General features: G+C 72.6%; 108 protein-coding genes, 2 tRNA genes and 1 pseudogene (2 of these 111 cut by a window edge). 61 read left to right on the forward strand and 50 right to left on the reverse strand.

The genetic code is table 11. The annotated features are described in order from the left end of the window. Positions 1–16, forward strand: partial view of a cobalt-precorrin-6A reductase gene (locus ACFOSY_RS12020; protein WP_394306754.1) — the 3' portion only. It extends 740 nt beyond the left edge of the window; 16 of the gene's 756 nt are visible here — the last part of the coding sequence; the start codon falls outside the window, past its left edge; the stop codon is at positions 14–16. Between the two features lie 6 nt (positions 17–22). Here ACFOSY_RS12020 and cobF read toward each other — a convergent pair whose 3' ends face one another. Continuing rightward, positions 23–799, reverse strand: a complete 777-nt coding sequence (gene cobF, locus ACFOSY_RS12025) for a precorrin-6A synthase (deacetylating) (RefSeq protein WP_394306755.1) — start codon at positions 797–799, stop codon at positions 23–25. 42 nt (positions 800–841) lie between these two features. Beyond that, complete coding sequence (locus ACFOSY_RS12030) at positions 842–1372, reverse strand: DUF309 domain-containing protein (RefSeq protein WP_394306756.1); 531 nt, start codon at positions 1370–1372, stop codon at positions 842–844. Between the two features lie 99 nt (positions 1373–1471). Here ACFOSY_RS12030 and ACFOSY_RS12035 point away from each other — a divergent pair. Continuing rightward, positions 1472–1545, forward strand: a tRNA-Pro gene (locus ACFOSY_RS12035). Between the two features lie 90 nt (positions 1546–1635). Here the strand turns inward: ACFOSY_RS12035 and ACFOSY_RS12040 are convergent. Continuing rightward, positions 1636–2586 carry an endonuclease/exonuclease/phosphatase family protein gene (locus ACFOSY_RS12040; RefSeq protein ID WP_394307350.1) on the reverse strand — a complete coding sequence of 317 codons (951 nt, stop codon included), beginning with the start codon at positions 2584–2586 and terminating at the stop codon, positions 1636–1638. A gap of 181 nt (positions 2587–2767) precedes the next feature. Here ACFOSY_RS12040 and ACFOSY_RS12045 point away from each other — a divergent pair, with 181 nt between their 5' ends. After that, a complete protein-coding gene (locus ACFOSY_RS12045; protein ID WP_394306757.1) occupies positions 2768–3748 on the forward strand; it encodes an aldo/keto reductase in 981 nt (326 codons plus the stop codon). A 15-nt stretch (positions 3749–3763) separates the two neighbouring features. Here the strand turns inward: ACFOSY_RS12045 and ACFOSY_RS12050 are convergent, their stop codons facing one another. The 5 genes from ACFOSY_RS12050 to iolC all read right to left on the reverse strand — a co-directional run bounded on the left by ACFOSY_RS12050 (position 3764) and on the right by iolC (position 9390). Then, entirely contained in the window at positions 3764–4549 is a 786-nt protein-coding gene (locus ACFOSY_RS12050) for a GntR family transcriptional regulator (RefSeq protein ID WP_394306758.1), read from the reverse strand. Between the two features lie 48 nt (positions 4550–4597). Then, the gene (gene iolD / locus ACFOSY_RS12055) at positions 4598–6469 is read right to left on the reverse strand and encodes a 3D-(3,5/4)-trihydroxycyclohexane-1,2-dione acylhydrolase (decyclizing) (RefSeq protein WP_394306759.1); all 1872 of its coding nucleotides are present in this window, start codon (positions 6467–6469) and stop codon (positions 4598–4600) included. Further along, positions 6466–7359: a 5-deoxy-glucuronate isomerase gene (gene iolB / locus ACFOSY_RS12060; RefSeq protein ID WP_394306760.1), complete on the reverse strand. Its 894-nt coding sequence runs from the start codon at positions 7357–7359 to the stop codon at positions 6466–6468. The genes iolD and iolB overlap by 4 nt, the downstream gene beginning before the upstream one ends. 149 nt (positions 7360–7508) lie before the next feature. Further along, complete coding sequence (locus ACFOSY_RS12065; protein ID WP_394306761.1) at positions 7509–8384, reverse strand: Cgl0159 family (beta/alpha)8-fold protein; 876 nt, start codon at positions 8382–8384, stop codon at positions 7509–7511. Between the two features lie 13 nt (positions 8385–8397). After that, positions 8398–9390 (reverse strand): 5-dehydro-2-deoxygluconokinase, encoded by a 993-nt coding sequence (iolC, locus tag ACFOSY_RS12070; protein ID WP_394306762.1) that lies wholly within the window; start codon positions 9388–9390, stop codon positions 8398–8400. Between the two features lie 322 nt (positions 9391–9712). Here iolC and ACFOSY_RS12075 point away from each other — a divergent pair, with 322 nt between their 5' ends. Genes ACFOSY_RS12075 through ACFOSY_RS12095 form a run of 5 tightly spaced genes read left to right on the forward strand, consistent with a single transcriptional unit; the run spans position 9713 to position 14692 of the window. Next, positions 9713–10732 carry a sugar ABC transporter substrate-binding protein gene (locus ACFOSY_RS12075; protein ID WP_394306763.1) on the forward strand — a complete coding sequence of 340 codons (1020 nt, stop codon included), beginning with the start codon at positions 9713–9715 and terminating at the stop codon, positions 10730–10732. Continuing rightward, positions 10732–11811: an ABC transporter permease gene (locus ACFOSY_RS12080; RefSeq protein WP_394306764.1), complete on the forward strand. Its 1080-nt coding sequence runs from the start codon at positions 10732–10734 to the stop codon at positions 11809–11811. The genes ACFOSY_RS12075 and ACFOSY_RS12080 overlap by 1 nt, the downstream gene beginning before the upstream one ends. 5 nt (positions 11812–11816) lie before the next feature. Then, a complete protein-coding gene (locus ACFOSY_RS12085) occupies positions 11817–12728 on the forward strand; it encodes an ATP-binding cassette domain-containing protein (RefSeq protein ID WP_394306765.1) in 912 nt (303 codons plus the stop codon). Between the two features lies 1 nt (position 12729). After that, a complete protein-coding gene (locus ACFOSY_RS12090) occupies positions 12730–13632 on the forward strand; it encodes a sugar phosphate isomerase/epimerase family protein (RefSeq protein WP_394306766.1) in 903 nt (300 codons plus the stop codon). Between the two features lie 31 nt (positions 13633–13663). Then, on the forward strand, positions 13664–14692 hold the full coding sequence (locus ACFOSY_RS12095) for a Gfo/Idh/MocA family protein (RefSeq protein WP_394306767.1): 1029 nt from the start codon (positions 13664–13666) through the stop codon (positions 14690–14692). 319 nt (positions 14693–15011) lie between these two features. Here the strand turns inward: ACFOSY_RS12095 and ACFOSY_RS12100 are convergent, their stop codons facing one another. From ACFOSY_RS12100 to ACFOSY_RS12110, 3 genes are all read right to left on the reverse strand, one after another. Continuing rightward, positions 15012–16016 (reverse strand): Gfo/Idh/MocA family protein, encoded by a 1005-nt coding sequence (locus ACFOSY_RS12100; RefSeq protein WP_394306768.1) that lies wholly within the window; start codon positions 16014–16016, stop codon positions 15012–15014. Between the two features lie 64 nt (positions 16017–16080). Further along, the gene (locus ACFOSY_RS12105) at positions 16081–16857 is read right to left on the reverse strand and encodes an SDR family oxidoreductase (protein WP_006130320.1); all 777 of its coding nucleotides are present in this window, start codon (positions 16855–16857) and stop codon (positions 16081–16083) included. A gap of 33 nt (positions 16858–16890) precedes the next feature. After that, positions 16891–18066, reverse strand: a complete 1176-nt coding sequence (locus tag ACFOSY_RS12110) for a phytanoyl-CoA dioxygenase family protein (RefSeq protein WP_394306769.1) — start codon at positions 18064–18066, stop codon at positions 16891–16893. Between the two features lie 109 nt (positions 18067–18175). Between ACFOSY_RS12110 and ACFOSY_RS12115 the strand changes: the two genes are divergently transcribed. After that, positions 18176–19210 (forward strand): LacI family DNA-binding transcriptional regulator, encoded by a 1035-nt coding sequence (locus tag ACFOSY_RS12115; RefSeq protein ID WP_006130318.1) that lies wholly within the window; start codon positions 18176–18178, stop codon positions 19208–19210. 93 nt (positions 19211–19303) lie between these two features. Beyond that, positions 19304–19882, forward strand: coding sequence for a TMEM175 family protein (locus ACFOSY_RS12120; RefSeq protein WP_394307351.1), 579 nt, complete (start codon positions 19304–19306; stop codon positions 19880–19882). 22 nt (positions 19883–19904) lie between these two features. Here ACFOSY_RS12120 and ACFOSY_RS12125 read toward each other — a convergent pair whose 3' ends face one another. Beyond that, positions 19905–21068 (reverse strand): Gfo/Idh/MocA family protein, encoded by a 1164-nt coding sequence (locus tag ACFOSY_RS12125; protein ID WP_394306770.1) that lies wholly within the window; start codon positions 21066–21068, stop codon positions 19905–19907. Between the two features lie 181 nt (positions 21069–21249). On the opposite strand from ACFOSY_RS12125, the gene ACFOSY_RS12130 reads away from it, so the two are divergent. Together ACFOSY_RS12130 and ACFOSY_RS12135 are read left to right on the forward strand one after the other, a co-directional pair. After that, positions 21250–21323: transfer RNA gene (locus tag ACFOSY_RS12130), tRNA-Pro, on the forward strand. A 121-nt stretch (positions 21324–21444) separates the two neighbouring features. After that, positions 21445–22113 (forward strand): MSMEG_1061 family FMN-dependent PPOX-type flavoprotein, encoded by a 669-nt coding sequence (locus ACFOSY_RS12135; RefSeq protein WP_394306771.1) that lies wholly within the window; start codon positions 21445–21447, stop codon positions 22111–22113. Here ACFOSY_RS12135 and ACFOSY_RS12140 read toward each other — a convergent pair. The 3 genes from ACFOSY_RS12140 to ACFOSY_RS12150 form a co-directional block, all read right to left on the reverse strand. After that, entirely contained in the window at positions 22104–22520 is a 417-nt protein-coding gene (locus ACFOSY_RS12140; protein WP_394306772.1) for a DUF6069 family protein, read from the reverse strand. The genes ACFOSY_RS12135 and ACFOSY_RS12140 overlap by 10 nt on opposite strands. After that, positions 22517–23056, reverse strand: a complete 540-nt coding sequence (locus tag ACFOSY_RS12145; protein WP_394307352.1) for a TetR/AcrR family transcriptional regulator — start codon at positions 23054–23056, stop codon at positions 22517–22519. Before ACFOSY_RS12145 ends, ACFOSY_RS12140 begins: the two co-directional genes overlap by 4 nt. A 173-nt stretch (positions 23057–23229) precedes the next feature. Beyond that, entirely contained in the window at positions 23230–25836 is a 2607-nt protein-coding gene (locus ACFOSY_RS12150; protein ID WP_394306773.1) for a CHAT domain-containing protein, read from the reverse strand. Between the two features lie 127 nt (positions 25837–25963). Between ACFOSY_RS12150 and ACFOSY_RS12155 the strand changes: the two genes are divergently transcribed. The 3 genes from ACFOSY_RS12155 to ACFOSY_RS12165 are packed head-to-tail and all read left to right on the forward strand — an operon-like array spanning position 25964 to position 28565. Further along, positions 25964–27403 (forward strand): S8/S53 family peptidase, encoded by a 1440-nt coding sequence (locus ACFOSY_RS12155; protein WP_394306774.1) that lies wholly within the window; start codon positions 25964–25966, stop codon positions 27401–27403. Positions 27404–27459: 56 nt separating this feature from the next. Beyond that, the gene (locus ACFOSY_RS12160) at positions 27460–28035 is read left to right on the forward strand and encodes an RNA polymerase sigma factor (protein ID WP_394306775.1); all 576 of its coding nucleotides are present in this window, start codon (positions 27460–27462) and stop codon (positions 28033–28035) included. Then, positions 28032–28565: a hypothetical protein gene (locus ACFOSY_RS12165; protein ID WP_394306776.1), complete on the forward strand. Its 534-nt coding sequence runs from the start codon at positions 28032–28034 to the stop codon at positions 28563–28565. The genes ACFOSY_RS12160 and ACFOSY_RS12165 overlap by 4 nt, the downstream gene beginning before the upstream one ends. A 67-nt stretch (positions 28566–28632) precedes the next feature. Here the strand turns inward: ACFOSY_RS12165 and ACFOSY_RS12170 are convergent, their stop codons facing one another. From ACFOSY_RS12170 to ACFOSY_RS12190, 5 genes are all read right to left on the reverse strand, one after another. Then, on the reverse strand, positions 28633–29424 hold the full coding sequence (locus ACFOSY_RS12170) for an N-formylglutamate amidohydrolase (protein WP_394306777.1): 792 nt from the start codon (positions 29422–29424) through the stop codon (positions 28633–28635). 152 nt (positions 29425–29576) lie between these two features. Next, the gene (locus ACFOSY_RS12175) at positions 29577–31796 is read right to left on the reverse strand and encodes an NADP-dependent isocitrate dehydrogenase (RefSeq protein ID WP_394306778.1); all 2220 of its coding nucleotides are present in this window, start codon (positions 31794–31796) and stop codon (positions 29577–29579) included. A gap of 179 nt (positions 31797–31975) precedes the next feature. Beyond that, a complete protein-coding gene (locus ACFOSY_RS12180; protein WP_394306779.1) occupies positions 31976–33073 on the reverse strand; it encodes a mechanosensitive ion channel family protein in 1098 nt (365 codons plus the stop codon). A gap of 235 nt (positions 33074–33308) precedes the next feature. Then, positions 33309–34073 (reverse strand): crotonase/enoyl-CoA hydratase family protein, encoded by a 765-nt coding sequence (locus tag ACFOSY_RS12185; RefSeq protein WP_394306780.1) that lies wholly within the window; start codon positions 34071–34073, stop codon positions 33309–33311. A gap of 82 nt (positions 34074–34155) precedes the next feature. Beyond that, on the reverse strand, positions 34156–35085 hold the full coding sequence (locus tag ACFOSY_RS12190) for a lysylphosphatidylglycerol synthase transmembrane domain-containing protein (RefSeq protein ID WP_394306781.1): 930 nt from the start codon (positions 35083–35085) through the stop codon (positions 34156–34158). Positions 35086–35225: 140 nt separating this feature from the next. Between ACFOSY_RS12190 and ACFOSY_RS12195 the strand changes: the two genes are divergently transcribed. Further along, positions 35226–37112, forward strand: coding sequence for an ABC transporter ATP-binding protein (locus tag ACFOSY_RS12195; RefSeq protein WP_394306782.1), 1887 nt, complete (start codon positions 35226–35228; stop codon positions 37110–37112). Between the two features lie 62 nt (positions 37113–37174). Here ACFOSY_RS12195 and secD read toward each other — a convergent pair whose 3' ends face one another. The 4 genes from secD to ACFOSY_RS12215 form a co-directional block, all read right to left on the reverse strand. After that, the gene (gene secD, locus ACFOSY_RS12200; protein ID WP_394306783.1) at positions 37175–39457 is read right to left on the reverse strand and encodes a protein translocase subunit SecD; all 2283 of its coding nucleotides are present in this window, start codon (positions 39455–39457) and stop codon (positions 37175–37177) included. A gap of 65 nt (positions 39458–39522) precedes the next feature. Beyond that, positions 39523–39924: a hypothetical protein gene (locus ACFOSY_RS12205; protein WP_394306784.1), complete on the reverse strand. Its 402-nt coding sequence runs from the start codon at positions 39922–39924 to the stop codon at positions 39523–39525. Beyond that, positions 39921–40604 (reverse strand): response regulator, encoded by a 684-nt coding sequence (locus ACFOSY_RS12210; protein ID WP_394306785.1) that lies wholly within the window; start codon positions 40602–40604, stop codon positions 39921–39923. Before ACFOSY_RS12210 ends, ACFOSY_RS12205 begins: the two co-directional genes overlap by 4 nt. Next, entirely contained in the window at positions 40601–41608 is a 1008-nt protein-coding gene (locus tag ACFOSY_RS12215; RefSeq protein ID WP_394306786.1) for a HAMP domain-containing sensor histidine kinase, read from the reverse strand. The genes ACFOSY_RS12210 and ACFOSY_RS12215 overlap by 4 nt, the downstream gene beginning before the upstream one ends. Positions 41609–41878: 270 nt before the next feature. Between ACFOSY_RS12215 and ACFOSY_RS12220 the strand changes: the two genes are divergently transcribed. The 5 genes from ACFOSY_RS12220 (at position 41879) to ACFOSY_RS12240 (ending at position 45367) form a co-directional block, all read left to right on the forward strand. Beyond that, entirely contained in the window at positions 41879–42202 is a 324-nt protein-coding gene (locus ACFOSY_RS12220) for a TraR/DksA family transcriptional regulator (protein WP_394306787.1), read from the forward strand. 55 nt (positions 42203–42257) lie between these two features. Beyond that, a complete protein-coding gene (locus tag ACFOSY_RS12225; RefSeq protein ID WP_394306788.1) occupies positions 42258–42632 on the forward strand; it encodes a TraR/DksA family transcriptional regulator in 375 nt (124 codons plus the stop codon). Continuing rightward, positions 42629–43447 (forward strand): rod shape-determining protein, encoded by an 819-nt coding sequence (locus tag ACFOSY_RS12230; protein WP_394306789.1) that lies wholly within the window; start codon positions 42629–42631, stop codon positions 43445–43447. The genes ACFOSY_RS12225 and ACFOSY_RS12230 overlap by 4 nt, the downstream gene beginning before the upstream one ends. 58 nt (positions 43448–43505) lie before the next feature. Continuing rightward, positions 43506–44129: an Rv1733c family protein gene (locus ACFOSY_RS12235; RefSeq protein WP_394306790.1), complete on the forward strand. Its 624-nt coding sequence runs from the start codon at positions 43506–43508 to the stop codon at positions 44127–44129. A gap of 239 nt (positions 44130–44368) precedes the next feature. Beyond that, positions 44369–45367 carry a polysaccharide deacetylase family protein gene (locus ACFOSY_RS12240; RefSeq protein ID WP_394306791.1) on the forward strand — a complete coding sequence of 333 codons (999 nt, stop codon included), beginning with the start codon at positions 44369–44371 and terminating at the stop codon, positions 45365–45367. Between the two features lie 74 nt (positions 45368–45441). On the opposite strand, the gene ACFOSY_RS12245 is transcribed toward ACFOSY_RS12240, so the two are convergent. Together ACFOSY_RS12245 and ACFOSY_RS12250 are read right to left on the reverse strand one after the other, a co-directional pair. Next, entirely contained in the window at positions 45442–46086 is a 645-nt protein-coding gene (locus ACFOSY_RS12245) for a dienelactone hydrolase family protein (RefSeq protein ID WP_394306792.1), read from the reverse strand. A 154-nt stretch (positions 46087–46240) separates the two neighbouring features. Beyond that, complete coding sequence (locus ACFOSY_RS12250; protein WP_394306793.1) at positions 46241–47260, reverse strand: LacI family DNA-binding transcriptional regulator; 1020 nt, start codon at positions 47258–47260, stop codon at positions 46241–46243. Positions 47261–47398: 138 nt separating this feature from the next. Here ACFOSY_RS12250 and ACFOSY_RS12255 point away from each other — a divergent pair, with 138 nt between their 5' ends. From ACFOSY_RS12255 to ACFOSY_RS12270, 4 genes are read left to right on the forward strand one after another with little or no spacing between them, the layout of a single operon-like run. Next, positions 47399–48703: an ABC transporter substrate-binding protein gene (locus ACFOSY_RS12255; RefSeq protein ID WP_394306794.1), complete on the forward strand. Its 1305-nt coding sequence runs from the start codon at positions 47399–47401 to the stop codon at positions 48701–48703. Positions 48704–48713: 10 nt separating this feature from the next. Beyond that, positions 48714–49673, forward strand: coding sequence for a carbohydrate ABC transporter permease (locus tag ACFOSY_RS12260; RefSeq protein ID WP_394306795.1), 960 nt, complete (start codon positions 48714–48716; stop codon positions 49671–49673). Further along, a complete protein-coding gene (locus ACFOSY_RS12265; RefSeq protein ID WP_394306796.1) occupies positions 49670–50488 on the forward strand; it encodes a carbohydrate ABC transporter permease in 819 nt (272 codons plus the stop codon). The genes ACFOSY_RS12260 and ACFOSY_RS12265 overlap by 4 nt, the downstream gene beginning before the upstream one ends. Next, complete coding sequence (locus ACFOSY_RS12270) at positions 50485–52851, forward strand: beta-xylosidase/alpha-l-arabinosidase (RefSeq protein WP_394306797.1); 2367 nt, start codon at positions 50485–50487, stop codon at positions 52849–52851. The genes ACFOSY_RS12265 and ACFOSY_RS12270 overlap by 4 nt, the downstream gene beginning before the upstream one ends. An 82-nt stretch (positions 52852–52933) precedes the next feature. Here ACFOSY_RS12270 and ACFOSY_RS12275 read toward each other — a convergent pair whose 3' ends face one another. From ACFOSY_RS12275 to ACFOSY_RS12285, 3 genes are all read right to left on the reverse strand, one after another. Next, positions 52934–53140: a DUF397 domain-containing protein gene (locus tag ACFOSY_RS12275; RefSeq protein WP_394306798.1), complete on the reverse strand. Its 207-nt coding sequence runs from the start codon at positions 53138–53140 to the stop codon at positions 52934–52936. Beyond that, positions 53137–54000 carry a helix-turn-helix domain-containing protein gene (locus ACFOSY_RS12280; protein WP_394306799.1) on the reverse strand — a complete coding sequence of 288 codons (864 nt, stop codon included), beginning with the start codon at positions 53998–54000 and terminating at the stop codon, positions 53137–53139. The genes ACFOSY_RS12275 and ACFOSY_RS12280 overlap by 4 nt, the downstream gene beginning before the upstream one ends. A 163-nt stretch (positions 54001–54163) precedes the next feature. Further along, the gene (locus ACFOSY_RS12285) at positions 54164–55096 is read right to left on the reverse strand and encodes an SDR family NAD(P)-dependent oxidoreductase (protein ID WP_394306800.1); all 933 of its coding nucleotides are present in this window, start codon (positions 55094–55096) and stop codon (positions 54164–54166) included. 134 nt (positions 55097–55230) lie between these two features. Here ACFOSY_RS12285 and ACFOSY_RS12290 point away from each other — a divergent pair, with 134 nt between their 5' ends. Further along, a complete protein-coding gene (locus ACFOSY_RS12290) occupies positions 55231–55845 on the forward strand; it encodes a TetR/AcrR family transcriptional regulator (RefSeq protein ID WP_394306801.1) in 615 nt (204 codons plus the stop codon). Positions 55846–55937: 92 nt separating this feature from the next. Here ACFOSY_RS12290 and ACFOSY_RS12295 read toward each other — a convergent pair whose 3' ends face one another. After that, entirely contained in the window at positions 55938–56681 is a 744-nt protein-coding gene (locus ACFOSY_RS12295; protein WP_394306802.1) for a response regulator, read from the reverse strand. Continuing rightward, complete coding sequence (locus ACFOSY_RS12300; RefSeq protein ID WP_394306803.1) at positions 56678–57907, reverse strand: sensor histidine kinase; 1230 nt, start codon at positions 57905–57907, stop codon at positions 56678–56680. Before ACFOSY_RS12300 ends, ACFOSY_RS12295 begins: the two co-directional genes overlap by 4 nt. Positions 57908–58148: 241 nt before the next feature. Here ACFOSY_RS12300 and ACFOSY_RS12305 point away from each other — a divergent pair, with 241 nt between their 5' ends. Genes ACFOSY_RS12305 through ACFOSY_RS12325 form a run of 5 tightly spaced genes read left to right on the forward strand, consistent with a single transcriptional unit; the run spans position 58149 to position 62724 of the window. Continuing rightward, positions 58149–59843, forward strand: coding sequence for a hypothetical protein (locus ACFOSY_RS12305; RefSeq protein ID WP_394306804.1), 1695 nt, complete (start codon positions 58149–58151; stop codon positions 59841–59843). 53 nt (positions 59844–59896) lie between these two features. Beyond that, the gene (locus tag ACFOSY_RS12310; protein WP_394306805.1) at positions 59897–60295 is read left to right on the forward strand and encodes a hypothetical protein; all 399 of its coding nucleotides are present in this window, start codon (positions 59897–59899) and stop codon (positions 60293–60295) included. A 21-nt stretch (positions 60296–60316) separates the two neighbouring features. Then, the gene (locus ACFOSY_RS12315; RefSeq protein WP_394306806.1) at positions 60317–61495 is read left to right on the forward strand and encodes a hypothetical protein; all 1179 of its coding nucleotides are present in this window, start codon (positions 60317–60319) and stop codon (positions 61493–61495) included. A gap of 3 nt (positions 61496–61498) precedes the next feature. Then, on the forward strand, positions 61499–62134 hold the full coding sequence (locus ACFOSY_RS12320; RefSeq protein ID WP_394306807.1) for a hypothetical protein: 636 nt from the start codon (positions 61499–61501) through the stop codon (positions 62132–62134). Next, positions 62131–62724: a sigma-70 family RNA polymerase sigma factor gene (locus ACFOSY_RS12325; protein ID WP_394306808.1), complete on the forward strand. Its 594-nt coding sequence runs from the start codon at positions 62131–62133 to the stop codon at positions 62722–62724. The genes ACFOSY_RS12320 and ACFOSY_RS12325 overlap by 4 nt, the downstream gene beginning before the upstream one ends. A gap of 297 nt (positions 62725–63021) precedes the next feature. Here ACFOSY_RS12325 and ACFOSY_RS12330 read toward each other — a convergent pair whose 3' ends face one another. Then, entirely contained in the window at positions 63022–63585 is a 564-nt protein-coding gene (locus ACFOSY_RS12330) for a snapalysin family zinc-dependent metalloprotease (RefSeq protein WP_394306809.1), read from the reverse strand. A 332-nt stretch (positions 63586–63917) separates the two neighbouring features. On the opposite strand from ACFOSY_RS12330, the gene ACFOSY_RS12335 reads away from it, so the two are divergent. Next, entirely contained in the window at positions 63918–64154 is a 237-nt protein-coding gene (locus ACFOSY_RS12335) for a hypothetical protein (RefSeq protein WP_189406092.1), read from the forward strand. Between the two features lie 30 nt (positions 64155–64184). On the opposite strand, the gene ACFOSY_RS12340 is transcribed toward ACFOSY_RS12335, so the two are convergent. Then, positions 64185–65018, reverse strand: a complete 834-nt coding sequence (locus ACFOSY_RS12340; protein ID WP_394306810.1) for an SDR family NAD(P)-dependent oxidoreductase — start codon at positions 65016–65018, stop codon at positions 64185–64187. A 212-nt stretch (positions 65019–65230) separates the two neighbouring features. Between ACFOSY_RS12340 and ACFOSY_RS12345 the strand changes: the two genes are divergently transcribed. The 3 genes from ACFOSY_RS12345 (at position 65231) to ACFOSY_RS12355 (ending at position 68254) form a co-directional block, all read left to right on the forward strand. After that, positions 65231–66193: an oxygenase MpaB family protein gene (locus ACFOSY_RS12345; RefSeq protein WP_394306811.1), complete on the forward strand. Its 963-nt coding sequence runs from the start codon at positions 65231–65233 to the stop codon at positions 66191–66193. Positions 66194–66412: 219 nt separating this feature from the next. Continuing rightward, positions 66413–67867, forward strand: a complete 1455-nt coding sequence (locus tag ACFOSY_RS12350) for a DEAD/DEAH box helicase (protein WP_394306812.1) — start codon at positions 66413–66415, stop codon at positions 67865–67867. Between the two features lie 147 nt (positions 67868–68014). Then, positions 68015–68254, forward strand: coding sequence for a DUF5302 domain-containing protein (locus ACFOSY_RS12355; RefSeq protein WP_394306813.1), 240 nt, complete (start codon positions 68015–68017; stop codon positions 68252–68254). 112 nt (positions 68255–68366) lie between these two features. On the opposite strand, the gene ACFOSY_RS12360 is transcribed toward ACFOSY_RS12355, so the two are convergent. Then, the gene (locus tag ACFOSY_RS12360) at positions 68367–68867 is read right to left on the reverse strand and encodes a carboxymuconolactone decarboxylase family protein (RefSeq protein WP_394306814.1); all 501 of its coding nucleotides are present in this window, start codon (positions 68865–68867) and stop codon (positions 68367–68369) included. Between the two features lie 137 nt (positions 68868–69004). On the opposite strand from ACFOSY_RS12360, the gene ACFOSY_RS12365 reads away from it, so the two are divergent. Then, complete coding sequence (locus tag ACFOSY_RS12365; RefSeq protein WP_394306815.1) at positions 69005–69970, forward strand: RNA polymerase sigma-70 factor; 966 nt, start codon at positions 69005–69007, stop codon at positions 69968–69970. Positions 69971–70024: 54 nt separating this feature from the next. Here ACFOSY_RS12365 and ACFOSY_RS12370 read toward each other — a convergent pair whose 3' ends face one another. From ACFOSY_RS12370 to ACFOSY_RS12380, 3 genes are all read right to left on the reverse strand, one after another. Continuing rightward, positions 70025–70600: a DUF6328 family protein gene (locus ACFOSY_RS12370; protein ID WP_394306816.1), complete on the reverse strand. Its 576-nt coding sequence runs from the start codon at positions 70598–70600 to the stop codon at positions 70025–70027. Between the two features lie 138 nt (positions 70601–70738). Next, a complete protein-coding gene (locus tag ACFOSY_RS12375) occupies positions 70739–72700 on the reverse strand; it encodes an FAD/NAD(P)-binding protein (RefSeq protein WP_394306817.1) in 1962 nt (653 codons plus the stop codon). Further along, the gene (locus tag ACFOSY_RS12380; RefSeq protein WP_394306818.1) at positions 72697–73716 is read right to left on the reverse strand and encodes an amino acid ABC transporter permease; all 1020 of its coding nucleotides are present in this window, start codon (positions 73714–73716) and stop codon (positions 72697–72699) included. Before ACFOSY_RS12380 ends, ACFOSY_RS12375 begins: the two co-directional genes overlap by 4 nt. Before the next feature lie 737 nt (positions 73717–74453). Between ACFOSY_RS12380 and ACFOSY_RS12385 the strand changes: the two genes are divergently transcribed. The 8 genes from ACFOSY_RS12385 (at position 74454) to ACFOSY_RS12420 (ending at position 82551) form a co-directional block, all read left to right on the forward strand. Beyond that, the gene (locus ACFOSY_RS12385; protein ID WP_394306819.1) at positions 74454–75026 is read left to right on the forward strand and encodes a GNAT family N-acetyltransferase; all 573 of its coding nucleotides are present in this window, start codon (positions 74454–74456) and stop codon (positions 75024–75026) included. Further along, on the forward strand, positions 75023–75976 hold the full coding sequence (locus ACFOSY_RS12390) for an ABC transporter substrate-binding protein (RefSeq protein ID WP_394306820.1): 954 nt from the start codon (positions 75023–75025) through the stop codon (positions 75974–75976). Before ACFOSY_RS12385 ends, ACFOSY_RS12390 begins: the two co-directional genes overlap by 4 nt. A gap of 19 nt (positions 75977–75995) precedes the next feature. Beyond that, on the forward strand, positions 75996–77012 hold the full coding sequence (locus ACFOSY_RS12395; protein WP_394306821.1) for an amino acid ABC transporter permease: 1017 nt from the start codon (positions 75996–75998) through the stop codon (positions 77010–77012). Next, positions 77009–77773, forward strand: coding sequence for an amino acid ABC transporter ATP-binding protein (locus tag ACFOSY_RS12400; RefSeq protein WP_394306822.1), 765 nt, complete (start codon positions 77009–77011; stop codon positions 77771–77773). Before ACFOSY_RS12395 ends, ACFOSY_RS12400 begins: the two co-directional genes overlap by 4 nt. Positions 77774–77816: 43 nt before the next feature. Continuing rightward, positions 77817–78800, forward strand: a complete 984-nt coding sequence (locus ACFOSY_RS12405) for an ABC transporter substrate-binding protein (RefSeq protein ID WP_394306823.1) — start codon at positions 77817–77819, stop codon at positions 78798–78800. 92 nt (positions 78801–78892) lie between these two features. Beyond that, positions 78893–80095, forward strand: a complete 1203-nt coding sequence (locus ACFOSY_RS12410; RefSeq protein ID WP_394306824.1) for an LLM class flavin-dependent oxidoreductase — start codon at positions 78893–78895, stop codon at positions 80093–80095. 21 nt (positions 80096–80116) lie between these two features. Continuing rightward, positions 80117–81490, forward strand: coding sequence for an NtaA/DmoA family FMN-dependent monooxygenase (locus tag ACFOSY_RS12415; RefSeq protein WP_394306825.1), 1374 nt, complete (start codon positions 80117–80119; stop codon positions 81488–81490). After that, complete coding sequence (locus ACFOSY_RS12420; RefSeq protein ID WP_394306826.1) at positions 81487–82551, forward strand: LLM class flavin-dependent oxidoreductase; 1065 nt, start codon at positions 81487–81489, stop codon at positions 82549–82551. Before ACFOSY_RS12415 ends, ACFOSY_RS12420 begins: the two co-directional genes overlap by 4 nt. Before the next feature lie 112 nt (positions 82552–82663). Here the strand turns inward: ACFOSY_RS12420 and ACFOSY_RS12425 are convergent, their stop codons facing one another. Next, positions 82664–83518 carry a DUF1684 domain-containing protein gene (locus ACFOSY_RS12425; protein ID WP_394306827.1) on the reverse strand — a complete coding sequence of 285 codons (855 nt, stop codon included), beginning with the start codon at positions 83516–83518 and terminating at the stop codon, positions 82664–82666. A gap of 28 nt (positions 83519–83546) precedes the next feature. Beyond that, complete coding sequence (locus ACFOSY_RS12430) at positions 83547–84149, reverse strand: nitroreductase family protein (RefSeq protein ID WP_394306828.1); 603 nt, start codon at positions 84147–84149, stop codon at positions 83547–83549. A 473-nt stretch (positions 84150–84622) separates the two neighbouring features. On the opposite strand from ACFOSY_RS12430, the gene ACFOSY_RS12435 reads away from it, so the two are divergent. The 3 genes from ACFOSY_RS12435 to ACFOSY_RS12445 all read left to right on the forward strand — a co-directional run bounded on the left by ACFOSY_RS12435 (position 84623) and on the right by ACFOSY_RS12445 (position 86765). Further along, positions 84623–84703: a putative leader peptide gene (locus ACFOSY_RS12435; RefSeq protein ID WP_394307353.1), complete on the forward strand. Its 81-nt coding sequence runs from the start codon at positions 84623–84625 to the stop codon at positions 84701–84703. Between the two features lie 268 nt (positions 84704–84971). Further along, a complete protein-coding gene (gene ssuE / locus ACFOSY_RS12440) occupies positions 84972–85526 on the forward strand; it encodes an NADPH-dependent FMN reductase (protein WP_394306829.1) in 555 nt (184 codons plus the stop codon). 75 nt (positions 85527–85601) lie between these two features. Then, positions 85602–86765: an LLM class flavin-dependent oxidoreductase gene (locus tag ACFOSY_RS12445; RefSeq protein ID WP_394306830.1), complete on the forward strand. Its 1164-nt coding sequence runs from the start codon at positions 85602–85604 to the stop codon at positions 86763–86765. 41 nt (positions 86766–86806) lie between these two features. On the opposite strand, the gene ACFOSY_RS12450 is transcribed toward ACFOSY_RS12445, so the two are convergent. The 3 genes from ACFOSY_RS12450 to ACFOSY_RS12460 all read right to left on the reverse strand — a co-directional run bounded on the left by ACFOSY_RS12450 (position 86807) and on the right by ACFOSY_RS12460 (position 88795). After that, positions 86807–87790: a hypothetical protein gene (locus ACFOSY_RS12450; protein WP_394306831.1), complete on the reverse strand. Its 984-nt coding sequence runs from the start codon at positions 87788–87790 to the stop codon at positions 86807–86809. Positions 87791–87962: 172 nt separating this feature from the next. Then, entirely contained in the window at positions 87963–88262 is a 300-nt protein-coding gene (locus tag ACFOSY_RS12455; protein ID WP_394306832.1) for a DUF7701 domain-containing protein, read from the reverse strand. Continuing rightward, positions 88259–88795 carry a RipA family octameric membrane protein gene (locus ACFOSY_RS12460; protein WP_394306833.1) on the reverse strand — a complete coding sequence of 179 codons (537 nt, stop codon included), beginning with the start codon at positions 88793–88795 and terminating at the stop codon, positions 88259–88261. The genes ACFOSY_RS12455 and ACFOSY_RS12460 overlap by 4 nt, the downstream gene beginning before the upstream one ends. A gap of 205 nt (positions 88796–89000) precedes the next feature. Between ACFOSY_RS12460 and ACFOSY_RS12465 the strand changes: the two genes are divergently transcribed. Beyond that, on the forward strand, positions 89001–90023 hold the full coding sequence (locus ACFOSY_RS12465; RefSeq protein ID WP_394306834.1) for a DUF6215 domain-containing protein: 1023 nt from the start codon (positions 89001–89003) through the stop codon (positions 90021–90023). A gap of 123 nt (positions 90024–90146) precedes the next feature. Here ACFOSY_RS12465 and ACFOSY_RS12470 read toward each other — a convergent pair whose 3' ends face one another. Then, entirely contained in the window at positions 90147–91613 is a 1467-nt protein-coding gene (locus ACFOSY_RS12470) for a non-reducing end alpha-L-arabinofuranosidase family hydrolase (protein ID WP_394306835.1), read from the reverse strand. Between the two features lie 452 nt (positions 91614–92065). Here ACFOSY_RS12470 and ACFOSY_RS12475 point away from each other — a divergent pair, with 452 nt between their 5' ends. Beyond that, complete coding sequence (locus tag ACFOSY_RS12475) at positions 92066–93514, forward strand: endo-1,4-beta-xylanase (RefSeq protein WP_394306836.1); 1449 nt, start codon at positions 92066–92068, stop codon at positions 93512–93514. Between the two features lie 337 nt (positions 93515–93851). Here ACFOSY_RS12475 and ACFOSY_RS12480 read toward each other — a convergent pair. Then, positions 93852–94142: pseudogene (locus ACFOSY_RS12480) on the reverse strand (ATP-binding cassette domain-containing protein); the annotation flags it as partial. A 134-nt stretch (positions 94143–94276) separates the two neighbouring features. After that, positions 94277–95173 carry an SDR family oxidoreductase gene (locus ACFOSY_RS12485; RefSeq protein ID WP_394306837.1) on the reverse strand — a complete coding sequence of 299 codons (897 nt, stop codon included), beginning with the start codon at positions 95171–95173 and terminating at the stop codon, positions 94277–94279. Between the two features lie 127 nt (positions 95174–95300). Here ACFOSY_RS12485 and ACFOSY_RS12490 point away from each other — a divergent pair, with 127 nt between their 5' ends. Next, positions 95301–95873 carry a TetR/AcrR family transcriptional regulator gene (locus ACFOSY_RS12490; protein ID WP_394306838.1) on the forward strand — a complete coding sequence of 191 codons (573 nt, stop codon included), beginning with the start codon at positions 95301–95303 and terminating at the stop codon, positions 95871–95873. 100 nt (positions 95874–95973) lie between these two features. On the opposite strand, the gene ACFOSY_RS12495 is transcribed toward ACFOSY_RS12490, so the two are convergent. Continuing rightward, positions 95974–96597: a hypothetical protein gene (locus ACFOSY_RS12495; protein WP_394306839.1), complete on the reverse strand. Its 624-nt coding sequence runs from the start codon at positions 96595–96597 to the stop codon at positions 95974–95976. A gap of 146 nt (positions 96598–96743) precedes the next feature. Here ACFOSY_RS12495 and ACFOSY_RS12500 point away from each other — a divergent pair, with 146 nt between their 5' ends. Further along, the gene (locus tag ACFOSY_RS12500; RefSeq protein WP_394306840.1) at positions 96744–97076 is read left to right on the forward strand and encodes a deoxyxylulose-5-phosphate synthase; all 333 of its coding nucleotides are present in this window, start codon (positions 96744–96746) and stop codon (positions 97074–97076) included. Positions 97077–97522: 446 nt separating this feature from the next. Here the strand turns inward: ACFOSY_RS12500 and aztA are convergent, their stop codons facing one another. After that, a complete protein-coding gene (gene aztA / locus ACFOSY_RS12505) occupies positions 97523–98266 on the reverse strand; it encodes a zinc ABC transporter ATP-binding protein AztA (RefSeq protein WP_394306841.1) in 744 nt (247 codons plus the stop codon). Positions 98267–98280: 14 nt separating this feature from the next. On the opposite strand from aztA, the gene aztB reads away from it, so the two are divergent. The 4 genes from aztB (at position 98281) to aztD (ending at position 102726) form a co-directional block, all read left to right on the forward strand. After that, entirely contained in the window at positions 98281–99135 is an 855-nt protein-coding gene (gene aztB, locus ACFOSY_RS12510) for a zinc ABC transporter permease AztB (RefSeq protein ID WP_394306842.1), read from the forward strand. 17 nt (positions 99136–99152) lie between these two features. Next, positions 99153–100403, forward strand: a complete 1251-nt coding sequence (locus ACFOSY_RS12515) for a hypothetical protein (protein ID WP_394306843.1) — start codon at positions 99153–99155, stop codon at positions 100401–100403. Then, on the forward strand, positions 100400–101371 hold the full coding sequence (gene aztC / locus ACFOSY_RS12520) for a zinc ABC transporter substrate-binding protein AztC (RefSeq protein ID WP_394306844.1): 972 nt from the start codon (positions 100400–100402) through the stop codon (positions 101369–101371). Before ACFOSY_RS12515 ends, aztC begins: the two co-directional genes overlap by 4 nt. A 149-nt stretch (positions 101372–101520) precedes the next feature. Then, positions 101521–102726 carry a zinc metallochaperone AztD gene (gene aztD / locus ACFOSY_RS12525; RefSeq protein WP_394306845.1) on the forward strand — a complete coding sequence of 402 codons (1206 nt, stop codon included), beginning with the start codon at positions 101521–101523 and terminating at the stop codon, positions 102724–102726. 153 nt (positions 102727–102879) lie between these two features. Here aztD and ACFOSY_RS12530 read toward each other — a convergent pair whose 3' ends face one another. After that, a complete protein-coding gene (locus ACFOSY_RS12530) occupies positions 102880–103470 on the reverse strand; it encodes a TetR/AcrR family transcriptional regulator (RefSeq protein ID WP_394306846.1) in 591 nt (196 codons plus the stop codon). Positions 103471–103619: 149 nt separating this feature from the next. Between ACFOSY_RS12530 and ACFOSY_RS12535 the strand changes: the two genes are divergently transcribed. The 3 genes from ACFOSY_RS12535 (at position 103620) to ACFOSY_RS12545 (ending at position 105802) form a co-directional block, all read left to right on the forward strand. Beyond that, positions 103620–104354, forward strand: a complete 735-nt coding sequence (locus ACFOSY_RS12535) for an SDR family oxidoreductase (protein WP_394306847.1) — start codon at positions 103620–103622, stop codon at positions 104352–104354. A gap of 105 nt (positions 104355–104459) precedes the next feature. Continuing rightward, positions 104460–104957 carry an SRPBCC family protein gene (locus tag ACFOSY_RS12540; protein ID WP_394306848.1) on the forward strand — a complete coding sequence of 166 codons (498 nt, stop codon included), beginning with the start codon at positions 104460–104462 and terminating at the stop codon, positions 104955–104957. Then, complete coding sequence (locus ACFOSY_RS12545; RefSeq protein WP_394306849.1) at positions 104954–105802, forward strand: helix-turn-helix domain-containing protein; 849 nt, start codon at positions 104954–104956, stop codon at positions 105800–105802. Before ACFOSY_RS12540 ends, ACFOSY_RS12545 begins: the two co-directional genes overlap by 4 nt. 402 nt (positions 105803–106204) lie before the next feature. Here the strand turns inward: ACFOSY_RS12545 and ACFOSY_RS12550 are convergent, their stop codons facing one another. Together ACFOSY_RS12550 and ACFOSY_RS12555 are read right to left on the reverse strand one after the other, a co-directional pair. Continuing rightward, the gene (locus ACFOSY_RS12550) at positions 106205–106993 is read right to left on the reverse strand and encodes a TauD/TfdA family dioxygenase (protein ID WP_394306850.1); all 789 of its coding nucleotides are present in this window, start codon (positions 106991–106993) and stop codon (positions 106205–106207) included. Between the two features lie 40 nt (positions 106994–107033). Further along, positions 107034–108311, reverse strand: coding sequence for an MFS transporter (locus tag ACFOSY_RS12555; protein WP_394307354.1), 1278 nt, complete (start codon positions 108309–108311; stop codon positions 107034–107036). Positions 108312–108574: 263 nt separating this feature from the next. Here ACFOSY_RS12555 and ACFOSY_RS12560 point away from each other — a divergent pair, with 263 nt between their 5' ends. The 3 genes in view from ACFOSY_RS12560 to ACFOSY_RS12570 are tightly spaced (at most 14 nt apart) and all read left to right on the forward strand, a layout consistent with a single transcriptional unit that may run on beyond the window. After that, on the forward strand, positions 108575–109699 hold the full coding sequence (locus ACFOSY_RS12560) for a FecCD family ABC transporter permease (RefSeq protein ID WP_394306851.1): 1125 nt from the start codon (positions 108575–108577) through the stop codon (positions 109697–109699). A gap of 1 nt (position 109700) precedes the next feature. After that, the gene (locus ACFOSY_RS12565) at positions 109701–110474 is read left to right on the forward strand and encodes an ABC transporter ATP-binding protein (protein WP_394306852.1); all 774 of its coding nucleotides are present in this window, start codon (positions 109701–109703) and stop codon (positions 110472–110474) included. Between the two features lie 14 nt (positions 110475–110488). Further along, positions 110489–111047: the 5' portion of an ABC transporter substrate-binding protein gene (locus ACFOSY_RS12570; protein ID WP_394306853.1), read on the forward strand. 452 nt of this gene lie beyond the right edge of the window; the window shows 559 of its 1011 coding nt (coding positions 1–559); its start codon is at positions 110489–110491; its stop codon lies beyond the right edge, outside the window.

The following is a 111047-nucleotide window of genomic DNA, read 5'->3' on the forward strand; positions in this document are numbered from 1 at the left end:
CGGCCGACCCTGTTGACCGGCTCTACCGCTCGCCGGGGGAGCGGCGCAGCAGATACGTGTCCATGATCCAGCCCTTCCGCTCCCGCGCCTCGGCGCGCAGCCGCTCGATGCGCGGGGCGGCCTCGGCGACCGGACCGGAGACCAGGATCTCGTCCGGGGTGCCGATGTAGGCGCCCCAGTAGATGTCCACGTCCTCGCCGGCGAAGGCGCGGAAACGCTGATGCGCGTCCAGCATCACCACCACGTCGTCCACGCCCTCCGGGAAACCCTCCTCCGCGAGCCGCCGTCCCGTGGTGATCTGCACCGGGCGCGCCACCCGGTTGAGGCCCGTGCGGTGCCGGGCCACGAGGGCCGAGACGCTGCTGACGCCCGGCACGACGTCGTAGTCGAACGCGACCGCGCCCCGCTCCCGCACCTCCTCGAGGATGCCGAGCGTGCTGTCGTACAGCGCGGGATCGCCCCACACCAGGAACGCGCCGGTCTCCTCCTCGCCCAGCTCCTGGGCGATCAGCCGCTCGTAGATGTCGGCGCGTGCGCTGCGCCAGTCGCCGACGGCGGGGGAGTACGCCGAGCCGCCCGCCGAGCGGTCCCGCTCCGGGTCACGCGCCTCGACGACGCGGTACGCCCGGTCCGCCAGATGCGTCCGGAGCATGTCCCGGCGCAGCCCGGTCAGGTCCGCCTTCGCCTCGCCCTTGTCGAGGAGGAAGAACACGTCCGTGTCCCGCATGGCCTTGACCGCCTGGAGGGTCAGCTGGTCGGGGTCGCCGGCGCCGATACCGATCACATGAAGAGTCCGCACACCCCGAGTCTGCCGCACGCCTCCGGCCGCACCGCACCCAGGTCAGGCGGCGCCCCGCAGCCGAGGCGCACGCGCCCCCGCGTCCACGGCGACGCCCTCCCCGCGCTCCACCTCCGCCGCCAGCTCCCGCGCCCAGGCGATCACCCCGGGCAGGTCGATCCCGTGCGGCCGGGGCTGACCGCCCGCCGCCCACTCCTCGGCGGCGACCGCACCACGGCGCAGCAGCCGTGCCCCGCCGGTCACGTTGCCGCGCGCGGCGTGCGTGAGCCCGACCGCCATCTGGGCCAGCCCCCGCCACAGCTCCCGCTCCGCCTCGGAACCCGACTTCCAGGCGTCCTCGAACACCTCGTGCGCGTGGAACGGCTTCCCCTCGTCCAGCAGCCGCTGCGCCTCGGTGACGCTGTCCTCCGGCCGCCGCACCACCCCCTCCGGCTGCCGGGGCACGCCCTCCTCGCCGTACGGCAGGGGCCGCCCCAGCCCGTCACGCGGGCGGGCGTTGCGGGCCCGCCCCTCGCCGTCCCGGTCCCGTGCGGCGGCCGTCCGGCCCGACGACGTGCTCTCCCTGGTACCCATACGCCGATTGTCCCGCGCCCCACCCGATTCGGGCCGCGCCGGGGGTGTGCGGTAAAGTGCTCCTCGCGCGATCACGCGGTTCACCCGTGCGACGCGCACCGGGACGTGGCGCAGCTTGGTAGCGCACTTGACTGGGGGTCAAGGGGTCGCAGGTTCAAATCCTGTCGTCCCGACTTGTGAGAGTCGCAGATCAGGGCCGGTTTCAGAGACTTCTGAAACCGGCCCTGACCGTTTTCCCGATCCGGTGGTGGACCGTACGGCACTCAACGCAGTGCGACGCGCGCGCTCACCGGCAGGTGGTCGCTGCCGGTGGCGGGCAGGGCGCGGATGTGGGTGACGGTCGCCGAGCGGGCCATGACCTGGTCGATCCGGGCCAGGGGGAGGGCGGCGGGGAAGCTGAAGGCGAAGCCCCGCCGCGCCACGTCCATCCGTGAGGTGAGCGGGGTCAGCCCGCGGTCGTCGACCGTGCCGTTGAGGTCGCCCAGCAGGATCACCGTTTCCAGCGGCTCGGCGGCGACCGCTCTGCCCAGCAGGCCGGCACTCTCGTCGCGCCGGGAGGACGCGAGGCCGCCCGCGCCCACACGGACCGAGGGCAGGTGCGCGACGTACGCCGCGATCTCACCGTGCGGCGTGCGGACCACGGCCCGCATGCCTCGGCTCCAGGGCTCCGTGACGCCCCGCGGCTTGATGTCCAGGAGCCGGGCGCCGGCGAGCGGATGCTTCGACCACAGCCCGACGGTGCCCCGGACCGCGTGGTACGGGTAGTCGGGGGCGAGCGTCCTCTCGTACACCGCGAGCGCCGGGGGGACCAGTTCCTGCAGTGCGATGAGATCGGGCCCCGCGCCGGCCAGGGCGCGGGCCGTGCCGGCCGGGTCGGTGTTCTCGTCGCTGACGTTGTGCTGCACCACGACCAGGTCGTGCGGGCCGGACTCCTCGGCCGGCAGCAGGAGTCCGCCGAAGAGGTGGGTCCAGGCCGCCGCCGGCAGGAGCAGCGCCATCACGGCGGCGGCCGAACGGCGCAGCAGGGCAAGACCGGTCAGCACGACGATCACCAGGCCCAGCCACGGCAGGAACGTCTCCAGCAGACTGCCCACGCGCCCCACGGAATTGGGCACCACCCGGTGGAACACCAGCAGCCCGGCCGTCAGCACCGCGAGAACGGCGGACACCCGCCCCCGCGTCCGCGCCCGCCGGCACCACGCTCCCGCGGCCACCGCCGCTGCTCGCTCCACCTGTGTGTCCCGCCCCTCGACTCGTCGTCCAGGACGCGTCACGGCGCCGATCAGTTGCCGGCGGCTCGGTGAACCCCGGGAACGCTTGACTTGGAGCGCTCTTCAAGCGGAAGACTCCCGGTCCGTGCCCCGGAAGCGGGGTGTGGAACGGGAGGGGACAGCCATGAAGTACCGCACCATCGGCACCGGCCCGCACCGCCGCGAGGTGAGCGTGCTCGCGCTCGGGGCGATGCTGTTCGGGTCGGTGACCGACGAGAAGACCTCCTTCGCCCTGCTCGACCGCTACGTCGAGGCCGGCGGGAACTTCATCGACACGTCCGACAACTACGCCTTCTGGACCGACGGCGGCCAGGGCGGGCAGAGCGAGGAACTGCTGGGCCGCTGGCGCCGCAGCCGCGGTGCCGGTGACGGGATCGTCGTCGCGACCAAGCTCGGCGCCCGCCCCCTCGCCCCGGGCACGAGCTACACCGACAACCCCGAGGGCCTGTCCGCGAAGGTGATCCGGGAGTCCGCCGAACGCAGCCGGGAGAAACTCGGCGTGGAGCGGCTGGACCTGCTGTACGCGCACATCGACGACCACACCGTCCCCCAGCGCGAGACCGTCGAGGGCTTCGGGGCCCTGGTCGCAGAGGGCACGGTGGGGCTGCTCGGGGTGAGCAACCAGGCCGTCTGGCGGGTGGAGCGGGCCCGCGCCATCGCGGCGGCGGCCGGCCTGCCCGGCTACGAGGTCCTGCAGTACCAGCACAGCTATCTACGGCCCCGCGCCGACGTCCCCGGCGACCTCTTCCCCGACGGGAGCCTCGGCCACGCGGGCGCCGAACTGGCCGCCTATCTGCGCGCCGAGCCCGCCCTGACCCTGGTCGCCTACTCGCCGCTGCTCGGGGGCGCCTACGCCCGCCCCGAACGCCTGCCCGGCGACTACGACCACCCGGGCACCCCCGCCCGCCTCGCGGCGCTGCGTGAGGTCGCCCGGGAGACCGGGGCGACGCCGGGGCAGGTGGTGCTGGCCTGGCAGATCGGCCACGAACTGCCGGTCCTGCCGCTGGCCGGGGTGTCGTCACTCGCCCAACTGGAGGAGAACCTGGCGGCGGTGGACCTGGAACTGTCGGCGGAGCAGCGGGCCCGGCTGGACGCCGCGCACTGACCCGCCGCCCCCGCCTCACGGTCTGACCAGCAGCTGGAAGTCGAAGGAGTAGCGGGACGCCCGGTAGATGTGGCTGCCGTACTCCACCGCGCGGCCCGTGTCGTCGTAGGCGGTGCGCTGCATGGTGAGCAGGGCCGCGCCCTCCTTCTCGTCCAGGCGGGAGGCCTCCTCGGCGGACGCCGACCGCGCGCCCACCGTCTGGCGGGCGCTGTGCAGGGTGATGCCGGCCGCGCGCATCATCCGGTACAGGCCCGTCGCCTCCAGGCGGGCGCTGTCCAGGTCGAGCAGGCCCGCCGGGAGGTAGTTGCCGAGCAGGGCGACGGGCAGGCCGTGGGTGCGGCGCAGCCGCTCCAGGAAGGTCACCTCGGCGCCCTCGGGCAGCCCCAGCGCGGCGGCCACGCCGGGCGGCGCCGGGACGGTCTCGTGGCGGACCACCAGCGTGGTCGGGGCCTGCCCGGCCGCCTCCAGGTCGTCGTAGAGGCTGGTCAGCTCCAGGGAGCGGCGCACCTGGCTGTGCACCACCTGCGTGCCCACCCCGCGCCGCCGCACCAGCAGCCCCTTGTCGACCAGGGACTGGATGGCCTGGCGGACGGTCGGCCGGGACAGGCCCAGGCGCACCGAGAGGTCCACCTCGTTGCCCAGCAGGTCGCCGGGCGCGAGCGCGCCGCTGGAGATGGCCGTTTCCAGCTGCTGGGCGAGCTGGTAGTACAGCGGCACCGGACTGCTCCGGTCCAGGGCGAAGTCCAGGGAGTACGCCGCCGGTCCGGCGGCGGCGCGTGCGGGGTCACCGGTCTTCGCCATGAACGTGCCTTCCTGTCGGGGCTGCCGGCCGGAGCGTGCGGGACGGGGTCACAGGTGGCGGCGGCGCCCGGCCACCTGGGCGTCGTACTGCTCGCGGGCCCGGACGGCGGCCTCGCGGGTGGCGACCTCCGCCACCGGCACGTCCCACCACGCCTCGGCCGGCGGCGCGGTCGGCGCCGGGTCGGTCTCGACGTACACGCAGGTCGGGCGGTCGGAGGCGCGGGCCTCGGCGAGGGCGGTCCGCAGTTCCCGCACCGTCTTCGCGCGCAGCACCTCCATGCCGAGGCTGGCCGCGTTCGCCGCGAGGTCCACCGGCAGCGGTGCGCCGGTGAAGGAGCCGTCGGCGGCGCGGTGGCGGTAGGCGGTGCCGTACCGCTCGGCGCCCACCGACTCCGACAGGCCGCCGATGGAGGCGTACCCGTGGTTCTGCACCAGGACCAGCTTGACCGGCAGGTTCTCCTGGACGGCGGTGACGATCTCCGTCGGGTTCATCAGGTACGTGCCGTCGCCGACCAGTGCCCAGACCGGGGTCCCGGGCGCGGCCTGCTGGACACCCAGCGCGGCCGGGATCTCGTAGCCCATGCACGAGTAGCCGTACTCCAGGTGGTACTGGCGGGGGCTGCGGGCGCGCCACAGCTTGTGCAGGTCGCCGGGGAGCGAACCGGCCGCGTTGATCACCACGTCCTCGTCGCCGACGACCGAGTCCAGCGCGCCCAGCACCTGCGTCTGGGTCGGCACGGCGGTGTCGTCGTCGGCGCGCAGGGCCGCCTCGACGACCTCGTCCCAGCGTGCCTTCCCGGTCCGGTACTCCGCCTCGTAGACCTCGTCCACGCGGTACCCGGCGAGTCCCTCGGCGAGCCGCTCCAGGCCCGTGCGCGCGTCGCACACCAGGGTGCGGGCGGCGAGCTTGTGGGCGTCGAAGCCGGTGACGTTGAGATTGACGAACCGCACGCCGGGGTCGCGGAACAGGGTGCCGGAGGCGGTGGTGAAGTCGGTGTAGCGGGTGCCGACGCCGATCACCACGTCGGCGGTGCGGGCCAGCGCGTCGCTCACCGCGGTGCCGGTGTGGCCGATGCCGCCCAGGTCGGCGGGGTGGTCGTGGCGCAGCGAGCCCTTGCCTGCCTGGGTGGAGGCGACGGGGATGCCGGTGGCGTCCACCAGCGCCCGCAGCGCGTCCTCGGCCTCGCTGTGGTGCACCCCGCCGCCCGCCACGATCAGCGGACGCCGGGCCGCCCGTACCGCCGCCACGGCCGCCTCCAGCTCCACCGGGTCCGGGGCGGTCCTGCGCACCGTCCACACCCGCTCGGCGAAGAACTCCTCCGGCCAGTCGTACGCCTCCGCCTGCACGTCCTGCGGCAGCGCCAGGGTGACCGCGCCGGTCTCGGCCGGGTCGGCGAGCACCCGCATGGCGTTCAGCGCGGACGCGATCAGCGCCTCGGGGCGGGTGATCCGGTCGAAGTAGCGGGACACCGGGCGCAGCGTGTCGTTGACCGACACGTCGGCCTCGACGGGGTGCTCCAGCTGCTGGAGCAGCGGGTCGGCGGCGCGGGAGGCGAAGTAGTCGCCGGGCAGCAGCAGCACCGGCAGCCGGTTGATCGTGGCCAGCGCCGCGCCGGTGACCAGGTTGGTCGCGCCGGGGCCGATGGACGTCGTCACCGCCTGCGCGGAGAGGCGGTTCAGCTGGCGGGCGTGGCCGACGGCCGCGTGCACCATCGCCTGCTCGTTGCGGCCCTGGTGGTACGGCATGGCGTCGCGGTACTCCACCAGCGCCTGCCCGAGGCCGGCGACGTTGCCGTGTCCGAAGATGCCCCAGGTGCCCGCGATCAGCCGGCGGCGCACGCCGTCCCGCTCGGTGTACTGCGCGGACAGAAACCGCACCAGGGCCTGGGCGGTGGTCAGTCGGCGGGTGGTGGCGCTCATGCGGACCTCTCCGGTGCGGTGTAGAGGGGGAGTCGGGGGTCGACGGGCTGCTCGGGCCAGGTGTCGCGGATCCAGGCGTGGTCGGGGTGGTCGCAGATCAGCCAGGCGCGCTCGGCCCCGGGCCCCGCCATGACGTTCAGGTAGTACATGTGGTGGCCGGGCACCGCCATCGACGGCCCGTGCCAGCCGTCCGGGATGAGGACGACGTCGCCGTCGCGCACCTCGGCCAGCACGTCCGTGTCCCGGCCGGGTCCGGAGGGGGAGACCCGCTGGTAGCCGAGGCCCGGCGTGCCGTCGTGGGCGGCGAACTCGAAGTAGTAGATCTCCTCCAGCACCGACTCCTCGCCCGGCCGGTGCTCGTCGTGCTTGTGCGGCGGGAAGGACGACCAGTTGCCGCCCGGGGTGAGCACCTCGACCGCGATCAGCTTGTCGCACTCGAAGACGCCCGCCGCGCCGAAGTTGTTGACCTGCCGGGAGCAGGAGCCGGTGCCGCGCAGCTCCACCGGCACGTCCGCCGCCGGGCCGTACCGGGCCGGCAGGCGGCGGGTGCAGCGGGCGCCGGTCAGCGCGAACCGCCCGCCGGCGGCCGAGGACACGGTGACCCGGGCGTCGCGCGGCACGTAGGCGAAGTCGCTCACTCCCTCGAACACGCTCGTGCGGCCGGTGAGCGCGAACTCCTCGTGGCCGAAGTCGTCGTCCGAGGCGACCGTGCAGGCGCCGCTCAGCGGCAGCACGATCCACTCGCTGTCCCCGGTGTCGAAGGTGTGCGAGCCGCCAGGCGCCAGCGGGAGCACTCTCAGGCTCGAGTGGTCCCAGCCGGCGCCCGCCGGGTTCACGTCCACGGCGTAGGGGCCGGCGACGGCCTTGCCGGCGGGAAGGTGATGCGTCATGCGTGCCTCCGTCTGCGTACGTCGTCGTACGGGCGCCTCACGAGGCGTGAGGGCTTCTCACCGGCCGTACGGCCTTCCACCGGTCGTACGGCCTTCCACCGGTCGTACGGCCTCACCGGTCGTACGGCTTCACCGGCTGTACGGGCCGGTCACAGCAGGCCGACCGCCGTGTCCACCGCCGTCTCCACACTGCCCTCGGCCGGGTAGAGCAGCGAGCGGCCGACGACCATGCCCTGCACGCTGGGCAGCCGCAGCGCCTTGCCCCAGCGCTCGTAGGCCGCCTCCTGGTCGCCGACCTCGCCGCCGAGCAGCACCACCGGCAGCGTCGAGGTGCGCAGCACCTGCGCCATGTCGTCGGCGTTCTCGGTGACCGGCAGCTTCAGCCAGGTGTAGGCGGAGGTGCCGCCGAGCCCGGAGGCGATGGCGATGGAGCGGGTGACGGCCTCGGCGGACAGGTCGTTGCGGACCCGGCCGTCCACGCGGCGGGAGATGAACGGCTCCACGAACACCGGCAGCCGGCGCGCGGCCATCGCGTCGACGGCGCGGGCGGCGGACTCCAGGGTGGCGAGCGAGCCGGGGTCGTCGTAGTCGATGCGGACGAGCAGCTTGCCCGCGTCGAAGCCGAGCCGCTCGATGTCCTCGGCGCGGTGTCCGGTGAAGCGGTCGTCCATCTCGAAGGACGCCCCGGCCAGGCCGCCGCGGTTCATGGACCCCATGACGACCTTGTTCTCCAGCACGCCCAGCAGGAGCAGGTCCTCCAGGATGTCGGCGGTGGCCAGCACCCCGTCCACGCCCGGCCGGGACAGCGCGACGCACAGGCGTTCCAGCAGGTCGGCCCGGTCCGCCATGGCCAGCGGGCGATCGCCGGTGCCGAGCGCGCCCCGGGCGGGGTGGTCGGCGGCCACGATCATCAGCCGGCCGCTGTCGCCGATCAGCGGACGGCGGGCCCGGCGGGCGGCCGCCTCGGCGACGGCCTCGGGATGCCGGGCGCGGACCGTGGTGAGGTCGGGGATGCTGAGTTCCAAGGAAGTGCTCCGTTCAGGACTGGCTCGGCCGGTCTGCCGCGTCCGGCGCGACGGCCCGCGCGAGGAGGTCGGCGACCTCCGGCCCGGTCGGCATGGCGGACGAGCAGGCGAGGCGCGAGGCGACGAGGGCGCCGGCCGCGTTGGCGTGGCGCATGGTCCGCTCCAGGTCCCAGCCGGCGAGCAGACCGTGGCAGAGCGAGCCGCCGAAGGCGTCGCCGGCACCGAGGCCGTTGACCACCTCGACCGGCACCGGGGGCACCTCGGCCCGGGTGCCGTCCCGGTGCACGGCCAGCACGCCCCGCGGGCCCTGCTTGACCACGGCCAGCTCCACCCCGGCCGCCAGCAGCGCCTCGGCGCACGCCTCGGGCTCACGCACCCCGGTGGCGACCTCGCACTCGTCGAGGTTGCCGACCGCGACGGTGGCGTGGCGCAGCGCCTCGCGGTAGTACGGGCGCGCCTGGTCCGGGTCCCGCCAGAACATGGGACGCCAGTCCAGGTCGAACACGGTGGTGCCGGCCTTGGCCCGCGCCTCAAGGGCGGCGAGCGTGGCGGTGCGGCTGGGGTCCTCGCTCAGGCCGGTGCCGGTGATCCAGAAGATGCCGGCCGCGCGGATCGCCGGCAGGTCCAGCTCGTGCGGGTGGATCTCCAGGTCGGGGGCCTTGGGGCGGCGGTAGAAGTAGAGGGGGAAGTCGTCCGGCGGGAAGATCTCGCAGAAGGTGACGGGCGTCGGGTAGGCGGCCACCGGCGTCACCCAGCGGTCGTCGACGCCGAAATCCTTCAGCGCCTCGTGCAGATAGACGCCGAAGGGATCGTCCCCGGTGCGCGTGATCACCGCGGTGGAACGGCCGAGCCGCGCCGCGGCGACCGCGACATTGGCGGCCGACCCGCCCAGGAATTTCCCGAACGTCTCGACTTGCGACAACGGCACCCCGGTCTGAAGGGGATAAAGATCGACCCCGATGCGACCCATGGTGACCAGGTCGAAATACTGTGGTGTGTCGGCCATTCAGCGACGCTCCTCGAGCTTCTGGGGATGCGGGTCCCAGGACGCCCTGCCACGGTGGGGACGTGCTTCCGGGGACCTGCCGCTTCCCAGGTGTAGGTCTCGAGGGGCGGCGGTGTCAATAGTTTGTACTTACATTCGGACGAGCGCGTGAAATGATGTCTTAACAAAGTATTGACAGCGAGCGGTTCTCGGGGATTGGATCGCGTCCCAGCAGAACCGCCTTGTGTGATGGCACACACCCCGGACTCCCGAGGTTCCGGGCACCGGACTCTCGGACTCCTCGCCCCCTTTTCCCCGTGAAGCACAGTGAGGTGCAGGACTGATGGACCGCTCTTCCCACCCCCGCCACCGCAGAGTCGCCCCCTTCGTCGCGGTCGCGGCGGCAGCCGCCCTGGCCCTCGCCGGCTGCTCCAGCGACTCCGGCGGCAAGAAGTCCGAGGAAGGCGGAGCGGACGCCTCGGCCGGCAAGGCCTCGACTCCGCAGATGACGATCGCCCTGGTCACCCACCAGGCGCCGGGCGACACCTTCTGGGACATCGTGCGCAAGGGCGCCGAGACCGCCGCCGCCAAGGACAACGTCAAGCTGATCTACTCGGCCGACCCGAACGCCGGCAACCAGGCCAACCTGGTGCAGAACGCCATCGACCAGAAGGTCGACGGCATCGCGGTCACCCTTGCCAAGCCGGACGCGCTCAAGGAGGTCATAGCCAAGGCGGACGCGGCCGGCATCCCCGTCGTCGGCCTCAACTCCGGTCTGAGCGACTGGAAGGACCTCGGCCTGCTCGAGTTCTTCGGACAGGACGAGTCGGTGGCGGGCGAGGCGTTCGGCAAGAAGCTGAACGAGGTCGGCGCGAAGAACGCGGTCTGCGTCGTCCACGAGCAGGGCAACGTCGGCCTGACCCAGCGGTGCGACGGGGTGAAGAAGACCTTCGAGGGCGAGACCCAGATCCTCAACGTCAACGGCACCGACATGCCGTCGGTGAAGTCGACGATCACCGCCAAGCTGAAGCAGGACTCCTCCATCGACTACGTCGTCACCCTCGGCGCGCCCTTCGCGCCGACCGCGGTGCAGTCCGTCGAGGAGGCCGGCAGCAAGGCCAAGGTCGCCACGTTCGACCTGAACAAGGAGCTGACCGGCGCCGTCAAGGCCGGCGACATCCAGTTCGCCGTGGACCAGCAGCCCTACCTCCAGGGCTACCTCGCCATCGACGGCCTGTGGCTCTACAAGAACAACGGCAACTACAGCGGCGGCGGCGAGCAGCCCGTCCTGACCGGTCCGGCCTTCGTCGACAAGTCCAACGTCGACGCCGTCTCCGAGTTCGCCGCGAAGGGCACCCGGTGATGAGCATGGCTCAACAGGCTGAGCCGGCGGCGACCACGCCGCCGGCCCCCGGCCCCGAGAAGCAGAAGGACGGGCGCACCGCGCGGCGCCCGCTGGCGCTGCGGCTGCTCGCTCGGCCCGAGGTCGGCGTCTTCCTCGGCGCCGTCGCCGTCCTGGTGTTCTTCCTGTTCACCGCCCCGCCGGTGCGCGACGGCAGCTCGATGGCGAACATCCTGTACCAGTCGTCCACCATCGGGATCATGGCGCTGCCCGTGGCGCTGCTGATGATCGGCGGCGAGTTCGACCTCTCGGCGGGCGTCGCCGTCGTCACCTCGGCGCTCACCGCGAGCATGCTGAGCTACCAGCTCACCCTGAACGTGTGGATGGGCGTGATCGTCGCCCTCGTGGTGTCCCTCGCCGTCGGCTTCTTCAACGGCTGGATGCTGGTCAAGACCGGCCTGCCGAGCTTCCTGGTCACCCTGGGCACCTTCCTGATCCTCCAGGGCGTCAACCTCGCCGTGACCAAACTCGTCACCGGCAACGTCGCCACCGACAGCATCGCCGACATGGACGGCTTCGACCAGGCCAAGGCGGTCTTCGCCTCCAGCTTCGAGATCGGCGACGTCCAGGTGAAGATCACCGTGGTCTGGTGGCTCGTCTTCGCCGCGCTCGCCACCTGGGTCCTGCTGCGCACCAAGTACGGCAACTGGATCTTCGCCGTCGGCGGCAACAAGGACAGCGCCCGCGCGGTCGGCGTCCCCGTCACCTTCACCAAGATCAGCCTGTTCATGCTGGTCGGCTTCGGCGCCTGGTTCGTCGGCATGCACAACCTGTTCTCCTTCAACACCGTGCAGTCCGGCGAGGGCGTGGGCCAGGAGCTCATCTACATCGCCGCGGCGGTCATCGGCGGCTGTCTGCTCACCGGCGGCTACGGCTCGGCGATCGGACCGGTCTTCGGGGCCTTCATGTTCGGCATGGTGCAGCAGGGCATCGTCTACGCCGGCTGGAACCCCGACTGGTTCAAGGCCTTCCTCGGCGTGATGCTGCTCGGCGCCGTCCTCATCAATCTGTGGGTCCAGCGCACGGCGACCCGGAGGTGACCGCAATGACCGACAAGACGACCGGCACCGACGGTGCCGTCCGCACGGACACTCCGGCCGGCGGCGACCGCCCCCTGGTCGAGCTCCGCGCCGCCGGCAAGTCCTACGGCAACATCCGCGCCCTGCACGGCGTGGACCTCACCGTCCACGCCAACAAGGTGACCTGCGTCCTCGGCGACAACGGCGCCGGCAAGTCCACCCTCATCAAGATCGTCTCGGGGCTGCACCAGCACACCGAGGGCGAGTTCCTCGTCGACGGGGAACCGGTGCGGTTCTCCACCCCGCGCGAGGCGCTCGACAAGGGCATCGCCACCGTCTACCAGGACCTCGCCGTCGTCCCGCTGATGCCGGTGTGGCGGAACTTCTTCCTCGGCTCCGAGATGACCAAGGGCCCCTGGCCCGTCCGCCGCCTCGACATCGACCGCATGAAGCGGACGGCCGACGAGGAACTGCGCAACATGGGCATCGTCCTGGACGACCTGGAGCAGCCCATCGGCACGCTCTCCGGCGGCCAGCGCCAGTGCGTCGCGATCGCCCGCGCCGTCTACTTCGGCGCGCGCGTCCTCATCCTCGACGAGCCCACCGCCGCCCTCGGCGTCAAGCAGTCCGGGGTCGTCCTGAAGTACATCGCCATGGCCCGCGACCGCGGCCTCGGCGTCATCTTCATCACCCACAACCCGCACCACGCCTACATGGTCGGCGACCACTTCAACGTGCTGCGCCTGGGCACCCTGGAGCTCAGCGCCGACCGCAGCGAGGTGAGCCTCGAAGAGCTGACCAACCACATGGCGGGCGGCGCCGAACTGGCCGCGCTCAAGCACGAGCTGGCCCAGGTCCGCGGCGTCGACACGGAAGAGCTCCCCGAAGCCGGCGACCTCCGGGCGCCCACGACCGCAACCCCGGAAGGGAAGTCCTGACATGGCCGTCGCCCTCGACCGCATCCGGGTCGGTTCCGCCCCCGACTCCTGGGGCGTCTGGTTCCCCGACGACCCCCAGCAGGTGCCCTGGCAGCGCTTCCTCGACGAGGTCGCCGAGGCCGGCTACTCCTGGATCGAACTCGGCCCCTACGGCTACCTGCCCACCGACCCGGCCCGCCTCACCGACGAGGTGCAGAGCCGCGGCCTGAAGGTCTCCGCCGGCACCATCTTCTGCGGGCTGCACCGCGGCCCGTCCGAGTGGGACGCCACCTGGGAGCAGGTCAGCCGCGTCGCCGCGCTCACCCAGGCCATGGACGCCAAGCACCTGGTGGTCATCCCGTCGTTCTGGCGGGACGACAAGAGCGCCGAGATCCTGGAGCCGCCGGAGCTCACCACCGAGCAGTGGGGCCACCTCACCCGGGGCATGGAGCGCCTCGGCCGCGAGGTGAAGGAGACGTACGGGCTCGACATCGTCGTCCACCCGCACGCCGACACCCACATCGACACCGAGGAGCACGTCGAGCGCTTCCTCGACTCCACCGACTCGCGCCTGGTCAGCCTCTGCCTCGACACCGGTCACTATGCCTACTGCGGCGGCGACAGCGTCAAGCTGATCGAGACCTACGGCGAGCGCATCGGCTACCTGCACCTCAAGCAGGTCGACCCGGAGATCCTCGCCGACGTCGTCAAGAACCAGGTCCCCTTCGGGCCCGCCGTCCAGCGCGGGGTCATGTGCGAACCGCCGGCCGGCGTCCCCGAGCTGGGCCCCGTCCTCACGGCCGCGCAGAAGCTGGGCGTGGACCTGTTCGCGATCGTCGAGCAGGACATGTACCCGTGCGAGCCGGACAAGCCGCTGCCCATCGCGGTGCGCACCCGCAAGTTCCTCCGCTCCTGCGGCGCCTGACCACCACCCACCGGACCGGGAGGCGACACACATGAACCGGCGCGAGCCCCTCGGCATCGCCGTCATCGGCGCCGGCCGCATGGGCGCCGACCACGTGCGGCGGATCGACCGGGTGATCAGCGGGGCGCGGGTCGCCGCGGTCGTCGACCTCGACGGCGAACGGGCCAAGGCGGTCGCGGCCGGGGTCGACGGCTGCACCGCCCACACCGACGCGGCCGAGGTGATGGCGTCGGCGGACGTCGACGCCGTGCTCGTCGCCTCCTCCGGGCCCGCCCACGAGGCGGCGCTGCTCACCGCGTTCGCGCACGACCTGCCCGTCCTGTGCGAGAAGCCGCTCACTCCCGACGCGGCGTCCGCGCTGCGCGTCATGGAGGCCGAACAGGCCCTCGGCCACCGCCGGGTGCAGGTCGGCTTCATGCGCCGCTACGACACCGAGTACGTCCGCCTCAAGGCCCTGCTCGCCACCGGGCAGCTGGGCCGGCCGCTGATGCTGCACAACCGCCACCGCAACGTGGCCAGCCCGCCCTTCTTCACCAGCTCCATGCTGATCAGCGACTCCGTCGCCCACGAGGTCGACGCGACCCGCTGGCTGCTGGGCCACGAGATCACCGCCGTGACGGTGCTGCGGCCGGTCCCGTCCTCCGGCGCCCCCGAGGGACTGCGCGACCCGCAGTTCGTCGTCCTGGAGACCGACGGCGGGGCGCTCTCCGACGTCGAGATCTTCGTCAACTGCGGTTTCGGGTACCAGGTGCAGGCCGAGGCGGTCTGCGAACGCGGCACCGCCCGCATCGGCGACGGCCACCAGCTGGTCACCAACATGGCCGGACGCTGGGGCGGCACCATCGCCCAGGACTGGACCGAACGCTTCGCCCAGGCCTACGACGCCGAGGTCCAGGCGTGGGTCGACGCCACCCGCCGCGGCGAGGTCACCGGCCCCAGCACGTGGGACGGCTACGCCGCGGCGGCGGTGTGCGAGGCGGGGGTGCGGGCGCTGGAGGAAGGCGGCCGGGCCACGGTCGAACTGGCGGAGAAGCCTGCGCTGTACAGGGCGGAGGCGTAACGCCCCGGGCGCGGCGCCTTGCCCCCGGCGGCTACTGAGATGCCGGGGGCTGTCGCATGCCGGGTGCGGCCGCGTCGTGGCTGATCGCGCAGTTCCCCGCGCCCCTTGAGGCGCCTGCCGCCTGCGGGCAGTCGTGCCTCCCCCAGTGCCTTAAGGGCCTGGGAGGTACCCCCAGGGCGATGGGGGTACCTCCCGCTCGAGCGAAGCCGAGAGTGGGGGAGGGTGGGCGCAGGCGGCGCCTCGTTGGCGCCGCCGTGCGCCGACACCCCCCGGCCCGCACCGACACCGGTGCCGTGTCCAGCGCTCGGAGCGGACGCGTCTACGCCCGCCGTACCTCCTCCAGGGTCACGGGACGGTGCTCGTGCAGCGACAGTGTGCACGCCTCGGCGATCCAGCCGGCCTCCAGAGCGTCCTCGATCGTGCACGGCGACGGGCGGGAGCCCGCCACCACCTCGGTGAACGCGAGCAGTTCGGCGCGGTAGGCGTCGGTGAAGCGGTCCATGAAGAAGTCGTGCGGCACCCCCGCCGGGAAGGTGACGCCCGGCTCGACCGACCGCAGGGGCAGCTTGTCCTCCAGGCCCACCGCGATCGAGTCGGTGAAGCCGTGGATCTCCATGCGGACGTCGTGACCCCGGCCGTTGTGCCGGCTGTTGGAGACCACCGCGAGGGTGCCGTCGTCGAGGGTGAGGACCGCGCCCGTGGTGTCGGCGTCGCCCGCCTCCTTGATGTACTCCGCGCCCCGGTTGCCGCCGGCCGCGTACACCTCGGTCACCTCGCGGCCGGTCACCCAGCGGATGATGTCGAAGTCGTGCACCGAGCAGTCCCGGAAGATCCCCCCGGACGCGGCGACGTACGCGGCGGGCGGCGGCGCCGGGTCCAGCGTCGTGGAGCGCACGGTGTGGAGCGTGCCCAGCTCGCCGGACCGGACGGCGGCGCGCGCGGCGACGAAACCGGCGTCGAAGCGGCGGTTGAAGCCGATCTGCACCGGCACGTCACGGCCCGCGACGGCCTTCAGCACCTCGACGCCCTCCGCGATGGTGCGGGCCACGGGCTTCTCGCAGAACACGGGCACGCCCGCCTCCACGCACGCGAGGATCAGCTCCGGGTGGGCGTCGGTGGCCGCGGCGACGACCACGCCGTCCACCCCGGCCGCGAGCACCGCCTCGGGGGAGTCCGCGACCTGCGCGCCGAAGCGCTCCGCGGCGGCCTTCGCGGCGTCCGCGAACGGGTCGGAGACGACGAGGGACTCGACGGCGTCGAGCCCGGACAGGGTCTCGGCGTGGAAGGCGCCGATGCGGCCGAGGCCGAGGATTCCGATGCGCATGGGGCGGTGCTCCTTGGAGTGCGGGTGGTGCATGTGGTGCGGACGGGGGCGGGGGCGGAGAAGGTCAGTCGAGGCCGCCGAGGACGTTCTGGTCCCAGTCGACGACGGACCCGGTGACCACCCCGGACCGGTCGGACAGCAGCAGGACCACGAAGTCGGCGATTTCGTCCGGTTGGCCGAGCTTGCCCATCGGCAGCCGCGCGGCGGCCTGCTCGCGCCAGTCGTCGCCGGCGCCGTGGAAGGCGCGCTGCGTGGCGTCCTCGCCCTCGGTCGCGGTCCAGCCGATGTTCAGGCCGTTGATCCGGATCCGGTCCCACCGGTGGGCGTGCGCCGCGTTGCGGGTCAGGCCCATCAGCCCCGCCTTGGCGGCGACGTACGGGGCGAGGAACGGCTGCCCGCCGTGCGCCGACGACGTGATGACGTTGACGATCGTGCCGGGCTCGGCGCGCCGCACCATGTCCGCCACCGCGGCCTGCATGGCGAAGAACGGCGCCTTCAGATTGATCGCGATGTGCTGGTCGAACAGCTCGGGTGTGGTGTCGAGGAGCGTGCCGCGCGAGGTGAGCCCGGCGGAGTTCACCAGGCAGTCGATCCTGCCGTACGCCCGCACGACCTGGGCGACGGTGTCCTTGGCCTGGCCGGCGTCGGCCAGGTCGGCGCGTACGAACATGGCCTTGGCGCCCTGCCCGGCCAGCTCGGCGACCAGCGCCTCACCCGGCTCCGCGCGCCGTCCGCTGACCGCCACGACCGCGCCCTCGCGCACCGCGGCCCGTGCGACGGCGGCGCCCACGCCCTGGCTGCCGCCGTTGACGAGGACGACCTTGTCGTCGAGAAGTCCCATGACGTCCTTCCGGATCCGTGTCGGTCCAGCGGTTCAGCTCGCGCGCCGGGCGGCGGCGGCCCGCAACGCGTCCCGCAGGACGCGAGGCGGCCGGCCCTCGGCGAGCGCGCGGCGCACCATGTCCGCCTGGGAGGGCGGGGCGAGGCCGTCGACCGGCGGGTCGTTGTCCAGGTTGGTGGGGAACGGGTAGCCCTCGGCGCTCGCCGCGATCACGTTCTCCAGCCACCGCTCCGGGACGCCCTCGGCCTTGCGGGCCAGCAGCACCGGGTAGACGGCGCCCACGACGGCCTCGCGGTCCACGGTCTCCATGGCCCGCCCGAACGCGGACGACACCTGGAGCAGGTTGGCCGCGCGCCGGATGTCCGCCGAGTGGTTGGCACCGGCGGCGTGGAACAGCGCCGGGTTGAAGAACACCGCGTCGCCCTTGCGCAGCGGCAGCTGGACGTAGTGGTCCTCGAAGTACGCCCGGAACTCGGGCAGCCGCCAGGCGAGGTAGCCTGCCTCGTACTTCTGCGAGTGCGGCAGGTACATCGTCGGCCCGGACTCCACGGGCATGTCGCAGTGCGCGACGGCGCCCTGGAGGGTGAGCACGGGGGAGAGGCGGTGCACGTGCGCCGGGTGGGCGGCCGCCGTCTCGTTCGACAGGAAGCCCAGGTGGTAGTCGCGGTGCACGGTCTGCGCCGCGCCGCCCGGGTTGACCACGTTGACCTGGGAGGTCACCTGGTAGCCGGGGCCCAGCCAGGCCGTGGACACCAGGGCGACGATGTCGTTGGCGTAGTAGTCGGCGAACACCGCCGGGTCGTGCAGCGCGGCCTTCTCCAGGGCGTTCCACACCCGGTCGTTGGCGCCCGGCTTGGCGAAGTGGTCGCCGGCGGCGGCGCCCGAGGCGCGCTGCTGGGCGATCAGGGCGTCGAACACGGCGGTGGTCCGGTCCACCACCGAGGGGTCGGGGAAGGCGCCGCGGATCACCACGATGCCGGGGCCGTCGGCGAGGGCGCGGACCAGTTCGGCCTGCGCGGTGCGGCGGTCCGCGAGCGCGAGCCGCTCGGCGTCGTAGAGCAGCACGTTCCGCTCGACGGCGGAGGCCAGCGGGTATGCGGAGGGGTCGGTCGACTGCTCGACCAGGGCGCGGAAGGCGTCCAGGTCGCAGTCCCGCTCCGACAGCCAGACGGCCGGCGCGGGGGTCTGCACGGAAGACGATGCGGACATGAAGTCGTCCCTTCGGGTCACGGAGCGACGCGGGTGATGTCATTCTTGTCAGAACAAACCCCTCGCACCACCATCAGGAACCCATCAAAAACCCCTCAGGAGCAGTCGCATGGGGCACCCCTTCCCGATCCGCGAAATCGCACGTCAGGCCGGATTGAGCGAGGCCACCGTGGACCGGGTGCTCAACGGCCGCGGCGGGGTGCGGGAGAGCACCGCGCGCGAGGTGCACCGGGCCATCGCCGACCTGGACCGCCAGCGCACCCAGGTCCGCCTGGTCGGCCGCACGTTCATGGTGGACATCGTCATGCAGTCCCCGGAGCGCTTCTCCACGGCCGTCCGCGCCGCCCTGGAGGCCGAACTGCCCTCCCTGCACCCGGCGGTGGTGCGCTCCCGCTACCACTTCCGGGAGACCGGCCCGGCGGAGGAGCTGGTCGCGGTCCTCGACCGGATCGCCCGCCGCGGCTCGCAGGGCGTGCTCCTCAAGGCGCCCGACGTCCCCGAGGTCACCGCCGCGGTCGGCCGGCTCGCCGCGGCCGGCGTCCCCGTCGTGACCCTGGTGACGGACCTGCCGGTCAGCGCCCGCGTCGGCCATGTCGGCAGCGACAACCGCGCGGCGGGCGCCACCGCCGCCTATCTGATGGGCCAGTGGCTCGGCGACCGGCCCGGCAACGTGCTCACCAGTCTCTCCAGCGGCTTCTTCCGCAACGAGGAGGAGCGCGAGATGGGCTTCCGCAGCACCATGCGCGCCCGCCACCCCGAGCGCACCCTCGTCGAGATCGCCGAGGGCCAGGGCCTGGACGCCACCCAGTACGACCTGGTCCGCGCCGCCCTGGAACGCGACCCGGAGATCCGCGCGGTCTACTCGATCGGCGGCGGCAACATCGCCACCCTGCGCGCCTTCGAGGACGCCGGACGCGAGTGCGCGGTGTTCATCGCCCACGACCTCGACCACGACAACACCCGGCTGCTGCGCGAACTGAGACTGTCCGCCGTGCTCCACCACGACCTGCGCCACGACCTGCGCGAGGCCTGCCACCTGGTGATGCGCGCGCACGGCGCGCTGCCGCCCGCCGGACCGACCCTGCCGTCCGCGATCCAGGTGGTCACCCCGTACAACATGCCCGCCCCCGTCGTGGCCGGGTGACCCGCCTGGCGTGTGGCGCCCCGCGCCCGGCCGGCCGCGCCTACCGTCGGGCGCATGAGGAAACCCACCACGGAAGGCGGGGCCGAACGGCTGGTGGCGCTGTCCGACGGCGTCTTCGCCATCGCCGTCACCCTGCTGGTCCTGGACATCGACGTACCGCCGGGGCTGAACTCCGCCGGGTTCCACGAGGCGCTCGGCGACGTCCTGTCCAACCTGGGCGCCTACGCGCTCAGCTTCGCCGTGCTGGCCGGATTCTGGCGCGACCACCGGGCGATCTTCCACCGGGTGCGTCTGGTGGACGCCGACGTGATCTGGCTGACCGTCCTCGGCCTGGGCCTCGCCGCCCTGCTGCCGTTCCCCACCGCCCTGGTCTCCGAGTACGGCGACCAGCGCGTCTCCGTCGTCATCTACTCGGCGGCGGTGGCCTCCCTCGGCGCCGTCCACCTCGCCCTCGCCGCCGTCGTCGCCCGCCGCCCCTGGCTCCACGGCGACGCCGAACCGCTGCGGAACGAGGGCCTCTACGCCGTCGACGCGGGCGCCACGGTGGTGGTGTTCGTGGTGACCATTCCGCTGGCCCTGCTGGTGGGGCCGCCCGCCATGTGGTGGTGGCTGGTCCTGGTCCCGGTCAAGGTGTGGCTCGGGCGCAAGGAGGACGCGGAGGCGGCGAGATGAGCGCGGCACGAGGCCGGGGGCGTCACGCGGGCGCGTCCACCGTCACCCACGCCCGCTCCTCGGCCGACCGCGCCATCGCGTCGAGCACCGTCGCGCTGCGCACCGCGTCCGCGAGGGTGGCGCCGTACGGGACGCCCTCGGCGACCGACCGCAGGAAGCGGTACGCCTCGATCACCTTCAGGTCGTCGTAGCCCATGGCGTTGGCCGCGCCCGGCTGGAACGCGCCGAACTCGCCGTCGCCCGGCCCGACGTACACCGTGCTCACCGGCTGGTCCTGATAGCCGGTGCCGCGGCTGACGCCCAGTTCGTTCATCCGGCGGAAGTCCCAGAACACCGCCCCCTCGGTGCCGTGCACCTCGAAGCCGTAGTTGTTCTGCTCGCCCACGGAGACCCGGCAGGCCTCCAGCACGCCCCGCGCGCCGGACGCGAACCGCAGCAGGCAGTTCACGTAGTCCTCGTTCTCCACCGCGCCCATCTCGCCGCCGGTCGCGCGGGAGTGGCCGGCGGTGGCGCCGGTCGGGCGGGCCCGCTCGGGCAGGAAGACGGCCGTGTCGGCGCTCAGCGAGGTGATGTCGCCGAGCAGGAAGCGGGCCAGGTCGGCGCCGTGCGAGGCCAGGTCGCCCAGCACCCCGCTGCCGCCCCGCTCCCGCTCGTAACGCCAGGTCAGCGCGCCCTCGGGGTGCGCCGCGTAGTCGCTGAACAGTCTCACGCGGGCGTGGGTGACCCGGCCGATGCCGCCGGAGGCGATCAGGTCGCGGGCGGCCTCCACGGCGGGCGCGTTGCGGTAGTTGAAGCCGACCGCGCCCTGGACGCCGGCCTTGGCGACCGCGTCCGCGACCGCCCGCGCGTCCTCGGCGGTCAGCCCGACCGGCTTCTCGATCCAGATGTGCTTGCCGGCCTCGGCCATGGCCACACCGATCTCACGGTGCAGGAAGTTCGGCGCGGTGATGCTGACCGCGCGCACACGGGGGTCGGCGGCCACGTCACGCCAGTCGCGGGTGGTCGAGGCGAACCCGTACTGCGCGGCGGCCTCCTCCGCCCGCCCCGGCACCTCCTCGGCGACCACGACCGGCTCCGGACGCAGCGGCAGCCCGGGGAAGTGGTGCGCCACCCGCGCGTACGCCTGGGTGTGCACCCGCCCCATCCAGCCGAATCCGACGACGGCGACGCCCAACGCATCCACCATGACTGCCTCTCTTGGGCCGGGTCCTGATCTGCCCGCCCACCTTCGGGCCGGGCCCGGTGTCCTGTCAACCATTTGACAGGACAATCAGGTGATCATCCCGCTCGCATACCCGGCTCACCCTCCGCTCCGCATACGGTAGGGTTGACCTGCGAGATCACGCGGTTCGCCGCGAGAGCCGCATCGGGACGTGGCGCAGCTTGGTAGCGCACTTGACTGGGGGTCAAGGGGTCGCAGGTTCAAATCCTGTCGTCCCGACGATGCGAGGACAGGGGGCCCGCCGGCAGCCGGCGGGCCCCCTGACGCATGCCGTGCGGGCGCAGGGCACCACCCAGCGGCCCCCTGTGCGGGACCGGATGCGTCTTCTAGGGTCATGCGTATGACGACCGACACGGGGACCACCGCCGGCCTGCTCTTCGAGGCCCTGCGGGCGGACGCCCTCACCAGCACGGAACAGCTGCGCGAGCTGTACCCGGAGCCGAACGCGAACGCCCTCCGCAAGGAGACCGACCATCTCACCGAGGAGACCCGGGCGCTGGTCGGCTGCGCCTCCCTGGTGTTCATCGGCAGCACGGACGCCGGGGGCCGGGCGGACGTCACCCCACGCGGCGGACCGCCCGGGTTCGTCGCGGTGCTGGACGACCGGACGCTGGCGATCCCCGACGCGACGGGCAACAAGCGGCTCGACACCCTGCACAACGTGGTGGAGACCGGCCGGGTCGGCCTGCTCTTCGCCGTCCCCGGCCGTACGACCACGCTCCGCGTCAACGGCCGCGCGTTCGTCTCGGCCCGCCCGGAACTGCTCGACCGGCTCACCGCCGTGGGCAAGCCGCCGGTCTCGGCGATCGTGGTGCGGGTCGAACAGGCCTACCCGCACTGCCCCAAGTCGCTGATGCGCGGCAACGCCTGGCAGCCGGACCGCTGGCTGCCCGCCGACGCCCAGCCGAGCAGCGCCCAGGTGACGTTGGCCCAGCTGAACCTGCCGGGCCTGACGCTCGAACAGATCGAGGAGACGGAGCGCGAGTCGCTGCGCCTGCGCTACGAGTGAGGGCCCTCCCGCGCCGGACGCCCGGCGCGGGACCCGCCGGCCAGCCCCGCGATCAGCACGGCCCCCACGGTCAGATGCATGAGCGCGAGCGTGACCCGGGTGCCGCCGTCCATGCCGTCGCCGGCCAACGGCAGGAGGGACACGGCCAGTACGGCGACGGCCACGCCGGTCCACACGGCACGGGCACGCCGCACTCCGAACCGCTCCAGTGCGGCGAGTAACGCCCAGGCGGCCAGGGCCGCGAGCAGAGAGGCGACCGTGACGGCCGCGGCCCCCACGGTCATCGTGTCGCCGCCGTCGGTCATGCGGAGTCGGTGGCCCAGCACGGGATCCGCGACCGCCCATATGACCAGCGCGACCGCCACGGCCGCCGCCGCGGTCCCCGACCGCCTCGCCCGGGCGCTCACGACGCGCTCCCGGTGAGCGCCCCGCCGAGGAAGACCTCCACCAACTCGCGTGGAGTGAGGTCGGGTTCGCCGTCCGTGCGCGGCTGGGTGAAGAGCAGCCCGACGAACAGCGCCGCGATCTGCTCCGGCGGCCGGCGCAGGGAGTCCTTCTCGGGCTCCAGCAGGTCCGCGAGGGCCGCGCGGACACGGGAGGTCGACTCCTCGCGGCCCGCGCCGCGCACCGTGCCGGGGTGCTTGCCGCCGTGATGCCCCAGGGAGCCCATGATCGCGCCGAGCCGGTCCATGTGCGCCTGGAGCGCCTCGGCCGCCTCCGCGAGCCGGTCGGGCAGCGGCTGGGACACGTCGATCGCGTCGAGCTCACGCACGGCGTGGTCGGGGGACAGGGCCTCGGTGACGCACGCCTGCAACAGCTCCTCCTTGTCGGCGAAGACGCGGAAGATCGTGCCCTCGCCGATGCCCGCGGCGCGGGCGATCTTCGCGGTCGTCACGGCGGAGCCGTACTCGGTGAGCAGGGGAATCGCGGCCTGGACGATCATCGCCCGCCGCTGTTCCGGCGACATGCCGGGAGCGCGGCGACGCGCGGGTGCGCTGGGTTCCTTCTTGACTGCTGTCATGGGCACAGCGTACGGAGTGAGTACTCACTCCGTCAATGAGTGAGTACTCACTCCGCGCGCGTCGGGCGTGGCCGGCCCGCTGCGCACGCCGCCCGTCATGCCGCCCCGAACGCCGTGAACGCCCAGCCCGTCGCCCGGTGCAGGGCGTCCGGGGGGAGGGCCGCACGGGCGTCGCGCAGCGCCTCCGGAAGCGGCAGGCCCGCGGCCAGGCCCTCGTGCAGGGCGAGCATCAGCGGGACCACCGCCGCGTCGTTGACCGGGGCGCTGCACGCCACCACGCCCGCCGTGCCCAGCGGCAGCAACGCCGTGACCAGACCGAGCAGTTCGTCCGCGCCGACCGTGGCGAAGCGGGCCGTGTCGCAGCAGGACAGGATGATGCGGTACGGGCTGCGGCCGAGCCGTTCGAAGTCGTGCACGATCAGCGGGCCGTCGGCCATCCGCAGCGAGGAGAACATCGGGCCGTCCGTGCGGAACGTGCCGTGCGCCGCGATGTGCGCGAGACCCGCCCCGTCCAGTTCCGCGAGCACCCGCGGCACCGACGCCTCCCCGTGCTCCAGCACCGTCGCCCCGCTGTAGCGGGCGGCCAGCCGGGTCACCTCCGCGCCGCCCGTCGCCAGACCCGGACCGCGCACCAGCATCTTGCGCCCGCCGCGCGGCGGCCGCGTCTCCCGGGCGCGCAGCCAACTGCTCGCCGACGGCGACACGCTGACGACCCGTTCCCGCAGCGACGGCAGCAGCGCCCACGGCACCCGGTGCAGCCGCCCCGGCGGCACGATCACCACCGGCCCCTCGCCGAGGTACGCCGCGGCCGGCCCCAGCAGCAGCTCCTCCAGACGGCGGCCCGCCGCCTCCACCACCGGCAGCCGTGCCTGCGCCCCCGGATGGGCCAGCCGCCGCAGCCCCGCCTGCACATGCTCGGCCTCCGTCTCGGCCGCCGCCAGCAGCCCCGCCTCGAACCGGCGCACCCGGCCCTGCCCGCACAGCAGCACCTGCACCCGCCCGTCGACCACCGCCAGCTCCACCAGCCGCACGCCGTCGCCCAGCCGGTCCAGGAGGCGGCCCGCGTCGAAGCGGGCGTCGTCGCCGTGCGCCTCGCCCCGCATGTGCAGGGTGCGGGAGCGGATCGCCCGCTCCAGGCGGCGCTGCTCCCGCTCCAGGGCCGGCACCGGCCTGCCCTCCATCCGGGCCTCCTCGGCGCGGGCCGCGATCTCCCGGTAGGCGGTCATGTGGCTCAGCAGCTCCGGGTCGGCGGGCGGCCGGGTCGGCGGCGCGGACAGCGCCGTCGCCCGCCAGCGCTCGCTCCACACCAGCAGCCGCCGTGGCCCGCCCGACCGCAGCGCCGCCTGCTGCGCCAGCGCCGCCAGTTCCGCGCCCTGCGCCGTGGCCCGCGCCCGCAGCTCCGACGCGCCCAGCGTCATCCGGTGGTCGTCCAGCACGTCCAGCCCGCGCCGGCACGCCTCCAGCACGCCCCGCGTGGAGCCGGCCGCCCGCGCGCGCAGCGCCTGCGCCGCCCAGCCCGTCATCCGCGCGAGCGGCGGTCCGTTGTGCCGGCTGCGCGCGGCCACCGCCAGATACGGCTCGGCGTCCGCCGGCCGGTCCAGGTCCAGCGCGATCCGCCCGGCCAGCAGGAACGCCTCCGGGGCGGCCGGCGCGCCCAGCCCGGCCAGCGTCCGCGCCACCGCCGCCGCGTCCGCGACCAGCTTCCCGGAACTCTTACCCGCCGCGTGCCGGGCGCCGATCAGCACCAGCCGGGCCTGCGCCTCCCACCAGGCGCGCCGCTGCCCCGCGAACAGCCGCACGGCCAGTCCCGCCCGCGCGATGGCCGTCGCCGGGTCGTCGGCCTGCCGGGCGGCCCGCGCCGCCGCCAGCAGCAGCTCCGCCTTGCGCGTCGACTGCCCGCCGATGGAGTCCAGTTCGGCGATCGCCGTGTCCGCCTCGGCCAGCGCCTCCGCCGCCAGACCGGCCGCCATCAGCACCTCGCAGCGCCGGATGCTCAGCATGAACGTCGGCGTGCCCAGCTTCGCGTACCGCTCCTCCGCCTCGTCCAGCAGCCGCAGCGCCGCCGGCACGTCACCGGAGCGGAACGCTGCCAGCCCGCGGCTCTCCACCGCGTCCGCCTTGTCGTGCTCCTGGTCCGTGACCGCCCACAGGTCCTCCGCCGACGCGAAGTCCGCCTCCGCCCGCTCCACCGCGCCCAGCGCCAGATGCACCGTCGCCCGCAGGGTCAGCGCGCGCGCCGTCCAGATCACGTCCCCCGCGTGCCGCAGCACCGGGACGGCCCGCCGTACGTCCTCCAGGGCCTCCTTGTGATGGCCCAGCACCCACCACGCGTACGCCCGCCGGAACAGCACCCGGGCCCGGGTGTGGCCGGTGCCGCGCCGCACGCCCCGGCCCAGGGCGTCCATCCCCTGCCGCGTGCGCCCCGAGTGCACCAACGCGACCCCGAGCGTGGCGAGGACGTCCGCCTCCCGGTCCGCCGAACCCGCCCGCGCCGCCCAGTCCCGCGCCCGCCGCAGATGACGCAGGGCGAGCCGGGTGTCCCCGAAGTCCCGCTGCCAGATGCCGATCACCTGATGGGCGACGGAGGCGTGCAGGGGGGTGGGGCGGCGGCGCAGCACGGCCTCGGCCTGCGTCAGCGCCTCGTTCGGGGCGGCGAACACCAGCGGAAGGAGGTCCTGCACCGCGTCGCTTCCCGCTGTCACCTCCACGATGGTAGTGGTCTTCAACCACACCTCACAGATGCGGCGTTGTATCAGGGGGTCGCCTCAAGGCTCTTCTTCACGAAAGCTCCCCGGCCCCGGCCCCGTCGCCCCAAGTGGAGGACACGCCATGCCACCTCAGCGCTTCCGTGAGCAGTACCGGCAGATCCAGCGCTCCATGCCCGAGGTCCCGCTGGCCGTGGGACCCGACGACGCGGGCGAGTTCCTCTACGAGAAGGGCGTCGTCCTCGCCCGCGAGGGGGAGGAGGCGCAGGTCGTCGAGGACACCGTGCGCGGGCACTTCCGGACCTTCGCGGCCGGCGTCCCGGACCGCGTCCGCCGCCTCGGCCCCGCCGGCAACCGCTCCGGCGTCGTCCGCATCCAGGTGTCCGACCCCGGCGAGGGCGACGCAGCCGGCGACCCGGCCGTCACGGGCGCGCTGCGCGCGCTCGCCGCGGTGGAGGGCCGCGCAGGCCGCCGCATGGTCAGCCGGAACCACGTGGTGCACATCGCCGTCAACGCCTGCCCGGGCGACGAGCCGGTGCCCGTGGCGCGCGACACCCGGCCCAACCCGGCCGTCGCCGGGACCGACGGCGAGCCCGGCGGGGACGCCGCCCGGGTCCTGGTCGTCGACACCGGCCTGACGCACGACTACCGCGACTACCCGCCGCTCGCCCGCACCCGGGGGGACGCCCAGGTCACCGAGTGCGACGACGACGGCATCCTCCAGCAGTACTGCGGACACGGCACGTTCATCGCCGGGCTGGTCGCCGCCGTCGCCCCGCACACCGACATCACCGTCAGCAACGCCCTCAACGACGCGGGGGCGGTGCTGGAGCACGAGTTCGGCGAGAAGCTCTTCGACGCCGTCGACGCGGGCGGCTGGCCCGACGTCCTCAGCCTCTCCGCCGGCACGACGAACGGCCGCACCGACGGCCTCCTCGGCGTCGACGCCTTCATGCGCGAACTTCGAGGACAGCGCACGCTGTTGGTCGCCGCCGCGGGCAACAACGCCAGCGCCACGCCCTTCTGGCCCGCCGCCTACGCCGACCTGCCCGGCTACGAGGACGCCGTGCTGTCGGTCGGCGCGCTGCGCGCGGACGGCGCGTCCGGCGCCTGCTTCACCAACCACGGCGGCTGGGTGAAGGCGTACGCCCCCGGCGAGCGGCTGACCAGCGCCCTCACCGGCTTCCGTACGCCCGTCCCCTACGTGTACCAGCACTCCACGTACGACACCTGCCGCTACGGCTTCAGCTACGCCTGCACCTGCCATCACCCGCGCCACACCGGTGTGTTGAGCGAGGACGGCGGGTCCGCCAAGCCGGACCAGGTGATGTTCGAAGGGCTCGCCCAGTGGAGCGGCACCTCGTTCGCCACCCCCGTCGCGGTCGGCATGATCGCCGCGCACATGACGGCGCGCGGTGTGCGCGACCCGCGCGCAGCCCGGCGGGAACTTCTCGACGCCGTCGACGAGTTCGCGGACGTGCGCGGGGCGCACAGGCCCGCGCTGCTGCCGCCCACCTGGCGCCCCGTGCGCGTCCCCCCGGCGCCCACCGCACGTCCACGATGAACGGAACCGTCCCCTCCGCGGCGTACCATGACGTGCCGTACACGAGGGGTGGCACCGTGGAGCGTTCGGAAGTCGGCGCGTTGGTCCGGTCCGCTGTCGACGGTGACGCGGCGGCCTGGAAGGCGATCGTGGAGGGCCTGGGCCCGCTGGTCTGGTCCGTGGTGCGGGCCCACCGGCTGTCCGACGCCGACGCCCACGAGGTGTACCAGACCGTCTGGTTCCGCTTCACCCAGCACCTGGACCGCCTCCGCGAGCCGGAGAAGGCGGGCTCCTGGCTGGCCAGCACCGCACGCCACGAGTGCCTGAAGGTGCATCGCCAGGCGCGGCGACTGGTCCTCACCGACGACCCGCAGGTGCTCGACACCGTCAGCGAGGACGGGGAGCCCGAACAGACGCTGCTGGAGACGGAGGAGGCCGCCGCGCACGGGGAGCGGGTACGGCGGCTGTGGCAGGCGTTCGAGGAACTGGGCGAGCGGTGCAGGCAGTTACTGCGCGTGCTGATCTCCACGCCTCCGCCCAGTTATCAGGAGGTGTCCGCCGCGCTCGACATCGCGGTGGGCAGTATCGGGCCCATGCGCCAGCGCTGCCTGCGCCGGCTGCGGGCCCGGCTGGAGGCACGGGGGACGGCATGAACGACGGCATCAGCGACGGCAGGGGCTTCGGCGACGGCACGGGCTTCGGCGACGGCACGGGTCTCGGCGACGGCACGGGTCTCGGCGACGGCCCCGGCGTCGAGGAGGAGCTGCTGGAGGAGGAGCTGCGGCAGGCCGCGTCCCTCCTGGACCCGGTGCCCCCGGCACTGCTCCAGGCCGCGGTCGACGCGTTCGCGCTCCGCGACCTGGAGGCGCGGGTCGCCGAGCTGACCTTCGACTCCCTCCTCGACGCGCTCCCCGTGCGGGGCGCGGCGGCGGCCCCGCGCATGCTGACGTTCAGCGCGGGCGAGGTGACGCTGGACGTCGAGCTGACCGAGGAGGGCCTGATCGGCCAGGTCCTCCCCCCGGTCCCCGCCCGCATCGACATCCTCACGGCCTCCCGCCCGGCCACCCCGCTCACCACCGACGACATGGGCCGCTTCACAGCCCCCACACCCCCACCCGGCCCCTTCGCCCTCCGCCTGCACACACCGGAGGGGACGGTCGTGACGGAGTGGCTCCGCGCCTGAGGGACGCGGCCGTCCGACACCGGTCGATGAGGGCGGCGGCGTTCCCCTCAGGGAGACCCTGCGCCGCTCACACCGCGTCGATGAGTGACGCCAGTGCCGAGGCCAGGCGGGTCACTCCCTCATGGGCCGGGCCGCCCGGTTCCGTCATGTAGGTGTCGCGGCGGATCTCCACCATCAGGGCCGTCACCTCCGGCCGCTTGCCGTAGTACTCCAGCGGCACGTACGTGCCGGCGAACGGGCTGTCCAGGCCCGTCTCCCCGCACGCGGCGAACGCCTCACGGGCCGCCGTGAGCAGAGCCGGCGGGGTGTGGAACGCGTCGGTGCCGAGGCACACCGGCGGGCGCGGGCCGGCGCCGTGGAGTTCGTAGGGCAGCGCGGCCGTCGGGTAGGAGTGCACGTCGACGATCACGCACCGCCCCGTCGCCGCCAGCCGGTCCGTCACCGCCTCCGTCATCGCCTGCGCGTACGGGTGGAAGTACCGCTCGATCAGCGGGCCCGCGTCGAAGCCGTCGGGGCGCAGCACGCCCTTGTGCGTCGTCCGCGTGTAGACCGCGCCCATACCGACGGCCAGCATCTCCTCCCGCTCGTCCGGGAACCGCTCCGGGTCCACGACCAGCCGCGACAGCCTGTTCACGAACCGCCACGGTGTGACCCCCGCCGCCCGCGCCGCCTGCTCGGCGACCGCCGCGGTGTGCGCGTCGGTGATGTGGTCCAGCTCCCGCTCCAGCGCGGCGTCGTCCAGGACGATCCCGGACCGTACGTCTCCCGGTATCTCCCGCGCCGAGTGCGGCACATGGAGGATCACGGGGGAGGCGGGGTCGCCGGGGAGGAGGTCGAACGAGGGCGGCACGACGGTCATGCGCTGCTCCAAAGGTGCTGTCGGTCGGGTACGACGATCAAGGTGCCATACACCACTGACAACGGCCCCGCAGCCCCCGAGCCGAGCCCTGGACACGACTCCGCCCCGGCCGGGCGCGTGGCCGGCCGGGGCGGAGTCCAGGAGGCGTCGGGTCAGCTCAGGGACGCCAGCAGCTCGTTCCACGTGGTGGACGGGCGCATGACCGCGGAGGCCTTCGCCGGGTCGGGCTGGTAGTAGCCGTCGATGTCGGCCGGCTTGCCCTGGACGGAGATCAGCTCCTCGACGATCTTCGCCTCGTTGGCCGCGAGGGTCTCCGCGAGCGGCGCGAACGCCTTCGCCAGGTCCGCGTCCTCGGTCTGCGCGGCCAGCTCCTGCGCCCAGTACAGGGACAGGTAGAAGTGGCTGCCGCGGTTGTCGATGCCGCCGACGCGACGGGTCGGGGACTTGTCCTCGTTGAGGAAGGTCGCCGTGGCGCGGTCGAGGGTGTCGGCGAGCACCTTGGCGCGGCCGTTGCCGGTGGTGGTCGCGTAGTGCTCCAGCGACGGCACCAGCGCGAAGAACTCACCGAGGGAGTCCCAGCGCAGGTAGTTCTCCTTGACCAGCTGCTGCACGTGCTTCGGGGCCGAGCCGCCCGCGCCCGTCTCGAAGAGGCCGCCGCCCGCCATCAGCGGGACCACCGACAGCATCTTGGCGCTGGTGCCCAGCTCCAGGATCGGGAACAGGTCGGTCAGGTAGTCGCGCAGCACGTTGCCGGTGACCGAGATGGTGTTCTCACCGCGGCGGATCCGCTCCACCGACAGCTTGGTCGCCTCGACCGGGTTGAGGATCCGGATGTCCAGGCCCTCGGTGTCGTGCTCCGGCAGGTAGGCCTTCACCTTGGCGATCAGGTTGGCGTCGTGCGCGCGGGCCTCGTCCAGCCAGAAGACGGCCGGGTCGCCGGTGGCGCGGGCGCGGGTGACGGCCAGCTTCACCCAGTCGCGGATGGGCGCGTCCTTGGTCTGGCAGGCGCGGAAGATGTCACCGGCGGAGACGGTCTGCTCCAGGACGGCGTTGCCGGCCTGGTCGACCAGGCGGACCGTGCCGGTGACGGGGATCTCGAACGTCTTGTCGTGGCTGCCGTACTCCTCGGCCTTCTGCGCCATCAGACCCACGTTCGGGACCGAGCCCATGGTGGACGGGTCGTAGGCGCCGTGGGCGCGGCAGTCGTCGATCACGGCCTGGTAGACGCCGGCGTAGGAGGAGTCCGGGAGCACCGCGAGGGTGTCCGCCTCCTGGCCGTCGGGGCCCCACATGTGGCCGGAGGTGCGGATCATGGCGGGCATGGAGGCGTCCACGATGACGTCCGAGGGGACGTGCAGGTTGGTGATGCCCTTGTCGGAGTCGACCATCGCCAGCTCCGGGCCCTCGGCGAGCTCGGCGTCGAAGGACGCCTTGATCTCGGCGCCCTCGGGCAGGTTCTCCAGGCCCTTGTAGATGCCGCCCAGACCGTCGTTCGGGGTGAGGCCGGCGGCGGCCAGCTTCTCGCCGTACTGCGCGAACGTCTTCGGGAAGAAGGCGCGCACCACGTGACCGAAGATGATCGGGTCGGAGACCTTCATCATCGTGGCCTTCAGGTGCACGGAGAACAGCACGCCCTCCTGCTTGGCGCGCGCGACCTGCGCGGTGAGGAACTCGCGCAGCGCGGCGACGCGCATCACGGAGGCGTCGACGACCTCGCCCTTGAGGACCGGCACCGACTCGCGCAGCACGGTGGTGGAGCCGTCGTCGCCCTTGAGCTCGATGCGCAGCGCGCCGTCCTCGGCGATCACGACCGACTTCTCGGTGGAGCAGAAGTCGTCCTGGCCCATCGTGGCCACGTTCGTCCTGGACTCGGAGGTCCAGGCGCCCATGCGGTGCGGGTGGGCCTTGGCGTAGTTCTTCACCGAGGCGGGGGCGCGGCGGTCGGAGTTGCCCTCGCGCAGGACCGGGTTCACGGCCGAGCCCTTGATCTTGTCGTAGCGGGCCTGGATCTCCCGCTCCTCGTCGGTCTTGGGGTCGTCCGGGTAGTCCGGCAGCGCGTAGCCCTTGCCCTGAAGCTCGGCGATGGCGGCCTTGAGCTGCGGGATGGACGCCGAGATGTTCGGCAGCTTGATGATGTTGGCCGCGGGCGTCTTCGCCAGCTCACCGAGCTCGGCGAGGGCGTCCGGGATGCGCTGGTCCTCGGTGAGGTACTCCGGGAACACGGCGATGATGCGCCCGGCCAGCGAGATGTCCCGCGTTTCCACGGCGACACCCGCCTGCGAAGCGTACGCCTGGACCACCGGCAGGAAGGAATACGTCGCCAGGGCCGGGGCCTCGTCAGTGTGCGTATAGATGATGGTCGAGTCAGTCACCGGGTGCTCCGCTCCACGTCTGCAACATTGCTCGACATCAAGATATCTTGTGACGGCCCCGTGCTCGACAGGGGTCCACGCCGAGTTCCCCGGAAACGCCCGTCGCGGAGCGCCGCACGTCGGACCGCAGCCTCGCACGCCGGGCCGCAGCGCCGCACGGCTGCTGCGGCCCGCCGCCGTCAGACCGGCCGGCCGGTTGTCATGTCGTCCGGCGCCGCCGACGCGTCCCGCTGGGACGGGATCAGCACCGTGCCCTGCTGGAGGGCGACCGTCCGCGCGGGGGACGGGATGCGGATGCCCTCCTCGCGGTAGCGCCGGTGCAGCCGCTTGATGAACTCGTGCTTGATCCGGTACTGGTCGCTGAACTCGGCCACGCCCAGGATCACGGTGAAGCCGATGCGCGAGTCGCCGAAGGTGTGGAACCGCACCGCCGGCTCGTGCTCCGGCACCGCCCCGGTGATCTCGGTCATCACGTCGGCGACGACCTCCTTCGTCACCCGCTCCACGTGCTCCAGGTCGCTGTCGTACGACACGCCGACCTGGACCAGGATGGTCAGCTGCTGCTGGGGCCGCATGAAGTTGGTCATGTTCGTCTTGGCGAGCTGGCCGTTGGGGATGACCACCAGGTTGTTGGACAGCTCACGGACGGTCGTCTGGCGCCAGTTGATGTCCTCGACGTAGCCCTCCTCGCCGCTGCTCAGACGGATGTAGTCGCCCGGCTGCACGGTCTTGGAGGCGAGGATGTGGATGCCCGCGAAGAGGTTCGCGAGCGTGTCCTGGAGCGCCAGCGCCACCGCAAGACCGCCCACGCCGAGGGCGGTGAGCAGCGGGGCGATGGAGATGCCCATCGTCTGGAGCCCGACGAGGAAACCGATCGCCAGGACCACGATCCGGGTGATGTTCACGAAGATCGTCGCCGACCCGGCCACGCCGGACCGCGACTGGGTGACCGAGCGGACCAGATCCGCCACCACCCGGGCGGTCGCCACGGTCGCGACGAAGATCACCAGCAGGGTCAGCGCCTGGTTGGTCGTGTGCTGAACGGTGCGGGTCAGCGGCAGCGCCGCCGCCGCGGAGGCCGCGCCGCCGGCCATGGCGGCCCACGGGACCACCGTGCCCAGTGCCTGCACCATGATGTCGTCGCCGCGCCAGGCGGTGCGCTCGGCGTGCCGCCCCAGCCAGCGCAGCAGCATGCGGAGCAGGAACGCCGCCAGCAGGCCGGCGGCGAGGGCGATGCCGGCCTGCATGAGATCGTCCACGGTGAGGGAGCGGGTCACCGCGCACCCCCCGCGCACCCCTGGGCCGACGGCCGCCTCTCCTGGGCCGAGAGCCGTATGTGAAGTCGTGTCACGTGAAGTCACCTGCTCGAGGTATACGGGATCCACCGGTGCCGCACCCGCGTTGACCTGCGGGGGCACCGTCGCTCATCCTGCCGTATTCCGCAGGGCAGTTCGTACCACGCGCCTCGTCGCGGGCGGGCCCGCACGCCGAGTCGGGCAGCCGGACCCGCCCTCACACCCCGTCGAACGAGCCGTGCCGCCCTGCCCCCGACGCGAACCGGGCCGCCCCCTCCAGGCTCTCCGCCAACACGGCGGCCCCGTGCCGGAGTTCCGAGGCCAGCGCCGCCTCCTCGCCCCGCCCCTCCTGCTCCAGCACCGACGCCCGGTCCGAGCGCAGGCACGCCTGGGGGAACCGGGCCAGCGAGGCCGCCAGTTCCTCCGCCTCCGCGCGGGCGCGCCCCACCGGCACCACCCGGTTGGCCAGCCCCATCGCGTACGCCTCGGCGGCCGGCACGGGACGCCCCGTGAGGATCATGTCCATCGCCCTGCCGGTGCCGATCAGCCGCGGCAGCCGTACCGTGCCGCCGTCGATCAGCGGCACGCCCCAGCGGCGGCAGAACACCCCGAACACGGCGTCCTCCTCGGCCACCCGCAGGTCGCACCAGAGCGCCAGTTCGAGACCGCCCGCCACGGCGTGCCCGGACACCGCCGCGATCACCGGCTTGGACAGCCGCAGCCGGGTCGGGCCCATCGGCCCGTCGCCGTCCTCGGCGACCCGGTTGGCGCGCTCCGTGCCCAGCGCCTTCAGGTCGGCGCCCGCGCAGAACGTGCCGCCCTCGCCCCACAGCACCGCCGCCCGCGCCTCGTCGTCCGCCTCGAACGCGCGGAAGGCGTCCGCGAGTTCGGCGGCCGTCGGCCCGTCCACCGCGTTGCGCGCCTCGGGGCGGGACAGCACCACCGTGGTGACGGCTCCCCGGCGTTCGATCCGTACGGGCATGACGTGGTTCCTTCCGTGAGCGGGACCGGGACCCTACCCGCCCGCCGAGCCCCCTCACACGCCACCACACCCGCGCAGCGCGTCAGATCACCTTCATCCGCACCAGCGCCGCCAGCGTCAGCGCGCCCGGCAGCAGCGGCAGCCACACCGTGAGCAGCCGGAACACCAGCACCACCGCGGTGGCCACCGCCGCCGCCCCGCCGGCCGCCGCCAGCGCCACGACCAGCGCCGCCTCCACCGAGCCGATCCCGCCCGGCGTGGGCACCAGCGCCACCGCCACCGTCGCCGCCAGATACGCCACCGCCAGGTGCGCCGACGGCACCGCCAGCCCGAACGCCCGCCCCACCAGCACCAGGACGCCCGCCTGGAGCGCCGGGAAGGCCAGCGCCCCGCCCCACAGCGCGAGGGCCCGCGCGGGCCGGGCGTGCACCGAGCGCGCCTCGCCCAGCGCCGTCCGCAGGAAACCGGCCACCACCGTCCGCACCCGCCGTACGGCGGCGAGCGCGCCCAGGACCAGCACGAGCGCCGCGCCGGCCACGAGGAACGGCCCCACCGGCGCCTCGTCCGGCAGCAGCGACCCGAACGGCAGCGCGTCGGGGAACGCCAGCAGCAGCGCGCCCAGCAGCCCCACCCGTCCGACGCACTCCGCCAGCAGATACAGGGCCAGCGCGGCCGAGGACCGCGCCGGGCTCAGCCCGCACACCGTCATGAACCGCAGATTGACCGCGCTCGCCCCCAGCCCCGTGGGCAGCAGGTGGTTGGCCGCGCCCGCCGCGAACTGCGCGGCCAGCAGCCGCCGTCCGGGCAGCCGCTCGAGCACCGCGCCCTGCCGGGTGCACGCGGCGGCCGGCCAGGTCAGACACGTCACACCGGCCGCGGCCAGCAGCCACGGCCACCGGGCGGTCGTCACCAGACCGAGCCCCTCGGCCAGCACCTCCCGCTGCCGTACGGCGACCACGGCCACGAGCAGCAGCGGCAGCACGCACAGCACCCGGCGGATCGTCACCGTCATGTCCACAGAGGGTGAACGACGCACGCGAACGGAGGGTTGCGACGGGCCGGACGCACGGCGACGGCCGTCGCCCGCGGGCCGGGGCGGCGGGGCGGGGCCTCCTTGACCTCAATCATGCTTGAGGTCCTAGCGTCGCCCTCATGAGCATGGAGACCACCGCGTGGGCGCAGCTGCGCAGCGTCATGACCGCCGAGGACGAGCGCCGGCCCGTCACCCGGGACACCCTGCGGCGCATCGGCGCCTTCGCCCGCCCGCACCGCCGCGAACTGATCCTGTTCCTGCTGCTCGGCACGGCGACCGCGGCGCTCGCCGTGGCCACCCCCGTGCTCGCCGGGCGGGTGGTGAACACCGTGGTGTCAGGCGGCGACCCGGACACGGTGGTGCGTCTGGCGCTGCTCATCGCGCTGATCGCGGTGGTGGAGGCGGTCCTCGGCGTGCTCGGCCGCCGCCTTTCGGCGGCGCTCGGCGAGGATCTCATCCTGGGGCTGCGGACGGCGGTCTTCGACCACGTGCAGCGGATGCCGGTCGCGTTCTTCACACGCACCCGTACGGGCGCGCTCGTCTCCCGTCTCAACAACGACGTCATCGGAGCCCAACGGGCGTTCAGCACCACCCTGTCCACCGTGGTGTCCAACGTCGTCACCCTGGCGCTGACCCTCGGCGTGATGCTCACCCTGTCCTGGCAGATCACCCTCCTCGCGCTGGTTCTGCTCCCCGTGTTCGTGATCCCCGCGCGGCGCATGGGCCGCCGGATGGCCGGCCTCCAGCGCGAGGCCGCCACCCTCAACGCGGCCATGGGCACCCGGATGACGGAGCGGTTCTCGGCGCCCGGCGCCACCCTGGTCAAGCTGTTCGGGCGGCCCGAGGAGGAGTCCGAGGAGTTCGCGGTGCGGGCGCGGCGGGTGCGGGACATCGGCGTGCGGACGGCCACCGCCCAGACGGTGTTCATCACCGCGCTCACCCTCGTCTCCGCCCTCGCTCTCGCCCTGGTCTACGGCCTCGGCGGCCGGCTCGCCCTGTCCGGCGCCCTCGACGCCGGCGCGGTGGTCGCCCTCGCCCTGCTGCTCACCCGCCTCTACGCGCCGCTCACCTCGCTGGCCGGGGCGCGGCTGGAGGTGATGAGCGCGCTGGTGAGCTTCGAGCGGGTCTTCGAGGTGCTGGACCTCGACCCGCTGATCCGGGAGAAGCCGGACGCCCGCGAGGTGCCCGAGGGCCCGGCCGCCGTGGAGCTCGACGACGTCCGCTTCGGCTACCCGTCCGCCGACAAGGTCTCCCTCGCCTCCCTGGAGGAGGTCGCCGCCCTCGACACACGCGGCGGCGAGGAGGTCCTGCACGGCATCTCCTTCCGCGCCGAACCCGGGCAGACCGTCGCCCTCGTCGGCTCCTCCGGCGCCGGCAAGTCGACCGTCGCCGCCCTGCTGCCGAGGCTGTACGACGTGGACGCGGGGGCGGTACGCGTGGGCGGTGTCGACGTACGGGACCTGAGCGCGGCGTCGCTGCGGGCGACGGTCGGCATGGTGACGCAGGACGGCCACCTCTTCCACGACACGGTCCGCGCCAACCTGCTGCTGGCGCGGCCGGACGCGGACGAGGAGGACCTGTGGGACGCGCTGCGCCGGGCGCGCCTGGACACGCTGGTGCGGGCGCTGCCCGACGGTCTCGACACGGTGGTGGGGGAGCGCGGCTACCGCCTGTCGGGCGGGGAGCGGCAGCGGATGACGATCGCGCGGCTGCTGCTGGCGCGGCAGCGGGTGGTCGTCCTCGACGAGGCGACGGCCCATCTGGACAACACCTCGGAGGCCGCCGTGCAGGAGGCGCTCGGGGAGGCGCTGGAGGGGAGGACGGCGGTGGTGATCGCCCACCGCCTGTCGACCGTACGGGCCGCCGACTTGATTCTGGTGATCGAGGGCGGGCGCGTCGTGGAGCGGGGGACGCACGAGGAGCTGCTGGCGGCCGGTGGGCGGTACGCGGAGTTGTACCGGACGCAGTTCGAGGAGGAGGGGGTGGAAGCGGGGGTGAGCGCCTGAGGGGCCGGGGGCGGGTGGGGTGACCGCGGGGGTGCGGGCACAACCGCCCGCACCCCCTCGTGTCACACCTCGGTCGGCGTGCGCTCCGTTCGGGGGGCCGGTGTGCGCGGGGCGGTCCTGCGGGGCCGCTTTCCGCCGCCCGCACGGGCGTCCAGCTCGATCGCGAGGGGGGACGCGGTGAGCACCGAGGAGTACGTGCCGACGACCATCCCGATGAGCAGCGCCAGGGCGAAGTCCGTCAGCGAGTCGCCGCCCAGCAGCGCCAGCGCGGCCAGGATGAACATCACGCCGATGCCCGTGTTCACCGTCCGCGGCACCGTCTGGAGGATCGCCTGGTTGGTGACCCGGGCCAGCGGCGCCTTCGCGTCCTTGCGCCACAGTTCGCGGATGCGGTCGAAGACCACCACCGAGTCGTTCACCGAGTAGCCGATCACCGTGAGCAGCGCCGCCAGGAACACACCGTCGACCGGCTTGCCCAGCCAGGCGAAGACACCGGTGAGGATCACCACGTCGTGCGCCAGCGCGGCCACCGCGCCCGCGCCGAACATCCACCGGAACCGCACGGCCAGATACAGCAGTTGGGCGACGAGCGCGAGGCCGAGCGCCAGCAGCGCGTTGCGTCGCAGCTCGTCGCCGAGGCTCGGGCCGATCAGCTCGTCGCGGACCTTCTCCGCCCCGCCGCCGGCCTCGGCGACGGCCTCGGCGACCTTCACCGCCTCCTCGTTCGTCAGCTCCTCGGTGCGCACGGTCAGGCCGTTGTCGCCGGACGACTGCACGACGGCCTGCGGGAAACCGGCGTCGGCGAGCGCGGCACGGGCCCGGTCCGGGGCGACGGTCCGCTCGGTGGCGTACTCGATCAGCCGGCCGCCGGTGAACTCCACGCCGAAGTTCAGCCCCCGTACGACGATGCCCGCCGCGGCGACGGCCAGCACCACGGCCGACACCGCCAGCCAGCGGCGCGGGCGGCGCATCAGCTGCGGGTCGCGGCGGGTGAGCCAGGCGCGCACCCGGCCCACGGAGGCCAGCCCCGTGACACCGGGACGCCGGTGCACCCGGCGGCGCGCCACCGCGAACTCCGCGAGCACCCGCGTGATCACCAGCGCGCTGACCATGGACGCCAGCACACCGATGCCCAGCGTGACGCCGAAGCCCTTGACCGGGCCGGACGCCAGCACGAACAGCAGCGCCGCCGCGATCAGCGTGGTCACGTTGGAGTCCGCGATCGCGCTGAACGCGCCCTTGAAGCCGGCCGTCAGGGCCGACCGCCCGCTGGGCCGGCGGCGTCCCGCGTACTCCTCCCGGGCACGCTCGAACACCAGCACGTTCGCGTCCACGGCCATGCCGATCGCCAGAACGAAACCGGCGAGGCCGGGCAGGGTCAGCGTCGCGCCGAGGGCGGCGAGACCGGCGTAGGAGATCAGGCCGTAGCAGAGCAGGGCCACGACGGCGAGCAGGCCCATGAGGCGGTAGACGACGATGACGAAGAGCGCCGTGAGGGCGGTGCCGACGACGGCCGCCCAGGCGCTGGCGCGGATCGCCTCGGCGCCCAGCGTCGGGCCGACGGTCCGCTGCTCCACCGTCTCCACCGGCACCGGCAGCGCGCCGCCGTGCACGAGCAGCGCGAGCTCCTTCGCCTCGTCGCTGGTGAAGGAGCCGGTGATCTGCGTGGACCCGCCGGTGATGCCCGCACCGCACGCCACCGACGGGTCGACCTGCGGAGAGGAGATGACCTTGTCGTCGAGCACGATGGCCACCCGGCGTCGCGGGTCGCCCGCCGGGTGGCAGGCGGCCTCACCGGTCAGCCGGGCCCAGCCCTCGCCGTCCTCGAAGCCGACGGTGACGTGCCAGCCGGCGCCGCTCTGCGGGTCGAAGCGGGACTCGGCGCTCTTGACGTCCTGGCCGCCGAGGGCGGCCCTGCCGAGGTGCAGCAACTCGCCCGACTCGTCGGGCAGCACGCGCTCTCCCGGCGGGAGCTTCCCGTCGCCTCCCGTGCCCGGCCCCTGGACGGGGTGCACGGAGAGCTGCGCGGTACGGCCGAGCACGTCGGCGGCCTTCCGCGGGTCCTGCACCCCGGGCAGCTCGACGATGATCCGGTTGTCACCGGAGCGGACGATGCCCGGTTCGGCGACGCCGAGCGCGTCGATCCTGCCGCGCAGCACCTCCAGGGTGCGGTCGGTGGCCTCGGCGTCGGCCTTCAGCGTCTCGGTGGAACGGGTCTCCAGCACGATCTGGGTGCCGCCCCGCAGGTCCAGTCCGAGACGGACCGGGACGGTGACGGCGACGAACACGGACACGGCGATCACGGCAAGCGCGAACAACGCCCTGACGCGGGCGGGACGTTTCACAAGTGCCTCCAGCACGGCACACGTGCCCGTCGACGGGCACGCGGAAAGGGAAAGGGGGGTGTTTTTCAGGTGCTGGAGGCGGTGGGCGGCGCCCGGCCCAGGTCCGCCGGGACGTGTGCGGCTGCGGGGGCGGCGTGACCGGCGGCGGGCGCGGGGCGCGCGGGCCGGGGCGGGACGCGCGGCGTGTACGCGGGCGTGAACAGCAGCGGGCCGGCGGCCGTGTCGCGCTCGCCGGCGTCCCGCTCCGGCCGGGCGAGCACCGTACGGGCGGCGACGTACGCCTCGTCGCTGCGCGGCTGCGTTCCGGAGGAGTACGCCGGGGCGGCCGAGGTCTGCGTGGCCGACGGCACGGGGGCCGTGCCGGGCGCGGAGCCGAGGGCCAGCAGAACGGCCGCGAGCGCGGCCAGAAGCGCCGCGACGGCCCTCAGCGGAAGCCGAGCGGCAGGGCCCGGAGCGTGGACGGTCAAGGCTCCACGAGCCCCGCGCGGATGGCGTAGCGCGTCAGTTCCAGGCGGTCCCGCAGCCCCAGCTTGTGCAGCAGGTTCTCCCGGTGCCGCTGCACCGTCTTGACGCTGATGAACAGCAGCTCCGCGATCTCCTTCGACGAGTGCCCCTCGGCGACCAGCTTCAGCACCTCCTCCTCACGCGGGGTCAGCAGCCGCTCGGGCGCCTCTTCCCCGTGCCGTACCCGGTCCAGGTAATTGCGAATCAGGGCGGTCACGGCCCCCGGGTACAGGAACGGCTCGTCGCGCATCGCCGCCCGGCAGGCGGCGACCAGGTCACGGTCGGCGACGGACTTCAGCACATAGCCGCCCGCCCCGGCCTTCAGCGCCTGGAACAGGTACTGCTCGTTGTCGTGCATCGTCAGCATCAGGATGCGCAGCCCCGGCTTCAGCGCGGAAAGCTCCCGCGCCGCCTGGAGACCGGTCAGCCGCGGCATGGCGATGTCCAGCACCGCGAGGTCCACCTCGTGGGTGCGGGCCAGCGCGATCGCCTCGGCGCCGTCGCCTGCCTCCGCGACCACCTCCAGGTCCGGCTCCCGGTCGAGGATGAGCCGGACACCGCGCCGTACCAGCGCGTGGTCGTCGGCGAGGAGGATGCGGATCGGGTCCGCCGGGCGGCCGGCGGGAAAGTCCTGGTGGTTCATGACTGCTTCCTGACGGCCGGCACGGTCAGCCGGACACGGGTACCGGTTCCTGTCGCGGAGTCCTGGTCCGGGCTCCGGATGTCCGGGTTCCGGATGTCCGGGCTCCGGATGTCCAGCGCGGCCCCGATCAGCAGGGCCCGTTCACGCATGCCGCGAAGTCCCGCGCCCTCCCGGGCGGCGCCGATGCCCCGCCCGTCGTCGGCCACCTCCAGCACGACACCCTCCTCGGCGCTCCGCAGGACCACCTCCACCCGGCGGGCCTCGGCGTGCCGGGCCGCGTTGGTCAGGCCCTCCTGCGCCACCCGGTAGAGCACCAGCTCCGTCTCCTGGTCCAGGGCGGGCAGGTCGGGGTCGAAGCGGCGCACCACACGCAGCCCGGTGTGCGTGGCGAACTCCGTGGTCAGCGACGTCACCGCGCTCACCAGGCCGAGGTCGTCCAGCACCCCGGGGCGCAGCCGGCGCACCAGCCGCCGTACCTCGTCCAGGCTGCCCCGGGTGATCTCCTGCGCCTGCACCAGCTCCTCGCGCAGCGGCTCCGACGCCTCGTCCGACGCCCGCTTCAGGGCCAGCAGCACGGCCGTCATGCTCTGCCCCACCTCGTCGTGCAACTCCTGGGCGATACGGCGCCGCTCACCCTCCTGGGCGAGGATCGCGCGGGCGCTGCTCGCGGCGCGTTCCCCCTCCAGACGCTCCAGCATGGCGTTGAAGGCGCTCACCAGACCGGCCACCTCGCCGCCGCCCCGCACGGGCAGCCGCTGGCCGGGGCGCAGCAGGTCGACGGTGGTCATCAGCCGCGTCACCCGGTCCAGGGGTGCCAGACCGAGGCGCAGCAGCGCCGCGTTGGCCACGAGCATCACGACGAGACCGCCGACGAGGATCACCGCCTCCGTCAGCAGCACCGGCACGGACACGGTCACCGGAGCCCACAGCAGCAGCGCCGTGGCGCTGCCGAGCACCACGGCGTTCAGACCGAAGATCCGCCAGTACAGGGACACGGAGGTCACGCCTTCCTCTTTCTCGTCTGCCTCTACTGTCGGTCACCTCGGCCCCCGATGCGGCGGCGACCCCCTGGTCCCGGTGGACACCGGCCAGCCTGCCCCGGCCGCCCCGGCCCGGTCGATGGGCTCCACGCCCCATTTCCCTCCGGCCGGCGGACCCCTACCGCGCGGGGTGGGTCCCCGGACCCGGCACAGATGGGTCCCGCGCCCGATGGGAAGGCAGGCGGGGCCGGGCCAGGGTGGAAGCGTCATCCCGTACGTCCTCAGGAGGAACCCGTGTCCCTCGATCTGCCCCGCACCGACACCCGGGCCGCGAACCTCGCCGCGGACGAGGTCCGCCGGCGTCTGGAGCACGCCCGGACGACCAGGCTCGCGCAGCTCAAGGCGCTGGACGAAACCGGGGACAGCCCCGGCGACCACCTGATGTCGAACCAGAGGGACGCCATCGTGCGGGTCCTGCGGGAGATCGACGAGGCCTTCGCGCGCGTCGAGGACGGCACCTACGGCACCTGCCTGGGCTGCTCGAAGCCGGTACCGCCGGAGCGGCTGGAGATCCTGCCGCACACCCGGTACTGCGTCGGCTGCCGGCGCGCGGCCTAGGCCTGTCCGACCGCTCCCACGACCGTCCGCCCCGCTCTGCCCGAGAGGTGCAGTGGTGACCCGTCAGACCATCCGGACCATCGGCGAGTACGACGAGATCCTCAGCGCCGAGGACCTCGCCGAGCTCCGTGAGAACCTGCACCAGCAGCTGCTGTTCCGCCGGGAGCAGCTGCGGCAGTTGGCCACGGCGAGCCGCGCCGACGACCGCCGCCTCCGCGAGGACGCCGGGCGGATCGAGGTCGGCGTCAAGCTCGCCGCGTCCGCCCGCATGGTGCTCGCCGACGTCGAGGAGGCGCTGGCCCGGATGGACGCCGGGACCTACGGCGTCTGTCATCTCTGCCGCCGCCCGGTCGAGCGCCACCGCCTGCTGATCGTCCCCCAGGCCCGCCACTGCGGGCGCTGCCGGCAGCTGCGGGAGGCCGGCCGGTGACCGTGGTCCGGTACCCCCGGCCGGCTCCCGTACGGCACCGGCACCTGCCGCTGTGCAGGCGCTGCCCGGGTCTCGCTCTCGACCTGGGCAGCGCTCGCACCCGCGCGTTCGTCACCGGGCGCGGCATGGTCCTGGACGTGCCCACCGTGACGTTCCCCGGCGCCGTCCGCCCCGTCCGGCGCGGCGCCATCGTCGACACCCCCGGCGCCGCGCGCATGCTTCAGCGGCTGCTCGGCCACCGCATGCCGAGGATCGGCCGCCCGCTGGTCGTCGTCACCTCCCCGGTGCTGGACGGCCCGGCGTTCCGCGCCGCGGCCCGTACGGCGGTGGAGGTGCTCCGCCCGCGCGCCGTACTGACGGTCCCCGGCGCGCGGGCGGTCGCGCTGGCCGCCGGCGCCGATCACATCCGGCCGCTGCTGGTGGCGGACATCGGCGCGCACCTCACCGAGGTGGTGCTGCTCGCCGACGGCGCGGTCACCGACGCCCGGCGCACGGCGCTGGGCACCGCCGACCTGTCCGACGGCACACCTCCGGAGCTGATCACCGACGCGGTGGTCGGCATGGTGACGGCGATGCTGCGGCAGGACCGCACCTCCCTCACCCGCACCGCGCTGCGCCGCGGCGTGCTGCTGGCCGGAGGAGGAGCGCTGCGCCCCGACATCACCGGCGGCCTGCCGGGCGCACTGAACTGCGCGGTGCAACCCGTGCCGTCCCCGCACACCGCCGCCGTCCGCGGCGCCGCGGCACTGCTGTCCGCCGCGCACCGCCATCCGTCCGCCGCGCCCGGCCATCCGTTCGCCGGCGGCATCCTCTGACCCGGTCCGGACCGCGACCGCGACCGCTACCGTTACCGTTACCGGAAGGAGCCGTGACGTGGCGGGCCCCGTACCTCCGCCGCAGCCGCTTCCCGGCCCTCCGAGGCGTCCCCTGCTCCGGCGCCTGCGGCCCAACCCGCTGCGTCGCCGTACCGACACGGTGCGGGCCTGGCTGGGGCTCGGGGTGCTGCTCGCCGTCCTGGCCGCGGCCCCCGTGGCCGCCGCCCTGGTGGGCGACTCGGCCCACCGGCACTACCAGGACGTCGCACGTCACCAGCGGCAGACGCGCCACCTCACCGACGCGACCCTCCTCCACGACGCGCCCCGGCATCCGGAGCCGGGCTCGGACGAGGAGCGCAGGACCCGCTACCCGGTCGAGGTCCGGGTCGTCACCCGAGAGGGACGGACCCGCACCACCCGCGCGGAGGTCCCGCCGGGGCTGACCGCCGGCAGCACCGTCCGCATCTGGACCGACTCCTCCGGCGAGGCGAGCGACGCGCCGCTGACCGGCAGGGAGGTCCGCAGCCGCGCCGCGGGCTGGGCGCTGCTCGCCGCGATCGGCGTCGCCCTCGCGGGCGCCGTCGCGCACACCGTCACCGGCATGCTGCTGCACCGCCGCAACCTCGCCCGCTGGGACGCCGCGTGGGCGGAGACGGCCCCGCGCTGGACGTCGCCGATGTGATGCGAAAGTTTCGTGCGTACATGATCGGTCTTCGGTGTGCTCCCAGGGTGCTTTCCGCCTCCTCGTCGCCCAGGCGTCACCCTTTGGCCGCTGAACTGGCTGAATGACATCACGTCACCTCCTCTCGGTGCTCGAACTTTTCGAAACTCGTACCGAAACCATTGACGCTTGACGCGCTCAGACCAACACTGACACGGCATCGGACCTCGGCTGACCCCGTACGAGGAGGACCCCCACACATGAGCACCGGAAAGAGACACCCCGTCGCCCGGTACCTGGTCCCGGGTGTGGCCGCCGCCGCGCTGACCGTGGCGGCCGGCGTGACCACGGGCGTCGGCGCCGCCCCCGCACAGGCGGCGGCCTGCAACGGGTACGTCGCGCTCACCTTCGACGACGGCCCCGCGGCCGGCAGCACCATGAATCTGCTCAACGCGCTGAAGCAGAACGGCCTGCGGGCCACCATGTTCAACCAGGGCCAGAACGCCGCCGCCAACCCGTCCCTGGTCAAGGCGCAGGTGGACGCGGGCATGTGGGTCGCCAACCACAGCTACACCCACCCCCACATGACCCAGCTGAGCCAGGCGCAGATGGAGTCGGAGATCTCCCGCACCCAGCAGGCGATCGCGAACGGCGGGGGCGGCACCCCGAAGTTGTTCCGCCCGCCGTACGGCGAGACCAACTCCACCCTGAAGGCCGCGGCCGCCAAGTACGGGCTCACCGAGGTCATCTGGGACGTCGACTCGCAGGACTGGAACAACGCGAGCACCGACGCCATCGTGCAGGCCGCCTCCCGGCTGAACAACGGGCAGGTCATCCTGATGCACGACTGGCCGGCGAACACCATCGCCGCCATCCCGCGCATCGCGCAGAACCTCGCCTCACGCGGGCTGTGCGCCGGCATGATCTCCCCGCAGACCGGCCGCGCGGTGGCCCCCGACGGCTCCGGCGGCGGGGGAGGGGACGGCTCAGGCGGCTCCTGCACCGCGACGCTGTCCGCGGGCAGCAGCTGGGGCGACCGCTACAACCTCAACGTCTCGGTCGGCGGCTCGAACAACTGGACCGTGACGATGAACGTGCCGTCCCCGGCGAGGGTGCTGAGCACCTGGAACGTCAGCACCTCCTACCCCAACAGCCAGACCCTCGTCGCCCGGCCCAACGGCAGCGGGAACAACTGGGGGGTCACGATCCAGACCAACGGCAACTGGAACTGGCCGACGGTCTCCTGCACCGCCGGCTGAGCCTCCCGCGTCACCTGCTGAGAACGGCGGCGAGCCGCGGCACGCACCCCTGCCGCGGCTCGCCCGCGCGCTCCTCACCCCAGATGCTCGCCGAACCATCCGGCGGCCAGCTCCGCGACCCGCTCCAGCGCGCCCGGCTCGCCGAACAGGTGCGTGGCGCCCGGCACCACGTCCAGCCGGTGCGGCGCGGACAGCCGCCGCGCGGCCCCGCGGTTGAGGTCCAGCACCTCCAGGTCCGCCCCGCCCACGACGAGCAGCACCGGGCACGCCACCAGGCCCAGCGCGTCGCCCGCCAGGTCGGGCCGTCCGCCCCGCGAGACGACCGCCGACACCCGCCGCGGCCGCTCCGTCGCCGCGACCAGCGCCGCCGCCGCTCCCGTACTGGCCCCGAACAGCCCCACCGGCAGGTCCACCGCGTCCGGCCGGTCCTCCAGCCAGTCCACGGCGTGCGCGAGCCGGCCCGCCAGCAGACCGATGTCGAACCGGTGCCGGCCCGTCGCGGCGTCCTCGTCCTCCTCCGCCGCGGTCAGCAGGTCCAGCAGCAGCGTGCCGAACCCCGCCCTCCGCAGCACCCCGGCGACGGCCCGGTTGCGCGGACTGAGCCGCGAACTGCCGCTGCCGTGCGCGAACAGCACCACACCGCGCGCCCCCGCGGGAATCTCCAGATCACCGCGCAGGGCCGCCGCACCCGACGGGACCGTCACCGACGCGCTCACCATGCCCGGCCACCTCCTCCGGCCGCTCCGCTCCGGAGCACCGGGTACCCGCGCGAGGCGGGTCGAGACGGGGCCCGTCATACCGCCGCGCCGCCCCCCCGCACGGTCCAGCGCCGCCCCCCACGGCCCCACACGGAACGTACCCCTCCGAACCGCCTCACCTCTCCAGCGGAGCCGTGCTCTGCCGGACGACCAGGTGCGTCGCCAGCTCGATGCGCTGGGCCGCCGCGCCCGGGTCGTCCGGGCGCAGCAGCATGCGGGCGGCCTCCTCGGCCATGTGGCGCAGCGGCTGGTGGACCGTGGTGAGCGGCGGGCTGGACCACTGGGCGAGCGGCACGTCGTCGTAGCCGACCACCGACAGGTCCTCCGGCACCCGCAGCCCCTTGACGCGGGCCGCCTCCAGCACGCCCAGCGCCTGGAGGTCGCTGCCCGCGAAGATCGCCGTGGGCCGGCCGGGGCCCTCCAGCAGCTCCAGGGCGTGTTCGAAGCCGCCCTGGACGTGGAAGTCGCCGAAGCGGGTCAGCCGGGGGTCCACGTCCAGGCCCGCCATCGCCATCGCCGAGCGGTAGCCGTCGAGGCGTGCCAGTGAGCACAGCATGTCGCCCGGGCCGGTGATGATGGCGATCCGCCGGTGGCCGCGCTCGGTGAGGTGCCGGGTGGCGGCGAGGCCGCCGGCCCAGTTGGCGGAGCCGACCGAGGGCACGTCCGGGTCGGGGTCGCCCGCCGGGTCGATGACGACGAACGGTATGGCCGCCGCCCGCAGTTGGCGCTTGATGTCCTGCGGCAGGCTGGAGAAGACCAGCACCACGCCCAGCGGCCGGCGTTGCAGCACGCCCGGCAGCCAGTCCGGGCCGGGGGTGTGCCGGGTGCCGCTCTCGGTGAGCACCACCGTCGCGCGGTTCTCCTTCGCGACGTTCTCCACGCCCCTGATCAGCTCCATCGCCCACACGCTCTCCAGCTCGTGGAACACGATCTCGACGAGCGGATAGCGGGTGGCGGGCTGTACGCGCCGGCGGTAGCCGTGCAGGTCGAGCAGCTTCTCCACCTTGGCGCGCGTGGCGCGTGAGACATCCGAACGGCCGTTGAGCACCTTCGAAACTGTCGGCATCGAAACCCCGGCCTCTTTCGCTACCGCGGCCAGGGTGACACGCCCGCTCGTCTCGTCGTCTTCGCGCATACCCGCAGGATAGAGCACCGCCCGTCGATAACGGTTTGGCCGAGTCGTGACCCGACCGTTGACCGCAACTCCCGTCTGACCTACTGTCCCTCGGCATGGACTTTCGGCGATGCTGCCGAAACTTTCGAAAGGCGAACGATGAAGACACGTGCGCGCTTGCCCAGACTGATCGCCACCGGTGCGACGCTCGCCCTGGCCCTGAGCCTGTCCGCCTGCGGTGACGGCAACGGCGGGGCGGCGGGGGACGACGGCAAGATCCATATCCTGGTCTACGGGGACGCCACCAACAAGATCGAGAAGCAGGTCGTCGACAAGTTCAACGAGACGTCCGACGTCAAGGCGGTCCTCGACACCATCCCCGGTGCCGACTACCAGCAGAAGCTTCAGACGATCATCAGCACCCCGCAGGCCCCGGACGTCTTCTTCAACTGGGGCGGCGGCAGCATCAAGCCCTTCGTCAAGGCGGACCTGCTCCTCCCGCTGGACGGCTTCATCAAGAAGAACCCGGACCTGGAGAGCAAGTTCCTCCCGTCCGTCTTCAACAACGCCGTCGTCGACGGCAAGCCGTACGGCATCCCCATGCGCGGCACGCAGCCGGTGCTGCTGTTCCACAACAAGGACGTCCTCAAGAAGGCGGGCGTCCAGCCGCCGAAGACCTGGGACGACCTGCTCGACGCCGTCGAGAAGCTCAAGGACGAGGGCGTCACCCCGATCGCGCTCGGCGGCGGCGACGTCTGGCCCACGCAGATGTGGTTCCAGTACCTCTACGACCGCATCGCGGGCCCGGAGCTCTTCCAGAAGGCCCTCGAGGGCGACAAGAGCGCCTGGGAGGCCCCGGAGAGCAAGAAGGCCCTGGGGATGATCAGGGACCTCGTCGACGCGGGCGCCTTCGGCAAGAACTACGACTCCGTCAAGTACACCAACGGCGGCTCGGTCGCGCTGGTCGCCCAGGGCAAGGCCGGCTTCGAGCTGATGGGCTCCTGGTACTACTCCCAGCAGCTCACCGACCACCCGGACTTCGCCGGGAAGGGCCTCGGCTACTCCGCCTTCCCGACCGTCAAGGGCGGCAAGGGCGACCCGAAGAACGTCGCCGGCAACACCAACAACTACTACTCGGTGCTGAAGAAGACCAAGCACCCCGAGGCCGTCGCCAAGTTCCTCGAGCTCATGTACTCCGACGAGTTCGTCAAGGCGCAGCTCGACGTCGGCAACCTCACCACCACGACCAACACCGACCAGTTCATCGAGACGTCCGCGACGCCCGAGTACTCGCGCTTCCAGTACGACCTGGTGGCAGGCGCGCCGTCGTTCCAGCTCTCCTGGGACCAGGCGTACCCGCAGTCGGCGGCCTCCAACATGCACAAGGCCATCCAGCAGTTCTTCAACGGACAGCTCGACGCGGACGGCTTCATCAAGGCCATGCAGGCCCTCCCGACCGAGTGACGAACGGCTCATGACCACAAAGATCACGAGCGCCCCGCCCGCCGCCGGGCTCCGCAAGGAGTCCCGGCGGCGGCCGGCCGCCTCCCCGTCCGTGTCCACGGTGGGCCGCCCGGGCTTCGCCTGGGCGCTGCCCGCCGCCCTGTTCTTCGCCCTCTTCGCGATCGTCCCGCTGATCATGGTCGCGGTGCTGTCCTTCATGAGCTGGAACGGGATCGGCGAGCCGCAGTGGGTCGGCACCGACAACTGGTCCCGCCTGTTGGACGACCCGGTGATGCTGAACAGCATCTGGCTCACCCTGCTGCTGACCGCGCTCGGCGTCGTCATCCAGACCCCGCTGAGCATCCTGCTCGGCGTCTGGGCCGCCGGCTACCAGCGCAACCGCGCCGTGCTGTCCGTCATCTACTTCATCCCGCTGCTGCTGTCCGCCACCGCCGTCTCCGTGCTGTGGCGCGCCCTGCTCGACCCGAACTTCGGCATCCCGGCCGACGCCTCCTGGCTCTTCGGCGACGGCAACCTGTTCGGCGAACAGTCCACCGCCATCGGCGTCCTGGCGTTCGTCAGCACCTGGCAGTTCACCCCGTTCCACACGCTGATCTACCAGGGCGCCGCCCGCTCCATCCCGCAGGTGCTCTACCAGGCCGCGGAGATCGACGGCGCGGGCCGCTACCGGCAGTTCTTCCACATCACGCTGCCGCAGCTGCGCAACTCCATGATCACGTCGATGATCCTGATGATCGTCGGTGGCCTCACCACCTTCGAGACCGTCCTCATCCTCACCCAGGGCGGCCCCGGCACCGACACCACCATCAGCGCCTACTACATGTACGACAAGGCCTTCAAGGGCTTCGACTTCGGCGCCGGCTCCGCCATCGCCCTCGCCCTGGTCGTCGCCGCCACCGTCATCTCCCTGGTCGTGGTGAAGGTCTCCGGCTACGACAAGATGCGCAGCTCCATGGAAGGTGTGTCATGAGGCGCCGTCCCAACTACCTGGCCGGCGCCGGTTCGTTCGTCTGGCTCTTCCTGGTCGGCCTGCCCCTGTACGTGATGCTCGCGGCGACCCTGCGCACCCGCCAGGACTACGCCGAGAACGGCCCGGTCTCCGTCCCCGACAGCATCACCCTGGACAACTACACCGGCGCCTTCGACTCGGGCTTCGGCCGGTACTTCCTCAACACGCTCGTCGTCACCGCCTGCGTGATCGGCATCGTGCTGCTGCTGGTCCCGCCGCTCGCCTACGCCATCGTGCGCAGCCGGGGCCGGACCACGTCGGCGATCTTCCGGCTGTTCCTGCTGGGCCTGGCGATTCCCGCCCAGGCCGTGATCGTGCCGATGTTCTACCTGATCAGCGAAGCCGGGCTGTACGACAACCTGCTCGGCGTCATCCTGCCCACGGCCGCCTTCTGCCTGCCGATGTCCGCGCTCATCCTCAGCGGCGCCATGCGCGACATCTCCCCGGAGCTGTACGAGGCCATGGCCATGGACGGCGCCACCCCGCGCCGGATGTTCTTCCAGCTCGTCCTGCCGCTGTCCCGGGGCGGACTGTCCACCATCGTGGTCTTCTCCGCGCTCCAGGCATGGAACGGCTTCCTGTTCCCGCTCGTGCTCACCCAGTCCGACGCCACGAAGGTCGTGACCCTGGGCCTGTACGACTTCCAGACCGAACACGGCATCGACATCCCCGGGCTGCTGGGCGCCGTGGTGCTGTCCATGGTGCCCATCCTGCTCGTCTACCTGTTCGCCCGTCGCGCCCTGGTCCAGGGTCTGATGGGCGTCGGAGGAAAGTGACCGCGAACGTGGCCGTAGAGACCACCCCCGAAATCCCCCTCTGGAACGATCCCTCCCACCCCGTCTCCGCCCGGGTCGAGGCGCTCATCGGCGCCATGACCCTCCAGGAGAAGATCGCCCAGCTGTACGGCGTGTGGGTCGGCGCCTCCGCCAACGGCGGCGAGGTCGCCCCGCACCAGCACGACATGGAGGAGGCCGTCGACCTCGACGCGCTCCTGCCGTCCGGCCTGGGCCAGCTCACCCGCCCCTTCGGCACCGCCCCCGTCGACCCGGCGCTCGGCGCGCTCTCCCTGCTGCGCACCCAGACCCGCATCACCTCCGCGAACCGCTTCGGCATCCCCGCCGTCGCGCACGAGGAGTGCCTGGCCGGCTTCGCCGCCTGGGGCGCCACCGCCTACCCCGTCCCGCTGTCCTGGGGCGCCACCTTCGACCCGGACGTCATCCGCCGCATGGCCGCCGCCATCGGCCGCGACATGCGCGCCGTCGGCGTCCACCAGGGCCTCGCCCCCGTCCTCGACGTCGTCCGCGACCTGCGCTGGGGCCGCGTCGAGGAGACCATCGGCGAGGACCCGTACCTCGTCGGCACCATCGGCACCGCCTACGTCCAGGGCCTGGAGTCCGCCGGGATCGTCGCCACCCTCAAGCACTTCGTGGGCTACTCGGCCTCCCGCGCCGGACGCAACCTCGCCCCCACCTCCGTGGGACCGCGCGAACGCGCCGACGTGCTGCTGCCGCCGTTCGAGATGGCGATCCGCGAGGGCGGCGCCCGCTCCGTCATGCACGCCTACACCGACATCGACGGCATCCCCTCTGCCGCCGACGAGCAGCTGCTCACCGGGCTGCTGCGCGACACGTGGGGCTTCGACGGCACGGTCGTCGCCGACTACTTCGGCATCGCCTTCCTCAAGACGCTGCACGGCATCGCGGGCGACTTCGCCGACGCGGCCGGCGCCGCGCTCCAGGCGGGCGTCGACATCGAACTGCCCACGGTCAAGACGTTCGGCGCCCCGCTCGCGGACGCCGTCACCGAGGGCCGGGTGGCGGAGTCCCTCATCGACCGCGCCCTGCGCCGTGTCCTCACCCAGAAGGCGGAGCTCGGCCTGCTCGACCCCGACTGGAGCCCGGTGCCGCCCGCGTTCCACGGCGCCGACCTGGACGACACCGACACCCTGCGCGGCACGATCGACCTCGACGGACCCCAGAACCGCGAACTGGCCCGCGAGATCGCCGAGAAGGCGGTCGTCCTGCTCGCCAACGACGGCACCCTGCCGCTCGCCGCGCCCCGCCGCATCGCCCTGGTCGGCCCCAACGCGGCCGAGGGCACCGCCGTACTGGGCTGCTACTCCTTCCCCCAGCACGTGGGCGTGCAGCACCCGGAGATCCCCGTCGGCATCGAACTGCCCAGCCTGGGCGAGAGCCTGGCTGCCGAGTTCCCCGACGCCGAGATCACCGTGGCCCGCGGCACCGGCGTCGACGACGGTGACCTCTCCGGCATCGCCGAGGCCGTGGGCACGGCGCGTGACGCCGACATCGTCGTCGTGGCGCTCGGTGACCGGGCCGGCCTGTTCGGCCGCGGCACCAGCGGCGAGGGCTGCGACGCGGAGTCCCTCGCGCTGCCGGGCGCGCAGCAGCAGTTGCTGGACGCGCTGCTGGACTCCGGCACCCCGGTGGTGACGGTCCTGCTCGCGGGCCGCCCCTACGCGCTGGGCCGCGCGGTGTCGGAAGGGGCGGCGATCGTGCAGTCCTTCTTCCCCGGAGTCGCGGGCACCCGGGCGATCGCCGGCGTGCTCTCCGGACGCACCAGCCCGTCCGGACGCCTCCCGGTCAGCATCCCGCGCGGCCCCGGCTCCCAGCCGGCCACCTACCTCGGCGCCCGGCTCGCCCAGGCCAGCGAGGTGTCCAACATCGACCCGACGTCGGCGTTCGGCTTCGGACACGGCCTGACGTACACGACGTTCGCGTGGAGCGGCCTGACGGTGGACGCCGAACAGGCGCCCACGGACGGGGAGTTCACGGCGTCCCTCACCGTGCGCAACACGGGGGAGCGGACCGGTACGGAGGTCGTCCAGCTGTACCTGCACGACCCGGTCGCCTCCGTGGTCCAGCCGGTGCAGCGTCTGGTCGGCTACACCCGGCTGGAGCTGGCACCCGGCGAGGAGCGCAGGGTGCGGGTCACGGTCCCGGCCGACGTGGCGTCCTTCACCGGCCGCGACGGCCGCCGGATCGTCGAACCGGGCGAGCTGGAGCTGCGCCTGTCGGCATCCAGCACGGACGCCCGCCTGACGACGAGGGTCGCCCTGACCGGGCCGGTCCGGGTGGTGGACCACACGCGGCGGTTCCATGCGGAGTTCACGGTGGAGTAGCCGCACGGTGCGGGGGAGACGGCGGTGCGGGTCCCGGAGGGGGGACCGGCACCGCCGTCGTTCTGCGCGGAGGCCGCCTCGGTCACCCCGCCGTGAGCGCGACGAACGCCGCCCACCCGTCCCGGCCGACCCGCAGCACCGGCCCGCCACCGGCGGCCTTGGAGTCCCGTACGTACACGGCGTCGAGACCGGCGGCCACCTCGACGCAGTCGCCGCCATCTGATCCGCTGTAGCTGCTCTTCGACCAGTGCAGCCCGTTCGCCTTCTCGGTCACCTGCTCCACGCTCACGTCTCTCCCATCATGCGCTCGATGAGTCGCGCAGACTCCTCGACGTTCAGGGCCTGCGATCGCAGCTTGCCATACCGCAACGAGAAGGCGCTGACCTCGGCGGGATCCGTGACAACACACCCGACCCCTTGGGATTCGAAGTACCCGAAGAGCCGGTGTTCGTCTGACTCCACCACCACGAACGGACCGTTCTTGCCCGGATGGAACCCCCGGCCGGCGGGCATGACCTGCACCTCCACGTTCCGCAACGCGCCGACCTCCAGCAGGTGCTGCCACTGCTCGCCCATGACCTCCGGGCCGCCCACCGGATCGCGCAACGCCTCCTCACTCACGATGAACGACAGCTCCGCGAGCGGCACCCGGGTCAGCAGCTTCTGCCGACTCAGCCGTGCCTCCGTGTGCTGGTCGATGATCTCCGCGCTCAGCGGCGGGCAGTGCCCCGCGAACACGGCCCGCGCGTACGCCTCCGTCTGCAACAGCCCCGGCACCAGCAGCGGATCGTACGAGAAGCGGCTGACGACCTCGGCCTCGATCACCGCGAAGTTGCGAAAGAAGCGCGGGAGTTTGGCACGGTCCACTTCGTCCTGGAGCACCTCCAGAACCCCGCCCGCCTCCAGCACCCGGTCCGCCGCCCGCGTGAACGCGGCCTTCGCCGGCCGGCGCCCCTGCTCGACCGACGCGACCTGCTCCATCGAGTAGCCGATGGCCTCCCCGAGCTGTTGCTGATTCAGTCCGGCCCGCTTGCGCAGATGCTGGAGCAGCCTGCCGTACGCCGCCCACGCCCCCGGCAGATCACCCCCGCCCTCCTCCTTCTTCACCTTCGCCGCCCGACCGCTCCGCGTCTCCCGTACCGTGCTCATGCCTCAGGTCCTCCCGTCCTGGAACGCACCCCGCCCACCCGCGTCCGCGGCGCTCAGCCCGCCGCCGGGGCCTTGTCCAACGCGGACCGCGAACACCGGGACACGCCTGCGGACCCGTACAACGCCCGTACCGGAGCCGTACACCCGGCGAAGCCGAGCGGCGTCATGAAGGACTCCCCGTGGACTCGGGCGCGGGCGTGGGTGCGGTGTTCGTGGTTCGGGACCGGTGGCTCATCGCGAGGACGCCGTCCATCACCCGGGCCGGCAGGAAACGGGCGAGGGGGATGACGAAGGCGGCGTCCGTGCCGAGGGTGTACCGGGCGCGCGGGCGGGGCGTGGTCGCCACCTTGGCGATCTTGGCTCCCGCCTTCGCCGCCGGTACGGCGCGTTCGAGGAAGGCTGTGTTCGACGACACCGTCGCGTCGATGAGGTCGCCGTAGAGACGCTGGTGCTCGGCGCTCATCCCGGCGGCGAGTTCGAGGGAGACGGCACCGCTGCGGGCGGCCATCTCGGTCCGGACGCCGCCGGGCTGGACGACGACCACCTGTACGCCGTGCGCCGAGACCTCGCGGCGCAAGGAGTCGCTGGCCGCTTCGAGGGCGAACTTGGTTCCCGCGTACGCCCCGAAGACGGGCAGCGCGGCCACTCCGCCCACGGAACTGATGTTGACGATCCTGCCCCGGCTCCGTCGCAGGAAGGGCAGGAGCGCCTGGATGACGGCGATGTGCCCGAAGAGGTTCACCTCGAACTGCTCGCGCCACAGGGCAAGAGGGAGCACCTCGACGGGGGCGTTGATCTCGATCCCCGCGTTGTTGACCAGGACACGCAGGACGCGCCGTTCAGGGTCGTCTGCGATCCGCCGGGCCAGAGCCTGGACGTGTTCCGGGACGGTGATGTCCAAGGTGACCGGTTCGATGCGGTCGGCCCGGACGGCGTCGGCCTCGCTGGCGGTGCGTACCCCGGCGAGGACGTGGTAGCCCTTCGCGGCGAGGGCCTGCGCCGTCGCGGCCCCGATGCCCGACGAAGCACCGGAGACGACGGCGAGTTCGTCCGGCCCACGAGGGTTCTTCCGTGGATCTTTCCGTGGACGGATCACAGGTGCGGGTCCTTTCAGGAGGCAGGGGGAGCGTCAGGTGGTGAAGTGGGCGGGAGAGGATCTGGACACGCCACGAAAGTAGTCACTGGCAACATTGTTGTCAATGGCAACATTGTGATGAGTAGGGTGGCCCCATGCCTGACACCACCGAGCAGCGGCCCTACCACCACGGGAATCTCCGCACGGAGCTACTCGACGCGGCGGAGCGCAGCCTGAGGGTGCACGGGGTCGACCAACTCTCCCTGCGGGACCTGGCGCGGGACATCGGCGTAAGTCACGCGGCGCCCCGCCGGCACTTCGCGGACCGACGCGCGCTGCTGGACGCCCTCGCCGAGTCGGGCTTCGTCCGTCTGGGCGCGGAGCTGCGGGCCGCGGTGGACGAGAACGACGAGAAGGACGACCTGGCCGCTCGCCTGCACGCGTTCGCGGCGGCCTACGTCCGGTTCGCGACCGAGAACGCCGCGCTGACCGGGCTGATGAACTCCAGCAAGCACCGCCCGGGGGCGACCGCGGTCGCCGAGGCCGCAGCAGCAGCGTTCGGGCAGATCAGCGACCTGATCGAAGAAGGCCAGGCGCGCGGCGAGTTGGCGGAGGGTGATCCGGAGGACATCGGACTCGTCCTCTACGCCACCGTCCTGGGGATCACGTCCATGCGCAACAGCGGCATGATCGAGCCGGGACGGCTCGAAGGACTCGTGGACACCGCGGTGACACAGTTCCTGCGGGGCGCCCGCCCGGCGGAGCCGTGACACGTGGACTCGTCGTCCGGCTCGACGAACTTCACCCTCCGCCGGGTGGCGGGAGAGTGGCGGGGGCCGTCCCGGCCGGCCGGTCACGCCGATCACACGGTGCGGCGCGGTCCCCTGCCCCTGCGTCGGACCGTGCGGTCCGTGCGGTCACTGCTGTCCCTGTCGAGCGCACGGGCGGCGGTGGAGGGTGCCAGCAGGTTGTGGGAGGCCGCGTACACGACGGCCTGGGTACGGTCGCGCAGGCCCAGCTTCGCCAGGATGCGTGAGACGTGCGTCTTGACCGTCTCGTCGCCGACGCCCAGCCGGCGTGCGATCTCCGTGTTGCTGTGCGCCTGGGCCAGCAGCAGCAGAACGCTGTGCTCCCGGGCCGTCAGCCTCTCGAGCGCGGTGGAGGAGGCGGGCGGCGCGATGCTGTCGGCGAAGCGGGTGCTGAGACGCCGGGTGACCGAGGGGTCGATGACGGCATCCCCCCGGGCGGCGATGCGGACGGCCGCGATCATCTCCTCCGGGGGGACGCTCTTCAGCAGGAACCCGCTGGCCCCCATGCGCAGGGCGCTGTGGACGTAGGCGTCGTCGTCGTAGGTGGTGAGCACGATGACCTTGGTGGTGTTCCCCGGCCGGGTGAGGATGCGTTCCGTGGCACGGAGCCCGTCGAGGCGCGGCATGCGGATGTCCAGGACGGCGATGTCGGGCCGGAGCCTGAAGGTTTCGTCGACGGCTGCCTGGCCGTCGGCCACTTCGGCGACGCAGCACAGGTCGTCCTGGGTACTCAGGGCCGCGTTGAGCCCCGAGCGGAACATGGCGTGGTCGTCGGCCAGGAGGATGCGCAGGCTCATGTGCCTTCCACGGTGAAGGTGACGGTCGTCTTCCAGTGGGTCCCGCCGCGCACCGGTCCGTACGCGGCGCATCCGTCGAACATACCGGCCCGGCTGCTGATGCCTTCGAGTCCGCGGTGCGGGGTCTCCTTCAGCACGGGCCCGGAGGCGGCCACGGGGTTGACCGCCGTGACCGTGACGGACGAGGCCGAGTAGCCGAGGGTGAGGTCGACGTGGCCGTCGCCGTGGCGGAGCGCGTTGGTCAGCATCTCCTGCACCACGCGGTAGACGGCGATGTCCAGTGAGCTCTCCAGCTTCTGCCGGGTGCCCTCGACGCCGATCCTCGTCTCGAGGCCGGCCTCGGCCATGACGTGGACCAGCTCGTCGAGATCGTCGAGCCCCGGCTGCCGTGCGCCCTCCGCGGGGCTGTCGTGGAGGAAGTCCAGGAGGCGGCGCAGGTCGAGGAGGGCCGCACGGCTGGAGGTCTCCACGGCCGCGAGCGCCGTCGCCACCCGGGGCGTCCGCGCGGGGGAGGCGGAGGGCAGTGCGAGGCGGGCGGCCCCGGCGTGGACGCCTATGGCGCTCACATGATGGGCGATGACGTCGTGGAGGTCGCGGGCGATGGCGCTGCGCTCCTCGGCGATGGCGTCCGTGAGGGCCTGCTGGGCCCTCTCCCGTTCCCGTACGGCCCGCTGTTCCACTTCGGCGATGTGGGCGCCCCGCGCGGTGGTGTAGCGGCCGACGAGCCAGCCGAGCAGCGCGTTGTCCACCGCGCTCAGCAGCGATGTGTGCCATGCGCCTAGACCGTTCTCGTCGAGCATCTCGGCGACCGTGCTCCCCGCGGCCAGGGCCAGCAGGGCCAGCAGAGCCGGCCTGCCGTGCAGCCAGGCCCCGGCCCGGTAGGCCGCGACGACCATGCCGGAATCGTTCATGTCCGGCAGCGATCCGTCGCCGCCGGACGGGGCCAGCGGACCGGCCAGCACCACGGCGCCGGTGATCGCCAGGACCGCCTGGGCGAGCGCCACGACTCCCGAGTGACGGGCCGCGCTCGCCAGCGCCGCGTCCACCAGGACGATCCCCGCCAGCAGGCACCAGAAGGCGGCGGTGGGCCACAGGTACGTGCCCTCGTAGCAGAAGGTGACCACGTCCGAGACGACGCAGAACCCCGCCACCATGACGGACTGCCGGGTCAGGGACCCGCTCGCGTCCCGGCCCAAGAACCCACCGATGCCACGACGGTTGGCCAACCGCCCTTTCCTCTCCGGTGTTTCTCCCCTCACTCCGCGGGCATACCGGAACGTGGTCCGCACGCTCCGGGCACGGTGTCTCTGCCAGTCAGTCTCTGTACCAGGCACCTCCTCATGATGGGGGCGCCCGGCGGGCCTCGGTCTCCTTCTCACGGGGGAGGGACGGTCCCCCGTGCGGGGGACCGTCGGTGCCTCGGCCGCGTGACGACAGCGTGCGGTCGCGGTTCCTACCGTCTGCCTCGTGATCGACAAACCACCCCCCACCCACGCCCGCGGCAGGTCCGCGGGCCGGCGTCCGCTCACCGCGTCGCGCACGGTCCGGGCGCTGACAGCGGTGCTCTGCGCGCTGGGCCTGTCCGTGACCGCGGGCTCCCCCGCCGTGGCGGACTCGGCACACGCGGGCGGCGACCTGCAGATCGCGCAGACGCTCGGCGACCGTGACCTGACCTTCGTCCTGCGCCGTGTCACCGGACTGCCCGGCCCCCTGCACGTGGACGTGCTCACCCTGCGGGACACGCCCGCCGGGAGCCTGCGCCTGCGCACCGTCGCGACGGGCGCGTCGCGGGACCGGGCCGCCGGCGCCGCGGCCGGGACGACGACCAGCAGCGCCTCGGTCGAGCTCGGCAGCACGCCGGGGGCCTACGGCGCGGCCCTGCGCATCGACCACGCCGGTCCCTGGGAGCTCGTCGTCGACGACGGGTCCCGTGAGGCGCGGATCCCGTTCGTCGTCCCGGACTCCGTCCTGTCACCTCCGGAACTGGTCGTGTACGCCGGTTTCGTCACCGCCGGCGGGCTCATCCTGGTGACGCTGTTCGTCGCCGTCCGGGCTCGGCGCGGGAGTTGGGTGCTCGTGCCCGTGGGGGGCGTCGTGGCCGCGCTCGCCACCGCGGTCACCGCCGCGCTGCTGTCCGCCTCCCTGCCCGCGCCGCCCGAGCCGGGTCAGGAGGTGGCCGCCACGGTCGACAACGTCACCGATCCCTACGCGGTGGTCAGGCCCGCGGCGAGAACCCACTCACGGCCGCCCGCCGCGCTCACGGTGAGCTCCTGGACGGCACGGGCGGGGGAGCCGGGCACACTCCGGCTGAACCTGGCCGACGGCTCCACCGGCCTGCCCGCGGACGATCTCGTCGTGCACGACGGTGCCCTGGTGCATCTGCTGGTGATCGGGCCCACCGGCCAGATCTGGCACCTGCACCCGATCCGCACCGAGCCCGGCACGTTCGAGGTCGAGCTGCGGCTGCCCGTCGCCGGCCACTACGCCCTGTCCGCGGAGTTCGCCCGCCTCGGCGGCGGGGTCCAGCAGGTCCGCTCGGCGACCGGGCTGACGGTGGCCGGACGCTCCTCGGACGACGGCGACGCCCGGGCCCTGCCCGCCGATCTCGTTCCGCGGGGACCGGGGACGCGGACGGTCGGCGACGTACCGGTGCGGCTGTCGGCGCCCTCACCCACCGTGGGGGTGGCGAGCATCCTGACCGTCCAGGTGGGCGACACGGCGACGCTCCAGCCCTGGCTCGGCATGATCGGCCACATGTTCGTGGTCGGACCGTTCGACAAGGCGGAGGCGACCAGTTCCACACGCCTGGGCGAGGCCGCCCAGGACGCACAGGTCTGGTCCCATGTGCACTCGATGGGCGGCGAGATGGGCACCGGGCACGACACGGGCGGTCATTCCGCGCACGGCACGAACGGCTCGGGTGACGCGATGAGTGACTCGATGAGCGGACTGATACCCCTGGACGGCGGCAGTGCGGCGGACCAGACCGTCGCCGCCTACGGACCGGACGTCTCCTTCGTCCACACGTTCTCCTCTCCCGGCTACTACCGCCTGTGGATACAGACCTTGCGCGACAACACCCTCCTCACCTCCCCCTACCTCCTGCACGTACAGCCGGCGACGGCGACGGCTTCGGCGACCACGACGGGAGGAGCGGAGTGAGCGCCCCGAGCACGTCCCGTCCGCCGCGGATCCGGGCCCTGTACGGCGGTGCCGTGGCACTCCTGACGGTGTCCCTCACCCTGCTGACGGTGGGTTTCCTCCCCGGCCTCCTCTCCTCCTGGACCGACGACTCCCTCTCCCTGACCGGAGGCACCTCCGACGACGAGATCACACTGACCGTGGACCGGCCCCGTATCGGCGCGACGGACGTCGGCATACGGCTGACACCGCGCCGGGGCGCACGGAACGGTCCCCTCCCCGATGTCACCCTGCAGGCCGTGCTGCCCACCGCGGGACACGCGACGCCCGAGGCGAGCGCGCACGCCCGAGGGGACGGCGCCTACTCCACCACCGTCCACCTGATGACGCCGGGACGCTGGACCTTCCGCGTCAGCGTCGAACACGGCGGCAGAACCGACGAGTTCGACTTCCCGGTTGCGATATCCGGCTGAGAGCTGAGAAAGGCCTTCCGCATGACCACCGCACACCACGCCCCCGAGGCCGGGACGTCCCGGACCTCCCTGGCCGTCAAGGCCTCCGACAGCCGACGGACCGGCCTCTACGGGGCCTCCACCGTCCTCCTCGGCAACTCGGTCTCCCTGCTCGGCATCAGCTGGGACATCCAGTGGCACGAGGACGTCGGCCCCGACACCTTCTTCACCCTCCCTCACCTCCTGCTGTACTCCGGCAGTGCCATAGCCGGTCTCGCCAGCCTGGCCATGGTCCTCATCGCGACCTCGGCCCAGCGCGCCGGCCGGCGCATGGACCCGGTCTCCGGCGGCAGGCCCGTGCGTGTCCTCGGCGGAGTCTTCCGGGCCCCGCTGGGTTACCTCGTCACCGGTACCGGGTCCGCGATGTTCCTCCTCTTCGGGCTGCTGGACCTGTGGTGGCACTCCCTGTACGGCTTCGACGCCGTACTGGACTCACCGCCCCACGTCGGACTGTTCCTCTCCATCTCCACCTCCATGGCGGGGAGCCTCATCGTCTTCGCCGCGGCACGCGGCACACGGTGGGGCGTGGCGGGTCTCGTCGTCGGCATCCCCGTGCTCATCACCTTCGGTCCCCTCAGCGCCGCGGCCTTCGACAGCCTGTCGCTGCCCTTCGACCCCCGGCTCGTCGGGGCCATCATGTTCACCGTCCTGCTGCTGCTGACGGCGGTGTTCACCACCGGCCGGCAGAACATCGTGTGGGCGATCGCCGTGACCATGGGTGCCATGCAGGCCTTCCTGTGGTGGTTCTCCCCCGTGGCGGCCCACGCCTACGCCGCCTCGGTCGGCCTGCCGCTGCGCGACAACCTCGACGGCGAGGCGCCCACCCTGCCCTCCAACATGCCGATGTTCCTCCTCGTGGCCTCGGCCGTCGTCGTGGCGCTGTGGCGGCTGGGGCGGAAGCAGGGCTGGTCGGGCCGTATCGTTCCGCAGCTCATGGGCACCGCGGCCGGGGCCGTGGTCGGCGCGTCCCTCCTGGTCCAGAACGCCCTGCTCGAGAGTGAGTCCGTCGCCCCGGTCGAACTGCTGCTCGCCACGGTCGTCGGAGCACTGACGGGCGTCCTCTGCGGTTACCTCGCCGCCCGCTTCTCCGTGCTCCTGCGCGAGGACGTCCCGACAACCGTCCCGGCCACGACCCCGGCCGTCGCCACGAAGGGCCTGTGACCCATGCGCCACTCCGCACCCTCCCGCCTCCTCCCGCTCCTGGCCGCCGCGTACCGCCGTGTCCGAGGCCACGCACGCGGGCTGACGCTCGCCGTGTCCGCCACCCTCGCGCTGGTCATGCTCTCCGCCACACCGGCCACCGCGTACGCCCCGGTGGACATCGTCCACACCGAACAGGTGGACGTGGGTCCGTACAAGGTCACCGTCGGCTTCTCCGAGTGGCCCCTGCGGGCCATGCAGTCGCTCGACTTCTCGTTCATCCCCGAGGACGGCATCGCGGGGAAGTCGGGCACACTCACCATCGACGGGCCCGGGCTCGACCCCGACGACCGGGAAGAGGTCCTCAGCAGGCACCCGCGTCAGCGCGACGTCTGGGGACTGGACATCTACGCCCTGCCCGAGCCCGGCACATGGGACCTGACGTTCGAGATCGACGGTGCCGCCGGCCAGGGCCGCGGCACGCTGAAGGACATCACCGTGCTCGACCAGCCGGGCCCGCCGCTGGCCCTCAGCTGGACCGTCGTCGCGCTGCCGTCGGCGGGGATGCTCGCCTTCCTCGCCGTGGGATGGCGCCGGAACAGGCCGGGCGAGAGGGTGGACACGGTCGTCCGGCCCACCGCGAGGACAGGGTCGCAGTGACCGACGCCGTCCCGCCTCTCCCGCGGCGGCCGAGCGACCGGGTGACGACCGCCTGGGCGCTCGCCGCCCGGGGCGGCGATCCCCACGCAGTGGGACGTCTCGTACGCGCCCTGCACCGGGACGTCCTCCGTTACGTGTGTTTCCTCGGCGCGGATCCCCAGAACGCCGACGACCTGGCCCAGGAGACCTTCCTGCGCGCCCTGGACGGTCTGCGCCGCTTCCAGGGCCGTTCCTCGGCGCGCACCTGGTTGCTGTCGATCGCCCGTCGCACGGTGATCGACAGCATGCGGTACGCGTCCTCCCGCCCCCGTGTGTCGGGCACACCCGACTGGGAGACGGCCGCCGAACGCGCGCAGCCGCACGGCCTGCCGGGCTTCGACGACGGCGTCGTCCTCGGGGAACTGCTGAACACCCTGCCGGACGACCGGCGCGAGGCGTTCGTCCTCACCCAGATGCTGGGGTTCTCCTACGCGGAGGCCGCCACCGTCTGCGCCTGCCCGGTCGGCACGGTGCGGTCGCGGGTCGCCCGTGCCCGGACGTCGCTCGCCCGGGCGCTGGCCGGGGCCGAACTGGCGGCGGCAGCGGTCTGACAGGACCGTGGTGCCGCCCGGTCCCAGGGCCGGGCGGCATCACGGTGACGCGGCAGCGATCGCGGCCCGGCTCAGCCGGCCGTGAGGCGGCCGGAGCAGGCCGGCCACCGGCCGCCGTGCCGGGCCACGGCGACGGGTCGGCAGCAGTGGGGCCGACGCGGAAGTGCCGTCGGCGACGGGGATGCCGGTGTCTCCGGTATGCGTGGGCGTCTTCCGCCCGGCGTCCCGCACGCGCACCCGTACGGCTCCGCGTGCGGGGACGGCGGGCCGTCCTCCCTCGCGCACCGGTCATGTGCGTCAGTCCACGGTCTGCGCGGTGCGCGGAGCGCCCGCCGAACGGGCGGCCGCGGCGCCGAAGTTGCTCTCGACCTCCGCCTTCTCGGCCGTGTTCGGATACGGGTTGCGGCACGAGACGCCGGCGCTGGAGCCCGACATCAGGCTGGTGCAGGGGCCGGGCTTGCGGTCCGGCAGGCCCAGGATGTGACCGAGTTCGTGCGACGAGATCCGTACCGTGTCGTACCCCTGGTCGACGGCCTGCCGTCCGATGTAGACCGTTCCGTTGCCGAGCGAGGTGGTCGAGGCGCGGGGCCAGCCGTTGTCGGCCAGGATGCGGATGTTGGCGCGTTGCCCGGTGGTGACCGGGCGCAGTTGCACGCCGGTGACGCTGGCGTTCCAGATCGCCGCGCCCTGGTCGACGGCGGACCTGAACTCCGCCGCGGCACTGGCGTCGTAGGTGACGACGCGCGCCGCGAGGGGCCGGGCGCCGGGATCCGCCGGTGCCGCGTGGGCCTGGCCGCCCGCCAGGGCCAAGGTCACCGCGAGGGCGGCGGTGACGCCGTGGGCGATGGTGCGTCCGTACATGGTCGACCTCCTGTGGGGGAAGGTGGCGTGCTCATGTCACGTACTGGTGGACTCCCTGCCCATGGCCGCCGGGCGCCAATCCCCCGATCGGTGCGACTCGACGTCGTGAGCGTACCGACGCGCCGGGCTCGCGGCGGCGCTCTGGCACCCCCGCCCACCGACCGTCACACCCCCATCCGGACGCCGTCGCGGTCCACCGACCGGAGAGTGGGGCCCCGGAGGGCGAACCGTGTCGTCACGGCACTTCGTCGCGGAACCCTCGGTCCCGTGTTTCCCGCGCATGACGCCGCCCCCACCGAGGTACTCGGCCCGCACTGCGAAGGGAGCGGATCATGGCGATCTGTGAAGTGTGCGGGAACGACTACAGCCTCTCCTTCGAGGTGCACACGGTCGACGGTTCCGTCCATACGTTCGACAGCATCGAGTGCGCCGCCCACAAGATGGCGCCCGTCTGTGACAACTGCGGGTGCAAGGTGCTCGGCCACGGGCATCAGGCCGGCGGCCAGTTCTTCTGCTGCGCCCACTGCGCCCGCGCCCAGGGGCACGGCGAGCTGGCGGACAGCGCGTAGTCCGCGCGCGGCCGGCGTCGCGGCTCGGCGTCACTCTCCGTGAGCGTAGCGCGGTGCCATACGGCGCCCCGACCCCGCGCGCAGGCCCAGTTCCGCCTCCGCCAGCCGGGTCACGGCCCCCGCGTCCGTCAGACCGGGTACGCACACCACCTCACCGGTCTCCAGAGCAGCGAGGGACGCGGTCACCACGTCCGCCGCCGGCATGCCGCCCTCCTCGTGGACGCGCCGCTCGCCGCTCACCGGGGTGTCACCCGCGCCCAGGTGGAACTCGGTCGCCGTGAGCCCCGGGCACACCACCTGCACCCGCACCGGAGTGCCGGCCAGCTCGGCGGCCAGGGTGCGGGTGAAGGTCACCGCGTATCCCTTGGACCCGGCGTAGACGGCCCGCCGGGGGAGCGGGTCCGGCGGGAGGTCGCCGGCGAAGGCCAGCAGTGACGCCACGTTGATCACGGTGCCCCGGCCGCGCGCCAGCATGCCCGGCACCGCCGCCCGCGTCAGCGCCGTCAGGGCGACGACGTTCACGTTCAGCACCCTGGTGAGGAGACCGGCGTCGGCCTCGGCGAACGAGCCGTAACCGTTGATGCCGGCGTTGTTCACCACCAGGTCCACGTCGTCCCCGGACGCCCGCTCCACGACCCGGGACAGGTCCTCCGGGCTGCCCAGATCCGCCACCAGCGTCTCCACCCCGGCCGCCCCCGCCCCGAGCGCCTCCTTCGCCAGCACGTCCAGCCGTTCGGCCCGCCGCGCGACCAGCACCAGACCCCAGCCGTGCCCGGCCAGCCTGGTCGCGTACTCCCAGCCGATGCCGGAGGAGGCCCCTGTGACGATGGCCGTTCCCGGTGTGTCAGCGTCGTGCGAGGTCATCCTGCCGATCCCTCCGTCGCGGGTGGTGCCCGGCCCGCCGCCCAGGGGCACGAGAGCACCCTGCGGCCGGGTCGTCGTCCGACCAGCGCCGGGTGTCCTGGCCGCCCCGAGTGAAACTGCCCTTGACGCGGGCGCTCGTCCGTCCCGACCTGCCCTGACGCCCTGCCGGACGCGCCCGCACCGCCACGGGTGGGGCGTGGGAGGCTGGAGGTATGGACACGGGGCGGGCGGCGCACGCGGCCGACGAGACGACATCGGCACCGGTATCGATACCGGCACGGGTACCGGCACCGGCGGCGGACCCCGGCCTGCCCGCGGCCCCCGCCGCCCTCGCGGCCGTCGCCCCCCGCACCGACCCCCTCCCGTTCACCCCCGGCACCCTCCTCTGGGACATGACCGGCGACATCCGTGTCCTGCTCTACCTCCCCGCCGCCCTCGTCCTCCAGGTCGCACACCCGGCCGTCGGCGCCGGCGTCGACGAGCACTCCGTCTTTCGCACCGACCCCTGGGGCCGCGCCCGCCGCTCGCTCGACTCGCTGCAACTGTGGGTCTACGGCGGTGACCGCGCCGTCGAGGAGGGCCGCAGGCTCCGCCGGTTGCACCGCGACATCAAGGGCACCGACACCCGCGGGCGTCCGTACCACGCGCTGAACCCCGCCCCCTACGCCTGGGTCCACGCCACCGGATTCCCCGTCTTCCTGCGGGCCGCGGAGTATCTGTTCCGTCCGTTCGACGAGGCGGGGGAGCGGCGCCTGCACGCGGAGGCGCGCCGCCTCGGGCGCATCCTCGGCATCCGCGAGCGTGACATGCCGGGCTCCGTCGAGGAGTTCTGGACCTACTTCGACACGGTCGTACGGGAGGAGCTGGAACGGACCGTCGTCGTGGCGGAGTTGCTCGATCCGCGCCGGCCCGTGCCGCCGCCGGACGGGTCGGGGGCGGCACTGCGGCTGCTCTGGCCCGTCCTGCGTCCCGCCCTGCTGCGGCTCCAAGTCTTCGTGACCAAGGGGCTGTTGCCGCCCCTCGCCCGTGAACGGCTCGACATACCGTGGACCCCGCGGGACGAGCGGCGGCTGCGGCTGCTCGGCCGCGTCGTCCGCACCGTCGTACCGCGCCTGCCCGAACGGCTCCGCTACCTGCCCGCCGCCTACGCCGCACGCCGCGCCGCCCGCACCTGACACCGGCCGCCGGCGAGCCGCGAGCCGCCGGCCGCGAGTCCGCGCGGCCCGGCCTCTCCCCCCGGCTTCACACCCCGGCCGCACACCCCGGCCCGTGCTACCGTGGCGCTTTTGCGCGGTCGTCGCGGTGGTGAGCCCCGGGCCGGGTTCCGCCCCTACGCGGACCGTTCCCCTCCCGCCGCGCCTTCCCCGGTACGTCCCCCTGCGGAAGGCACCCTCATGACCCACCCCGACGACTCCGGCGCCCGTCACGGCGATCCCGCCCGATCCGACGCCACGGCACCGCCCTCCGTCCACGCGCCGGACGGCTCCTTCGCCGCCCTGGGCCTGCCGGAGACCGTCCTGCGCACCCTGGACCGGCTCGGCGTGCGCGAACCCTTCCCCGTCCAGGCCGCCACGCTGCCCGACGCGCTGCGCGGACGCCACATCCTGGGGCGCGGGCGCACCGGCGCCGGCAAGACGCTCGCCTTCGGCCTCCCGCTGCTGACCCGTATCGCCGGGCGCCGCGCCGAGCCCAAGCAGCCCCTCGCCCTGATCCTGGTACCCACCCGCGAGCTGGCCCAGCAGGTCACGCAGGCACTGGAGCCGTACGCCGAGGCGCTGCGGCTGCGGATGGCGACCGTCGTCGGCGGCCTGTCGATCAGCCGTCAGATCGCCGCGCTGCGCCAAGGGGCCGAGGTCGTCGTCGCCACCCCCGGACGCCTGCACGACCTCGTCGAACGCAACGCCTGCCGGCTGGGACGGGTGCGGATCACCGTCCTGGACGAGGCCGACCAGATGTGCGACCTGGGCTTCCTGCCGCAGGTGTCCGGACTGCTCGCCCAGGTGCACCCCGAGGGCCAGCGCATGCTGTTCTCGGCCACCCTGGACGGCGACGTCGGGCAACTGGTCCGCGACCACCTCCACGACCCCGTGGTCCACTCGGTCGACCCGGCCGGCGCCAAGGTCGCCGGCATGGAGCACCACCTCCTGGTCGTCCACGGCCCCGACCGCTACGCCGTCACCACGGAGATCGCCGCCCGCGACGGCCGCGTCCTGCTGTTCCTCGAGACCCGGCACGCCGTCGACCGGCTCACCCGGCACCTGCGGGCGAGCGGGGTGCGTGCCGGGGCCCTGCACAGCGGCAAGTCGCAGCCGCAGCGCACCCGCACGCTGGCCCAGTTCAAGGAGGGCGGGATCACCGCGCTCGTCGCGACCGACGTCGCCGCCCGCGGCCTGCACGTCGACGACCTCGACCTCGTCGTCAACGTCGATCCGCCCGCCGACCCCAAGGACTACGTGCACCGGGCGGGCCGCACCGCCCGCGCCGGCGCGTCCGGCCGCGTGGTCACGCTGGTGGCGTCGGGCGGGCGCCGCGAGACGCTCCGCATGCTGGCCGAGGCCGGCATCGAAGCGACCGTCACCACGGTGCGCTCCGGCGAGGCGGAACTGACCCGGATCACCGGCGCCAAGGCCCCCTCCGGCGTCCCCCTCGACGGCGGGCCCGCCGCGCCCCGCCCCAAGAACACCAACGCGCCCTTCCGGGGCATGGGCACCAGCAAGGGCGCCCCGCGCGGTTCCGGTTCCGGCACTGGCTCCGGCTCCGGCTCCGGCGGCAGGTCCTCCCGCAAGGCGGGCGAGGCACGCAAGCTCGCCGAGGCGCGCCGGGCCGCGCAGGTGCGCCGCGGCCGCTGACCGGCACCGCGCCGACCGAGCGCCATCGCGGCGGTTGACCGAAACCCCGTCGGCCGACCGGCACCGCGCCGGAAAATGCGCTGCCCGTCCGGGGCGCGACGTGACAAGCTGTGCTCGCCCGTCCGTCCCCGAACGCAGGAGGTCACCATGACCGCACAGCCCCCCGCCACGGAAGGTTCGGAGCCGGCCGACGCCTCGACGCCTTCGGTCACGCCGGACGCCGACGGCACCTACGACCTCAAGCGCAAGTTCCGCGAGGCCCTGGAGCGCAAGCGAGGCGCCCAGGCGGAGGCGGCCGAGGCCGCCGGCAACCCGAACGCCTCCAAGGTGCGTGCCACGCACGGACCGGCGAAGAGCCAGCGGTCCTTCCGGCGCAAGAGCGGCTGAGTCCGGAGCCGGGCTCAGCGGCTGAGCCCGGCTCCCGGCTTCCGGCTTCCGGCTTCCGGCGCCGGACTCCGCACTCCGGACTTCTACGGTCGCCGCCTGCGGCCACCGGACCTCACTGCTGCGCGACCGCCTCCGCGAACATCCCCGCCTTGTACGAGCCGCCCTTCTGGTGGGTGATGACCGCCAGCCGGTTGGCCGCGTTGATCATCGCGACCAGGCAGACCAGCGCCGCCGTCTGGTCGTCGTCGTAGTGCTTCCGCACCTGCGCCCAGGTCTCGTCCGACACGCCCTCGTGGGCGTCGGCGAGGCGGGTGCCCTCCTCGGCGAGCGCGAGGGCCGCCCGCTCCGCCTCGGTGAACACCGTGGTCTCTCGCCAGACGGCGACCAGGTGCAGCCGGTCCGCGCTCTCCCCGGCCGCGACGGCCTCCTTGACGTGCATGTCGACACAGTGGCCGCAGCCGTTGATCTGGCTGGCGCGCAGCGACACCAGCTCCTGCACGGACTTCGGCAGCGACGCGTCGTGCAGCACCAGTGCCGCGCCGGCGAACCGCTTGGCCCAACGGGCGGCGATCTCGTTCTCGAACAGGTTGAACCGGGTGTCCGTGGTGTCCATGGTGTGGTCCTCACTCGTGGTCTCGTTCGGGACACCCACCAGATGCCGGCCGGCACTACCGTGTGACGGGCGGCCGACGTGAGCTGGACCACACGCCGCCGGTGTCACAGGACCGGGCCGGCCGGCGTCCTGTGCGTATGACTGTGATCGGAAGCCGGGACCAGGGAGCGGACGTGACCAGCGGCGGTGAGGGGCGCGGGAAGGACGGCGGGCGCGGCCGGGGCGCCGGCGCCGCCACCGAGGACTTCCTCACCCACCGGAACCTGCTGTTCACCGTCGCCTACGAGATGCTCGGCTCGGCCGCCGATGCCGAGGACGTCCTCCAGGAGACCTGGCTGCGCTGGGCCGGCGTCGACCTCGCGGACGTGCGGGACCGGCGCGCGTACCTGGTGCGGATCACCACCCGCCAGGCCCTGACCCGGCTGCGCACACTGGGCCGCCGCAAGGAGTCCTACGTCGGCTCCTGGCTGCCCGAGCCGCTGCTCACCTCGCCCGACGTCGCCGAGGACGTCGAACTGGCCGACAGCGTCTCGATGGCGATGATGCTGGTGATGGAGACCCTCGCGCCGACCGAGCGCGCGGTGTTCGTGCTGCGCGAGGTGTTCGACGTCGGCTACGACGAGATCGCGGAGGCCGTCGGCAAGTCCCCCACGGCGGTGCGCCAGATCGCGCACCGGGCGCGCGCGCACGTGGCGGCCAGGCGGCCCCGGGGGGACGCGTCGCCGCAGCGCACCCGCCATGTCCTGGACGCGTTCCGGCGGGCGGTGGAGACGGGCGACCTCCAGGGTCTGCTGGACGTCCTGGCGCCGGACGTCGTCCTGCTCGGCGACGGCGGCGGCATCAAGCAGGCGGTGCTGCGGCCGGTCGTCGGCGCGGACAAGGTGGCCCGGCTGCTGCACGGCGGGCTGCGCAAGGTCCCCGCCGCGCTGACGCTGCGGCCGGCGCTGGTCAACGGCGGTCCCGCGCTGGTGCTGCACCTCGACGGCGAGCTGGACAGCGTGCTCGCGGTCCGCGTCGACGACGGCCTGGTCACCGGCCTGTACGCCGTGCGCAACCCGGAGAAGCTGTCGCACATGGAGCAGGAGACCCCGCTGCGCCGCTGAGCACCGGCCCCGTCCGCCGGCCGCTACCGCTGTTCGCGCCCCGTCCGCCGGCGGCTACTGCTGTTCGCGCCGCGCCCGGCGGGCGGAGCGGCGGCGCAGCAGCACCGGCAGCACGTACCAGCACAGCCCGAACCACAGCATGACCGCGCCCACCAGCACCTCGGCGAGCACGCCCGGCACCACGAAGCGCAGGATCAGCAGCAGCGTGCAGCCGATGGTGAGCGCGAGCAGCACCATCCCGCAGACCATCAGGCGTCCGGCCGTCTCCACCAGCTCGTCCTTCATCCGCTGCCCGGACAGGAAGCGGTGCAGGGACACGGGCGCGATCAGCGCGCCGGTGGCGGAGGCGCCGAACACCACGGTCATGACGTAGATGACCTTGTCCGGCGTCTCCAGCTCCCGGAACAGCGGGGTGAACGCCACGCTCAGCAGGAACCCGAAGAGGATCTGGACGCCCGTCTGGGTGACGCGCGTCTCCTGAAGCACCTCGTTCCAGCGGCGGTTGACCCGCTCGCGCGCGGGCTCCGGCGGCTCGGCGTCCGGCCGCGCGGCACGGTCGTCGTGGTGCGCGTGCGCGCAGCAGGCGCCGCCCTTCTCCGCCGGCCCGGCCGGCTGCTCCGTCATCGTCATGGTGTCCTCCCCGGTTCCAGGCGGACCGTTTGCCCCGATCAGAGGCGGTCATGCCGGAACCGGGGCGAACGAGTCCGACCACACAGGCCGGTCCCTCACGCCCGCCCGTCACGCGCCCGCCCGTCACACGCCCGCCTCTCACACGGCGACCGACGCGGGGTCGGCCGCCGGGGACACCTCCGCGAGCGCCCGCAGCAGCGCACGGGCCACCGCGTCGTTCTGCCGGAAGCCCGGCGAGTCGGTGCGGGGCCGGGCGAACGCGGCGACGGCGCGGCTGTTGGTGGGCGCGCCCAGCGCGATCCGCCGCGGGTGCGGCCCGCCCAGCGACGGGTCGACGAGCCGCCCGTCCGCGGGGGACACGGTGAGCAGCCCCGAGCGGTGGGTGAACGCGGGGTCCGTGACGACCTCCTCGGCGAGCGCCCCGGAGCGGTGCAGGCCGCGCAGCAGGGGGTCCTCGGTGCGGTCCAGGCTGGGACCGGGCAGGTACGCCTCGATCAGGGCGGTGGCGCGGGTGACGTGGCCGGGGACGGTGGGGCTGGTCGCGGTGAAGGTGCCGGTGGACTCCTCGGCGGCGATCCGGACGTCCGCGCCGAGGAAGCGCACGACCCCCGCCTCGGACAGCGCGAGCAGTTGACGCAGCCGGAAGCCGGGCGGGCCGGAGGCCAGGAAGCTGAAGAAGCCCTGCCACCAGCCGTCGAGCTGCTCGGCCACGGACCGCGCGGTCAGCCGGCCCGACTCCACCAGCCGCGGCAGCTGCCCGTAGAGGGACAGCAGGGCGAGGAACGCCCCGAGGTCCGCGCTGAACTCCGGATTCTCACGGCGGGCGACGTCCGCGGCGACGTAGGCCCGCAGATGCTCCTGGAACGCGTCCGGTGTCGCGAAGGCCAGGCCCTCCAGCGGCCGGTCCAGCGCCTCGAAGTCCAGCCGGTCCGCCGGGTCCGGCACCGCCGAGGCGACCAGCGCCGTCATCTCCGCGTCGTACCAGCCGAGCCGGTCGTAGGCGGCGGCGAAGTCCGTCCAGGGGAGCGTGGTCCGTCCGGGGTGGGCGTGGAACAGCTCGTGGTAGTGGCCGTATCCGATCTCCTTCGCCATCAGCGGCCACACGTCCCGCCGCAGGTCCAGCGGGCGGCCCTCGGCGAGCAGCGCGTCCACCGCGGCGGGACCGAAGTGGCGGGGCAGCGCGGGGCGCGGCCCCTGGAGCCGGTAGCGGGTCTTGGAGTGGTACGGCACCCCGCGCCGCGACCCGACGTGCAGCACGGGTTCACGCCCCGAGGCAACGTAGCGGAGGGTGCCGTCCGGGCGGGTGCGGAACCGTCCGCCGCGCCCCTCCGTGAGCAGCGCCATCAGGTCGACGAAGGCCAGCCCGAAGCCGCGCAGGAGGACGTGCTCGCCGGGCCGCAGACCGGACAGGTCCGCGTCGGCGGAGAACTCCGGCGGGAGGTGGAAACGGCCGTGCCGGCGGGCGAAGTCGGCGAACGCGCGGTGCGCCGCGGCCGGTTCGGCGCCGATGTGCCCCTGGGCGAGGACCACCAGGTCGGCGGTGAGCGCCGTGGCACGGTCCGCGAGGCGCACCTGCTGCGGGCCGTCCGGCGGGCCGGTGACCGCGGTCGCCGTGGTGCGGTGCCACTCGACGGTGACCGACGGCGGCAGCTCGGTCAGCACCCGGCGGAACACCCAGTCCAGGTACGCGCTCTGCGCCCGGCGGGTGGGGAAGTCGGCCGGGTCCAGCGCGCGCAGCTCGGCGAGCACCTCCGGGTCGGCGGGCTCGGCGTACGGGGCGTGGCGCGGGCCCCGGCCGGAGAACTGGGCCGCCCATTCCGCCAGCGAAGGGCCTGGCCGCACCGGGCCCTCGACGGTGGACGACTCGTCGGTGAACATCGTGACGTCCTCCGCCATCGAGTTCATCCGCAGCAGCCCCGACTGCTCGTGCCGCCATATCCGCCCCGGCCCGGGCGGATGCGGGTCGATCAGATGGATGTGCAACGCCCGTGCGTCGTCCCAGAGTTCGGGCGCGTTGGCGGCGATGCGCTCCAGCAGCCCGGTGGCGCGCGGCCCCGCGCCGACGACGGCCAGGACCGCGGGTGCGGACGCGCCGCTCACCGGTCACCGCCGATCACCGGGCGGGCGTCGGCCGCGGTGGCACGGCGCAGCCACAGCCGCAGCGCGGTCAGGTTGCCGTGCACCCGTTGCAGCGGAGTCGGCGGCAGGGCGCGGGAGTTGCCGCGCGCGTAGTGCCGCTCGACGTAGAACTGGGCGATGCTCAGCGCGGTGGTGACCGCGATGTACCACAGGGTGGCGACCATCAGCAGCGGGATGATCTGGTACGTCTGGTTGTAGATCAGCTGCACCGAGTACAGCAGGTCGTGCACGGCCAGCACGCTCACGATGCTCGTGCCCTTCAGGGTGCCGATCAGCATGTTGCCGGCGGTGGGCACGATGGAGCGCATCGCCTGCGGCACGACGATCCGGCGCAGCGTACGGCGTCTGCTCAGCCCGAGCGCCTGGGCCGCCTCGGTCTGCCCGGAATCGACCGACAGGATGCCGCCGCGCACCACCTCGGCCGCGTACGCGCTCTCGTGCAGGGTCAGGCCGATCACGGCGGTCAGCGTGGGCCCGAGCAGATTGACCGTTTGCACGGTGACGAACTGCGGTCCGAACGGGACGCCGAGGCCGAGCGTCGGGTACAGCGCGCCGATGTTGAACCAGAACAGCAGCTGCACCAGCAGCGGCGTGGACCGGAAGATCCAGATGTAGCCCCAGCTGAGCGTGCGCAGAACCGGGTTGGCCGACAGCCGCATCACTGCCAGCACGGTGCCGATCAGAAATCCCAGCACCATCACCACGGCCGTCAGCCACAGCGACAGCAGCAGCCCGTCCAGCACGGCGGCGGTGGTGAAGTACCGCCCCACCACGTTCCATTGGAAGGCGTCGTTGCGGACGACGGAGTTGAGGACCATCACGAACAACAGCAGGGCGAGCGCGGCGGTGAGCCGACGGCCGGTGTTCCGGCGCGGCACGATCCGCGGCACGTCCGTGTCCGGGGCGGTGGTGTCGTCCGGCTGTTTTCTCGGCGGGATCGCGGCAGGGGCCGGCGTGACGCCGGAAGGCATGACCATCGAAGGACTCTCCGGGAGAGGGCGCGGGCGTGGATGACCACCCGGCGGCACCTGTGACCGACGGAGCGCGGCAGTGGCTGGCCGCGCGGGCACAATGCGCCGGGGTCCGGCGTCGTCACATGCGCCGCGTCCCTCAACGCGGCCGGAGCGGACGCCCGTACGACACGGGCGGCCGGTCCGTCGCCGATCGTAAGCGCCCGTGGCCGCACCGTGTCAACAGCGCCCGCCGAAGCGCCGTCCGAAGCGCCGTCGGAGCATCGGCCGAGGCGCCGGGCAAGCGTCCCGGCATCCGGGCGCCGCTTGACGTGCGGCGCGATGTCCTGCTCAATAAGTCGCATGAATGCCCAGCAGCAGCGCCTGGTGTCGCGCGATCACATCGACTTCGGTCGCGTGTGGTCCGCCGCGTGTTGCGCCTGACTCGGCAGCGGGCCGTCTGACCGGCCCTTCCCTCCCTCGGTGACCCCGTCGCGGGCCGAGTTCTTCTTCCACGCGCGCTGCCGCACCCCCGTGTCTTCCGACGCCCGGCGTCGTCACGTCCTCCTTCACCCGTCCTCCGTCTGACGGCTCCTCATCTCTCGTCGCACGCGCCGCGGTTCACCCCTGCGTGCGTGCGCCCGGACGCCCCGAGAGGTCACACCCATGCCCGTCGAGCCGTACCACCGGCCGCCCTCCGCACCACCCTCACGCTCGAACGGCGCCCACCGGCCCGACCTGCGGGCCTGGGGGGCGGTGACGCGATGACGTCCTTCGCGCAACTGCCGCATCGCAACACAGAATTCACGTTCGTCGACGTGCCGGTCTCCGACCCCCGGGTACGTCCGCTGCTGCGGGAACTCGGCGACGAGTACTCCGCCCGCTACGGCCGCGACGCCCACACCGAACTGTCCCGCTACCCCGACGAGGAGTTCACCGCTCCGCACGGCGGCGTCCTGCTGCTGCTCCTGGAGCGGGGCGAGCCGGTCGCGGGCGGCGCCTTCCGCCGCTACGACGATGCCACGGCCGAACTGAAACGCATCTGGACGCACTCCGCGCACCGCAGACGCGGCCTCGCCCGACGCGTCGTCGCCGAGCTGGAGCGCGTGGCCGGCGCCCGCGGCTACCGGCGCGTGTACCTCACCACCGGCCCGCGCCAGCCCGAGGCCCGCGGCCTGTATCTGGCCACCGGCTACACACCCCTGTTCGACACGGACGCCGACCCGGAGACCATCGGCCCGCTGCCCTTCGAGAAGCACCTCGGCACTCCACAGGACCTCCCGTCCCCGCCCGACGCCCCACCCCCGCCGCACCCCCGAAAGGTCTCCCGCCCGTGAACCTCCCCCGTTTCAGTACCCGACTCCACCGCGCCGCCGCGCTCGCCCTGCTGCCGCTGCTGGCCCTGACCGCCTGCGGCTCCGGCGACACCGGCGGCACGGCCCCGGCGGGCGCCCAGGCCGCCGCGGGCGACGACCCCGTCGCGGACGTGCGCAAGGTCGACTCGATCGCCGCCCTGCTGCCCGCCGAAGTCCGCGAGGCCGGCACGCTCCGCGTCGGCAGTTCCGTCGGCTTCCCGCCCGGCGCCTACTACCCCAACGGCACGGACAAGGACCCCGAGGGCCAGGACATCGACGTCGCCGACGCCGTCGCCAAGGTGCTCGGCCTCGAACTCCAGCGGCAGGACGCCTCGTTCGAGACGATCCTGCCCGCGCTCGGCAGCGGCAAGTACGACGTCGGCACCGGCAACTTCGGCGTCACCGAGGAACGCCTGAAGACCATCGACTTCGTCACCTACATCAACGACGGCCAGGGCTTCGCCGTCCGCAAGGGCGACACGAAACTCGGCAAGAAGAAGATCACCGACCTGGTCCAGCTGTGCGGCCTGACCATCGGCACCGGAGCCGGCACCACCTTCGAGGCCACCCTCACCGCACAGAAGGGCGTCTGCGCCAAGGCCGGCAAGAAGCCGTACGACGTGAAGGTCTACGCGGAGAACGCCGCCACCCTCACCGCGCTCCAGCAGGGCCGCATCGACGTCGTCATGTCGACCATCAACGGCCTGCGCCACCAGGCGTCGCAGCCCGCCTCGCAGACGGAGTTCCTCGGCGAGTTCCACCGCCTCGACGTCGGCTTCGCCTTCAAGAAGGGCTCCCCGCTCACCAAGGCGTTCCAGGCCGCCGTCAACGAACTGATCAAGGACGGCGTCTACGCCCGGATCCTCGAGAAGTGGGGCACCACCGCCTCGGCGATCGACGCCTCCGAGATCAACCCCCGCGAACACCTCTGAGCCGAGCAGGAACGACGCCATGCCCTCCACCACCGACACCGCGCCGCCCGGCCCGGCCGCCCCCGGCGCCCCGGCCCCGCCCCTGCCCGACGACCCGGCAGGACTCAAGGTCGTCCCCGCCCGCCACCACGCCCGCTGGATCGCGGCCGCCGCCGTGATCGTGCTCGTCGCCCAGTTCACCCACGGCCTGGCCACCAACCCCGTCTGGGAATGGGGCGTCTTCCAGGACTACGTGCTGTCCGAGACGATCGTCCAGGCGGTGTGGGTGACGCTCCAGCTGACCGCCTACGCCACCGTCCTCGGCTTCCTGCTGGGCACCGTCCTCGCCTTCATGCGGCTGTCGCGGAGCCCTGTGCTCCAGACCGTCGCCTGGACCTACATCTGGATCTTCCGGTCCATCCCGATGATCGTGCAGCTGGTGTTCTGGTTCAATTTGAGCGCCCTCTACGACCGGCTGGGCTTCGGCATCCCCTTCGGGCCGGTGTTCTGGTCCGTCGACAGCAACAGCATCATCGGCACCCTCGGCGCCGCCGTCATCGGACTGACCCTCCACCAGGCCGCCTACGCCGCCGAGATCGTGCGCGGCGGCGTCCTCGCCGTCGACGAGGGCCAGCTGGAGGCGGCCGCCGCGCTCGGCATCCCCCGGCTGCGGCAGATCCGGCGCATCGTGCTCCCGCAGGCCATGCGCGCCATCCTGCCCACCGCCGGCAACGAGATCATCGGCCTGCTCAAGGGCACCTCGGTGGTCTACGTGATGTCCATCGGCGAGCTGTTCTACCAGGTGCAGGTCATCTACGGCCGCAACGGCCGGGTGATCCCCCTGCTGCTGGTCGCCACCGCCTGGTACGTCGTCCTGACCTCCGTGCTGTCGGTCGCCCAGTACTACGTGGAACGCCGCTACGCCCGCGGCGCCGACCGCACCCCGCCGCCCACCCCGCTCCAGCGCGCCCGCCGCACCGTCCGCGCCCTGCGCACCGCGGCCGCCCGGCGCCACCAGCCCGTCGTACCGTTCAAGCCCCTGGGAGACATCCGATGAGCGACGTCATGGTGGACGTGCGCGGCGTCCACAAGAGCTTCGGCCCGCTGGAGGTGCTGCGCGGCGTCGACCTGACGGTCCGGGCCGGCGAGGTCACCGTGATCCTCGGCCCGTCCGGCTCCGGCAAGTCCACGCTGCTGCGCACCATCAACCACCTGGAGAAGGTCGACCGGGGCTGGATCGGCGTCGACGGCGAGCTCATCGGCTACCGCCGCTCCGGCAACCGGCTGCACGAGCTGAAGGAGAAGGACGTACTGAAGCAGCGGACCCACATCGGGTTCGTCTTCCAGAACTTCAACCTCTTCCCGCACCTCACCGTGGAGGACAACCTCGTCGAGGCGCCCGTCGCCGCGCTGCGCCGCCCGCGCAAGGAGGCCGTGGAGACGGCCCGGCGGCTCCTCGCCCGCGTCGGTCTCGCCGACAAGGCCGACGCCTACCCGCGGCAGCTCTCCGGCGGACAGCAGCAGCGCGTCGCCATCGCCCGCGCCCTGGCCCTCGAACCGAAGGTGCTGCTGTTCGACGAGCCCACCTCCGCGCTCGACCCGGAACTGGTGGGCGAGGTCCTCGACGTCATCAAGGACCTGGCGCGCACCGGCACCACCATGATCGTCGTGACCCACGAGATCGGCTTCGCCCGCGAGGTCGCCGACACCGTGGTGTTCATGGACGGCGGAGTGGTCGTCGAGCAGGGGCCGCCCTCGGCCGTCCTGGACGATCCGCGGCACGAACGCACCCGCGCCTTCCTCTCCAAGGTCCTCTGACCTTCCCGCCCGTCCCCTTCCGCCGTCACGCAAGGAGCACCCCGTGTCCCTCTCGGCCCCCCGCCGTTCCACCGCCGCCGCGCTCGCCCTGACCTCCGCCCTCGCCCTCGCCGCCTGCGGCAACCCCGACGACGGCGGCACCACCGAGGTCGCCTCCGGCAACGGCGGCAGGACGACGATCAACCTGACCGCCGACCAGGACCGCGTCCGCACCGCCAAGGTCGACGTCATCGCCGCCAAGGTCCCGGCGGAGATACGGAGAAGAGGCACCTTGGAGGTGGTGAACTCCTCCGGCTCCGCCGCGCCGCTCACCTTCGTCGCCACCGACAACAAGACCGTCATCGGCGTCGAACCCGACATCGCCTCCCTGGTCGCCGACGTGCTCGGCCTGGAGCTGCACCTCAACCCCGTCTCCTGGGAGAACATCTTCGTCGGCCTCGACAGCGGCAAGTACGACGCCGGTTTCAGCAACATCACCGTCACCGAGGAACGCAAGGAGAAGTACGACTTCGCCACCTACCGCGAGGACAACCTCGGCTTCGAGGCGAAGAAGGGCAGGGGACTGAAGGTCGACGGACCCGAGGACGTGGCCGGCCTGACCGTCGCCGTCAGCAGCGGCACCAACCAGGAGAAGCTGCTGATCGACTGGAGCAAGGAGAACGAGCGCGCCGGCCGCGAACCGGTGGACATCAAGTACTACCAGAACGACAGCGACACCTACCTCGCCCTCCAGTCCGGCCGCATCGACATCTACCTCGGCCCCAACCCCACCGCCGCCCACCACGCCGCCACCACTGGCAGGACCGAGGTCGTCGGCACCTACTCCGGCGCCGGCGCCGACCTCCAGGGCCTCATCGCCGCCACCACCAAGAAGGACAACGGACTGGTCGAGCCGCTCGCCGACGCGCTGAACCATGTCATCGAGAACGGCACCTACACCAAGGTGCTGAAGCGCTGGGGCCTGACCGACGAGGCCGTCACCACCTCCGAGATCAACCCGCCCGGTCTGCCCAGGACCGCCGGCTGACCACCACCGGACCACGGCGCGGGGACGGCGCTCCCCGCCGTCCCCGCGCCCTCCGCCCCGCCACCGTCACCGACCTCCTGGAAGGCACCGACGTGTCCCCGACTCCCGCATCACCCCTGCACCTCGCCGTCGCCCTGGAGGGCACCGGCTGGCACCCCGCCTCCTGGCGGGAACCGGTGTCCCGCCCCCGCGACCTGTTCACCGCCGCCTACTGGGCCGGCCTGGTCGCCGAGGCCGAACGCGGCCTGCTCGACTTCGTCACCCTGGAGGACGGCCTCGGCCTCCAGACCTCCCGTTTCCTCGAACCCGACGACCGCACCGACCAGGTGCGCGGCCGCCTCGACGCCGTGCTCACCGCGGCCCGGATCGCCCCCCTGACCCGGCACATCGGCCTCGTCCCGACCGCGGTCGTCACCCACACCGAGCCCTTCCACCTCTCCAAGGCGATCGCCACCCTGGACTACGTCAGCACCGGCCGGGCCGGCGTCCGCGTGCAGATCACCGCCCGCCCCGACGAGGCCGCCCACTTCGGCCGCCGCGGCATCCCGCGGATCGACGCCTATGACGCGCCGGCCGCGCGGGAGACGGTGACCGACCTGTTCGACGAGGCCGCCGACCACGTCGAGGTGCTGCGCCGGCTCTGGGACAGCTGGGAGGACGACGCCGAGATCCGTGACGTCGCCACCGGACGCTTCATCGACCGGGACAAGCTCCACTACATCCACTTCGAGGGGCGCCACTTCAGCGTCAAGGGCCCCTCCATCACGCCCCGCCCGCCCCAGGGCCAGCCCCTGGTCACCGCCCTCGCCCACGACACCGTCCCCTACCGCCTGGTCGCCCGCGCGGCCGACGTCGGCTACGTCACCCCGCACGACGTGGACCAGGCCCGCGACATCGTCGCCACCGTCCGCGAGGAGCAGGAGGCGGCCGGACGCGCCGCGGACCCCCTGCACGTCTTCGGCGACCTCACCGTGTTCCTCGACGACGACCCGGCACAGGCCGCCGCCCGCCGCGCCCGCCTGGACGACCTCGCCGGCGAGCCGTTCACGAGCGACACCCGCGTCTTCACCGGCACCCCCGCCCAACTCGCCGACCTGCTTCTGGAGTTCCGGTCGGCCGGGCTCACCGGCTTCCGGCTGCGGCCCGCCGTCCTCGGCCACGACCTCCCGGCGATCACCCGAGGACTGGTCCCCGAACTCCGGCGCCGCGGCGCCTTCCGCCGCGCCTACGAGGCCGGCACCCTGCGCGGCCTGCTGGGTCTGCCCCGGCCCGCCAACCGCTACGCCACCGCCTGAGCCGGAGGAACGACCACCACCATGAGCAAGCCGCTGAAGCAGATCCACCTCGCCGCCCACTTCCCGGGCGTCAACAACACCACCGTGTGGAGCGACCCCGCGTCCGGCAGCCACATCGAGTTCAGCTCCTTCGCGCACTTCGCCCGCACCGCCGAACGCGCCAAGTTCGACTTCCTGTTCCTCGCCGAAGGGCTCCGGCTGCGCGAACAGGGCGGCAAGATCTACGACCTGGACGTCGTCGGCCGCCCCGACACCTTCACGGTGCTCTCCGCGCTCGCCGCCGTCACCAAGCACCTCGGACTGACCGGCACCATCAACTCCACCTTCAACGAACCGTACGAGGTGGCCCGCCAGTTCGCCTCCCTCGACCACCTCTCCGGCGGCCGCGCCGCCTGGAACGTCGTCACCTCCTGGGACGCCTTCACCGGCGAGAACTTCCGCCGCGGCGGCTTCCTCCCGCAGGAGGAGCGCTACTCCCGCGCCAAGGAGTTCCTCGCCACCGCGCACGAACTCTTCGACTCCTGGCACGGCGACGAGATCCTCGCCGACCAGGACACCGGCGTCTTCCTCCGCGACGCCAAGGCCGGCGCCTTCGTCCACCAGGGACAGCACTTCGACATCCACGGCCGGTTCAACGTCCCGCGCTCCCCGCAGGGCCGCCCCGTCGTCTTCCAGGCCGGCGACTCCGACGAGGGACGCGAGTTCGCCGCGTCCGACGCCGACGCCATCTTCAGCCGCCACGCCACCCTCGAAGCCGGACAGGCCTTCTACACCGACGTCAAGCGCCGCCTCGCCACGTACGGCCGCCGCCCCGACCAGCTGCTCATCCTGCCGGCCGCCACCTTCACCCTCGCCGACACGGACGCCGAGGCACGCGACCTGGCCAAGGAGGTGCGCCGCCAGCAGGTCAGCGGCGCCACCGCCCTGCGCCACCTGGAGTTCGTCTGGAACCGTGACCTGTCCGGCTACGACCCCGACGGGCCGCTGCCCGACATCGACCCGGACGTCAGCAGCCGCCACATCGCCGAGGGCCGCGCCCAGGTCCGGATGTACCGCGACCCGCTGGCCACGGCCCGCGAGTGGCGCGAACTGGCCGCCGCCCACAACTGGTCCATCCGCGACCTCGTCATCGAGACCGGCAACCGCCAGAACTTCATCGGCTCCGCCGAGACCATAGCCCGCACCATCGACGAGTACGTGCAGTCCGACGCCGCCGACGGCTTCATCCTCGTCCCGCACGTCACCCCCACCGGCCTCGACGCCTTCGCGGACCAGGTCGTCCCGCTGCTCCAGGAACGCGGCGTCTTCCGCACCGACTACGAGGGCCCCACCCTCCGCCACCACCTGGGCCTCGCCCACCCCGACGACCACCGCGACCGGCGGGCCGCCTCATGAAGTTCCTCGCGATCACCCTGATCGTCCACCGCCCCGACCCCGTCACCGGCGTGCGGAAACCGACGCACGACCGCTTCCGCGAGGTCCTCGACAACGCCGTCCTCGCCGAGCAACTGGGCTTCGACGGCTTCGGCGTGGGGGAGCGGCACGAGCGGCCCTTCCTCTCCTCCGCGCCCACCGTCGTCCTCAGCCACATCGCGGCCCTGACCCGCCGCATCCGCCTCTTCACCGCCGTCACCACGCTCAGCCTGCTCGACCCGGTGCGCGCCTACGAGGACTACGCCACCCTCGACCACCTCGCCGAGGGCCGCCTCGACCTCATCATCGGCAAGGGCAACGGCACCGCCCAGCGCGAGCTCTTCCAGGTCACTCCTGAGAACCAGTGGGACCGCAACGCCGAGAGCTACGACGTCTTCCGCCGCATCTGGCGGCAGGACAGGATCACCGCCGACACCCGCTTCCGCCCGCCGCTCAAGGACGCCGAGGTGTGGCCGCGCCCCTACCAGCGGCCCGTCCGGGTCTGGCACGGCAGCGCCACCAGCAAGGAGTCCGTCGACCTGGCCGCCCGCCACGGCGACCCGCTCTTCTCCGCGAACGTCACCCACCCCGTCGAGCCCTACGCCGAACTGATCGACCACTACCGCGAACGCTGGGAGCACTACGGCCACGACCCGGCGCGGATCGCGATCGGCGCCGGCTCGGCCGGGCTGCTGGTGGCCCGCACCTCCCAGGAGGCAGTCGAGACGTACCGGCCGGTCTTCGAGGCCAACCTCGCCTTCCAGAAGGAGTCCGGACTGCCCGTCGTCTTCGAGACGGTGGAGGACTTCGTCGACCGCAGCTCCGCCCTGATCGGCAGCCCGCAGCAGATCGTCGACAAGGTGCACCGCTACCACGCCCGGTTCGGGCACAGCGTGCTCCATGTGCACGCGGACGCGGGCGGACTGCCCGAGTCCGTGCACCGGGACTCCCTCGAACGCTTCCAGTCCGAGGTGGCCCCCGCCCTCCGCCACGCCCTGCCGGACCCGCCGTTCCCGTGGGAGCCGGTTGATCCGGTCCCTTAGCGCCGGTTCCGGGTTCCGTTCCTGTGGTCTCGTGGCGCGGGTCCCGGAGTGCTCCGGACATGACGCGACCCCTCCGGCATCCGCGTACCGGAGGGGTCGCGTCGTGCCGCGCTCAGGCCGCGGCGGACCTCCGCTCGTACGGGATCGTCTCGCCGGCCTCGATCGCGACCGGGAGCCGGTTCCCGGCCGGCGGCAGGGGGCAGGTCGCGAAGTCGGTGTAGGCGCACGGCAGGTTGGTGGCGCGGTTGAAGTCCAGCACCACACGGCCGTCCGGGCCGGGCACGTCGATCTTCAGCGCCCGGTTGGCGGCGTAGGTGGTCACACCGGACGTCGCGTCGGTGAACAGCACCAGCAGGGCGCCCGGCGCGCCGCCCTCGAACGCGGTCAGCTCCAGTTCCTGCCCGTCGATCTCGAAGCGGACCTTCCCCGGAGCGTCGTAGACGTGTTCGAGTCCCTCGACGGCGGCGCCCACGGTGGTGGGACGCGGCTCGGGGAACGCCACGTACGTGCCGGTGAGCCGCCAGCGCGGGTCCGGCGCGTAGGCGGGGGTGCCGGTGAACGCCGTGCGCAGCGGGTGGTCCGGGTGCCGCGGCCGGATGACGTCCTGGCCGCCCCGGCGGGCCACTTCGATCACCGCGTCACCCCAGACGGCGTTGACGGAGGCGCGCTCCGGGAGGACGCCGAAGCCGTGCCGGCCGCGCACCGTGGCGCCGTCGACCACCAGCTCCTCCCCGTCGCCCAGCTCGACGGTGACCCCGTCGTCGCCTGCCGACCAGACGCCGGGCGCACCGGGCAACAGCTGCGGCTCGGAGGTCGGCCAGTACAGGCCGGTGACGGCGAGGAAGCCGTGCTCATGGGCGAGCGCGGTGTCCTTGTCGTGGTGCCACTTCTCCCACTCGGCGACGAAGGCGTCGGTGGCGGTGCCGGTGCCGGTGCCGGTGGCGGTGGTGGAGTCCTGAACGGTCATGTGCACTCCTCGAGGCGATGGAGAGTGGTCAGTGGTTCAGGGACAGCGGGGTGCCCCAGGTGTGGGTGAAGAACGTCTCCGCGCCGGGGCGCCGCTCCCGCACGGCGGTCTCCCGCTCCCGCAGCTTCGGCGGCAGCAGGTCCGCCGGTGCCAGCGCGCCCACGGCGACGACGGACAGCGGCCGGAACCCCTCCGGCACACCCAGCGACGCGCGCAACGCGTCGGCGTCGAAGCCGGACATCTGATGCGCGTGCAGACCCAGAGCGTGCGCCTGCAACACCAGTTGGGCCGCCGCGAGCCCGGTGTCGTACGCGGGGCCGGGCTGCGGCACGCCGTCCTCGACGCGCTCCTGCGCCACCGCCGCCACCAGCAGCGAACTGGCGCCCGCCCACTCCTGGTTGAAGGGGATGAGCGCGTCGAGGACGCGCAGGTACGTGGTGTCGCCGCGCCGGCCGACCAGGAAGCGCCACGGCTGGGCGTTGTAGGCGGAGGGCGCCCAGCGGGCCGCCTCCAGCAAGGAGACCAGCTCCTCGTCGCCCAGAGTGTGTGCGGCGTCGAACGACCGGGGACTCCAGCGGTCGGCGAGCAGCGGATGGACAGCCGCGGCGGTGGTCGCGGTATGGGGTGACATCGGGGAAGTCCTTCGTCGTCAGGAGGTACGGGGAAGGGGGGAGGAGGGCACGCCTGAAGACGCCACGGCACCGCGCGCCACGGCCCGGGACACAGCAGGGACGGCGGGGACAGCGGTCGGCGAGGTGCGATACGGCGATGAGGAGAGAAGATCGCGAAGAAGAGGCCGGTCAAGTGGCCGGCGCGCGGCGTCAGCTAGGTGGCTACGCGGCGGGACAGCCCGTGGTGGTGACGCGCACGTAATCGACGTGGCGGCGGGTCACGAGGACGGTCATGCGCTCAGGTAACCACACGCCGGCGGCGCCGCGCCAGACCGGCAGGCGCCGTCTCGGCCGCCGGGACGGCGTTCGCGTCCCGGGCGCGGACCCGGGGGGAGCCGACCGTCCCACACACGCCCGTTCGCGGCTCTCAGCATGTGGAACGACGTCCGGGCGTTCTTGACCCGTGTCACCGAGCGCTGCTTTGATCGACGGCATGAAGCGACAGGACCTCACGCGGCGACGCCATGTCGACCTCGCGCGTGTCTCCAGCTCCTTCTGTCGCCGTCACGTCTGAGCGCACCCGAGGGGAACCCTCGCGCCCGCGCCTTCTCTCTCACGGTCTCCAGCTGTTCCGCTGACGCCTGCCGTCGTCGACGCGCCGTCGTCTGACGTCCGCTCACCGCGTTCCTCCGCCGGTCGGTCACGCGACGGACGCCGCCCGTCCCGTGTTCCTCCGCCGGTCGGTCACGCGACGGACGCCGCCCGTCCCGCCCTTGTAGGCCGCCGTCTGCTGCCCGTCGCCGCCCGGCATGCCCCACACCCCATCCCCGGAAGGTCCTCGCATGGCCACCGTCCTGTCCGTCTCCGGAAGCCCCTCCGCCACCTCCCGCACCGCCCGGCTGCTGCGCCACCTCGACCAGCGGCTCGTCGCCCAGGGGCACGACGTCATACCGCTCGACGTACGCGCCCTCCCGCCCGAGGCGCTGCTGCACGCCGACGTCCACCATCCGGCTATCGCCGAGACCATCGCCCTCTTCCAGCAGGCCGACGGTGTCGTCATCGGCACCCCCGTCTACAAGGCCGCGTACTCCGGGCTGCTGAAGACGCTGCTGGACCTGCTGCCGCAGTTCGCGCTGACGGGCAAGACCGTCCTGCCGCTGGCCACCGGCGGCTCCACCGCCCACGTCCTCGCCATCGACTACGCGCTGCGGCCCGTGCTCAACTCCATGGGCCCCGCCCACATCACGCCCGGCTGGTTCACCCTCGACAAGGAGATCACCGTCGGCGACGACGGCACCCTGACCGTCGCCCCCGCCGCGGCCGAGGCGCTGGCCCAGGTCACCGACCAGTTTTCCCGCGCGCTGGGCGGCCGCACCCTGCTGGCGGCCACCGGCTGAGCGTTGTCTCCCCGAGCACTGCCTCCCTCCGACCTCGGCGTCCTCCGACACCGCACCCCCGAACGGAGCCCTCCCGTGTCCCTCACCTTCCACTGGTTCCTGCCCACCAACGGCGACAGCCGTCACGTCGTCGGCGGCGGCCACGGCTCCCCGGCCACGGCGTCCGGACGGGACCGGCCGCCCACGGTCGCCTACCTCAGCCAGATCGCCCGCGCCGCCGAGGACCTGGGTTTCGCCGGCGCGCTCACGCCGACCGGCGCGTGGTGCGAGGACGCGTGGCTGACCACCGCCATGGTCAGTCAGAACACCGAGCGGCTGAAGTTCCTGGTCGCCTTCCGCCCGGGTTTCGTCTCGCCCACGCTCGCCGCGCAGATGGCGTCCACCTTCCAGCGGCAGAGCGGCGGACGGCTGCTGCTCAACGTCGTCACCGGCGGCGAGAGCCATGAGCAGCGCGCCTACGGGGACTTCCTCGACAAGGACGACCGCTACCGCCGCACCGACGAATTCCTGTCCGTCGTACGGGAGTTGTGGCAGGGCAGGACGGTGGACCTGGAGGGCGACCACCTGCGCGTGGCGGACGCCAGGCTGACGCGGCTGCCCGACCCGGTGCCCGAGGTGTACTTCGGCGGATCCTCGCCGATCGCAGGCCGGGTCGCGGCGAAGCACGTCGACGTCTACCTCACCTGGGGCGAACCGCCCGCCGCCGTCGCGGAGAAGATCGCCTGGATCCGCCGCCTCGCCGCGGAGGAGGGCCGCACCCTGCGCTTCGGCATCCGGCTGCATGTCATCACCCGCGACACCGCCGAACAGGCGTGGGCGGAGGCCCACCGCCTCCTGGACGGCTTCGACCAGGAGACGGTCCGCTCGGTCCAGGCGGGGCTCGCCCGCAGCGAGTCGGAGGGCCAACGCCGGATGCTCGCCCTGCACGGCGGCGGCAACCGCGACGCCCTGGAGATCCACCCCAACCTCTGGGCGGGCATCGGCCTGGTCCGCGGCGGCGCGGGCACGGCCCTGGTGGGCAGCCACGCCGAGGTCGCCGAACGCGTCAAGGAGTACCACGCCCTCGGCATCGACGAGTTCGTCCTCTCCGGTTACCCGCACCTGGAGGAGGCGTACTGGTTCGGCGAGGGGGTGCTGCCGCGACTGCGGGCGGAGGGGCTGTGGGTCCACCCGTTCCGGGCGGAGGCTGGTCAAGCGTCGTCGCCCCAGGTGCCGTTGGCGGCGGTGGCGGGGCGGTGACGCCTGACGCTCACCCGGCGCGCAGCGGTGACGCCTGACGCTCACTCGGCGCGGGGCGCGACGTCGGGTGGGTACGGGGGCGGGGCGGGGGCGATCACGCCGGGGGCGGGGGCAGGCGCCTGGGCCAGCCCCCGCTTGATGCGGCGCATGACGGGGTTCACCTGGTGGCGCATCACCTTGCGGAGACGTCCCAGCTCGCTCAGGGCCCACTCCGCGGTGGGGTCGAGACGGACGAACTCCGGTGCCAGATCGGGGCCGAACACGATCATTCCCTGGGCCCCCACCATGCGGGAGGGCGCGTCCGGGTTCTTGAGCGGCGGGTAGTCCGGCCACCGGATTCCGGTGAGCCTCGCCGCCTCCGCACCCGACAACTCGGCCGCTCGGGAGGCGAACTCGGCCTCGGCCGCCGACCGGAAGCGGTCGTACTCGGGTTCGTCCGCGAACACCATCACCATCAGCCGTTCCGGTGGCAGCAGTCGGACGGCCTCCGTGAACTCCCACAGGGTGCCCTTGCTGGTCCCGGTGGCGAGCACCACGAGCCGCGCCTTGCTGATGGCCTCGGTCACGGTGGGCTTCCAGTTGTCCAGCGGCAGGTAGAACCGGCGCGCCCCGGACAGCGGCAGGCGTTCGCCGGGCTTGCCGACGGCCACCACACGCCCCAGTTTCATCCGCAGAGACAGGACCATGTCCTCCTCGAAGGTACGGCTGAGAGGTGTCTGGAGTCTGCGGAGCCAACTGCGTGTGGGCGTGGGTTTGATCTGGTAGAGGGCGTCGTCGAGGTCGAAGGGCCGCAGGTACAGGATGTAAGAGCCCGGTTCGAGACCGCCCGCGTCCTTGATCAGCCGTGTCGTGTGGCGCCTCCCGAACCGGGAGAGACGCGCGCCCGCGTAGACCGCCGCCACACCGCCCACGATCATGAGCAGGCCGGTGACGATGCCCCCGGTCACCGATTCACCGAAGCTGATCGGTGCGCGGATGTGGTTGGCTCCGCCGAGCGCCGTGAAGAATCCGGCAACCCGTGTCACGCACCCGGCGCCTCGGGCGCCGCACCCGACCGTGCGTAACTGGCGTGGCAAGGGCGCTTCGAGTTCCCCCTCGCCCTCGTTGTGCACGTACTCCCCGTCGTCCTGCATACGACGGACGCTACTCACAACCCCCGTGTGCGAGGCTGCGGTTGTGGGGAATTCACCCGCATGGTCACCCCCGACCGCGTTCCAACCGCCGCGCCGCCTCCCGTATCGCCTCCGCGTACGGCGCGTCCGACGCCCGCGTCTCGGGGGAGAGGTCCTCGAAGGGCACGAGCGAGGCGTGCCCGTCGTCGACCGTCTGCATCCACGCGGACCACGCGTCGTGCACGTCCTCGTCCGTGACCCGCTCACCCTTCGCGCGGAGCAGCACCGCGTAGAGCCGGAACAGGTCCTCGGAGCCTTCGGGCGGCCGCGCGGCGGGCGGCAGACAGGACCGGATGAGATCGGCGAGCGGGTCGAGGTAGGTCACCCGGACAGTGTGCCAGCCAGCAGCACGAGGTGGGCCAGGGCGAACACGAACGGCACGATGCGTTCGGAGGTGCCGATCTCGGCGTACCGGCGGGTCCGGCGCGGCTCCGGGGTGCCGCGTAACACCGCCCACTCGTCGGTGAAGATCCGCACCGGCAACCGCGTCTCGATCTCGTTGATGACGCGGAACTTGGCGGCGTTGAGATGCCGGTACGAGCGGAGTTGCAGCCACCAGGCGAGGGAAAGGGTGACGCCGCCCATGGTCACCGGTACGAAGACGTACCACGGCGGTTCGGCCCACTGGGACATCCCGAAGCCGATCACGCTGACCAGCGCCGTCTGCACGGAGAGGAAGAACGCGTTGGCCGAGCCGCGGCGTGCGGACACCCGGTCGGCCATCTCCACGGCGAGCTTGTACAGCTCCAGCACGTCCTGCCGCACGGCCGGCTCGCCGGGAGCCGGGGAACGCGGCCCGGGCACGGCGGCCGCCGTCGGCCGGTCGCGCACGCTGTCGCCGTCACGGTCGGTTTCCATCGGGCTCCCGGGGGGCGGGTGGGGATCGACGGACGCCATGGTAGTGACGGATCGTCATCAAGAGGTGCCGAACGGTGATCTCGCCACGCCTGATCGCGCCACCGGCCTGGACCCACGGGGTCTTCGTTTCATCACGGTTGAGCAGCAGGCCGGAACTGTGGCTTCCATCACAGCCCAGGTGATCTTGTCCTGGTGAGATCACGGGATGCTCGGTTTCCTCGTCCGTCTCCTCCCCTTCTGGGTCCGCGAGCCGCTGCTCATCCTCGTCGGGACGGTGTTCGGCGTACGCATCCTGTACTTGGCCCTCGTCGACGACGCGGGATGGGTGGCGGCTGCCATCGGCGCGGTCTTTTTGCTGGGGACGGCGCTGCGCGTGCGCGTGGTCGTCCATGCCCTGCGCGCCCGCCGCCACCCGGCTCCGGCGCCCTCCACGGACGACGCGGGCGACCGGGCGGACGCGGAAGTCACCGCGCCCGCCACCCCCCAGCCGACGGCTCCGCCCGCGGTGAAACGCCCCGCCGAGAAGGAGCCGAACGCCTGGGGCCAAGCAGCCCTGGCCATCGGCCTCTTCGCGGTCATCGGGGCGGCCTTCTGGTTCCAGGACCGTCTGCCGACCCCCGGCGGCGACGACGGCGCCCCCCAGGCCGCCACCTGCCGGCACGACGAGGACGCGAAGCTGCCGAACGCCTACCGGACCACCCCCGGAGCCGTGACCGGCGAGGACCTGTGCCGGGCGCTCAACCTGCCCGCTCTGCCCAACCTCCTCGGCACGCCCACGGAGACCGCGACCTACGCCTCCGGCACCGACAACACCGCCCCGCTGACGGACCAGAAGGTCGCCCAGCCGGAGGCCAGGATCGAGTTCGACACGTATACGGTGGAGCTGTCGGCCACGTACAACAAGCTGACGGTCGACCAGTACCAGGGCCTGACGGCGTACGGGAACGAGACGGACGTCAAGAAGCTCACGGTTTTGGGCCGCCCCGCGCTGCTCACCTCGGACCACATGATGAAAATCCAGATCGACGTGGGAAGCGGCGGCGGCTCCGGCGGCCCGGTGGAGCAGGGACCGCTGGCGCGGACGCTGACCGTGGCCTTCGACGCCCAGGACCGGGGCGGTTCCTACGACTTCACCGTGTGGAGCGAGTCCGGCGCGCTGCCGGACGACCGCGCCGTGATCAGGATCGCGGAGGAGGTCCTGCCGAGGATCGCGCACGGGACGGAGTGAGCGAGGTACGGGACGAAGTGAGCAAGGCGCGCGGGAACGGCGGGGCGAACCCGGCTCGCGGCCGGGCCCGCCCCGCCGTTCCCCTCTCGGAACAGCTTCCCTTCGTCAGGCCGTACGGCCGGATCAGCGCCGCAGGGTCAGCAGACCCGGGCGGTAGGGCAGCAGGCCGTAGTCACCGCCGGAGTTGGGGCTGCGGCCCTGGTAGAGCAGCTGAAGGTTGCACGGGTCGACCGTCATGGTCTGGTCGGCGCTGGTGCGCAGCAGCTCGCCGTGGCTGATGTCGTTCGTCCACGTGGCGCCGCTGTTGGCCTTGCCGGCGAAGGGGTTGGACTCGCTCGCGGCCTGGGGCGTCCACGTGCCGGAGAGGCTCGTCGCCGTGAACGAGCGGAAGTACCGGCCCTGGGAGCCGATCGCTTCGACGATCATGAGGTACCGGTTCTGGCCCTGCAGCTTGTAGACCTGGGGCGCCTCGAACAGGTTGTTCGTCGAGTCGCTCATGACGACGGTCGCGCTCGAGCCGAAGCTGCCCGGGAAGTTCCCGATCGGCATGCTCGCCCGGTAGATCTTGCCGTTGTCGCCGGCGAAGAACAGGTACATGTTCGTGCCGTCACCGATGAGCGTCTGGTCGATCGGACCCGTGGGGGAGCCGGAGATGCTTCCGGAGAACAGCACCTGCTCGGACGACCACCCGTTGGGGTTGGTCGGGTCGGTCGACGTCCGGTAGGAGAAGGCGGTGCCGCCCCACTGGTAGGCCAGCACCCAGATGTTCTTCGGCGCGAAGTAGAAGAGGCTGGGCGCGACCGTCGAGCTGTTCATCGCGTTCTGGCCGGCCGAGGCCATCTCCGACCAGTCGCCGAAGAGGTTGAAGTTCATCGACCCCCACCGCGTCCCCATGTCGTGGGTCGTCGCGTACACGAGCTGCTTGCCGTTGTAGGGGGCGACGGTGAAGTCCTTGAGCGACACCCAGCCCGACCTGGGCTGCGCCAGCGCGCCCGTGGACGACCAGCGGTAGCTCGACGGCAGGTCGCAGGCGCCGGGGGTGTCGGAGCCGACCTTCACCAGCTGCCACTGCTGATTGGCGCCGCCCCAGTCGTCGTACTGGACGACGTTCGCGTTGTCGGCGGTGGACGCGCCCTGCACTTCGAGCGCCTTGCCGCTGTGCCGTGAGATGAGGCGTACGTATCCGTCGGAGCTGTCGGCGAGCCGCCACTGCTGGTTGGCGGCGTTCAGGTCGGTCCACTGGACGATCGAACCGCCGTTGGCCGTCGACCAGTTGTACACGTCCAGGACCTTGCCGGAGTGGCGGGACTTGATCCGGTAGTAGCCGTCCCCGGAGTCGACGAACTGCCACTGCTGCTGGGCCTGGTCGTTCCTCGGCCACTGAGTGATCCGGGCGCCGTCGTTCGTGGCCAGGTTGTACACGTCCAGCGCCTTGCCGCTGTTGCGGTTGACCAGCACGTACGAGGCGTTCGGGTCCACGGTCGCGGCCTCGGCCGGCTGGGCGCCGACGAACGCGGCCAGCAGCAACAAGGGCGCGAGCACGGCGAGCAGGCGTCTCGGACGGACCGGGGACGCGTGGCTGAGCCACATGATGAACCTCCTGGAAGTGGGGGTGAGGTGTCGCCGGGGAGCGGGGGAGCGGCAGCCGCGCCGGGATCGAACGTGTCGAATGTTTCGGGGCTTTCCCGGCCGCACGACGCCTCAAGCTAGGGAGACGGACGCGGCCGGTCAAGGGCTGTGACCGGCCGAAGTGGCAATTCGAAACATTCGAATGAAGGCCAGAAACTCTTTCTGCCGCAGGGGTTGACGGGTCGTCATCAACCCTCCACCATCTGTCTGGCGAACCGATCGCCGTTCGATTTGTCGAACAAGCTCGCCTCATGTGTCCTGCGAGCCCCGTGAGCCCCGCGCGTCCCCTGAGTCCTGCACGTCTCGTGAGTCCCGCACGTCCCCCGAGTTCCGCACATCTCGTGCGGGACGATGCCGCACCTCTGAGCCGCGGTGCCCGGTGAGTCCACTTCTCCTTCCTTGGAGGCACAGTCATGGGCTTTCACGCCCTCCCCAGAGCCGCCGCCCGGCGGTCACTCCGCGTCCTGATGCCGACGCTGCTCGTCGGCGCGCTCGGCTTCGCCGGCGCGGTGGCCGCACCGCCGCCCGAGGCACAGGCCGCCGAGAGCACCCTCGGCGCGGCCGCCGCACAGAGCGGCCGCTACTTCGGCGTCGCCATCGCCGCGAACAGGCTGAGCGACTCGACGTACGCGTCGATCGCCGGCCGCGAGTTCAACTCGGTGACGGCCGAGAACGAGATGAAGATCGACGCCACCGAGCCGAACCGGGGGCAGTTCAACTTCACCAACGCCGACCGCGTCTACAACTGGGCGGTGCAGAACGGCAAGGAGGTGCGCGGTCACACCCTGGCCTGGCACTCCCAGCAGCCCGGCTGGATGCAGAACCTCAGCGGCAGCTCCCTGCGCCAGGCGATGATCGACCACATCAACGGCGTCATGTCCCACTACAAGGGCAAGATCGCGCAGTGGGACGTCGTCAACGAGGCGTTCGCCGACGGCAGTTCGGGCGCCCGGCGGGACTCCAACCTCCAGCGCACCGGCAACGACTGGATCGAGGTCGCCTTCCGCACCGCGCGCGCCGCCGACCCGTCCGCCAAGCTCTGCTACAACGACTACAACGTCGAGAACTGGACCTGGGCCAAGACCCAGGCCATGTACAACATGGTGAAGGACTTCAAGTCGCGCGGCGTGCCGATCGACTGCGTCGGCTTCCAGTCGCACTTCAACAGCGGCAGCCCGTACAACAGCAACTTCCGTACGACGCTCCAGCAGTTCGCCGCGCTCGGCGTCGACGTGGCGATCACCGAGCTGGACATCCAGGGCGCGTCGCCGACGACGTACGCGGCCGTGGTCAACGACTGCCTCGCCGTCTCCCGCTGCCTCGGTGTGACCGTCTGGGGCGTGCGTGACATGGACTCCTGGCGTTCGGGCGACACCCCTCTGCTGTTCAACAACGACGGCAGCAAGAAGCAGGCGTACACCGCCGTGCTGAACGCCCTCAACGGCGGCAGCGGCGGCGACCCGGACCCGGAGGAGCCCGGCGACGGCACCGCGATCAAGGGCGTCGCCTCGGGCCGCTGCCTGGACGTGCCCAACGCGAGCACGACCGACGGCACGGCGGTCCAGCTGTACGACTGCAACGGCCGCACCAACCAGCAGTGGGAGCTGACCTCCTCCGGTGAGCTGCGGGTCTACGGCAACAAGTGCCTGGACGCGGCCGGCACCGCCAACGGCGCCAAGGTCCAGATCTACAGCTGCTGGGGCGGCGACAACCAGAAGTGGCGCCTGAACTCCGACGGCACCGTCGTAGGCGTCCAGTCCGGCCGCTGCCTCGACGCCGTCGGCGCGGGCACCGCCAACGGCACGCAGGTCCAGATCTACACCTGCTCGGGCGGCAGCAACCAGCGGTGGACCCGCTCCTGACGGGCCCCATCCCATCGACCGTGAGGGTCACCGGCGTACCGGCCGATGACCCTCACGCTCGGCTTCCTGCCCAGATGCGGCGCGTCCGGCGTCGTCGTGGGTTCCCCACCACCCCGCCTGGAGGGGGGCGCGTGGGCGTTCTCGCGCCGCTGGTTGTTCCGACGGTGTTCTGCCGCCCGCCGTAAGTCGTGCGCGACAATGCCCGCACGACTGGTGAGGGAGGCAGCGTGGACCGGGTGCAGTCGCGTGCGCGCGTCGTCCAGATCGGCGATCACGGTGGTGTCCGCGCCCGGGCGTGCCAGGAACCGGTCCATCAGCGCACGGGCGCGCACCCAGGGTTGACCAACGCCCGGGCGTAATTCACGCGTTGGCGCTCGCCTCCGGACGGCCGGCCCGGATAGGCGCGTGCGTGCTTCTGGATGCCCAGCATCTCCATGAGCTCACCCGCACGGGCAGCGGCCGCGCGCCGGCTCGTCCCGGACAGCCGGGCCGGAAGCTGGATGTTGTCGGTGACCGTGAGGCCGTCGAGGAGGTGGAGGAACTGGAAGGCGATGCCGACATGTTCGCGACGGAACGTGGCGAGGGCGTGCTCGCTCGGCCGGTCGATCCGCCGCCCCGCGACGATCACGAGGTGCTGAACCGGCCGCCCCTGCACCGTCCGACCCCACCGACGCCCGTGCCGCGCGGCGGGGCGGTCCCGCCGGAACCTGCTCCGGGGCGCGGCGGCCGGGCTGTCGGAGCGGCTGTACGGGCCGTGCCCGGTCAGGCGCGGAAGTAGTGCCCGGCCTCCAGGTCCCGAACGAGGCCGGGCCCGCTCGGTACCCAGCCGAGGAGTTCCCGCGTGCGCGTGCTCGACGCGGGCATGTCGGCGGCGAAGAAGCGGCCGATCCAGCCGAAGTGCCGCTCTGCGTCCTGCGGTTCGACCGAGGCCACGGGGACGCCGATCCCTCGTCCGATGGCCTCCGCGATCTGGCGCGCGGTGATGCCTTCCTCGTCCACCGCGTGCACGAGCGTCCCCGCCGGGGCCTTCTCCAGCGCCAGCCGGGTGAGCCGTGCGGCGTCGGAGCGGTGGACCGCCGACCAGCGGTTGGTGCCGTCGCCGACGTAGCCCGCGACGCCCTTCTCGCGGGCGATCGCGGTGAGGACCGCGATGAAGCCGTGGTCGCCGTCGCCGTGCACGGTCGGGGCGAACCGCATGCTCACCGTGTGCACGCCGCGCTCGACGTACTCCAGCGCGAGGTTCTCGCTGCCGCCTCGGGGGGAGTCCGGGCCGTGGAACGGTGACCGGTCCTCCTCGGTCACCGGGCGGCCCTGCGTCAGGCCGGCGATGCCGGACGCCAGCAGGAAGGGACGGCCCGATCCGGCGAGGGCGTCGCCGATCGTCCGCACGGCGGCTCGTTCGGCCCGGTTGGAGGCGGCGGGGTCGTTGAAGTCGTGCTTGTTGGCGAGGTGGAGGACGGCGTCGGCGGCCGCGGCGCCCTCCCGGATGCCGTCGAGGTCGTCGAGGTCGCCGCGGCGTACCCGGACGCCCTTCGCGTCGAGGGACGCGGCCGAGGCGTCGGAGCGGGCGAGCCCGGTCACCTCGTGGCCATTGGCGAGCAGCTCGTCGACCGCGGCCGAGCCGATCCATCCGGATGCTCCGGTGACGAAAACACGCATGGTGAAGCTCTCTTCCGATGTTCGAGCCCGGTCGATGCCGACCAGGCAGGCGATGTCAGTCACTGACGTCAGAGACTGGCATCACTGTAGCTGTCACGTCAGCGTCTGTCATCACTAAAGTGGGGGCATGGTGAGATGGGAGCCCGGGACGCGGGACCGGCTACAGGCGGCGGCGACGGAGCTCTACATCAGCCGCGGCTACGACAGGACGACCGCGGCTGACATCGCCCAGGCCGCCGGCGTCACGGAGCGGACGTTCTTCCGCCACTTCGCCGACAAGCGTGAGGTGCTGTTCGGCGGCCAGGAACTGCTGGAGCAGGCGTTCGTGGAGGGCGTGGCCGCGGCGGCGCCGGACGCGTCACCGCTCGAGATGGTCGAGGCCGGCCTGTGGGCGGCGGCGCCGTTCTTCGCGGCGGAGCGGCGCGACCACTCCAGGCGACGGCAGAGGATTATCTCCGAGAACCCCGCATTGCAGGAACGGGAGTTGTTGAAGATGGCGGGGATGGCCACGACCATCGCCGACGCCCTCCGGAACCGCGGAGTCCCCGACGTGACGGCCAGGCTGGCCGCGGAATCCGGGGTGACGGTGTTCGGCGTGACCTTCGGGACTTGGGTCGCCGAGGGCGAGGAGCGGTCGTTCACCGATATCCAGCGCGAGGTGCTGGGCGAACTCGTGGCGATGACGTCCGGCGCCAGGTGACCGGCGCGACGACGGATCGTCGACCTGGCCGTGCCGACCCGCCGCGACCACGACCGGCGGGCCGTCGAACTCACCCGCGCCGAGTGATCCACGCGGTGGGTCAGCGAAGCGGGAGGAGCAAGGCGCGGGCGAGGGCGGAAATCACCGGGGTGGTGTGGCAGGGGAGTTGCCGAGCGGTCCATGCGGCGGCCAGGTCGAGGAACTCGGTCAGGTCGTGTTCCGCTCCGGTGAGCAGGCGTCGTAGGTCGGCGGCGGCGAGTTCGATCGCGGGACTGTCGTCCCGGTCGGCGTCCACGGTCAGGCGGACGGCGTCGCGGTGGCGTTCGGCGAGCGGGGACGGGTCGTGACCGAAGGAAGCCCAGCCGGTCCCGTCGAGGACGTCGAGCCAGTCGCCGCGTTCCTCCAGGCCGTTGCAGCAGCCCGGGAGCAAGGTGACGCCGGAGGCGGTGTCCGTGACCCGCAGGCCACCGGAGACGAAGAGGTCGTCCATGGTGAGCAGCCCGTGCAGGAAGGAGCCGAGCGGGTCCGCGGGCCGCGGCGAGGAGTCGTCGGCCGCCGGTACGACGTCGTTGTGTGCGGCGATGCTCATGACCGCCGTGCCGACCTCGGCGGGCGTGAGCGCGCCGCTGAGCGGCAGGAAGCCGTACGGCTCGATCCCGGCGACGGGCCAGAGCGCGAAACCGGGGGAAGCGGCGACTTCGAGGACGGGTTGCAACACGATCACCCGGAGAGTGTGCGGTACGGCGCCTCCGTCCCGCACGGTCACCGTGCGACGGCCCCCGCCGAGAGGGATCTCCGAAGATCAATATAAGGAAGCCGGGCTCCCAAAAACGCGTCGAGCTTCGCGCAGGTGCCGCCTACCCTTGCCGCATGGGCCACGCGAAGACCTCCTACGTCTGTTTGCCCTGTCGGGCCTCGTACAAGCAGCCCTACGACAGGGACAGGCCGCACCGGGCCTGCCCTCGCTGCGCGGAGCCGCTGATCCACGTGGGGTCGGCCTTCGCGGCGCCCCCGCGCCGGGACGCCGCGGCCTGGCGGACGCTGTCCGTCCTCCTGCACGCCGGCGTCCGTTTCCACAAGAGCTGCTGCGGCGGGCCCGGATACCGTCCGCGTACGCTGCGGGAGGTGCGTGAGCGGATGACGTACGCCCGCCGCACGGGCGAGCCCTTCGCCAGGGCGCTCGTACGCCGCGACGTGCCGTGAGGGGGAAGGCGGAACGCACACGGTTCGTGACGCCACCGCCCGAGGGCTACAAACACCTCGTCGAGACGTACGGGTGAGCAGCCCGCGTTCCGAATGTGACACGGGCGAACGTCGACCTGCCCGCGAGGCCGTGATGCGGCTCAGACCGGCAGGTACGAGCTCGGCCTGTCGTACCAGCTGATGCGGAGCGCGTCGCGGGCGCGGGTCGCGGCTACCAAGAGCAGCGAGCGCGCCCTGAGCTTGCGGTGATCCGGCCGTCATGGTGCGTGCCGGGAAGCGCGGGCAGCGGCGGACCGCCTCGGCGTCGAACCGCTGGACCTCGCCGGGTGCGCGCGGGCCGTCCTCGTCGACGCGCTGACCATCCGCCGCGGGCATCGTACGGCGGCGTCCGAGGACCCAAGAGCACGGCGGCGCCGTAAGACCCTCGTGCCACCGACGCCGGCGTCTCAGGCCAGTCGCCACAACCGGGTGAGCGCCGCAGGGGTCAGGACCTCGCCGGGATGTCCCTGTGCCGCCAGACGTCCCTCGCGCAGCAGGAGACAGGCGTCGGCCGCGCGGGCGGCGTCCAGGTCGTGCGTGGCGTGGACGACGGTCACGCCGTCGGCGACCAGGTCCGCCAGCAGCGCCGCGATGCGCTCCCTGGCCTCGGGGTCGAGCCCGGTGGTCGGTTCGTCGAGCAGGAGCAGGTCCGACTCCTGGGCGAGCCCCTGGGCGATGAGGGCGCGCTGCCGCTGTCCGCCGGACAGGCCCCCGAGCTGACGGGCGGCCAGGCCGGCGACGCCCATGCGCTCCATGGCCGCGTCCACGGTGGCGCGGTCCCGCCGGGTCAGGCGGCGCCACGGGCCGCGTTCGCCCCAGCGTCCCATCTCCACGGTCTGCCGGACCGTCAACGGCAGCGCGTCACCGACCGCGCCGCGCTGGGGGACGAACGCCGGCTGCCGACTGCCGGTGTGGTGCAGCTCGCCCGCTGTGGGCCGGATCACTCCGGCCAGGACGCCGAGCAGGGTGGACTTCCCGCTGCCGTTCGGGCCGACGAGTGCTGTGGCCGCCAACGCCGGTATGTGCGCGCTGAGTTGGTGGAGCACCGGATGGCCGGCGTAGCCCGCGGAGAGCTCGGTGAAGCGGACGCGGAACGCCGTGTCCTCGGGAGCGGGGGAGGAAGGGCAGTATTTTTTGAACATGATTTTCATTGTAGTGTGCTCGCATGGAGTGGTTGACAGCCCCTTTCGAGGCGACCTTCGTTCAACGCGCCTTGTGGGGCGGGATTCTGGTGTCGGCGATCTGCGCCCTGGCGGGCACCTGGGTGGTGCTGAGAGGCATGGCCTTCCTCGGTGACGCCATGTCGCACGGACTGCTGCCCGGAGTGGCACTCGCCGCCCTGCTGGGCGGCAACCCGATGGTGGGGGCGCTGCTGAGCGCGGCGGTCATGACCGCCGGTGTCACCGTCCTCGGCCGCACCCCGAAGCTGTCCCAGGACACCGGTATCGGGCTGTTGTTCGTGGGGATGCTGTCGCTCGGCGTCATCATCGTGTCGCGGTCGCAGTCCTTCGCCGTGGACCTGACCGGCTTCCTCTTCGGCGACGTCCTCGCCGTGCGCGAACAGGACCTGGCGCTGCTGGGCACGGCCCTCGTGCTGGCCCTGACCGTCTCGGTCCTCGGCCACCGCGCCTTCCTGGCCCTGGCGTTCGACCCGCGCAAGGCGCGCACCCTCGGGCTGCGTCCGCGCCTGGCCCACGCGGTGCTGCTCGGCCTGCTGGCGCTGGCCATCGTCGCCTCCTTCCACATCGTGGGGACGCTGCTGGTGCTGGGCCTGCTCATCGCCCCGCCGGCGGCCGCGCTGCCCTGGGCGCGCGGTGTGCGGGCTGTGATGGTCCTCGCGGCACTGCTCGGCACGGCCGCCACCTTCTTCGGCCTGCTGCTGTCCTGGCACCTGGGCACCGCCGCCGGCGCGACCGTCTCCGCCCTGGCCGTGACCCTGTTCTTCCTCTCCCACCTGGCGTCCGGCATCCGCCACCGCCGCAAGCGCCCGGCCGGCATCCGTCCGCCGGCGACCGACTGAGAAAGACCTGAGAGGCGATGTCCTTGTCCGTCCGAAAAAACGTCACTGCCGGGGTGCCGGCCGCACTCGCGGCCCTCGCGCTGCTCACCGCGGGCTGCGCGGGGCAGGACGACGACACGTCCTCCCGGAAGGGGAGTTCCACGGCCTCCGCCACCCCGCACGGATACGTCGAAGGGGCACAGGAGGCGGCCGAGCAGCAGTCACGGCTGGTGCTCAACGACCCGGTGACCGGAGACACCCGGACACTGGACCTGATCACCGGCAGGACGTACGAGACGTCCCGGACGACGGGCGCCACGGACCTCACCACGGACGGCCGGTTCGGCTACCTGCACGCCGAAGACGGCACCCGCGTCCTCGACACCGGCGCCTGGACGGTGGACCACGGCGACCACGTGCACTACTACCGCGCCGCGATACGCGACGCCGGCAGGTTCCCGGCGGGCCCGGGCGCGCGGGTGCGGGGCGACGCGGCCGTGACCGCGGTGACCGGTGAGGACGGCCGGGCCACGGTGTACCGCCGGGCCGGCCTGGAGAAGGGCCGCGTCGGCACCCCCCGCACGCTCCCCGGAACCCACGCCGGGCCGGTGGTGCCGTACGCGGAACACCTGCTGACCCTCACCCGCGACGGGAGGAACGGCACACCGAAGGTCGCGGTGTACGACCGTGCGGGCGGACGCGTGACGTCCCCGGACGCCACCTGCGAGGACCCGGCGGGCGACGCCGTCACCCGGCGCGGCGTCGTCTTCGGCTGCGCCGACGGCGCCCTGCTGGTCCGCGAGGACGACGGGCACTTCACGGCCGAGAGGATCCCGTACGACCGCGGCCTGCCCGCGGGGGAACGGGCGTCGTCCTTCCGTCACCGCGCGGGCAGCGACACCCTCACCGCACCGGCCGGGGACCGGGCCGTGTGGGTGCTGGACGTCACCGAACGCACATGGACCCGCGTGGAGACCGGCCCGGTCGTCGCCGCCAACACCGCCGGAGAGGGCTCCCCGCTGCTCGTCCTGGAGACCGACGGGGCACTGCACGGCTACGACACCGCCACCGGCGAGCCGGTCGCCCGGACCGGGCGGCTCCTCACCGGAGACCCGCGGGCGGGCACCGGCGGACGCGGACCCGTCATCGAGGTCGACCGCAGCCGCGCCTACCTCAACGACCCGGAAGGCAGCCGCGTGCACGAGATCGACTACAACGACGGCCTGCGCGTCGCCCGCACCTTCGACCTGGACATGAAGCCGGCGCTGATGGTGGAGACCGGACGATGACGACACCGAAACGAACCGTTCTGCGGCTGCGCCGCCTCCTGGCGGCCCTGATCACCTTCGCCTGCGCGAGTACGGCCACCGCCTGCGCGAGCGGCGACGACCGGCCCCGGGTCGTGGTGACCACCAACATCCTCGGCGATGTGACCCGCGAGGTCGTCGGCGACCAGGCCGACGTCACCGTACTGATGGAGCCCGGCGCCGACCCGCACTCCTTCGGCCTGTCGGCCGTGCAGGCCGCCGAACTGGAACACGCCGACCTGGTCGTCTTCAACGGCCTGGGCCTGGAGGAGAACGTACTGCGGCACGTGGAGGCCGCCCGCGAGTCCGGCGTCGCCACCTTCGAGGCCGGCGGGGCGGTGGACCCGCTCACCTTCCGGAAGCAGGCCGACGGAGGCCCCGAGGAGGAGGCCGGACAGCCCGACCCGCACTTCTGGACCGACCCCGACCGCGTACGCAGGGCCGCCGGCCTGATCGCCGGCCAGGTGATCGAGCACGTGGACGGCGTCGACGAGGAGGCGGTCCGGGACAACGCCGAACGCTACGACGCCCAACTCGCGCGCCTCACCACCTGGATGGAGAAGTCCTTCGACCGCATACCCGAGAACCGGCGCGCCCTGGTCACCAACCACCACGTCTTCGGCTACCTCGCCGACCGCTTCGGCTTCCGGGTGATCGGCGCGGTCATCCCCAGCGGCACCACCCTGGCCTCACCCAGCTCCTCCGACCTGCGCTCGCTCACCGAGGCCATGCGCGAGGCGGGCGTGCGCACCGTCTTTGCCGACTCCTCCCGGCCCACCCGCCTGGCCGAGGTCCTGCGCACGGAACTCGGCGGCGAGGTACGCGTCGTCGAGCTCCACTCCGAGTCGCTGACCGGGAAGGGCGAAGGCGCCGACACCTACCTGCGGATGATGCGCGCCAACACCGAGGCCATGACCGACGGTCTGACCGACGCCGGCATCACCGGCTGACCCCGCGTCACCGTGCGCCCGGCAGGGTGACCGCCCGGCACGGTGACCGCCCGGCGCCACCCGCCACTCACCCATGACCAGTCACCAGTTACCACCCACCACTCATCACACCGAAGCCGTGTCCGCGCGGCTGTAAGGAAGCACACACAGTGAACACGCCGATACGCAACAGAGCCGTCTCCGGCACGGCCCTCGCCCTCGCGGTGTCCGCGGTCCTCACCGCCTGCGGGGGAGGGGACGGCGCCCCGTCCGACGCGAAGGCGGCGAAGGCGACGCCCCGCACCACACCCGCCGGCGACGTCAGGGACCCGCTGGTCGCCACCTTCGACGGGGGCCTCTACATCCTGGACGGCGACAGCCTCGAACTCACCAGCACCATCGAGCTGCCCGGCTTCAACCGGGTCAATCCCGCCGGAGACGACGACCACGTCATCGTCTCCACCGACACGGGCTTCCGCGTCCTCGACGCCACCGCGCAGACCCTCACCGGCATCACCTACGAGGGAGCCAAGCCCGGACACGTCGTACGGCACGCCGGCCGGACGGTGCTCTTCACCGACGGCACCGGAGAGGTCAACGTCTTCGACCCCGCCGACCTGAGCAGTGGCAGGAAGCCGCAAGGACGCACCTACACCTCTGCCGAGGCGCACCACGGTGTCGCCGTCGAACTGAGCAACGGCGAACTCCTCACCACCCTCGGCACCGAGGAGAAGCGCACCGGGGCCCTCGTCCTCGACAAGAACGACAAGGAGATCGCACGCAACGAGGACTGCCCCGGTGTCCACGGCGAGGCCGCGGCTCAGGGTGAGGCCGTCGCCGTCGGCTGCGAGGACGGCGTCCTGATCTACAAGGACGGTGAGTTCACCAAGGTCGACGCCCCCGACGACTACGGCCGCATCGGCAACCAGGCGGGCAGCGACGCGTCACCGGTCCTCCTGGGCGACTACAAGACCGACCCGGACGCCGAGCTGGAACGGCCGACCCGCGTCTCCCTCGTCGACACGCGGACCGCGAAGCTGCGCCTGGTCGACCTCGGCACCAGCTACTCCTTCCGCTCACTGGGACGCGGACCGCACGGCGAGGCGCTCGTCCTCGGCACGAACGGCACCCTCCACGTCATCGACCCCGAGACCGGCGAGGTGGAGAAGAGGATCCCCGTCGTCGGCGCGTGGCAGGAACCCCTCGACTGGCAGCAGCCCCGGCCCACCCTCTTCGTCCGCGACCACACCGCGTACGTCTCCGAACCGGGCGAGCGGAGGCTCCACGCCGTCGACATCGAGACCGGGGAGAAACTGGCGTCGGTGACCCTGCCGAAGAGCACGAACGAACTCTCCGGCGTCACCGCCGGCCACTGACGGCCGGCCCGGCACGGTGCCGGCGCCCCGGTCCGCCGGACCGCTCCGGCGGACCGGGGCGAGGACGCCACGTAGGTGTGGGACGCACGGACGCACGGACGCGTCGGGTCGGCGGGGCGTCCGTCGTCTGCCCGCCCGGGCGCCATCCGGCGGTCAGCGCGCGCCGGGCCCTGGTCGTACGGGGCGCAGTCCGTCCAGAGTGAGGTCGATGAGGCGCTCGGCCTGATCGCGCTGGTCGGGCTTGGCCGAGGTGAGGGCGATGCCGGTGAGGGCGGCGAACATGTCGGCCGGGCTGATGTCGGAGCGGATCTCACCGGCCGTGGTGCCGGCCTCCATGAGGGAGGCGAGGGCCGCCTGGATCATCTTCCGGCTCTCGTTGTACGGGTCGGTGCCCGAGGCGACGACGGCTTGCAGGGCGTCGGCCATGCCGAACTTGGCCGTGACGTAGTCCATGAAGTGCCGCGTCCACGCGCGCAGGGCCTCGTAGGGCGGCATGGCGGCGAGCAGGCCGGGAACCGCGTCGCACAGCCGGGCCAGTTCATTGCGGTAGGCCGCCTCGACGAGGGCCTCGCGTGTGGGGAAGTTGCGGTAGAGGGTGCCGCTGCCGACTCCCGCTTCCTTGGCGATGCGTTCGAAGTGGGCGTCCAGTCCCTCTTCGCTGAAGACGCGCACCGCGGCGGCCAGGATCCTGTCCCGGTTGCGCTGGGCGTCGGCCCGCAGCGGACGGTGTGGGTCGCGGGGCATCGGGGGCCCTTTCATGGTCACGGTTGCCAAGTGGAGGCATCGCCACTTACGGTTGTTCTAAGTGGAGGCGTCTCCATTTCAATTCTAGGGCACGCGCGTCGCGGCCCTCACGCGTCTTCTCACAGCACCGTCCGAAGGGACTCATCAGCATGTCCGAAATCGCAGGCAAGGTCGTGGCCGTCACGGGCGCGGGCGGCGGCATCGGTGAGGCGACCGCGCTCCTGCTCGCCGAGCGAGGCGCCAGACTCGTACTGGGAGCACGCCGTGCGGAGCGGCTTCAGGCGCTGGCCGCCCGTATCGAGCGGGCCGGCGGCCAGGCGGTCTGGGCCCGCACGGACGTGACGCGTCGCGCGGATCTCGCCGGCCTCGTCCGCGTGGCGCGCGAACGCTTCGGAAGGCTCGACGTCCTGGTCAGCAACGCGGGCGTCGGCCTGATCTCTCCCCTGGACGAACTCCGCGTCGAGGACTGGGAGGAGATGATCGACGTCAATCTCAAGGGCGTGCTGTACGGGATCGCGGCCGCGCTGCCCGTCTTCCGCGAGCAGGGGTCCGGGCACTTCGTCCACACGGCGTCCGTCGCCGGGCTGAGCATCAGCCCCACGATGTCGGTGTACGCCGCCACGAAGAACGCCGTCCGCGCCGTCTCCGAGGGACTGCGGCAGGAGGCCGGGGACAGCCTGCGGGTCACCGTCGTCTCCCCGGGATTCGTCCGCACGGACTTCGCCGACTCCATGCTCCCGGCGCTGCGGGAGCGGATCGTCGAGCAGATGGACCGGATGGGACTGCCGCCGGACGCGGTGGCCCGCGCCATCGCGTTCGCCATCGAGCAGCCCGAGAGCGTCGACGTGGGAGACATCGTCGTCCGCCCCACCGCCCAGGCGTGAACCACCTGTCGGAAGCGAGCCCCGGGGCCGCGCGGCCCCGGGACCGCGAGGGTGTGTACTGACAGCTGTCTGCCTCGGGCAGGCGCCGGCCGCGATGCTCGTGCCATGACCAACACGAGTGTTCCGATCACCGTCTTCGCCCGTACGACGTCCAGCCCCGCACACACCTACCGAGTCATCGTGCCGATCGACCTCGCCCAGGTGTTCAAGCCATGGGGACCGTTCCCCGGCGTCGCGGAGGTACGCGAGCAGACCGGCCCCTGGAACCGGCCGGGGACGTCGCGCCAGACCTGGTTCACCGACGGCTCCAAGGCCGACGAGCGGCTCACCGAGATCGCGGAGGGGCACGGATTCGCCTATGAGCTGAGCGGCTTCACCAATGTGCTGGCCAAGCTGGTCTCCGGGGTGCGCGGCGAGTGGTCGTTCCTCCCCGACGGCACCGGCACGTCGATCCGGTGGACGTACGACTTCCGGCCGCTGCCGGGCCGCCGCTGGATCGTCGCGGGGCCGTTCAAGCCGCTCTGGACCCGCTACATGCGCGCCGCACTCACCAGGATGGTGACCGTGGTGCGGGAAACGCCCGATGGCACCATGAAGGAGTGAGCGACCTGAGCTTCGGTGCCTTGCTGCGCGGCTGGCGCGACCGCCTCGACCCGGCCGACGCCGGCTACGCCCGGTCGGCCCGCCGGCGCGCCCCCGGCCTGCGCCGCGAAGAACTCGCCGAGCTCGCCGGTCTCTCCGTCGAGTACGTGCTGCGCCTGGAGCAGGGCCGGGCCACCCACCCCAGCGCGCAGGTGGTGTCGGCCGTCGCCCGCGCGCTGCGGCTCACCCCGGCCGAACGCGACCAGCTCTTCCGCGCCGCCGGCCTGCTCGCCCCGCGCGACCGCACCGTCGGCACGCACGTGCCGCCGAGCATCCGCCGACTCGTCGCCCGCCTCGGTGACCTCCCGATCGGAGTGTTCGCCGCGGACTGGAGCCTGCTGTGGTGGAACGACATGTGGACGGCCCTGCACGGCGACCCGTCCGCCCTGCCGCCCGCCGAACGCAACCTCGCCCGCGCGCTCTTCGGCACGGGAGAGGGCAGCCGCCACCTCCGCCCCGTCTCGTCGGCGGCCGGCGAGGACGCGTTCGAGACGGCGATCGTCGCGGACCTGCGCGAGGCGGTCGCCCGCTACCCGGCCGACCCGGAACTGGCCGCGCTCGTGGACGAGTTGCGCACGACCTCGCCGTTCTTCGCTGCACTGTGGGCCGTGGCGGGCATGGAGCAGCTGACCGGAGACCTGAAGACGATCAGCCATCCCGAACTCGGCGACGTCACCCTGGACTGCGACGTGCTGACCGTGCCGGGAGTCGACCTGCGCATCGTCACCTACACAGCGGCCCCGGGAACCCACGGCGCCGGCCACCTCGATCTCCTGCGTGCGTCCCGGCTCGGCGAAGCCCGCTGAGAGGAGAAGCACGGCACCACGCAGGATGGCCATCTCCTGCGCGGCCCGAGCGGCTACTACACGGAACCGATGGAACACCGCCGTGTGCAGAGGCTCTTCAGGAACCTCCCCGCGGAGGACGGTGTCATCAGCTCGGGCTGTGCCCAGTGTGTCGCCGGCCTCGCCGTGAGGCCACGATCACGAGGCTGCGCCTGTGGGGGCGAATTCGTTCTGGACCGTTCGGCTCCCGGAGTTCCGGCGGCTGGAGAGAGCGGTCTGCCGGCGCCGTTGACGTACGCGGGCCGGCTCGCCCTCATGCGCGGCGCCGACGATCGGGAGTTCGTCACTCGAACAGTTGGCCGTTCTGGCGAGGAATGGCGACCTCCTCCTGATCGGGCTCGCCGTCGGTCTGGCATCGGCTGCTCAGCCCGCGTCGGAGCTGCGCGCGGTGAGGATGCGGACGGTGCGTTCACCGGTGTGTCCGTCGCGGCCGTGCCAGCAACGGTAGTTGTCGAGGACCAGGATGTCGCCCTCGTCGAGCCGGAAGCGGGGGAGGGACGGTTCGATGTCGTGCACGGCTTCGGTCAGGCGGGCGAGCTGGACGCGGATGTGTTCGCTGTCGGGGTCGCGGTGGATCGGCACCGCTCCGTCCGTGCGGCGTACGACGCGACGTCCGGTACGGGTGAACTCGACGTGTCGTCCGATCCTGGGGGTGGCCGGCAGCCCGCGCAGGTCCGCCCAGGCTCCGTACAGGTCGACGTCGGTGCTGATGAGGAAGGCGTGCAGCGCGGGGTCGGTGGTGGCGAGGCCGTCGACGAACGCGTAGGCGTCCAGCGCGAAGGAGTCGCCGCCCTCGGGTGCCGGCCGCGCGCACTGGACGAGGACGTGGTCCTCGTCCGGGTGGCGCCTGCGGTGGGGGACTCCGCCGATGTCGACGACGATGTCGAAGCTGTCGGCGTGCAGGTGGACGGTGTTGCCCGGGTGTGAGGTGCGGACCCGCTGCGGGTACAGCTCGCGGAGTCGGTCGCCGATGACCTGGGCGGCGGCGACCACCAGGGCGTCGGGCGTGTTCTCGTGGCCGGTGAGGATCACCGCCCCGTCCCGGGCGAGCAGTTCGCGGGCCGTGCCGGTGTTCCTGTGCGGGACGCGTCCGGGGGTGATGCCCGGACCGGAGGTGGAGTGCGGACCGTGGGGCCGATCGGGTGTGTGCATGGCTTCAGGCTGCCTCAGCAGGGGGCGGTCGTCGTGGTTGTCAGGGGGTGTCGTCGCACGTGGGACGGTGGGAGAAGGTCCGGGTGCTGGGGACGAGGGCGGCTGCGGCCGGGGCGGCGAAGCACACGATCGCGCAGCCGGCGAGGACCGGTGTGGCGCCGAAGGCGTCGATGGCGGGGGCGATGACGGCGAGACCGACCGGCGCGAGGCCGTAGGAGAGCAGGAAGTCAAGCGATGAGACCCGGGCCAGCTTGTCGGGGGCGACTTCCCGCTGAGCGGCGGTGAACCAGGGCACGTTGAACAGCTCGATGCCGACGCCCGCGACGGCATAGGCGGCCATGACGACGACCGGGTGGACGGGGAAGACGAGGCTGAGCGGGGCGAATCCGTAGGCGGCGAGCCCGGCGAGTGCGGCCCGGCCGGGGGAGCGGGGGCGCCAGCGGGCGATGACCAGGGCGCCGCCCAGGGCTCCGGCGGTGTAGGCGGTCATCGCACCCGCGAGGACGACCTCGGTGCCGTACTCGTCCCGGCTGACCAGGGGCAGCGCCACACCCGTCGCGGAGTAGCCGGTGGCTATGACGGCGGTCAACGCGCCCAGGCCGGCGACGAACCACGGGTGCCGGCGCGCCTCGCGGACGCCCTCGGCGAACTCGGTGAGGAGCGATGTCCTGGCCGGTCCGGCCGAGGCACCCGGCGCGTCCTGCGCGGCCGGGGGCCGCTTGCCGGGACCGGGGACGAACGCGGCGGCGAGCCAGAGCAGTCCGATGCCGATCAGCAGCGCCCGGGTGTCCAGGAAGACGGCGAGCAGGGCGGCCAGGGACGGGCCCACGAGCGTGGTGACCCGTACGGCCAGGGTCATGGCGGCGTTGGCCTGTTGCCTGCGGCCTTCGTCGACCACCTCGGCGGTCAGTGCCTGGTACGCGGGGCGGCAGGCGCCCTGGCCTGCTCCCGCGACCGCGGCGGCCGCCGCCATCAACAGCACCGAGCGGTCCAGGCCGGTGGCTATCACAGGAGCCGATGTACCGGCGGCGAGTCCCGCCCACAGCACCACGCCCCGACGTGAGTACCGGTCGGCCAGGACTCCGGCCACGGGCACGGCGGCGAGGAACCCGACGGTGCGCGCGGCGAGCAGCAGCCCCAGGTCGGTGGCGGCCAGGGTCCGGTCGAAGACGGCGAGGCCGAGCACGAAGGGCAGGGCCCAGGTGGCCAGGCCGGAGGCCGTGGCGCCCGTCCAGAGGCGGAGGAAGGCGAGGTCGAGCAGGATGGTGCGCTGCTTGTCGGCAGGGGACTGGGCTGCGGTGGAAGTGGCGGAAGGAATGGGCACGAGGGAGTCTTCCTGTCCCGTTGTCGGCTACGGACTGGACGCGATCCGGCTGCAACACCCCTACTCCGTCGAGCGGTTGAGCGACGGGACAGGCCGTGGCGCACGGTGGGCAGCGCGGCGCGGACGACAGGCTATCGCATTGATAATCATTTCCATTAGAGTGCTGTCGGCCGTCCCCGATCAGGGTGTCGCGGTCCTGTCTGCATGGGCGAGAGGTAGAAGTGAAGCCACCGCACACATCTCCGGCTGCGGGCCCTGTGGCCCCGCCGGGCACGGGCGCGGACGCCGTCGACCCGGCCGAGGCGTCGGCCTCCCGACCCGCAGGGGCCGCCCCGGCCCGACTCGCGTCCCGCGGAGCGCTGCTGCTCGGCTGCGCGGTGCTGACCGCCGTCCTGCTCGTGTCCGTCACCGTCGCCATCGGCCTGGGACCCGCGGTCGTCACCCCGGACGAGACCGCGCGCCACCTGTGGGCGGCGCTCAGCGGGGGGCGCATCGGTTCCGGCGAGGTGACGACGTATCAGATCATCTGGCAGATCCGGACGCCGCGCGTGCTGCTCGCGGCACTCGTGGGAGCCGGGCTGAGCGCGGTCGGTGTGGCGATCCAGGCCATGGTGCGCAACGCCTTGGCCGACCCCTTCGTCCTCGGGGTCTCCTCGGGCGCGTCCGTAGGTGCCGTGGCGGTCACGGTCACCGGAGGGCTCGCGGTGCTCGGCATCCACGCCGTCTCCGCCGGCGCCTTCGTCGGCGCGCTGGTCGCCTCACTCCTGGTGTACGCCGCCTCCTCCAGCCAGGGCGCGCTGTCCCCGCTGCGCCTCGTGCTGACGGGCGTGGCGATGTCACTGGGGTTCCAGGCTGTCATGAGCCTGATCATCTACTTCGCGCCGGACGCCGAGGCGACGAGCATGGTCCTGTACTGGACCATGGGCAGCTTCGGGGCCGCGACCTGGGGCGCCCTGCCCGTCGTCGCCTTCGTCGTGTCGGCCGGACTCGCGGTCCTGTACCGGTACGGGCGGACCCTGGACGTTCTCTCCCTCGGCGACGAGACCGCCGCGAGCCTCGGCTTCGACCCCGACCGGCATCGCAGGGTGCTGCTGGTGCTCGTCTCACTCGTCACGGGCGTCATGGTCGCCGTCAGCGGCGCCATCGCCTTCGTCGGACTCGTCATGCCGCACGTGGTGCGCATGGTCGTCGGGGCCACGCACGCCCGCGTGCTCGCCGTGGCCCCCCTGGCCGGAGCGATCTTCATGGTGTGGGTCGATCTGGCGGCGCGGACCCTGGTGGCCCCGCGTGAGCTGCCGCTCGGGGTCATCACCGCGCTCGTGGGGGTGCCCGTCTTCATCGTCCTGATGCGACGCAGGGGCTACACCTTCGGAGGGCGCTGACGTGGACCTGAAACTGGATGAACTCTCCGTGGTGACGGACGGGAAGAGTCTCGTGCGCGGGCTGTCCCTCACGGTGCCGGACGGCCAGGTCGTGGGGCTCGTGGGGCCCAACGGAAGCGGCAAGTCCACCGCGCTGCGGTGCGTGTACCGGGCGCTGCGTCCCAGCTCCGGAACCGTCTGGGTGGGGGAGCAGGACCTGACTCGGCTCCCCATGCGCCACAGCGCACGGACCATCGCGGCCATGACCCAGGACGGCGGCGTCGACTTCGACTTCACGGTCGAGGAGGTCGTCGCGCTCGGACGCGCCCCCCATCTGCGCGGCAACCAGGCGCTCAGTGGCCGGGAACGCTCGCTGTGCGAGTGGGCGATGGACCGGCTCGACATCCGACACCTCGCGCACCGGGGCGTCCTGACGCTGTCGGGCGGCGAGCGCCGGCGCGTCCTGCTGGCCCGCGCGCTCGTGCAGGAACCGGAGATCCTCGTCCTGGACGAGCCGACCAACCACCTGGACGTCCGCCATCAGGTCGACCTGCTCTCCCTGCTGCGGGCCTCCGGGCTCACCGTCCTGGTCGTCCTGCACGACCTCAACCTGGCCGCTGCGGCCTGTGACCGGCTCGGTGTGCTCTCCCAAGGCCGCCTGGTCGCCTCCGGTGCGCCCGCGGACGTGCTGACGCCGGATCTGGTTGCCGGCGTCTTCGGCGTCAAGGCCAGCGTCGTCCCGCACCCGCTGACCGGTGATCCCCAGCTCCTGTACTCGCTCGACTCGACCCGATGAAAGGCTGCTCACGCATGCGTACAACCCGATACCTCACGGCGGTCCGCCGGCCTGTCGCTCTCTGTTCCGCCCTGGCGGCGGCCCTGGCGCTCGGCGGATGCGGTGCCGAGGTCGAATCGGACGCCAAGGATTCCGGCACCGTCACCGTCAAGCGGTGCGGTGAACCGGTGGAGTACACGGTGCCCGAGCGGGCCGTCGCCTACGAAGGCGGCAGCGCGGACAAGCTGTTCGCCCTCGGTCTGACCGAGCACGTGCACGGATATGTGATGCCGCCCGCGAACCCGCCGGTGAGTGAGTCCCCGTGGGCTTCCGAGTACGCCAAGGTGAAGATGCTCAGCGACGACCTCCTGAACAAGGAGGTCGTGGTCGAGGCCAAGTCCGACTTCGTGGTGGCCGGCTGGAACTCCGGCTTCAAGGACGAGCGGGGCATCACGCCCGAAATCCTGGACAAGCTCGGCATCCAGAGCTTCATGCATACCGAAAGCTGTTTCAACTACCCCGGTTTTCCTGAGGAGATGAGCCCCTTCGAGGCTCTCTACACCGACCTCGAACGGCTGGGCAGGATCTTCCGGG

Origin of the sequence: Streptomyces lusitanus, from assembly GCF_042647945.1 — a bacterium.
In the GTDB taxonomy this organism is placed as follows: Bacteria; Actinomycetota; Actinomycetes; order Streptomycetales; family Streptomycetaceae; genus Streptomyces; species Streptomyces pseudogriseolus.

Excerpts from the sequence above, each read along its gene's own strand:
- ACFOSY_RS12030 (WP_394306756.1), bottom strand. The coding sequence starts at position 1,372 with ATGGGTACCAGGGAGAGCACGTCGTCGGGCCGGACGGCCGCCGCACGG.
- ACFOSY_RS12045 (WP_394306757.1), top strand. The coding sequence starts at position 2,768 with ATGAAGTACCGCACCATCGGCACCGGCCCGCACCGCCGCGAGGTGAGC.
- ACFOSY_RS12050 (WP_394306758.1), bottom strand. The coding sequence starts at position 4,549 with ATGGCGAAGACCGGTGACCCCGCACGCGCCGCCGCCGGACCGGCGGCG.
- iolD (WP_394306759.1), bottom strand. The coding sequence starts at position 6,469 with ATGAGCGCCACCACCCGCCGACTGACCACCGCCCAGGCCCTGGTGCGG.
- iolB (WP_394306760.1), bottom strand. The coding sequence starts at position 7,359 with ATGACGCATCACCTTCCCGCCGGCAAGGCCGTCGCCGGCCCCTACGCC.
- iolC (WP_394306762.1), bottom strand. The coding sequence starts at position 9,390 with ATGGCCGACACACCACAGTATTTCGACCTGGTCACCATGGGTCGCATC.
- ACFOSY_RS12075 (WP_394306763.1), top strand. The coding sequence starts at position 9,713 with ATGGACCGCTCTTCCCACCCCCGCCACCGCAGAGTCGCCCCCTTCGTC.
- ACFOSY_RS12080 (WP_394306764.1), top strand. The coding sequence starts at position 10,732 with ATGAGCATGGCTCAACAGGCTGAGCCGGCGGCGACCACGCCGCCGGCC.
- ACFOSY_RS12085 (WP_394306765.1), top strand. The coding sequence starts at position 11,817 with ATGACCGACAAGACGACCGGCACCGACGGTGCCGTCCGCACGGACACT.
- ACFOSY_RS12090 (WP_394306766.1), top strand. The coding sequence starts at position 12,730 with ATGGCCGTCGCCCTCGACCGCATCCGGGTCGGTTCCGCCCCCGACTCC.
- ACFOSY_RS12095 (WP_394306767.1), top strand. The coding sequence starts at position 13,664 with ATGAACCGGCGCGAGCCCCTCGGCATCGCCGTCATCGGCGCCGGCCGC.
- ACFOSY_RS12100 (WP_394306768.1), bottom strand. The coding sequence starts at position 16,016 with ATGCGCATCGGAATCCTCGGCCTCGGCCGCATCGGCGCCTTCCACGCC.
- ACFOSY_RS12105 (WP_006130320.1), bottom strand. The coding sequence starts at position 16,857 with ATGGGACTTCTCGACGACAAGGTCGTCCTCGTCAACGGCGGCAGCCAG.
- ACFOSY_RS12110 (WP_394306769.1), bottom strand. The coding sequence starts at position 18,066 with ATGTCCGCATCGTCTTCCGTGCAGACCCCCGCGCCGGCCGTCTGGCTG.
- ACFOSY_RS12115 (WP_006130318.1), top strand. The coding sequence starts at position 18,176 with ATGGGGCACCCCTTCCCGATCCGCGAAATCGCACGTCAGGCCGGATTG.
- ACFOSY_RS12125 (WP_394306770.1), bottom strand. The coding sequence starts at position 21,068 with ATGGTGGATGCGTTGGGCGTCGCCGTCGTCGGATTCGGCTGGATGGGG.
- ACFOSY_RS12135 (WP_394306771.1), top strand. The coding sequence starts at position 21,445 with ATGACGACCGACACGGGGACCACCGCCGGCCTGCTCTTCGAGGCCCTG.
- ACFOSY_RS12145 (WP_394307352.1), bottom strand. The coding sequence starts at position 23,056 with ATGATCGTCCAGGCCGCGATTCCCCTGCTCACCGAGTACGGCTCCGCC.
- ACFOSY_RS12155 (WP_394306774.1), top strand. The coding sequence starts at position 25,964 with ATGCCACCTCAGCGCTTCCGTGAGCAGTACCGGCAGATCCAGCGCTCC.
- ACFOSY_RS12165 (WP_394306776.1), top strand. The coding sequence starts at position 28,032 with ATGAACGACGGCATCAGCGACGGCAGGGGCTTCGGCGACGGCACGGGC.
- ACFOSY_RS12170 (WP_394306777.1), bottom strand. The coding sequence starts at position 29,424 with ATGACCGTCGTGCCGCCCTCGTTCGACCTCCTCCCCGGCGACCCCGCC.
- ACFOSY_RS12185 (WP_394306780.1), bottom strand. The coding sequence starts at position 34,073 with ATGCCCGTACGGATCGAACGCCGGGGAGCCGTCACCACGGTGGTGCTG.
- ACFOSY_RS12190 (WP_394306781.1), bottom strand. The coding sequence starts at position 35,085 with ATGACGGTGACGATCCGCCGGGTGCTGTGCGTGCTGCCGCTGCTGCTC.
- ACFOSY_RS12195 (WP_394306782.1), top strand. The coding sequence starts at position 35,226 with ATGAGCATGGAGACCACCGCGTGGGCGCAGCTGCGCAGCGTCATGACC.
- ACFOSY_RS12210 (WP_394306785.1), bottom strand. The coding sequence starts at position 40,604 with ATGAACCACCAGGACTTTCCCGCCGGCCGCCCGGCGGACCCGATCCGC.
- ACFOSY_RS12240 (WP_394306791.1), top strand. The coding sequence starts at position 44,369 with ATGAGCACCGGAAAGAGACACCCCGTCGCCCGGTACCTGGTCCCGGGT.
- ACFOSY_RS12245 (WP_394306792.1), bottom strand. The coding sequence starts at position 46,086 with ATGGTGAGCGCGTCGGTGACGGTCCCGTCGGGTGCGGCGGCCCTGCGC.
- ACFOSY_RS12250 (WP_394306793.1), bottom strand. The coding sequence starts at position 47,260 with ATGCGCGAAGACGACGAGACGAGCGGGCGTGTCACCCTGGCCGCGGTA.
- ACFOSY_RS12255 (WP_394306794.1), top strand. The coding sequence starts at position 47,399 with ATGAAGACACGTGCGCGCTTGCCCAGACTGATCGCCACCGGTGCGACG.
- ACFOSY_RS12260 (WP_394306795.1), top strand. The coding sequence starts at position 48,714 with ATGACCACAAAGATCACGAGCGCCCCGCCCGCCGCCGGGCTCCGCAAG.
- ACFOSY_RS12265 (WP_394306796.1), top strand. The coding sequence starts at position 49,670 with ATGAGGCGCCGTCCCAACTACCTGGCCGGCGCCGGTTCGTTCGTCTGG.
- ACFOSY_RS12280 (WP_394306799.1), bottom strand. The coding sequence starts at position 54,000 with ATGAGCACGGTACGGGAGACGCGGAGCGGTCGGGCGGCGAAGGTGAAG.
- ACFOSY_RS12290 (WP_394306801.1), top strand. The coding sequence starts at position 55,231 with ATGCCTGACACCACCGAGCAGCGGCCCTACCACCACGGGAATCTCCGC.
- ACFOSY_RS12295 (WP_394306802.1), bottom strand. The coding sequence starts at position 56,681 with ATGAGCCTGCGCATCCTCCTGGCCGACGACCACGCCATGTTCCGCTCG.
- ACFOSY_RS12315 (WP_394306806.1), top strand. The coding sequence starts at position 60,317 with ATGACCACCGCACACCACGCCCCCGAGGCCGGGACGTCCCGGACCTCC.
- ACFOSY_RS12320 (WP_394306807.1), top strand. The coding sequence starts at position 61,499 with ATGCGCCACTCCGCACCCTCCCGCCTCCTCCCGCTCCTGGCCGCCGCG.
- ACFOSY_RS12330 (WP_394306809.1), bottom strand. The coding sequence starts at position 63,585 with ATGTACGGACGCACCATCGCCCACGGCGTCACCGCCGCCCTCGCGGTG.
- ACFOSY_RS12335 (WP_189406092.1), top strand. The coding sequence starts at position 63,918 with ATGGCGATCTGTGAAGTGTGCGGGAACGACTACAGCCTCTCCTTCGAG.
- ACFOSY_RS12340 (WP_394306810.1), bottom strand. The coding sequence starts at position 65,018 with ATGACCTCGCACGACGCTGACACACCGGGAACGGCCATCGTCACAGGG.
- ACFOSY_RS12345 (WP_394306811.1), top strand. The coding sequence starts at position 65,231 with ATGGACACGGGGCGGGCGGCGCACGCGGCCGACGAGACGACATCGGCA.
- ACFOSY_RS12350 (WP_394306812.1), top strand. The coding sequence starts at position 66,413 with ATGACCCACCCCGACGACTCCGGCGCCCGTCACGGCGATCCCGCCCGA.
- ACFOSY_RS12355 (WP_394306813.1), top strand. The coding sequence starts at position 68,015 with ATGACCGCACAGCCCCCCGCCACGGAAGGTTCGGAGCCGGCCGACGCC.
- ACFOSY_RS12360 (WP_394306814.1), bottom strand. The coding sequence starts at position 68,867 with ATGGACACCACGGACACCCGGTTCAACCTGTTCGAGAACGAGATCGCC.
- ACFOSY_RS12365 (WP_394306815.1), top strand. The coding sequence starts at position 69,005 with ATGACTGTGATCGGAAGCCGGGACCAGGGAGCGGACGTGACCAGCGGC.
- ACFOSY_RS12370 (WP_394306816.1), bottom strand. The coding sequence starts at position 70,600 with ATGACGATGACGGAGCAGCCGGCCGGGCCGGCGGAGAAGGGCGGCGCC.
- ACFOSY_RS12380 (WP_394306818.1), bottom strand. The coding sequence starts at position 73,716 with ATGGTCATGCCTTCCGGCGTCACGCCGGCCCCTGCCGCGATCCCGCCG.
- ACFOSY_RS12385 (WP_394306819.1), top strand. The coding sequence starts at position 74,454 with ATGACGTCCTTCGCGCAACTGCCGCATCGCAACACAGAATTCACGTTC.
- ACFOSY_RS12395 (WP_394306821.1), top strand. The coding sequence starts at position 75,996 with ATGCCCTCCACCACCGACACCGCGCCGCCCGGCCCGGCCGCCCCCGGC.
- ACFOSY_RS12400 (WP_394306822.1), top strand. The coding sequence starts at position 77,009 with ATGAGCGACGTCATGGTGGACGTGCGCGGCGTCCACAAGAGCTTCGGC.
- ACFOSY_RS12415 (WP_394306825.1), top strand. The coding sequence starts at position 80,117 with ATGAGCAAGCCGCTGAAGCAGATCCACCTCGCCGCCCACTTCCCGGGC.
- ACFOSY_RS12420 (WP_394306826.1), top strand. The coding sequence starts at position 81,487 with ATGAAGTTCCTCGCGATCACCCTGATCGTCCACCGCCCCGACCCCGTC.
- ACFOSY_RS12425 (WP_394306827.1), bottom strand. The coding sequence starts at position 83,518 with ATGACCGTTCAGGACTCCACCACCGCCACCGGCACCGGCACCGGCACC.
- ACFOSY_RS12430 (WP_394306828.1), bottom strand. The coding sequence starts at position 84,149 with ATGTCACCCCATACCGCGACCACCGCCGCGGCTGTCCATCCGCTGCTC.
- ACFOSY_RS12435 (WP_394307353.1), top strand. The coding sequence starts at position 84,623 with ATGAAGCGACAGGACCTCACGCGGCGACGCCATGTCGACCTCGCGCGT.
- ssuE (WP_394306829.1), top strand. The coding sequence starts at position 84,972 with ATGGCCACCGTCCTGTCCGTCTCCGGAAGCCCCTCCGCCACCTCCCGC.
- ACFOSY_RS12460 (WP_394306833.1), bottom strand. The coding sequence starts at position 88,795 with ATGGAAACCGACCGTGACGGCGACAGCGTGCGCGACCGGCCGACGGCG.
- ACFOSY_RS12465 (WP_394306834.1), top strand. The coding sequence starts at position 89,001 with ATGCTCGGTTTCCTCGTCCGTCTCCTCCCCTTCTGGGTCCGCGAGCCG.
- ACFOSY_RS12470 (WP_394306835.1), bottom strand. The coding sequence starts at position 91,613 with ATGTGGCTCAGCCACGCGTCCCCGGTCCGTCCGAGACGCCTGCTCGCC.
- ACFOSY_RS12475 (WP_394306836.1), top strand. The coding sequence starts at position 92,066 with ATGGGCTTTCACGCCCTCCCCAGAGCCGCCGCCCGGCGGTCACTCCGC.
- ACFOSY_RS12485 (WP_394306837.1), bottom strand. The coding sequence starts at position 95,173 with ATGCGTGTTTTCGTCACCGGAGCATCCGGATGGATCGGCTCGGCCGCG.
- ACFOSY_RS12490 (WP_394306838.1), top strand. The coding sequence starts at position 95,301 with ATGGTGAGATGGGAGCCCGGGACGCGGGACCGGCTACAGGCGGCGGCG.
- ACFOSY_RS12500 (WP_394306840.1), top strand. The coding sequence starts at position 96,744 with ATGGGCCACGCGAAGACCTCCTACGTCTGTTTGCCCTGTCGGGCCTCG.
- aztA (WP_394306841.1), bottom strand. The coding sequence starts at position 98,266 with ATGAAAATCATGTTCAAAAAATACTGCCCTTCCTCCCCCGCTCCCGAG.
- aztB (WP_394306842.1), top strand. The coding sequence starts at position 98,281 with ATGGAGTGGTTGACAGCCCCTTTCGAGGCGACCTTCGTTCAACGCGCC.
- ACFOSY_RS12515 (WP_394306843.1), top strand. The coding sequence starts at position 99,153 with ATGTCCTTGTCCGTCCGAAAAAACGTCACTGCCGGGGTGCCGGCCGCA.
- aztC (WP_394306844.1), top strand. The coding sequence starts at position 100,400 with ATGACGACACCGAAACGAACCGTTCTGCGGCTGCGCCGCCTCCTGGCG.
- ACFOSY_RS12530 (WP_394306846.1), bottom strand. The coding sequence starts at position 103,470 with ATGCCCCGCGACCCACACCGTCCGCTGCGGGCCGACGCCCAGCGCAAC.
- ACFOSY_RS12535 (WP_394306847.1), top strand. The coding sequence starts at position 103,620 with ATGTCCGAAATCGCAGGCAAGGTCGTGGCCGTCACGGGCGCGGGCGGC.
- ACFOSY_RS12540 (WP_394306848.1), top strand. The coding sequence starts at position 104,460 with ATGACCAACACGAGTGTTCCGATCACCGTCTTCGCCCGTACGACGTCC.
- ACFOSY_RS12550 (WP_394306850.1), bottom strand. The coding sequence starts at position 106,993 with ATGCACACACCCGATCGGCCCCACGGTCCGCACTCCACCTCCGGTCCG.